The organism is Paenibacillus sp. FSL L8-0340, assembly GCF_038593145.1.
Classification (GTDB): domain Bacteria; phylum Bacillota; class Bacilli; order Paenibacillales; family Paenibacillaceae; genus Paenibacillus_AQ.
On sequence record NZ_CP151967.1, the window covers coordinates 7,083,684 to 7,199,026 of the forward strand.

The 115,343-nt window shown below is 49.9% G+C and carries 105 protein-coding genes and 2 riboswitches (1 of these 107 only partly in view); of the genes, 38 read left to right on the forward strand and 67 right to left on the reverse strand.

Annotated features, from left to right (window positions below):
- The first annotated feature begins 274 nt into the window (after nt 1-274).
- Nucleotides 275-1,378 carry an FUSC family protein gene (locus tag NST07_RS32445; RefSeq protein WP_341097022.1) on the forward strand — a complete coding sequence of 368 codons (1,104 nt, stop codon included), beginning with the start codon at nt 275-277 and terminating at the stop codon, nt 1,376-1,378.
- A gap of 269 nt (nt 1,379-1,647) precedes the next feature.
- Nucleotides 1,648-1,740, forward strand: a riboswitch (cyclic di-GMP riboswitch).
- Nucleotides 1,741-1,845: 105 nt separating this feature from the next.
- Nucleotides 1,846-3,717 (forward strand): FapA family protein, encoded by a 1,872-nt coding sequence (locus NST07_RS32450; RefSeq protein WP_342480776.1) that lies wholly within the window; start codon nt 1,846-1,848, stop codon nt 3,715-3,717.
- A gap of 40 nt (nt 3,718-3,757) precedes the next feature.
- Here the strand turns inward: NST07_RS32450 and NST07_RS32455 are convergent, their stop codons facing one another.
- Together NST07_RS32455 and NST07_RS32460 are read right to left on the reverse strand one after the other, a co-directional pair.
- Entirely contained in the window at nt 3,758-4,390 is a 633-nt protein-coding gene (locus NST07_RS32455; protein WP_341097025.1) for a flavin reductase family protein, read from the reverse strand.
- A gap of 15 nt (nt 4,391-4,405) precedes the next feature.
- Nucleotides 4,406-5,296 (reverse strand): DMT family transporter, encoded by an 891-nt coding sequence (locus NST07_RS32460; RefSeq protein ID WP_341380078.1) that lies wholly within the window; start codon nt 5,294-5,296, stop codon nt 4,406-4,408.
- A gap of 96 nt (nt 5,297-5,392) precedes the next feature.
- On the opposite strand from NST07_RS32460, the gene NST07_RS32465 reads away from it, so the two are divergent.
- Together NST07_RS32465 and NST07_RS32470 are read left to right on the forward strand one after the other, a co-directional pair.
- The gene (locus NST07_RS32465) at nt 5,393-6,280 is read left to right on the forward strand and encodes a LysR family transcriptional regulator (RefSeq protein WP_342480777.1); all 888 of its coding nucleotides are present in this window, start codon (nt 5,393-5,395) and stop codon (nt 6,278-6,280) included.
- A gap of 39 nt (nt 6,281-6,319) precedes the next feature.
- The gene (locus NST07_RS32470) at nt 6,320-7,294 is read left to right on the forward strand and encodes an aldo/keto reductase (RefSeq protein ID WP_341097031.1); all 975 of its coding nucleotides are present in this window, start codon (nt 6,320-6,322) and stop codon (nt 7,292-7,294) included.
- Between the two features lie 86 nt (nt 7,295-7,380).
- On the opposite strand, the gene hcp is transcribed toward NST07_RS32470, so the two are convergent.
- Nucleotides 7,381-9,033: a hydroxylamine reductase gene (gene hcp, locus NST07_RS32475; RefSeq protein ID WP_342480778.1), complete on the reverse strand. Its 1,653-nt coding sequence runs from the start codon at nt 9,031-9,033 to the stop codon at nt 7,381-7,383.
- A 145-nt stretch (nt 9,034-9,178) separates the two neighbouring features.
- Between hcp and NST07_RS32480 the strand changes: the two genes are divergently transcribed.
- Complete coding sequence (locus NST07_RS32480) at nt 9,179-9,886, forward strand: Crp/Fnr family transcriptional regulator (protein WP_342480779.1); 708 nt, start codon at nt 9,179-9,181, stop codon at nt 9,884-9,886.
- 74 nt (nt 9,887-9,960) lie between these two features.
- Nucleotides 9,961-11,352 (forward strand): aldehyde dehydrogenase, encoded by a 1,392-nt coding sequence (locus NST07_RS32485; protein ID WP_342480780.1) that lies wholly within the window; start codon nt 9,961-9,963, stop codon nt 11,350-11,352.
- A 70-nt stretch (nt 11,353-11,422) separates the two neighbouring features.
- Here the strand turns inward: NST07_RS32485 and NST07_RS32490 are convergent, their stop codons facing one another.
- Nucleotides 11,423-14,383 (reverse strand): ABC transporter substrate binding protein, encoded by a 2,961-nt coding sequence (locus NST07_RS32490; protein ID WP_341097040.1) that lies wholly within the window; start codon nt 14,381-14,383, stop codon nt 11,423-11,425.
- Nucleotides 14,384-14,889: 506 nt separating this feature from the next.
- On the opposite strand from NST07_RS32490, the gene NST07_RS32495 reads away from it, so the two are divergent.
- The 8 genes from NST07_RS32495 to NST07_RS32530 all read left to right on the forward strand — a co-directional run bounded on the left by NST07_RS32495 (nt 14,890) and on the right by NST07_RS32530 (nt 23,913).
- On the forward strand, nt 14,890-15,867 hold the full coding sequence (locus NST07_RS32495; protein ID WP_341097042.1) for a LacI family DNA-binding transcriptional regulator: 978 nt from the start codon (nt 14,890-14,892) through the stop codon (nt 15,865-15,867).
- A gap of 249 nt (nt 15,868-16,116) precedes the next feature.
- On the forward strand, nt 16,117-16,524 hold the full coding sequence (locus NST07_RS32500) for a BlaI/MecI/CopY family transcriptional regulator (protein ID WP_341097814.1): 408 nt from the start codon (nt 16,117-16,119) through the stop codon (nt 16,522-16,524).
- Entirely contained in the window at nt 16,521-18,776 is a 2,256-nt protein-coding gene (locus tag NST07_RS32505; protein ID WP_341097045.1) for a M56 family metallopeptidase, read from the forward strand. The genes NST07_RS32500 and NST07_RS32505 overlap by 4 nt, the downstream gene beginning before the upstream one ends.
- A 233-nt stretch (nt 18,777-19,009) precedes the next feature.
- Complete coding sequence (locus tag NST07_RS32510; RefSeq protein ID WP_081966042.1) at nt 19,010-20,023, forward strand: LLM class flavin-dependent oxidoreductase; 1,014 nt, start codon at nt 19,010-19,012, stop codon at nt 20,021-20,023.
- 464 nt (nt 20,024-20,487) lie between these two features.
- Nucleotides 20,488-21,489, forward strand: coding sequence for a hypothetical protein (locus NST07_RS32515; RefSeq protein ID WP_342480781.1), 1,002 nt, complete (start codon nt 20,488-20,490; stop codon nt 21,487-21,489).
- A 31-nt stretch (nt 21,490-21,520) separates the two neighbouring features.
- Complete coding sequence (locus NST07_RS32520; RefSeq protein ID WP_342480782.1) at nt 21,521-22,183, forward strand: class D sortase; 663 nt, start codon at nt 21,521-21,523, stop codon at nt 22,181-22,183.
- A gap of 90 nt (nt 22,184-22,273) precedes the next feature.
- On the forward strand, nt 22,274-23,506 hold the full coding sequence (gene pepT / locus NST07_RS32525) for a peptidase T (protein WP_341380085.1): 1,233 nt from the start codon (nt 22,274-22,276) through the stop codon (nt 23,504-23,506).
- Nucleotides 23,507-23,700: 194 nt separating this feature from the next.
- The gene (locus NST07_RS32530) at nt 23,701-23,913 is read left to right on the forward strand and encodes a hypothetical protein (protein ID WP_341097051.1); all 213 of its coding nucleotides are present in this window, start codon (nt 23,701-23,703) and stop codon (nt 23,911-23,913) included.
- Nucleotides 23,914-24,112: 199 nt separating this feature from the next.
- Here NST07_RS32530 and NST07_RS32535 read toward each other — a convergent pair whose 3' ends face one another.
- The 7 genes from NST07_RS32535 to NST07_RS32565 all read right to left on the reverse strand — a co-directional run bounded on the left by NST07_RS32535 (nt 24,113) and on the right by NST07_RS32565 (nt 32,590).
- Entirely contained in the window at nt 24,113-25,246 is a 1,134-nt protein-coding gene (locus NST07_RS32535; RefSeq protein ID WP_341097053.1) for an NADH-dependent flavin oxidoreductase, read from the reverse strand.
- Nucleotides 25,247-25,333: 87 nt separating this feature from the next.
- The gene (locus tag NST07_RS32540) at nt 25,334-25,708 is read right to left on the reverse strand and encodes a helix-turn-helix domain-containing protein (RefSeq protein ID WP_341097054.1); all 375 of its coding nucleotides are present in this window, start codon (nt 25,706-25,708) and stop codon (nt 25,334-25,336) included.
- Nucleotides 25,709-25,854: 146 nt separating this feature from the next.
- Nucleotides 25,855-27,243 (reverse strand): sugar ABC transporter substrate-binding protein, encoded by a 1,389-nt coding sequence (locus tag NST07_RS32545; RefSeq protein WP_341097055.1) that lies wholly within the window; start codon nt 27,241-27,243, stop codon nt 25,855-25,857.
- A 91-nt stretch (nt 27,244-27,334) separates the two neighbouring features.
- The gene (locus NST07_RS32550; RefSeq protein WP_341097057.1) at nt 27,335-28,996 is read right to left on the reverse strand and encodes a response regulator; all 1,662 of its coding nucleotides are present in this window, start codon (nt 28,994-28,996) and stop codon (nt 27,335-27,337) included.
- A complete protein-coding gene (locus NST07_RS32555; RefSeq protein ID WP_341097059.1) occupies nt 28,971-30,734 on the reverse strand; it encodes a histidine kinase in 1,764 nt (587 codons plus the stop codon). The genes NST07_RS32550 and NST07_RS32555 overlap by 26 nt, the downstream gene beginning before the upstream one ends.
- Nucleotides 30,735-30,784: 50 nt before the next feature.
- Nucleotides 30,785-31,648, reverse strand: a complete 864-nt coding sequence (locus NST07_RS32560; RefSeq protein WP_341097815.1) for a carbohydrate ABC transporter permease — start codon at nt 31,646-31,648, stop codon at nt 30,785-30,787.
- 45 nt (nt 31,649-31,693) lie between these two features.
- A complete protein-coding gene (locus NST07_RS32565) occupies nt 31,694-32,590 on the reverse strand; it encodes a sugar ABC transporter permease (protein ID WP_341097061.1) in 897 nt (298 codons plus the stop codon).
- A 288-nt stretch (nt 32,591-32,878) separates the two neighbouring features.
- Here NST07_RS32565 and NST07_RS32570 point away from each other — a divergent pair, with 288 nt between their 5' ends.
- A complete protein-coding gene (locus tag NST07_RS32570; protein WP_342480783.1) occupies nt 32,879-35,524 on the forward strand; it encodes a heparinase II/III family protein in 2,646 nt (881 codons plus the stop codon).
- An 82-nt stretch (nt 35,525-35,606) separates the two neighbouring features.
- Nucleotides 35,607-35,927, forward strand: a complete 321-nt coding sequence (locus NST07_RS32575) for a cupin domain-containing protein (protein WP_341097064.1) — start codon at nt 35,607-35,609, stop codon at nt 35,925-35,927.
- Nucleotides 35,928-36,005: 78 nt separating this feature from the next.
- Here the strand turns inward: NST07_RS32575 and hxlB are convergent, their stop codons facing one another.
- Together hxlB and hxlA are read right to left on the reverse strand one after the other, a co-directional pair.
- The gene (hxlB, locus tag NST07_RS32580; protein WP_341380089.1) at nt 36,006-36,563 is read right to left on the reverse strand and encodes a 6-phospho-3-hexuloisomerase; all 558 of its coding nucleotides are present in this window, start codon (nt 36,561-36,563) and stop codon (nt 36,006-36,008) included.
- Nucleotides 36,564-36,570: 7 nt separating this feature from the next.
- Entirely contained in the window at nt 36,571-37,203 is a 633-nt protein-coding gene (gene hxlA / locus NST07_RS32585) for a 3-hexulose-6-phosphate synthase (protein WP_341097067.1), read from the reverse strand.
- 280 nt (nt 37,204-37,483) lie between these two features.
- On the opposite strand from hxlA, the gene NST07_RS32590 reads away from it, so the two are divergent.
- Together NST07_RS32590 and NST07_RS32595 are read left to right on the forward strand one after the other, a co-directional pair.
- Nucleotides 37,484-38,869 carry an MATE family efflux transporter gene (locus NST07_RS32590; RefSeq protein ID WP_341097068.1) on the forward strand — a complete coding sequence of 462 codons (1,386 nt, stop codon included), beginning with the start codon at nt 37,484-37,486 and terminating at the stop codon, nt 38,867-38,869.
- 130 nt (nt 38,870-38,999) lie between these two features.
- Nucleotides 39,000-39,605, forward strand: coding sequence for a methyltransferase domain-containing protein (locus NST07_RS32595; RefSeq protein ID WP_342480784.1), 606 nt, complete (start codon nt 39,000-39,002; stop codon nt 39,603-39,605).
- Here the strand turns inward: NST07_RS32595 and NST07_RS32600 are convergent.
- From NST07_RS32600 to NST07_RS32640, 9 genes are all read right to left on the reverse strand, one after another.
- The gene (locus NST07_RS32600) at nt 39,595-40,479 is read right to left on the reverse strand and encodes a carbohydrate ABC transporter permease (RefSeq protein ID WP_341097070.1); all 885 of its coding nucleotides are present in this window, start codon (nt 40,477-40,479) and stop codon (nt 39,595-39,597) included. The genes NST07_RS32595 and NST07_RS32600 overlap by 11 nt on opposite strands.
- Nucleotides 40,480-40,510: 31 nt before the next feature.
- Nucleotides 40,511-41,392 (reverse strand): sugar ABC transporter permease, encoded by an 882-nt coding sequence (locus tag NST07_RS32605; protein ID WP_341097072.1) that lies wholly within the window; start codon nt 41,390-41,392, stop codon nt 40,511-40,513.
- A gap of 92 nt (nt 41,393-41,484) precedes the next feature.
- A complete protein-coding gene (locus NST07_RS32610) occupies nt 41,485-42,840 on the reverse strand; it encodes an extracellular solute-binding protein (RefSeq protein ID WP_341097074.1) in 1,356 nt (451 codons plus the stop codon).
- A 114-nt stretch (nt 42,841-42,954) separates the two neighbouring features.
- The gene (locus NST07_RS32615; protein ID WP_341097076.1) at nt 42,955-43,755 is read right to left on the reverse strand and encodes a response regulator; all 801 of its coding nucleotides are present in this window, start codon (nt 43,753-43,755) and stop codon (nt 42,955-42,957) included.
- A complete protein-coding gene (locus tag NST07_RS32620) occupies nt 43,715-45,511 on the reverse strand; it encodes a sensor histidine kinase (protein WP_341097816.1) in 1,797 nt (598 codons plus the stop codon). Before NST07_RS32620 ends, NST07_RS32615 begins: the two co-directional genes overlap by 41 nt.
- Before the next feature lie 187 nt (nt 45,512-45,698).
- Nucleotides 45,699-45,929, reverse strand: coding sequence for a cold-shock protein (locus NST07_RS32625; protein ID WP_038597805.1), 231 nt, complete (start codon nt 45,927-45,929; stop codon nt 45,699-45,701).
- A 121-nt stretch (nt 45,930-46,050) separates the two neighbouring features.
- Complete coding sequence (locus NST07_RS32630) at nt 46,051-46,251, reverse strand: cold-shock protein (protein WP_036722718.1); 201 nt, start codon at nt 46,249-46,251, stop codon at nt 46,051-46,053.
- Between the two features lie 263 nt (nt 46,252-46,514).
- Nucleotides 46,515-46,793, reverse strand: coding sequence for a hypothetical protein (locus tag NST07_RS32635; protein WP_341097078.1), 279 nt, complete (start codon nt 46,791-46,793; stop codon nt 46,515-46,517).
- Between the two features lie 75 nt (nt 46,794-46,868).
- Complete coding sequence (locus tag NST07_RS32640) at nt 46,869-47,582, reverse strand: HAD family hydrolase (RefSeq protein ID WP_341097080.1); 714 nt, start codon at nt 47,580-47,582, stop codon at nt 46,869-46,871.
- A 249-nt stretch (nt 47,583-47,831) separates the two neighbouring features.
- Here NST07_RS32640 and NST07_RS32645 point away from each other — a divergent pair, with 249 nt between their 5' ends.
- Nucleotides 47,832-48,869, forward strand: coding sequence for a copper amine oxidase N-terminal domain-containing protein (locus NST07_RS32645; protein WP_342480785.1), 1,038 nt, complete (start codon nt 47,832-47,834; stop codon nt 48,867-48,869).
- A 93-nt stretch (nt 48,870-48,962) separates the two neighbouring features.
- Here NST07_RS32645 and NST07_RS32650 read toward each other — a convergent pair whose 3' ends face one another.
- The 16 genes from NST07_RS32650 to NST07_RS32725 form a co-directional block, all read right to left on the reverse strand.
- Nucleotides 48,963-50,537, reverse strand: a complete 1,575-nt coding sequence (locus NST07_RS32650; RefSeq protein ID WP_341380095.1) for a diguanylate cyclase — start codon at nt 50,535-50,537, stop codon at nt 48,963-48,965.
- 490 nt (nt 50,538-51,027) lie between these two features.
- Entirely contained in the window at nt 51,028-51,276 is a 249-nt protein-coding gene (locus NST07_RS32655) for a type B 50S ribosomal protein L31 (RefSeq protein WP_038597814.1), read from the reverse strand.
- Nucleotides 51,277-51,519: 243 nt separating this feature from the next.
- On the reverse strand, nt 51,520-52,374 hold the full coding sequence (locus NST07_RS32660) for a diguanylate cyclase (protein WP_342480786.1): 855 nt from the start codon (nt 52,372-52,374) through the stop codon (nt 51,520-51,522).
- On the reverse strand, nt 52,364-54,460 hold the full coding sequence (locus NST07_RS32665) for a cellulose biosynthesis cyclic di-GMP-binding regulatory protein BcsB (protein WP_341097087.1): 2,097 nt from the start codon (nt 54,458-54,460) through the stop codon (nt 52,364-52,366). Before NST07_RS32665 ends, NST07_RS32660 begins: the two co-directional genes overlap by 11 nt.
- A 44-nt stretch (nt 54,461-54,504) precedes the next feature.
- A complete protein-coding gene (locus tag NST07_RS32670) occupies nt 54,505-55,755 on the reverse strand; it encodes a glycosyltransferase family 2 protein (protein WP_341097089.1) in 1,251 nt (416 codons plus the stop codon).
- Nucleotides 55,756-55,784: 29 nt separating this feature from the next.
- A complete protein-coding gene (locus NST07_RS32675; protein WP_342480787.1) occupies nt 55,785-57,326 on the reverse strand; it encodes a hypothetical protein in 1,542 nt (513 codons plus the stop codon).
- Nucleotides 57,323-58,864, reverse strand: coding sequence for a hypothetical protein (locus NST07_RS32680; protein WP_342480788.1), 1,542 nt, complete (start codon nt 58,862-58,864; stop codon nt 57,323-57,325). Before NST07_RS32680 ends, NST07_RS32675 begins: the two co-directional genes overlap by 4 nt.
- Before the next feature lie 47 nt (nt 58,865-58,911).
- Nucleotides 58,912-60,060 carry a hypothetical protein gene (locus tag NST07_RS32685; RefSeq protein ID WP_341097095.1) on the reverse strand — a complete coding sequence of 383 codons (1,149 nt, stop codon included), beginning with the start codon at nt 60,058-60,060 and terminating at the stop codon, nt 58,912-58,914.
- 207 nt (nt 60,061-60,267) lie between these two features.
- Nucleotides 60,268-61,248: an ion channel gene (locus tag NST07_RS32690; RefSeq protein ID WP_341097097.1), complete on the reverse strand. Its 981-nt coding sequence runs from the start codon at nt 61,246-61,248 to the stop codon at nt 60,268-60,270.
- 128 nt (nt 61,249-61,376) lie between these two features.
- A complete protein-coding gene (locus NST07_RS32695; protein WP_341097099.1) occupies nt 61,377-61,769 on the reverse strand; it encodes a DUF350 domain-containing protein in 393 nt (130 codons plus the stop codon).
- On the reverse strand, nt 61,766-62,428 hold the full coding sequence (locus NST07_RS32700; RefSeq protein ID WP_341097102.1) for a signal peptide protein: 663 nt from the start codon (nt 62,426-62,428) through the stop codon (nt 61,766-61,768). Before NST07_RS32700 ends, NST07_RS32695 begins: the two co-directional genes overlap by 4 nt.
- The gene (locus NST07_RS32705) at nt 62,421-63,638 is read right to left on the reverse strand and encodes a glutathionylspermidine synthase family protein (protein ID WP_341097105.1); all 1,218 of its coding nucleotides are present in this window, start codon (nt 63,636-63,638) and stop codon (nt 62,421-62,423) included. Before NST07_RS32705 ends, NST07_RS32700 begins: the two co-directional genes overlap by 8 nt.
- Complete coding sequence (locus NST07_RS32710) at nt 63,635-64,336, reverse strand: hypothetical protein (RefSeq protein ID WP_342480789.1); 702 nt, start codon at nt 64,334-64,336, stop codon at nt 63,635-63,637. The genes NST07_RS32705 and NST07_RS32710 overlap by 4 nt, the downstream gene beginning before the upstream one ends.
- Nucleotides 64,337-64,358: 22 nt before the next feature.
- Nucleotides 64,359-64,577: a hypothetical protein gene (locus NST07_RS32715; RefSeq protein ID WP_179091750.1), complete on the reverse strand. Its 219-nt coding sequence runs from the start codon at nt 64,575-64,577 to the stop codon at nt 64,359-64,361.
- A 343-nt stretch (nt 64,578-64,920) separates the two neighbouring features.
- A complete protein-coding gene (locus NST07_RS32720; protein WP_341097107.1) occupies nt 64,921-66,216 on the reverse strand; it encodes a nucleobase:cation symporter-2 family protein in 1,296 nt (431 codons plus the stop codon).
- Nucleotides 66,210-66,827 (reverse strand): xanthine phosphoribosyltransferase, encoded by a 618-nt coding sequence (locus NST07_RS32725; RefSeq protein ID WP_341097108.1) that lies wholly within the window; start codon nt 66,825-66,827, stop codon nt 66,210-66,212. Before NST07_RS32725 ends, NST07_RS32720 begins: the two co-directional genes overlap by 7 nt.
- A 195-nt stretch (nt 66,828-67,022) precedes the next feature.
- Nucleotides 67,023-67,126, reverse strand: a riboswitch (purine riboswitch).
- Between the two features lie 219 nt (nt 67,127-67,345).
- On the opposite strand from NST07_RS32725, the gene NST07_RS32730 reads away from it, so the two are divergent.
- From NST07_RS32730 to NST07_RS32740, 3 genes are all read left to right on the forward strand, one after another.
- A complete protein-coding gene (locus tag NST07_RS32730) occupies nt 67,346-67,888 on the forward strand; it encodes a hypothetical protein (protein WP_231578353.1) in 543 nt (180 codons plus the stop codon).
- 164 nt (nt 67,889-68,052) lie between these two features.
- Nucleotides 68,053-71,469 carry a response regulator gene (locus tag NST07_RS32735; protein ID WP_341097110.1) on the forward strand — a complete coding sequence of 1,139 codons (3,417 nt, stop codon included), beginning with the start codon at nt 68,053-68,055 and terminating at the stop codon, nt 71,467-71,469.
- A 52-nt stretch (nt 71,470-71,521) separates the two neighbouring features.
- Nucleotides 71,522-72,697, forward strand: a complete 1,176-nt coding sequence (locus tag NST07_RS32740) for an ATP-binding protein (protein ID WP_341380104.1) — start codon at nt 71,522-71,524, stop codon at nt 72,695-72,697.
- Nucleotides 72,698-72,819: 122 nt separating this feature from the next.
- Here the strand turns inward: NST07_RS32740 and NST07_RS32745 are convergent, their stop codons facing one another.
- Together NST07_RS32745 and NST07_RS32750 are read right to left on the reverse strand one after the other, a co-directional pair.
- A complete protein-coding gene (locus NST07_RS32745; RefSeq protein WP_342480790.1) occupies nt 72,820-73,500 on the reverse strand; it encodes an S-layer homology domain-containing protein in 681 nt (226 codons plus the stop codon).
- 151 nt (nt 73,501-73,651) lie between these two features.
- On the reverse strand, nt 73,652-74,023 hold the full coding sequence (locus NST07_RS32750; protein ID WP_341097114.1) for a winged helix-turn-helix transcriptional regulator: 372 nt from the start codon (nt 74,021-74,023) through the stop codon (nt 73,652-73,654).
- 162 nt (nt 74,024-74,185) lie between these two features.
- Here NST07_RS32750 and NST07_RS32755 point away from each other — a divergent pair, with 162 nt between their 5' ends.
- The 7 genes from NST07_RS32755 (at nt 74,186) to NST07_RS32785 (ending at nt 79,687) form a co-directional block, all read left to right on the forward strand.
- Nucleotides 74,186-75,391: an MFS transporter gene (locus NST07_RS32755; protein ID WP_341097115.1), complete on the forward strand. Its 1,206-nt coding sequence runs from the start codon at nt 74,186-74,188 to the stop codon at nt 75,389-75,391.
- Between the two features lie 90 nt (nt 75,392-75,481).
- Entirely contained in the window at nt 75,482-76,324 is an 843-nt protein-coding gene (locus tag NST07_RS32760; RefSeq protein ID WP_342480791.1) for an aldo/keto reductase, read from the forward strand.
- Between the two features lie 169 nt (nt 76,325-76,493).
- Nucleotides 76,494-76,769 carry a MerR family transcriptional regulator gene (locus tag NST07_RS32765; protein ID WP_342480792.1) on the forward strand — a complete coding sequence of 92 codons (276 nt, stop codon included), beginning with the start codon at nt 76,494-76,496 and terminating at the stop codon, nt 76,767-76,769.
- A 38-nt stretch (nt 76,770-76,807) separates the two neighbouring features.
- Nucleotides 76,808-77,092 (forward strand): hypothetical protein, encoded by a 285-nt coding sequence (locus tag NST07_RS32770; RefSeq protein ID WP_342480793.1) that lies wholly within the window; start codon nt 76,808-76,810, stop codon nt 77,090-77,092.
- A 33-nt stretch (nt 77,093-77,125) separates the two neighbouring features.
- Nucleotides 77,126-77,464 carry a hypothetical protein gene (locus NST07_RS32775; RefSeq protein ID WP_342480794.1) on the forward strand — a complete coding sequence of 113 codons (339 nt, stop codon included), beginning with the start codon at nt 77,126-77,128 and terminating at the stop codon, nt 77,462-77,464.
- Between the two features lie 797 nt (nt 77,465-78,261).
- Entirely contained in the window at nt 78,262-78,735 is a 474-nt protein-coding gene (locus NST07_RS32780) for a hypothetical protein (RefSeq protein WP_342480795.1), read from the forward strand.
- Nucleotides 78,736-78,829: 94 nt separating this feature from the next.
- On the forward strand, nt 78,830-79,687 hold the full coding sequence (locus tag NST07_RS32785) for a hypothetical protein (protein WP_342480796.1): 858 nt from the start codon (nt 78,830-78,832) through the stop codon (nt 79,685-79,687).
- A 309-nt stretch (nt 79,688-79,996) separates the two neighbouring features.
- Here NST07_RS32785 and NST07_RS32790 read toward each other — a convergent pair whose 3' ends face one another.
- From NST07_RS32790 to NST07_RS32805, 4 genes are all read right to left on the reverse strand, one after another.
- Nucleotides 79,997-80,368 carry a hypothetical protein gene (locus tag NST07_RS32790; RefSeq protein ID WP_342480797.1) on the reverse strand — a complete coding sequence of 124 codons (372 nt, stop codon included), beginning with the start codon at nt 80,366-80,368 and terminating at the stop codon, nt 79,997-79,999.
- Between the two features lie 210 nt (nt 80,369-80,578).
- Nucleotides 80,579-80,869 (reverse strand): M23 family metallopeptidase, encoded by a 291-nt coding sequence (locus tag NST07_RS32795; protein ID WP_342481998.1) that lies wholly within the window; start codon nt 80,867-80,869, stop codon nt 80,579-80,581.
- 26 nt (nt 80,870-80,895) lie between these two features.
- Entirely contained in the window at nt 80,896-81,612 is a 717-nt protein-coding gene (locus NST07_RS32800) for a lytic transglycosylase domain-containing protein (protein ID WP_342480798.1), read from the reverse strand.
- Nucleotides 81,613-81,735: 123 nt separating this feature from the next.
- On the reverse strand, nt 81,736-82,026 hold the full coding sequence (locus NST07_RS32805; protein ID WP_342480799.1) for a hypothetical protein: 291 nt from the start codon (nt 82,024-82,026) through the stop codon (nt 81,736-81,738).
- Between the two features lie 265 nt (nt 82,027-82,291).
- Between NST07_RS32805 and NST07_RS32810 the strand changes: the two genes are divergently transcribed.
- Nucleotides 82,292-82,660 carry a DUF1304 domain-containing protein gene (locus NST07_RS32810; RefSeq protein ID WP_341097118.1) on the forward strand — a complete coding sequence of 123 codons (369 nt, stop codon included), beginning with the start codon at nt 82,292-82,294 and terminating at the stop codon, nt 82,658-82,660.
- Nucleotides 82,661-82,724: 64 nt separating this feature from the next.
- Here NST07_RS32810 and NST07_RS32815 read toward each other — a convergent pair whose 3' ends face one another.
- Nucleotides 82,725-83,465, reverse strand: a complete 741-nt coding sequence (locus NST07_RS32815) for a YwqG family protein (RefSeq protein ID WP_341380108.1) — start codon at nt 83,463-83,465, stop codon at nt 82,725-82,727.
- Nucleotides 83,466-83,593: 128 nt separating this feature from the next.
- On the opposite strand from NST07_RS32815, the gene NST07_RS32820 reads away from it, so the two are divergent.
- Nucleotides 83,594-84,475, forward strand: a complete 882-nt coding sequence (locus NST07_RS32820) for a GNAT family N-acetyltransferase (RefSeq protein ID WP_342480800.1) — start codon at nt 83,594-83,596, stop codon at nt 84,473-84,475.
- Between the two features lie 74 nt (nt 84,476-84,549).
- On the opposite strand, the gene NST07_RS32825 is transcribed toward NST07_RS32820, so the two are convergent.
- The 10 genes from NST07_RS32825 to NST07_RS32870 form a co-directional block, all read right to left on the reverse strand.
- Nucleotides 84,550-85,506, reverse strand: coding sequence for a hypothetical protein (locus NST07_RS32825; RefSeq protein WP_342480801.1), 957 nt, complete (start codon nt 85,504-85,506; stop codon nt 84,550-84,552).
- The gene (locus NST07_RS32830; protein ID WP_341097124.1) at nt 85,503-86,060 is read right to left on the reverse strand and encodes a sigma-70 family RNA polymerase sigma factor; all 558 of its coding nucleotides are present in this window, start codon (nt 86,058-86,060) and stop codon (nt 85,503-85,505) included. The genes NST07_RS32825 and NST07_RS32830 overlap by 4 nt, the downstream gene beginning before the upstream one ends.
- Before the next feature lie 556 nt (nt 86,061-86,616).
- Nucleotides 86,617-87,951 (reverse strand): SMI1/KNR4 family protein, encoded by a 1,335-nt coding sequence (locus tag NST07_RS32835; protein WP_341097126.1) that lies wholly within the window; start codon nt 87,949-87,951, stop codon nt 86,617-86,619.
- Between the two features lie 341 nt (nt 87,952-88,292).
- The gene (locus NST07_RS32840; RefSeq protein ID WP_342480802.1) at nt 88,293-88,685 is read right to left on the reverse strand and encodes a hypothetical protein; all 393 of its coding nucleotides are present in this window, start codon (nt 88,683-88,685) and stop codon (nt 88,293-88,295) included.
- A 250-nt stretch (nt 88,686-88,935) separates the two neighbouring features.
- Nucleotides 88,936-90,510 (reverse strand): response regulator, encoded by a 1,575-nt coding sequence (locus NST07_RS32845; RefSeq protein ID WP_342480803.1) that lies wholly within the window; start codon nt 90,508-90,510, stop codon nt 88,936-88,938.
- A gap of 28 nt (nt 90,511-90,538) precedes the next feature.
- Nucleotides 90,539-92,278, reverse strand: a complete 1,740-nt coding sequence (locus NST07_RS32850; RefSeq protein ID WP_341097132.1) for a sensor histidine kinase — start codon at nt 92,276-92,278, stop codon at nt 90,539-90,541.
- 72 nt (nt 92,279-92,350) lie between these two features.
- Nucleotides 92,351-93,187, reverse strand: coding sequence for a carbohydrate ABC transporter permease (locus tag NST07_RS32855; RefSeq protein ID WP_341380111.1), 837 nt, complete (start codon nt 93,185-93,187; stop codon nt 92,351-92,353).
- Entirely contained in the window at nt 93,187-94,080 is an 894-nt protein-coding gene (locus NST07_RS32860) for a sugar ABC transporter permease (RefSeq protein ID WP_341380112.1), read from the reverse strand. Before NST07_RS32860 ends, NST07_RS32855 begins: the two co-directional genes overlap by 1 nt.
- A gap of 70 nt (nt 94,081-94,150) precedes the next feature.
- The gene (locus NST07_RS32865) at nt 94,151-95,500 is read right to left on the reverse strand and encodes an extracellular solute-binding protein (protein WP_342480804.1); all 1,350 of its coding nucleotides are present in this window, start codon (nt 95,498-95,500) and stop codon (nt 94,151-94,153) included.
- Between the two features lie 15 nt (nt 95,501-95,515).
- Nucleotides 95,516-96,976: a glycoside hydrolase family 32 protein gene (locus NST07_RS32870; protein ID WP_341097139.1), complete on the reverse strand. Its 1,461-nt coding sequence runs from the start codon at nt 96,974-96,976 to the stop codon at nt 95,516-95,518.
- A gap of 109 nt (nt 96,977-97,085) precedes the next feature.
- On the opposite strand from NST07_RS32870, the gene NST07_RS32875 reads away from it, so the two are divergent.
- The gene (locus tag NST07_RS32875) at nt 97,086-97,217 is read left to right on the forward strand and encodes a hypothetical protein (protein WP_341097141.1); all 132 of its coding nucleotides are present in this window, start codon (nt 97,086-97,088) and stop codon (nt 97,215-97,217) included.
- A 127-nt stretch (nt 97,218-97,344) separates the two neighbouring features.
- Here NST07_RS32875 and NST07_RS32880 read toward each other — a convergent pair whose 3' ends face one another.
- On the reverse strand, nt 97,345-98,181 hold the full coding sequence (locus NST07_RS32880) for a hypothetical protein (protein WP_341380114.1): 837 nt from the start codon (nt 98,179-98,181) through the stop codon (nt 97,345-97,347).
- A 683-nt stretch (nt 98,182-98,864) separates the two neighbouring features.
- Here NST07_RS32880 and NST07_RS32885 point away from each other — a divergent pair.
- Nucleotides 98,865-99,779 carry a phosphotransferase gene (locus tag NST07_RS32885; RefSeq protein WP_342480805.1) on the forward strand — a complete coding sequence of 305 codons (915 nt, stop codon included), beginning with the start codon at nt 98,865-98,867 and terminating at the stop codon, nt 99,777-99,779.
- 298 nt (nt 99,780-100,077) lie between these two features.
- On the opposite strand, the gene NST07_RS32890 is transcribed toward NST07_RS32885, so the two are convergent.
- Both NST07_RS32890 and NST07_RS32895 read right to left on the reverse strand, forming a co-directional pair.
- Nucleotides 100,078-100,209 carry a hypothetical protein gene (locus NST07_RS32890; protein WP_341380117.1) on the reverse strand — a complete coding sequence of 44 codons (132 nt, stop codon included), beginning with the start codon at nt 100,207-100,209 and terminating at the stop codon, nt 100,078-100,080.
- A 503-nt stretch (nt 100,210-100,712) separates the two neighbouring features.
- Nucleotides 100,713-101,642: an AEC family transporter gene (locus NST07_RS32895; protein WP_342480806.1), complete on the reverse strand. Its 930-nt coding sequence runs from the start codon at nt 101,640-101,642 to the stop codon at nt 100,713-100,715.
- Nucleotides 101,643-101,820: 178 nt separating this feature from the next.
- On the opposite strand from NST07_RS32895, the gene NST07_RS32900 reads away from it, so the two are divergent.
- Both NST07_RS32900 and NST07_RS32905 read left to right on the forward strand, forming a co-directional pair.
- Nucleotides 101,821-102,159 (forward strand): helix-turn-helix domain-containing protein, encoded by a 339-nt coding sequence (locus NST07_RS32900; RefSeq protein WP_342480807.1) that lies wholly within the window; start codon nt 101,821-101,823, stop codon nt 102,157-102,159.
- Between the two features lie 199 nt (nt 102,160-102,358).
- A complete protein-coding gene (locus tag NST07_RS32905) occupies nt 102,359-103,078 on the forward strand; it encodes an SDR family oxidoreductase (protein WP_341380119.1) in 720 nt (239 codons plus the stop codon).
- A gap of 153 nt (nt 103,079-103,231) precedes the next feature.
- On the opposite strand, the gene greA is transcribed toward NST07_RS32905, so the two are convergent.
- Nucleotides 103,232-103,717 (reverse strand): transcription elongation factor GreA, encoded by a 486-nt coding sequence (greA, locus tag NST07_RS32910; RefSeq protein ID WP_038597863.1) that lies wholly within the window; start codon nt 103,715-103,717, stop codon nt 103,232-103,234.
- A 250-nt stretch (nt 103,718-103,967) separates the two neighbouring features.
- Between greA and NST07_RS32915 the strand changes: the two genes are divergently transcribed.
- Both NST07_RS32915 and NST07_RS32920 read left to right on the forward strand, forming a co-directional pair.
- Complete coding sequence (locus NST07_RS32915) at nt 103,968-105,137, forward strand: ATP-grasp domain-containing protein (protein WP_342480808.1); 1,170 nt, start codon at nt 103,968-103,970, stop codon at nt 105,135-105,137.
- 13 nt (nt 105,138-105,150) lie between these two features.
- Nucleotides 105,151-105,900: an alpha/beta hydrolase-fold protein gene (locus tag NST07_RS32920; protein ID WP_341380123.1), complete on the forward strand. Its 750-nt coding sequence runs from the start codon at nt 105,151-105,153 to the stop codon at nt 105,898-105,900.
- Nucleotides 105,901-106,007: 107 nt separating this feature from the next.
- Here NST07_RS32920 and NST07_RS32925 read toward each other — a convergent pair whose 3' ends face one another.
- Both NST07_RS32925 and rlmN read right to left on the reverse strand, forming a co-directional pair.
- Nucleotides 106,008-106,295: a DUF6509 family protein gene (locus NST07_RS32925; protein ID WP_038597869.1), complete on the reverse strand. Its 288-nt coding sequence runs from the start codon at nt 106,293-106,295 to the stop codon at nt 106,008-106,010.
- Nucleotides 106,296-106,419: 124 nt separating this feature from the next.
- A complete protein-coding gene (rlmN, locus tag NST07_RS32930; RefSeq protein ID WP_341097154.1) occupies nt 106,420-107,517 on the reverse strand; it encodes a 23S rRNA (adenine(2503)-C(2))-methyltransferase RlmN in 1,098 nt (365 codons plus the stop codon).
- A 387-nt stretch (nt 107,518-107,904) separates the two neighbouring features.
- On the opposite strand from rlmN, the gene NST07_RS32935 reads away from it, so the two are divergent.
- Nucleotides 107,905-108,447: a GNAT family N-acetyltransferase gene (locus NST07_RS32935; protein WP_341097155.1), complete on the forward strand. Its 543-nt coding sequence runs from the start codon at nt 107,905-107,907 to the stop codon at nt 108,445-108,447.
- Between the two features lie 129 nt (nt 108,448-108,576).
- Here NST07_RS32935 and NST07_RS32940 read toward each other — a convergent pair whose 3' ends face one another.
- The 6 genes from NST07_RS32940 to NST07_RS32965 form a co-directional block, all read right to left on the reverse strand.
- Complete coding sequence (locus tag NST07_RS32940) at nt 108,577-109,839, reverse strand: polysaccharide deacetylase family protein (protein WP_341097156.1); 1,263 nt, start codon at nt 109,837-109,839, stop codon at nt 108,577-108,579.
- A gap of 5 nt (nt 109,840-109,844) precedes the next feature.
- Nucleotides 109,845-110,567: a hypothetical protein gene (locus tag NST07_RS32945; RefSeq protein WP_341380128.1), complete on the reverse strand. Its 723-nt coding sequence runs from the start codon at nt 110,565-110,567 to the stop codon at nt 109,845-109,847.
- Nucleotides 110,568-110,804: 237 nt separating this feature from the next.
- Nucleotides 110,805-111,161 (reverse strand): nucleotide excision repair endonuclease, encoded by a 357-nt coding sequence (locus NST07_RS32950; protein WP_341097160.1) that lies wholly within the window; start codon nt 111,159-111,161, stop codon nt 110,805-110,807.
- A gap of 102 nt (nt 111,162-111,263) precedes the next feature.
- Nucleotides 111,264-112,238, reverse strand: coding sequence for an NAD-dependent epimerase/dehydratase family protein (locus tag NST07_RS32955; protein ID WP_342480809.1), 975 nt, complete (start codon nt 112,236-112,238; stop codon nt 111,264-111,266).
- Nucleotides 112,239-112,999: 761 nt separating this feature from the next.
- Complete coding sequence (locus NST07_RS32960) at nt 113,000-113,548, reverse strand: TetR/AcrR family transcriptional regulator (protein WP_341097166.1); 549 nt, start codon at nt 113,546-113,548, stop codon at nt 113,000-113,002.
- A gap of 575 nt (nt 113,549-114,123) precedes the next feature.
- A protein-coding gene (locus tag NST07_RS32965) for a nitric oxide synthase oxygenase (protein ID WP_342480810.1) crosses the window boundary here: on the reverse strand, nt 114,124-115,343 show its 3' portion. Its footprint extends 346 nt past the window's final position; the window shows 1,220 of its 1,566 coding nt (coding positions 347-1,566); its start codon lies off the right edge, out of view — the gene reads right to left on this strand; it ends in the stop codon at nt 114,124-114,126.

The window sequence follows — 115,343 nt, forward strand, 5'->3', positions numbered from 1 at the left end:
ACAACCTATTTTACCCGCTTCTCGCAGGGAACAATCTAAAGTGGCATGCTCAGCGCTGATAAGCGACAATTCCTCCCTTCCTTCGACACACTTCAATATATATAGCATATAGGATTAATGCAATATATGCGATAGCTTACAATGTTAAATGCATCGCAGAAACTTAACAAGTTCGTAAAAACTATGCCCCGTTATTGTTGTTTTTGAGTGCTATAATGAAAATTGCTGAAAACCTAAAAATGTTCTCTTATTGATGTGAAAGAAGATGACTAACATGAACGAGGGGTTGCAGGACCGCCTTGAAAAATTCGGATTATCTCTATATATGATACGCGTTACGATTGCTGCTTCACTCTCCTGGCTTGCGGTTCACAGCTTGCATGGCGACAGTTATTTATACTTTGCACCGCTTGCCGCAATTCTTATCACCCAAGGAAGCGTCAAGGCTTCACTGGAAAAAGGGATTTACCGTCTGATGGGCGTTGTGCTCGGTGGAATTGTCAGCCTGCTCGTGGGCCATTTCTTCGACGTGGGGGCACTGTCTATTCTGCTGATGCTGCTGATCGGCATCGGTGTGGCCACCGCCTGCCGGATTAACATTCAAGCCGTTTCCCAGGTCGGTGTGACCTCCGTGCTGGCATTGACCTTTTATCAGGACCCTTATATCGTGTGGAGAGTCGCGGAGACCTTAATCGGCGTACTGATTGCCTTAATAATAAATATGATTATCGTCCCCCCCGGGGGGTTCGTCAAGGTTAAACGCCTGGCACTGGAAGGGACCCTGCTGCTGGCCGATGCCTTGACCGGACTCGCCGCAGAGAGCAGCAGTTCTAAGCAGGCTCCGGAGAGGCTGGTGCGTTCCGGACAACTGCTGGCGAAGAGCGACAAGCAGCAGAAAGAGCTGCACTATACGTTATCCCATTATCAATGCCGCAGCGGATTGCGGTCATTGACACAGGCAACCTCGCATCTGCAGAAGGTTCACCGCTACGTCAAGGAGATCGCTGAGGAGATTTCCCTCCTGCCTGCACATTATGCGGCAGCTGACTGGATGACAGAGGTCGTAACGGCAACCGCAGACTGCATCGCCCTGTATGGAACCAAAACTTTATCCGATGCCGAATGCACCCGTTCGCTCCCCGAAGCGCTGCGCCGCGCCCGGGATCTGCAGTTTGCCTGGTTCTCCGAGCTGCAGGGTCAATGCTCGCTGACAGCAGTCCGCGATCTCGGAGCCGTCTTCTCCCATCTGAACCGGGTGCTGGAGGAAATTGAACGGGCCGATTATGCAGCTACAGTTATACCGGCACCAGCCTCCGTCCGGTCCGGAAGCGCGCGCGCCGTACATCTTGTCAAAAGAGGGCTCTCCCACAAGCTATAAGCTTGGGAGCGTCCTTTTTTTGCAGAAACGACCCTGTCCTTTGAGATGAAGGCAGGGTCGTTTTTGCTTGTAATATCGCTTGGACTCAAAGCCGTCCCTTTTAAAGGGATACCAGAGAGATTTATTATTATTAAGTTGAAAAATTAATACTAAAGTACTAGAATTAAGCTTGTTTGTAGAATTATATTGGCAACCAACCCAGTATTGAACATTCCCTGTCGATTTGAGTCGATTAAATGACCTCATGCTGAATGTATATCATTGATCTATTTTTTTAAAGGCAAACTTCCCGAAAGGGCAGGACGCAAAGCGATGGGCCTAAGAATGTGAGACTATCCATTCATGGTCGCCAGGCTGCCAATTGAGATGTGACTTGGGTACCGGTAGGTGAAGACAATCTATCATAGTCCATGATGCTCTTTTCTGTACAGATACCATTGATTATACGAAGAAGCGAGGTTAGAGTAATGCCACAGCATATCATCGAGAAAAAATTCGGGCATGTATTTCATACCACAACGCCAATCGGTAACCCCGATCTTCCGGCTCTGCCCTCAGTGCAGGTTAAGCCGCTCCGTGAGGGAGATGAGGATAAGAACGGACGTATTATCGTACAGAACAACCAAATATTTATTACTCCTCCTCTGCCCGGCGGCAAACCCGCTGTCATTTCCTCCGTTCACCCTGTGGTGTTGAATATTAACCGGAAGACGGTGACAGATCCTACGGAGGTAACCCCCACGGACCGTATCACCTGGGAGATTTGCGAGAAGCCGCAGTATCAGATCACTGTATCCGAAGATAGACTGAAGGCCTACTTCACGCTCTACCGTGCAGAAAAGTACGCCTGGAAGCTCGCCAGCTCCCCGGCTGCAGCAGATGTCACGGTCCGGGCGGAACCAAATTGCGGCCTGCTGCTGTCCACCCTCACGGTGGACCAGATTATCGCCGGCTTCAAGAAAAGCTCCATTATGCGCGAGCTCAATATTCCGGCTCTTTATGCAGAGCTGAACAACCCTACCTATCTCCCGGTCTGCATCGCAGAGGGTAAAGCCCCTATTCCCGGCAAAAATGCCCGGCTGGAGCTGTTATTTGCCGAGGACAGGGAATATGAATTCATTCGGACTGCCGATCCTGCAGATTCCCTGAACCATCCAAGGGTTCCCTTTGTCCAGGAGGGAGAGGTCATTGCCCGTAAGCTGCCTGCAGAAGAGGGAGTGCCCGGCATCGACGTGTATGGCGGAATTATTCCCTCCCCGCCGCCGCAAGATATTCAGCTGGTCACTAAAGAATGTACAACCCTGCTGGCGGACGGCGGGATCGCCTCCCTCCGCCAGGGAAGGCCCCGCTTAACGGGATCTGGTCTGAACCGCAAGGTTTTTGATTTTCCCCAGACATATCTTGTTCCCGGGGACATGGACCCCGAAGCCGCCAAAATGATGTTCCCGGGTGATGTGGTCGCCACCAATGATATCGGAAACCAGACCATCCTTGAGGCTTTGGGAAATGTATACATATACGGCGACGTTACACATGCGACAATCACTGCTACCGGAAGCATTTTTGTCCAGGGCAAGGTTGTCAGCAGCCAATTGTACTCCGGTCATTATGGAGCGAGACATAACCGCCTCTGCATGTACTCCGCTCTCTTGATGGAGGAAATGACCAGTCTGAGAAAAGCGTCGCAGCAGTTGGCGAATACCGTCCAATCACGCCAGCAAACCGTAAAATACGGTCTGGTCGTTATGCTGCTGCTGGAAAGCAAATATGACCATCTCCCCGGCCTGATCAGTGATCTCCAGGAGGTTATTGCCGGGATGAATCCCGATTATCCTATCGACACCAAGCAATTGAGACATATGCTGGAGGTATTCCTGCACCCGGGGCAGTTCACCGATTTTTTCACGGATGCTGTACTAAGCACCTTTCTGAAGCTGTTGAAGGATTTGCATGACGCCATATCCGGGATGCAGGAGGAGAATACACGGATCGACATCGCCTCGTCACAGCATAGCATTATTAAATCCGGCGGAGATCTCCATGTTCATAAGGAGGGTATTCTGCACAGCCAGCTGTTCTCTTCCGGCAATGTCCGTTTCGTAATGAACGAAGCGGAATGCACGGACTCCACAGTCGAGGCGGCAGGCTCCATCAGCGCACAGACTGTAGGGAAGCAGTCCTCCGAGAAATCAGTGCTTACCGCCGGCAAAAATATTACAGTCCGCAAAATCTGCAACAGCGAAGTTACGATTGGAGAATACACCGCCAAGATCAGCGGGACAGATGAAGAACTTGTCTTCACTGCCCAAAGCCTGCGGTTAAGAAATCAGGCGCAGTAGCCTTCCTCTGCCTAAAATATCTGATCTATATAGATTGAACTTATAATTCTTCTATTTTGGGATTGGCCGTGACAGATTCATACTGAGGTCTGTCCAGCTCGAACGTCCGGCCAATTGCTGCATAAGACGCGCCGGCCAGACGGCTGACCGGCTTCAGCTTGCCGACATCAATTCGGCCGTTATGAACCAGCTCATCCTCTACATGAAAGCCTAGCACTTCGCCGATAACCATATCGCAATGTCCGAGCTCCACAAGCTGCACCAGCCGGCATTCCATCGCAATCTTACATTCCTGTACGCGCGGGACCTTGACGGCTTGTCCGGGTACCGCCGTCAGCCCGGCCAGCTCAAGTTCGCTGATTCCGCCGGGTGCATTGATTGAGGTATGGTTGACTGCAGCGATATTATCCTCATCGACGATATGGACCACAAATTCCTTATTCGCCGCTATATTGCGCGGCGTATGCTTCATTTCTCCGCCTGCTTTGCGGACACAGGAGAACATGACCATAGGCGGATCATCATTTACAATATTAAAAAAGCTGAACGGAGCGGCATTCACGATTCCCGCTTCATCCACCGAGGTTACAAAGGCAATCGGCCTGGGCACAATGCTGCCGATCAGCAGCTTATAATTATCATGCGCCGTTTGCCCATCCGTCTGAATATACATGCTTATCCCCCTGTCTTAACATGTCAGCCGCCGTGCGGCCCGGCCTATCTTAACATTCACCAGAATAATGCTGCATACGATCAGCAGCATACCCACTACCAGATTCAGCGTAATCCGCTCATTTAATAATACTACACTTGACCCGATCGAGATCAGCGGAATCAGGAAGGTGAATGAACCGACCTTGCTGGCCTCTCCCTCATTGATCAGCTTGAAATAAACCATCCACCCCAGCGCAATGACGAACACCGCAATGAACAACGTGTTCACGATAAAGGCGCTGTTCCACGTAATATCAGACCAGCTCTCCACAGCCGAACCGGCAGCCAGCAAGATGACGCCCCCGATCATGATCTGCATTGCCGTCATCCACAGCATATCTACCCGCACCGCATTTCGTTTCGTGTACACGGTCGCCAAGGCCCAGCTGAGTGCGCTGGCCAGGGCAAGCCCTACACCCAAGGCGGAGATACTTCCGGTAAATCCGCCAATGCTGAGCGCAGCTACCCCGAGAAAACCAAGCAGCAAGCCGAACATCTTCATTCCGTACATACGCTCTCCCAGCCAGATCCAGGCAAAGATACCGAGCAGCACAGGCTGCAGAAAGACAATGGCCGAGAACAGCCCTGAGGGCATATACTGCAGGCCGATCGTCTGGAACCCGTAATAGAAAACGATGCTGAGAAAGGCCGAGGTCAGATAGACCGGCCATAGCTTGCTGAACTGAAGGGCCTTCCTTTTAGGAAGCGCAGCAACAATGAGGATCACTCCGGCAATAACCGTACGGATTCCGGCAAACAACAAGGGCGGAGCGTAGGCTAGAGCAATCTTGGACAGCGGCCAATTGATCCCCCAGACTATAACCAGAAATATAAGCAAAGCAATGTTTTTCTTCCGCTGCTGCATCTCATCACCCCTTGTTCTATTTTCATTCCAAATGATACAATAAGCACAGTCATAATTGAAATGAATTATAATCATGAGGGGCATACCAGATTCGATATGAACAACAATCAAATTCGTCTATTCGTCAAAATCGCCGAGAGCGGCAGCTTCACCAAAGCCGGGCTGGCACTGAACATGACCCAGCCTGCAGTCAGCCGGGCCATCTCCGCGCTAGAGTCTGAGCTTGCAGTGAAGCTGCTGCTGCGCGACCGGCGCAGCGGGCTGATGCTCACTGATATCGGTAAGCGTGTTCTGATTATTTTTCGGGAAATTCTAAACGGGTTTGACAAGGTTGAGCAGGAAATCTCCGCTGAGAAGGGCCTGGAGAAGGGACTCATCCGCATTGGGGCCTTTCCGGTGGCGTCTGCTTATTTTGTCCCCAAAGTCATCCGTTCCATTACCGAGAAATATCCCGAGATTGAGATTGTTCTCTATGAAGGTTCGGTTGCTGAGGTTAAAGAATGGCTGGAGACCCGGCTTATTGATGTCGGCTTCATTATTCCGCCGCAAGAAGAGTTTGCCACGATTCCGCTCTACCGGGAGAAACTGTACGCAGTGCTTCCTGGCGGCCATCCGCTCCGTGAGAAGCATGTCATCTGTGTCAAGGATCTGGAAGACGAGCCGATGCTGATCTGCCGGGCAGGTTATGAGCCTCCGGTCGTTGATTTGTTCCATCGGGGAGGCAGCAAGCTAAATGTGAAATACGAAGTGAACAGCTACATGACCGCACTCAATATGGTTAAGGAGGGGCTGGCTATTGGTGTCATGTCGCAGCTGTCCCTGCTGTCTCCACCGCCGAATGTGATCATAAAGGAGCTGGCCCCCGATGCTTACCGGGATATCCATCTCGCCGTCCATACACTGGAGGAGACCTCGATTGCCGTCCGCTTATTTATGGACACTGCACTGCAGCTGTTCTCCGGGGCAGATCTGTCTGTGCTTTGACGAAATACACCACTATGCTGAACAAGAGGAGTGAACCACTTGAAATATCACCGTTTGGGTAACAGCGGGCTGCAGGTCTCCGCACTGGGTCTGGGGACTAATTCCTTTGGCAAAAGAGCCGATCAGGAGACCTCCATTGATATCGTCCATGCCGCGCTCGATCAGGGGATTAATTTTATCGATACCGCTAATATTTATGCCGGCACCGAATCGGAGCGGATCATCGGACTGGCGCTGGAGGGCAGACGCCAAAGTGCAGTTCTTGCTACGAAAGCAGGTCTTCCGAGACACGAAGGCCCTAACGGCAGCGGCTCTTCCCGCCATCACCTGATGCTGGAGCTGGAAGGCAGCCTGCGCCGCCTGAAGACCGATTATGTAGACTTATATCAGATCCATACCTTTGATCCCTATACACCGCTGGAGGAGACGCTGCGGACCCTGGATGATATGGTATCGGCGGGTAAAGTCCGCTATATCGGGGCCTCCAATTATGCGGCCTGGGAGTTAATGAAGGCGCTGGGCATAAGCGAGGCGCGGAATCTGGTCAAGTATACCTCGATTCAGTGCAGCTACTCCCTGGCTGACCGGACGCCGGAGGCCGAGCTGGTTCCACTCTGCCTGGATCAAGGGCTCGGGATTATCCCCTACTTCCCGCTTGCCGGAGGTATTCTTACCGGCAAATATGCTGGTGACGGCGCACCGCCGGAAGGCTCCAGAGCCGAAACCGATCCAAACTTCGGCCGCTTCCTTACCCCCGGCCGGATTGAGCTGGGGAACCGGGTCGGGCGGATTGCCGAAGAAACCGGCGCCTCTATGGCTGCGCTGTCCCTGGCCTGGCTGATGAACAAACCGGCTGTATCCACGGTGATTGTCGGAGCCACCCGCGTGGAGCAGGTGCAGCAGAATCTGCAAAGCGTTGCCCTGCAGCCGGATGCTGAGCTCATGGACAAGCTGGATCAGGCCAGCGGCACCTTCCGCAGCGGCGAGCCGTTCGCGGTGTACCGCCTGCCATAGGAGGTATTCGAATAATAAACTGAATAGGGGTACTTCTCATAGCAATGAGAAGTACCCCTATTTTATATGGCACAATGGCCATTCAGTTATACAGCTGCGATAAATTTCTCCATATCCTCTTGTACGGTTGTAATACCGCTGATACCGAAGGTATCGACCAGCACCTTGGCAACATTCGGCGACAGGAAGGCCGGAAGCGTAGGTCCTAGGTGAATATCCTTCACACCCAGATACAGCAGTGCCAAGAGTACAATTACTGCCTTCTGCTCATACCAGGCAATATTGTAGGAGATAGGCAGATCGTTAATATCCTCAAGTCCGAATACTTCCTTGAGCTTCAGGGCAATCACGACAAGCGAATAGGAATCATTGCATTGGCCGGCATCCAGCACACGCGGAATCCCGCCGATGTCGCCAAGCGCAAGCTTATTATATTTGTACTTCGCACAGCCTGCCGTAAGAATCACTGTGTCTCCCGGCAGTTCGGCAGCGAAATCGGTATAATAATTGCGGCTCTTCATCCGGCCGTCACAGCCGGCCATTACGAAGAACTGCTTGATAGCTCCGGTCTGAACGGCCTCAACCACCTGATCGGCTACGTTCATTACGGCCGCGTGGGCAAATCCGCCGACAATCTCGCCGGTTTCGATCTCTTCCGGAACCGCACAGCCTTTGGCCTGTTCAATGATAGCCGTGAAGTCCTTCGCTCCATTGGCATCCGCCGAAATATGCTGCACTCCCGGGAAACCGGTATTGCCCGTAGTATACAAACGGCCGATATAACTCTCCTTCGGCGGCACAATGCAGTTCGTCGTCATGAGAATCGGTCCGTTGAAGCTTTCAAATTCCTCCGCCTGCTTCCACCAGGCATTGCCGTAGTTGCCCACGAAATGGCTGTATTTCTTAAAAGCAGGATAATAATGCGCCGGCAGCATCTCGCTGTGTGTATACACATCCACTCCGGTGCCCTCGGTCTGCTTCAGCAACGCTTCCATATCCTTCAGGTCATGCCCGCTGATCAGAATCCCCGGATTCTGCCCTACACCGATATTCACCTTGGTGATTTCCGGGTTGCCGTAAGTTGTTGTATTGGCCCGGTCGAGCAAAGCCATCACATCTACACCCAGCTTGCCGCATTCCATCACAAGTGCAGTCAGTTCATCCGCCGTGAGTGTATCATCCAGAGTCGCCACCAGACCTTTTTCCATAAAAGCATGTGCGCCTTCTTCGTAATAGCCCAGCACTGCGGCATGCTCCATATACGCCGCCATTCCCTTCAAGCCGTAGGTCAGCAGTTCACGCAGGGAACGGATATCCTCATTCTCCGTGGACAGAACCCCTACCGTCTCCGCCTTCGCCTGCAGTTCCTCATCGGTGTCTGCCGTCCAAAGAGCCGCATCATGCCCGGCATAAGGAACCTCTACTCCGGCTGCCTGCAATTTATTGCTCCACTGGCCGCGAAGGATCAACCCCTCTTTGATTCTGGCAATGAAAGCTTCAGGCATGAAATTAGCATTGGTTATTGTAGCGAACATACTCTCTATAATAAATTTCTCCGTGGTAGAGTCAGTCATTCCAAGCTCCCGGCCCCGGCGTGCAAAGATGGAAATACCCTTCAGTGTGTAGATCAGCAGATCCTGAAGATTTGCCACATCGCTAGTTTTCCCGCAGACTCCCTGAATCGTACAGCCCGATCCTTTAGCCGCTTCCTGACATTGAAAACAAAACATGTTACTCATTGCACTTTCACTCCTTTAATAGGTATAGGCTACCAATACAGGACTCCGTTCGCCCCGCCTTTACAGTTAAGGCTAATTGTAGTAGACTTTCGCCATACAATCGGTAACGGATGTTACCAGATGCTATAAATTTGGAGGAAATGCTATGAAACCAGAGCCCGCCGTACTGCAATCCTGCCTGCTGTTCCGCGGGAAAACCGTGAAGGAGATCGAAGCGGTGCTGCAAAAAATAACATATACCGTAAGCAGCTTTCATAAGAATTCACTGATCTTGGCCGAAGGCGATACTGCGGACAAACTCGGCATTGTGCTGGAAGGACGGATTGAGGTTCAGAAAACCCATCCTACCGGCAGCAGTGTAACCATTGCCCATCTAAATCAGGGACAGACCATTGGCGAAGCGGTGCTGTTCCGCAGAGAAAATATAGTCCCGGCTACTGTTACAGCCACAGGCCCCTGCTCCGTCATGTTTATCGGCAAGCAGGAGCTGCTCCGGTTGTTCACCACAGACACGGACATGCTCACACGTTTCATTGAGAACCTGTCGGAGCGCCTGGTGCTGGTCAACCGGAAGATCGAAATATTATCAGCCGGCCCTCTGCGGCGGCGGGTGATCAGCTTTTTGCTGGAGCAAGCGGCTCAGAAAGGCTCCGAGGTCATCCGGCTGCCCTTCAGCAGAAAAGAATGGGCGGAGCATTTAAATACGGCCCGCCCGTCGCTATCCCGTGAAATGGGCTATCTGCGCGACATCGGCTGGATTCATTTCAAAGGCAGCAGCATTACACTGCTGAATATGATGGCTATGAACGACTACATCCGCACCGTCCCTTCAGCTCCCGGCCAGGATAAGTAATTCCTGCCGGAAGCTGTTCCCGGGGATACACGAACACATCTGTATCTACACATCATGTATTGGAGGGTTCATTTATGTCGGAGTTAACAGCCCAAAGCGTTGAACAGATGCTGGCCGAGCACAGCGGGTGGTTTCACAGCGGGGCTACGAAGGAGCCCGCCTTCCGGCTTCGCCAGCTGCAGAAGCTGAAAGATGCCATCCGCCGCAATGAGGCGAAAATTATCGCGGCCTTGCATCAGGATCTGCGCAAGAGCGAATTTGAAGCCTATGCGACGGAAATCGGCTTCACGCTGGACAGCATTGGATATATGATGAAACATCTGAAGCGTTGGATGAAGCCGGTGAAGGTCAAATCCCCGCTGCATATATTTCCGGCCAAAAGCCGGATCCTCAGCGAGCCATACGGAACCGTGCTCATTATCGGCCCCTTTAATTATCCGTTCCAGCTGCTGATCGAGCCGCTCATCGGGGCAATTGCCGCCGGCAACTGCGCCGTACTGAAGCCCTCGGAGAGTACCCCGGCCATTACCGCCGTGATTGAGGATATGATCAGGGAAACCTTCGAATCGTCCTATATCCGTGTAATTCAGGGTGAGAAAGAAGCCACCAATCTGCTGATTCATGCCAAATTCGATTATATTTTCTTCACCGGAAGTGTCCCTGTCGGCAAAATAGTCATGGAAGCCGCGGCCAAAAATCTGGTGCCGGTAACACTGGAGCTGGGCGGTAAAAGTCCGGTCATTGTCGATAAAAGCGCCAATCTGGAGATAGCAGCGAAACGGATTGTCTGGGGTAAGCTCATCAATGTGGGCCAGACCTGTATTGCCCCGGATTATCTGCTTGTCCACAGCGATGTGGCATCCCAGCTGATCTCCTTAATGAAACGTTATATTCAAGAGTTCTACGGCCAGGATGCGCAGCAGAATCCGGATTACGGGCGGATTGTGAATGAACGCCAGCTGCGCAGAATTGCCGGAATGATTCAGCGGGACCAATCGAAGGTCATTATGGGCGGCACCGTTGTGCCGGAGGATCTATACATAGAACCTACACTGCTCTATCCTGCGGATTGGAAGGATGCGGCCATGGAGGACGAGATTTTTGGGCCTGTACTTCCCATTATGGAATATACCCGGCTGGACGAAGCCATCCGCAGCATCAATGAGCGCCCCAAACCGCTCGCCCTCTATCTGTTCACCGAAGACAAACAGGCGGAACAGGAGGTGCTGGCCAGAGTTTCATTCGGCGGAGGCTGCATCAATGATACGATTACCCATGTAGCCAGCGCACATCTGCCATTTGGAGGAGTGGGAGGCTCCGGCATCGGCGGATATCACGGCAGGCATAGCTTTGATCTCTTTTCCCACAGCAAGAGCATTGTGAAAAGAGGGACCAAGCTTGACCTCGGGGTTGTCTATCCGCCATACGGCAATAAGGTTAAGCTGGCACGGAGATTGCTGAAATAGAGTGCAGCGATTAGCAAAAGACAGCAGAAAAGGATACCGCCCTGTTCGGGGACCGGTATCCTTCGCTCCATTATCCCGCCCTCCTGCCCTCCACCCAACTGGCCACCTCTTTTTCCGGTATGGGTCTGCTGATGAAGTAGCCCTGGATCTTGTCACAGCTTGTACGCTCCAGAAAGGCCAGCTGTTCCCGGGTTTCCACCCCTTCTGCGGTCACCTTCAGCCCCATATCATGACCGATGGTTACGATGGACCGGGCCAGTGACATGTTGTTCGGTGTATCAATGCTGTCAATAAACGACTTATCAATCTTCAGCGTAGTGATCGGCAGCTGCTTCAAATAGCTAAGCGAGGAATATCCTGTTCCGAAGTCATCCAGGGCAATGCCGATTCCCCGTGTTTTCAGCGATTCCAGCTTGGAACTGATCGCTTCGAAGGATTCCATGAAGATCGACTCGGTAATCTCCAGCTCCAAATATTCCGGCGGCAATCCGGTCTCCTTGAGAATGCCCAGCACCATATCGGTGAAATCATCCAGCATCAGCTGGATCACCGAAATATTCACCGAGATATGATAGCCCTCATAACCTTCTGCATGGAGCTCTTTAATGAACCGGCAGGCCGCCCGCAGCACCCATTCACCTATCGGGACAATCAACCGGCAGTCTTCAGCGATTTTGATGAACGAAAGCGGCGATACAAAACCAAGCACCGGACTGTTCCAGCGGATCAGAGCCTCGAAGCCCCAGATTCCGCCTGAGGCGGTGTCCACCAGCGGCTGATAATGAAGCGAAAGCTCATTATTGGAGATAGCATTTCTCAAATGCTTCTCAATGATCATCCGTTCGTCAAAATGCTGCTGCATCGCCTGTCCGTATAATACATACGTTCCTTTGCCGGCTTCCTTCGCTTTATACATGGCAATATCGGCATTTTTCAAAAGCTCTTCAGCATTGATCCCATTCTCCGGATACTGGGCAATACCAATACTAGTTGAGATGTGAACAACGCTGGCATTCAGCTGGAAGGGCTCCTTGAAACCCTGCACAAGCGCTTGTGCATAGGAGATGACCTCATCCGATCCCTCGATATTCTCGAACAGAATCACAAACTCGTCGCCCCCGAAACGGAAATGCTTGCTGCGTCCGTCCGATAAGCCCAGCAGCCGTTCGCCGACCTTGACCAGCAGCTCGTCGCCAAAGGTGTGGCCCATCGTATCATTAATATATTTGAAATTATCAATATCCAGAAAGAACAAGGCTGCGTGCCCTCCAGCGTGTTCTTTGATAAACTTCTGCAGTTCCTCAGAAAGGGACAGCCGGTTCGGCAGACCGCTTAAGACATCGTTATAGGCCAGCAGCCGGTATTTCTCCTCGCTGGTCTGCAGCAGTGCCTGATTCTCGACCAATTTGTTATATTGCTCCAGCAGCTCATCCTGCAGTGCCGTAAGCTCCTCATAGGTCGACTCCAGTTCCTGGTAGCTCATTTGGAGCTTGCTCTCATAGCCTTTGAGGTCCGTAACATCAACCATGGAGCCGGCAAAACGGACAAAACCTCCGTCTGCGTTGCGCAGCATCTTGCCCCGGGCCTGAAACCATTTATATTCGCCTGATTTGCTCCGCATCCGGTATTCGCAGTAATAGTAGGAACTTTTGCCTTGCAGATGCTCAGTGCGCAGGCGGTTCTCATGTTCTGCGTCCTCTGGATGGATAAGAGTTCTCCACCCTCCATGGCTCTCGTCCACTTCTTCCAGTTCATAGCCGAGCAGCTCATACCAGCTGTCCGAGAAGTAGTAGATCATCGTGGTCATGTCCACATCCCAGATTACCGCATCCGAACCATAGGCAGCCAAACTGAAGCGTTCATTGCTTTTTTCCAGGTTGCTTCGGATTCGCTTGACCAATTGCACGTAGAATAGGAGGATAAGAATAAAGGCCAGCAGAACAGCGAATGCCGCGACAATGCTCAGTACAAGCTTTTTATAGGATTGATAGAAGGAAAAGGGCTTGTTGATGACTTCGCTGCCTTCCGGCAGCTGCTTCAGGGAAACGTTGAAACGCTGCAATTCCTTATAGTCAACAACCTTTCGCACGGAGCTGTCCGAGACAATAGGGATCTCTCCCGCATTTTCTCCTTCCAGAATCCGCAGAGCCAGGCTGGCTGCAGTTTGTCCCTGGATTTTGCCGCTAATCAGATTTCCGCCAAAAGCCCCGTGATTCAGGCTAAAATCATAAATATGATATACCGGCACACTGCTGCTCTCGCTAAGCTCGCTTGAGAACCGGTCAAATTCAGTAATTCTTCCCGTTGTATCACTGTAGTATGTAGTCATGAGAACCATGCTGTCTGATGAAAGGGTGGATACTTGATCTATGATTTGTTCATTGGAGAGACTGTTCATCGGGATGATCTGGAGTCCCCGCTCCAGAGACAGAATCTGGTCACTGACCATTTTACCAGTGGAGAGCCCGCTTTCAGAATTGTCGAATACAATGTACACCTTACGGATCGATGGATTGATCTCCAGCGCCATTCGTATCGTTTCTGTAGAATCGATCTCTTCGATGACTCCGGTGATGTTGCGCTTGTCCGCTATACTGTCCATACCTAACTGATTAATGCCGCTGAATATGATGGGTGCATCGCTCAGGATTTCCTTGCGGTACTGAATGGCGAAGTTCAAAGCGGCATCATCCGTAACGATAATCGCATCGATATGAAGAGCTTGGTATTTGAACTTGATCATCTGGTAGAAGTGCTCGAGGTTGTCATTGCTGGGGAATCGTTTCCAGTCCAAATACTCGGTGTAGATAACCGGCGGATCGGCTGCTCCTTTGAGCTGCTCTTCAATGCCTGCACCCTGGTCATCCGTCCAGGCAAAGCCCTTCTGATAGGAATGCAGGACAAGCACATTCTGAGGGCGCCGTTCTTCGCTGCTGGCGGACACCGGCTGATACAGTGCCGTGCTGAGCATCATAAATAAAAGCAAAAACAAGCCATACCGTAACCTGCGCTGAATTTTCCCCTTGCCCATTAGCACACTCCCATTCATCTATCCCAAAGTTCCCAAAATCAGAAACGGGTAAATTCGACAATTTCTATTAAAAGCGTATGGAACCATCATGATTGGGCTTTGCTATTTACTTATAAGCTTAATAGAGTAAATATATAGACTGAACTTATAATTCTTCTATTTTGGGATTGGCCGTGACTACAGAGAATGTTTGGACTTCCGGCCGCTGTTAGGTTTGGATTTCCTGAATTCAACCGCAAACTGCGGTAGAAATCCAAACCTAAAGGCGGACGCTATCGCTCCTCCAGTTCCAAAATTCCCCTCCGCCACTTTTCCCTAAATGTACATTCTCAAGTTCAATCTATATAGTAAATAAAATTAATTACAATTTATGACGTTTTTCTTCTTATTATATGGGGAAAGTCTAATTTTTGAAACATAAATAGAAGGTTCATCCCTTCATGGACAGTCCCTTGCATCCAAGTTAGAATGAGTGTGCAAAGACCCGCCAAGACAGGAGGTTCCACATGCCTACAATTAAAGACGTTGCGCTGAGGGCAGGCGTTTCGGTGACAACCGTCTCCCGGGTGCTGAACAACAGGGGGTACTTAAGCGAGGATCTGAAGAAAAAGGTCTACAGCGCGATGAATGACCTCAATTACCGGCCAAACGAACTCGCCCGCTCGCTCAGCCGCTCCAAATCAAATATTATCGGGCTGATCATCCCTCATGTCTCTCATCCGTTCTTCGGGGAATTGACCAGCCATATCGAGGAGCATGCCTACCGGAACGGCTATAAGCTGCTGCTCTGCAACTCGCAGCAGGACAAACATAAAGAACTCGAATATATTGATATGCTTCGCGCAAGCCGGGTCGACGGCATTATTATGGGCAGCCACACCCTGGAAGTTGAAGCCTACCGGCAAATGAATCTGCCGCTCGTCACCTTTGACCGCAGAATATCGCCGGAAATCCCTTATGTCTGCTCCGATAACTATCGGGGCGGGGTGCTGGCTACTACCTTATTGATTAATAAAGGCTGCCGCAGGCTCGCCCATATCGGTGGGCATCCTGAGCTAAATATCCTGTCTGTGCTAAGATCCGAGGCCTTTGCGGATACCGCCCGGCAGCATAACCTCCCGCACACCTTGCTGCATACGGATAACAACAGCTTTGATGTCGGAGCTTATGAGCGGCTGCTTGTGCAGCTGTTCAACGAACAGCCCGATGTGGACGGCATCTTTGCAGGCAGCGATTTGATTGCAGCTTATGCGCTTAAGGCTTGCCGGGAGCGGGGATTGCGGGTGCCTGAGGATGTGCGGATTGTAGGATATGACGGCATTGCCCTGCGCAGCCTGCTGGCTCTGCCGCTCAGCACCATCCGCCAGCCCATTGAAGATATGGGCAAACTTGCCGTTGATTTGATCATTCAGCAGGTCCACGGCGGTGCCGTCCGCGCAGAATACATATTGCCGGTTGAGCTGGAGGAAGGCGCTACAACTTGAGTATGCGTAAAATCCAAAGCAATGAATTTTTAGTTGTACAAATTGCAACTACCCCGCGGATAATCTTCCGCGATCAGGATGCAATGTAATTTACGGCACCTGCCAAACGCTAACCCCCGCTCTGCTGTAAGCAAGCAGAACGGGGGTTTTCTGCGTTTGACAATTTAGATCTACAAGTGTAATATCAACCAGGAGATTAAAACTACATTTGTAGATTGAATATTCATGAAACTGCGAGGAGTCGATTATATGAAGAGCATCCCCAAAATTTCAGAGGCTGAATGGGAGATCATGAAAGTCATCTGGGGCAACCATCCGGTTACAGCTGAACAAATTGTCCAGCACCTGCCGGGGTCTATTGAATGGAGCGATCAGACGGTACGCACCTTTATCACACGGCTGCTTAAGAAGAAAGCCATTGGCTTCGAGAAATCCGGGCGTAGTTATCTTTATTATCCGCTGCTCTCCGAGCGGGAATGTGTACAAGCAGAAAGCCAGTCTTTTCTGAAGCGGGTCTTCGGGGGAGCCGCCAACCTGATGGTCACCAACTTCTTGGAAGAGGTTACGTTATCCGCCCAGGAAATTGAGCAGTTGGAACGGTTGCTCCAGGAGAAGAAAGCACAAGGAGCACACAAAGATTCAGGTACACAGGAATGAATGTGATCTACAGCCTGTTTGTCGATTTCCTGGATGATACATTAGCCGCGAGCCTGGTGATTCTGGTTGTAATCGCAATTCATGCCATCCTGCAAAAGGTCATCAGCGCCAGGGTCCGTTACCTGCTGTGGCTGCTGGTCATTATCCGAATGCTGCTTCCGGTGATCCCGGACAGTCCGCTCAGCATGTTCCATGTGCTTCAGTATGGAGAAGGAATAAAGAGCGCGCTCACGGGACAGGCCGCTGATCCATTGCCGAATCTGCAAGCTGCTGCTCCAAGCAATCAGGGGCTGGACTCTGATTCTGATCCGCAATCAGGCACTACCGGAACCGGAGACACCATTAATGCAGGACACCTACAACAAGCAGACGGGCAGGCGCCGGGAGTCCGACATTCCAGTGCGGCAGGTATCTACTCTCCCTGGCTGAAGGCCGCTGCAATAATCTGGTTCGGCGGTGCAGTCTTTCTTTTCCTGAACGGACTTGGCATCATGAGCAGACAGCTCCGCGGGCGGAAGCGGCTGAGACGGGTTACTGATCCCCGGCCAATTGCGGTGCTTGAGGACGCTCTGAACCGGTTCAGAGTGAAAAGAAAGATCCCGCTCTACACCGGCTCCTCGGCCAAAAGCCCTTTCCTGAGCGGCGTGTTCCGTCCTTGGATATACGTCCCGGAACTGGCGCTTCAGGAGTTAACGTCACCGCAGCTGCTGCACATTCTGGCCCATGAGCTTGCTCACTATAAACGCCGCGATACCCTGTGGAATCTGCTGGGCAGTGCGGCCGCGGCTATTCATTGGCCCAATCCTTTAGCTTGGCTAGGACTGTACAAAATGAAAACCGACCGGGAGCTGGCCTGTGACGCACACGTATTGGATGTGCTGGGAGAAGAAGAAGCTGCGGCATACGGATTAACGCTCGTTGAATTTCTCAAGCAGTTTTCTAAAGGACGGACCGACCGCGAAGTGCTTTATTTCTTCGGATCGCAGCACCGTCAGCAGATTACAAGGAGGGTTTCTATGATCCGCTCATTTAAAAAAGGCTCGTACCGGATATCAGCGGCAGCCGTGCTGCTCCTGGTTCTGCTGAGCGTGGTGACACTAACGAATGCCTCCAGCGATTCAAAAAATAACGACACAGCCGTTAACGATGATTTAATCAATCTGTACAAGAATAGAAATTATAATCGCTTGGACAGAGCCGTGGAGGAAGCGGGTTTTGCCTTCCAGGCTCCGTCCGTGCTGCCCCCGGATTTCATTCTGGAGAGGGCTTACCTTGCGGTCACTCCGCCTCAAGCTGCTACTGCGAACTCAGAGGATAACGAGATTGAACAAGTTACTCTCACTTATGTACGGTACGACGGGGATACCCACACCGGGCAATTTTCGCTGGAAGCTTACAAGGATAGCAGCGTTGAGCAGATTTATACGGCTGTTGAACTTAGTGAATCCTCGCGCGGCGACGGCGGGACACCTCTTCCGGTTGACCGGAAACCCACTACCATTGGCGGAATAGACACAATCTATGTCAATGTGCATGTCAATCAGCATGTACAGAAATTATTCTATATTTGGGAGCGGGATGGGATTGTTTATAAACTATATATAGGCAGCGGTACCCTATCACAGCAAGAAATCGCATCACTCCTGGCCTCCATCAAATATCCGGATGAACAAATGAAACGCAGCTTCGTGAATAAAAAGTTTTTTAATGTAGATGTCATTGATGTGAAGGATTTACGGATGGCTGCCGATATTATGGGCTTTGTGCCCAAGTTCCCTATGGAAGAGTCCGGCTTTGCCATGCATACGGCCACGCTCACCTCAAGCATTGAATTCAGTTATCCTCTAGACGGACTGGGAATGTCCCGAACAGTGTTTTGGACAGCATACTCCAATCCTGATGTCACCTTTTTGCAAATGCAGAATCAAGGCTTATATGAAACCTTCAAACAGGAAGGACAAGTCTTTTTTTACCGGATTGACGGAGAAAAGTTTGCCGTTCCCCTTACCGCCGCTCATGTAAATGGACAAGAGGTGCTGGTTACGGAACCTTACAAAATCGACGGAGAGCTCAGCAAGCCTACCGAGCCGGATTTCCTCAGTTATTTCTGGCAGGATGAAGGCATAATCTACAAAGTGGGATTCACCGGCGTACCGGCGCTTGAGGATCAGCGGACCATTGTCTCTTCATTCATGGAAGTCCCTGCTGCAGACATTGATAAATTGGCCGCAGCAGCGGCGCAGGCTCATTAAGCTCATCCCCGAATCAGTACAACACTGCAGAAACGGCTGTGCCCATAGGCTACAGCCGTTTTTGCAGTTCCATCAGAGCCCAGACCATCCATTCTCACTTTAGTTTGCTTGCTTCAACGCTTACTTAAAGTGTGTAAATAATATTATTTCATGTTATAATTATCGGGTAGTTCATTTCATAGCTGTAAATACTGCTATAAGATGCTTAAAGCATCATTACTGGAGGGATTAAAGTGAAGCAACTGCGGGACATTCCCATCTCCGTGCTGGATCTCGCTCCGATCAAAGAGGGCAGTACAGCAGCGGATTCATTTCATAACACACTGGATTTGGCCCGTCATGCCGAAGAGTGGGGCTATAAACGCTACTGGCTGGCGGAACATCATAATATGACTGGCATCGCCAGCTCCGCCACTTCGCTTGTTATCAGTCATGTGGCCGCTGGTACACGCAGTATCCGCGTGGGCTCTGGAGGCATCATGCTCTCCAACCATGCGCCGCTCATGATTGCGGAGCAATTCGGCACACTGGAGTCCCTGTATCCTGGGCGCATAGATCTGGGGCTGGGAAGAGCTCCGGGCTCTGACCAGGCAGCCTCCAGAGCGCTGCGGCGCGGCCTGGGCAGCGACGGCAGCGAATTCCCAGAGCAGCTGAGCGAGCTCCGGGCTTACTTTGATCCAAACGGCGCAGGCTCGCGGCCGCTCGGAGTGCGCGCTGTTCCCGGCGAAGGCCTGAACATTCCGATCTGGCTGCTGGGTTCGAGCGGCTTCAGCGCCCAACTGGCGGGGCAGCTAGGCTTGCCCTTCGCTTTTGCCAGCCACTTTGCACCGGATTATCTGCTGCCTGCCCTGCAACTGTACCGCAGCAGCTTCAAGCCATCGGCTGCCCTATCCAAGCCTCATGTTATGGTCGGGCTTGGAGCTACCGCCGCTGACACTCTAGTGGAAGCCCGAAGACTTGCCACCTCTCAGCAGCAGCAATTCCTGAACATCATCCGTGGACGCACCGGCATGCTCCAGCCTCCGGTAGACAGCATGGATGGCCTCTGGTCCATGCAGGAAAAAGCCATTCTGCAGAACAAGCAGAATTACTCTATAGCGGGTGATCCCTCTGCTCTGCAAGAACGGCTTCTGCAGATTGTTGAAGAGACCGATGCCGATGAGTTCATCATCGCATCGCAAATTTTCGACCATTCGGCCCAGTTGCATTCCTATGAGCTAATAGCCCAGCTTTTTAAGGAGAACTAAATCCCGCAATCCGGCACATAACTAAGCAAGGCGATTATTAGGAAGGAAAGCATCGGCTTCCCTTCCTTGTAACCGCCTTGTTTTTTTGTATACTCATCACGAATCGTTCTTTATAAAACGCTATCATTAACAATAATATGGATAAATAATGAGTAAATCGAAGTAATTAAACGATAACCGGTTATTCTATCCTTGAATTGAATGATTTTAGCCAATAAATATGTTTTATTTCGTTTTTCTTTATTTACAATTTTGATTATACTGTAGATATTCGTTATAACGAACATACATATGGCTATAAAACTCTGATCACTGTTTTCAGGACACTGTCGCCTTATTATGTAGTAGTTCTCCATAAAACCACTCTTTATGACAAAAGTTGAAGAAACATCAGGGTTAAAGTAAGGATTTGTCGAGAGTACGCTGAGGGCAGGATTACTTTCCGGTAGAAAGGAGCGTGGAAAGTGAAGAAGAGAGTTCAGGCCGGCTTTATAGGCGCCTACATTCTGATCATTCTGGCAGGTGTCATCTGGCATGCCGGGGGTGTAAGCGCAGAAGAGACGATTAAGCTCCGGGTCAATTCCCATACGACGAGCACCGAGATTATGAGCAATATGCAGCCGGGCGACGCAACGACCTCAGATTATACGGTGATCAATGAGGGTCATGAACGGTTTAATTATTTTGTTGATTTTAAATTCACCTCCGGAGACGAGGAATTGTACAATATACTGCAAATGACCCTGCAAAAAGAGGGAGTAACCCTCTATTCAGGAGTGATGAGCGAGGCAGAAGGCAGGGTAGCCATAGGTACACTTACCGGAGGCTCACAGGAAGTGCTCCAGATGGATGTGTCCTTTCCGCTGGAAGCGGGAAATGAATATCAGGGGAAGACAACAAGCGTCGACTTCATCTTCTCCGCTTCAGCCTCACCGGATCCAACAGCTGAACCTAGCGCAACACCGGCCGCTACCACGACACCAGGTCCAACCAGTGAACCTAGTCCGACAGCAAGTGCTACCGTGACACCGGGTCCAACCACTGATCCTGGCGCGACACCAGCCGCCTCCGCTTCAACGGAGCCGTCGGGTAATCCTACAAGCGCACCTAGCAGCGGGCCGACAACGTCCCCAGGCATTACTGCCACACCGGGAACTTCGTCGGCTCCAACCGGATCACCAGCCGTGACAGCTTCAGCGGGAACCGCTGTAGTGACTGTAACGGATGAACCTGTGCCAATGGGCGGCACCGACAATGGAACACCGCAAGTCTCGGCCACGCCGACACCGTCTCCGGCACCAAGCGACGACGTCATTATAGATGATGATGAGATTCCGCTCTCCGGACCGGGAGAGGGCGACAAATTGCCGGATACAGCAGAACCTTGGTATAACCTGATTCTGATCAGTTTGGCCGTTGCCATACTCAGTATTATCGTACTTCGCAGACTGAATTCGAAAAAATAAGCTGATTAAGCCAAAGGTTGGAGGTGAGAGTATGAAGAAGCGTTCCGGGCTATCCATTGCCGTGAAGCTATTCTTCATACTCTCTTTGTGTGTGCTGATCTATTCCGTAGTGCAGATCTTAAAAGCACCCGCTGAAGCCCGGCATGCCCTAAACGATTGGGACAAAAAGAGGGAGGAAGCCGTCAGTCTCCAGGTGCCGGAAGAAGAAACTCCGCTGCCCGCAGGAATGGTCAACCTCTCTGGAGAGGAAAACATTGCCAGAACCGATTATACCGGGGGCGAGGTTATTGGAGAGATTTATTTTCCGAGGCTCGATAAACGGGTAGCGATTCTGGAAGGAACCGGGCGCCCCCAATTAAAAAAAGGCGCAGGGCATTATGAAGGGAGCGCAGCGATTGGCGCCATCGGCAACAGCGTGCTGGCCGGCCATCGCGATACAGTGTTTCGCGGCCTTGGCAATCTGGAAGTCCATGATCTGATCGAGCTGGAGACCGCCGAAGGAAAATTCATTTATGAAGTTACCGGCAGTCTCATTGTAGACGGCGATGAACGGGGGGCGATTAAGCAGAGTGATACACCGGTGCTCACCTTGATCACCTGCTATCCTTTCTCCTACGTCGGTTCGGCGCCTGAACGTTACCTGCTCTCAGCGTCATTGCTCCGGCAGGAGCCGCTGTCCCATGAAGCGGAATAACATATGCACGCCACCACCAAAGGATGAGACCTTGTATAGAAAGTGATAATATAGACATACGACTGGAAGAAAAAGAGGAGCTGAACCATTTTGAAAGAAGAGCTGATCAAACGTTTTGTGTCTTATGCTGAGATGGATACCCAATCGGATGAAGACAGTGACACCTGTCCTTCCACTCCGGGGCAGATGGTGCTGGCCCGTAAGCTCGTTGATGAGCTTAGCGAACTAGGACTTGCCGAGGTTACAGTGGACGAGCATGGTTATGTCATGGCTACCCTTCCCGCCAACAGCGACAAGGAGGTTCCGACGATCGGCTTCCTGGCGCATTTGGATACCGCGACAGATTTCACCGGCGCCGGTGTGAAACCGCAAATTGTCGAGAATTATGACGGGAACGACATTGTGCTGAACAAGGCGCTGAATGTGGTCCTCTCCGCGGAGAGTTTCCCTGAGCTGCCCGGGTATAAGGGACATACCCTGATTACGACGGATGGGACTACGCTGCTGGGAGCAGACAACAAGGCCGGAATCGCCGAGATTATGACCGCGATGGCGTATCTTCTGGAGCATCCGGAAATTAAGCATGGCAAGATTAGAGTCGCCTTCACCCCCGATGAGGAAATCGGACGCGGGCCGCATAAATTCGATGTCGCCGCCTTCGGCGCTTCCTATGCTTACACCGTTGATGGAGGGCCTCTGGGAGAACTGGAATATGAGAGCTTTAATGCTGCTGCCGCCAAAATCAGCTTCAAAGGCGTCAACGTGCATCCCGGCACTGCAAAAGGCAAAATGATCCATTCGTCCAAAATCGCCATGGCCTTCCACCTCCGGCTGCCATCCGGCGAGGCTCCTGAATTTACGGACGGCTATGAAGGGTTCTACCATTTAATCTCCATGCAGGGATCGGCGGAGCACAGCAAGCTGCATTACATTATCCGCGACTTCGACCGCACCCAGTTCGAGAACCGCAAAGCGAATATTTCTGCGATTGTAGATGAATTCAAATCCACTTATGGCGATGAGAACATTGTGCTGGAATTGAATGACCAATATTATAATATGCGTGAAAAAATCGAGCCGGTCCGCCATATCGTCGATATTGCCCACGAAGCGATGGAGAACCTCGGCATAACACCGGTCATTCGCCCGATCCGCGGCGGGACAGACGGTTCACAGCTCTCCTACATGGGACTCCCGACTCCGAACATTTTTACCGGGGGCGAAAATTTCCACGGCAAATTCGAGTACGCTTCTGTAGATGTTATGCTGAAGTCCGTCCAGGTTATCGTTGAGATTGCCAAGCTGTTTGAGCAAAAGGCATAGCCGAGGGTTTCCCCTTGCGGCTGCACAACCCGCTGCAACAATTCGGCCTGCCCGGTCAAGAGCAATTGCTCTGACCGGGCAGGCCTCTTTGCGCAGGTAGTGAAGCTCCTGCGGCTTGTCCGATTTTATTATCTGCGCAAACTGTGCAGAAATAAAAACCCTCTGACCGCCGCAATACGGGAGTCAGAGGGTTTTTGCTTGGTGAGAGCTTCCGGCGGCAGCCGGACAGCAATCAGTATGGGACGCGGATTTTCTGGAAATCGTTCCCCCGCTGTCAGAAAAGACCCCGGGCACGCAACGGACCCAGCAGCTCTTATTTTCGGCTGGAGCATCATTCCGGCAAGCTATCGGACTCCAATGCACTTATGCACGGGTATTGGCCTGAAATCCGGCTGCCGAAACGGTAATAAGTGCGCTACGGTCCGTTAGTCCCGCAAAATGCACTCTATAGAGAAAATAAGGTCTCCCCGGTCCGCGGCCGTGGCAACACCTCTAACTTAGCTGTAACGGCTCCGTCTGAGACGAACCAAACCAAACGGAGCGGCGGCTGCCCCAATTAATCCGCAGGCGGAAGTTTTACCGCGCCAACGCTCCGCTGGATCGGATTTAGGCTTTGATCGGCATCCAGCCCGGCGTATGGATTAATGCGCCCCATAGCGGGTCCGGTATTACAAGCTCCGCCTGGGCTGAAGGATCAAGCTCCGTCTTAATGCCAGCAGCTCGCCCTTCGGCAACCTTCTGCACCCAGTCCGGATCAATCAGCAGCGGGCGGCCCAGGGCTACCAGGCTGATTCCGGTCTCCAGGCTCTTCAGCGCATCATCGGCCTTATACAGGGAGCCGACACCAATAACCGGAACATCATCTCCTGCACGGTCCACAATCTGCTCAATCCGTGGACGGCTGTCGTCCGTGCCGCGGTGAGGCTTGGACCACAGATCCTGCTGCGAAACATGCAGATAGTCCAGCCCCTCCTCCTTCAGCGCATCAATCAGCGCAAAGGTCTCGGCCATCGTAATTCCCGGTGTTTCCGGCTCCTCGGGTGAGAAGCGGTAGCCGACCAGAAACGGCGACGAAGCATGCTCCTTCACCGCATGTTTGACCTCACGCAGCACGGCGAGCGGGAAAGCCAGCCGGTTCTCCAGGCTGCCGCCCCAGCGGTCTTCGCGTGTGTTGGAATGCGGGGAGAAGAATTGCTGCAATAAATAGCCGTTCGCGCCATGAATCTCCACGCCGTCGAAGCCGGCCTCGATGGCCCGGCGTGTAGCCGCGCCGAAGTCGGCAATAATACCGGTAATTTCTTCTTCGCTCAGCGCACGAGGAACAGGACCATGACCGCCCCGAGGCAGCTCAGCCGGAACATTGCTCGCGCTGACCGCCTGGCCATCCGGAAGCAGCTCAGGAGGACACTGGCGGCCACCGTGGAAGATCTGCAGAACTGCCTTCGCGCCTGCACCCTTGATTGCTTCAGCCAACTCGCGGAGGCTTGGAATCAGTTCATCACGGTCTGCACCGAATTCGCCAGCAAATCCTTTACCGCCCCGCGTCACATATACACAGGCCGTAATCACCAGTCCCGCACCTTTGGAGCGGCGGGCATAATATTGCAATTCCGGTCCGGATACCGTACCGTCCTCATTAGAAGAAAAGTTGGTCATCGGTGCCATAATGACACGATTTTTTAATGAAATCCCATTTTCGAACCGGTAGGATTCCAGCAGTGGACTATAATCTGTAGACATCTTTGATTTCCCTCCGTTATATACTTAGCGCTACTGGCTCCACACTTGCAGCTTGGACCGCAGTCTGCGATCTATTGCTAACGAACGTTATCTATCTTCCTCAGGTATATCCTTCCAGATGACATTATTTCCGTAGTTTTTGCCCCAATCGTACATCATACGCAGTACAGGCAGCAGGCTTTGCCCGTATTCCGTCAAAGAGTATTCTACTCTCGGCGGGACCTCAGCATACACCTTTCTCAGCACAAGCTGGTCTTCCTCCAGCTCACGAAGCTGATTGGTCAGCATTTTTTGCGTAATATGAGGAATAAGCTTCTTCAGCTCACTGAAACGTTTGGTTCCTTCTAGGCCCAAGTGCCATAAGATGATCAGCTTCCATTTACCGCCGATAACGGCAAGCGTAAGCTCCTTCTCGCAGTTGATTTCCTTCAGATTGATACGGTCTTTAATATCCGTCGCCAAGGTATGCGGCCCCCTTTCGTTCTTTAATATCATACTACAAAACACCCGGGGGCCGCACATCACCGGCAGGCGCATCGGGACCATATTCCCTATGTACGCATACAGACCGCAGGCTCGGCCTGCGGTCTGTATGCTGCGTATGCGTTTTATTTGCTGGACAGGCTTCCCTGCAGGCTGGCTGCGCTGAAGTCCGGCTGCGCTTCAATCGTGGTGTCACCCGCTGCTTTGGCTTTTTCCAGTGCTGCATTATAGCGGGTATTCAGATCCTGAAGCTCCTTGTCCAAATCTCCGCCGTCAAAAATATATTTGTTGAAGACATCGACTTTCTTCGTTCCTTCCAGGCGTCCTTCGGTAGTTACCAGCGGAGTTGCCGGATAGATGGCATCAAATTTCGTTGGCAGGAAGTTCTCGATTCCCGGAATATCCGGAGCTTTGGCTGCAGCAGCAACGGAAGGAATAACCGAAACCCCGTATCCGCCTTCCTGATAGGCAATCTGTACCTCATCGCTGTACATCCACTCGATGAATTTCCATGCCGCTTCCTTCTGCTCCGAATCCTTGCTCATCGCCAGGTAGCTGCCGGAGATAACCTGACTGGCACCGTTTTGCTTGCCGTCCACTGTCGGAGGAAGCGCTGCGGCCCAGCGGATATCGGTCGGGAACTGGGTTTTGTAGACGCTAGGTTCGACAGAATGGTTGAAATACATCCCGATTTTACCCTGGGCGAATTGCGCGCGCAGCGGGTCAATATCCAGCGATTCCGAACCCGGCATCATGCTTCCGTCCATCGTGATCTGCCGCAGGGCTTCAAGTGCTTCCTTATACATGCTGAAGTCGAACTGGCCAGTCTGGAAATTGAAGCCCTCTGTACCTGCAGTTTTGCTGAGGGTCGTGATCGGATAAGCGATACGTTCAAAGCCGCTTGCGCTTTTGAAATTTCCGGCGAAGCCATAAGCACCGCTGGCTTTACCCACCTCTGTAATCTTCTTGGCATCCTCCACCATTTCCGCCAGCGTGGTCGGCGGCTCGGTAATGCCGGCCTTCTCGAACAGATCTACGTTATAGATCAGGCGCCAGAACTGGCCGATATTCGGCAGGGTGTAGATTTTGCCGTCCACGGTATTCTTCTCATTAATGAGCACCTTCTCGAACCGGCTTTTCATTTCCGGTGTAATATAACTGTCGAAGGACTCCAGGTAGCCTTTCTTCACCCAGGTTGGCACGTTCCCCGTATCCACACGCAGAATATCCGGTGCTTGTTTACTGGAGAAGGCAATATCCACCGACTGGGCGTAGTTCTCGGCCATCACTTTCATTTCAATATCGACATCGGGATTGAGGCCCTCATACTCACTGATTTTCTGCTCTATAAAGTCAGAATCATGACGGTCGATGGTCCAGTAGACCAGCTTTGTTTTCTCAGCGGCTGTATTGTTGCCCTCCGCCTCCGTATTTGTATTGGACGAGGAGCACGCGGCCAGCGAACCGGCCAGCAGCAGCGAAACTCCAGTCAGCATCCACTTATTTCTTTTCATCTAAATTGCCTCCCTTTTCTTTTTGTAATCGCATTCATTTCATATAAAAATTATAGAATGTCCGCCCGATTCTAAGTGAAGGAGAAAACAACTATTCATGGGAGACGAAATCACTGTTTCCGCGCTGCGTGACCGAAGCGTATTTGGAGCGGAAGTCGGTAGGGGTCATGCCGGTATATTTTTTGAAGAGTTCAGTAAAATAGGGGCGGTCCTCATAGCCCAGCGAGACGGCGATATCCTGAACCTGCATGCCTTCCAGCACCAGTTCCTTGGCCTTTTCCATTCTGCGGCTGATAATGTATTGGGCGAGCGTCATTCCTATCTCCTTTTTGAACAGATTGGAGAAATAACTCGGGCTGAGATGAACCTCTCTGGCACAATCAGCTACGGAAAGGTTGCGGTGCAGATTTCCATTGATATGGGCGATGGCCCGCTCCACCAGTACACGCGCATCGCTGGACTGGCGGATTTGCACGTACGCACAGCCCTGGCGGCAAAATTCCCGGATCTGCCTGCGCAGCTCCTCAAAGGAGGCGGCTCCGTTCATGTCGGCCAGCTTTTTCTCCAGCGTCTTGACCTCCGAGTCCGAAGCCTTGTCGGAAAAGACCCGGTGGATGGAATGGGCCAGTTCAAGACACATCGTCTTGACGATAGCCGGACCGGGCAGGGCGGGAGCGCTCAGCCATTCATTCCAGATGTCGCCTAGCTGCTCCTCCGCTTTGGCCAGATTGGCCGAACGCAGGCAGTAGAGCAGCTCCTTCTCTTTGTCGTAAGAGTACCGGGGCAGGGCGGCATCCCCCTCCAGTGATTCCACATAACGGTATACGCTGTTCCCGCCGGTCAGAAACGTGTTTGCCAGCGCAGACAACGCCTGGGCGTAGGATACGGACAGCTGGCCGGCCTCTTCGACCTCCCCGCCGAGTCCGATCGACACCGTCTGGTATGTATGACGGCATACGTTCTCCCGGCATTTCTCCGCGAGCTGCTCCGCATCCAGCTCCGCCGGGGGATTCATGACGATGACGAATTGATTGACATGTTCGCGGAAGACGAGGCCTTGCGTATAGGCAGCAACCGTCTCTTCCAGAATATTCTGCACCGCAAAACGGATCAGCTCTACTTCAGATACTGGCAGGGCGGCCGTGCGCTCTGCAAAAAAGTCTATTTCCGCCACCAGCACACAAAAGTCGCGGCTGTTCATTGTAATGGCATAGAAATCCCACTGCTGGCTGAGGTGCTGCTGCCTGCTGCCATAGCGGATTAGCAGACGCATGTACTCCTGGCGCAAATAAGGCATGCTCTCCCGCAGCTTCTGCTCCATCCCCCGCATCTGTTCGGCCTGGGAGCGTTCCCGCTCCAGCATCTCTTTGGCCTTCAGAACCGATTCAAGCACCTGAGGCTTGGTAAAAGGCTTGACGATCAGGTCAAAGGCCCCGAGCTTCACCGCTTCCTGGGCATATGTGAAATCGGAGTAGCCCGTCAGGAAGATCAGTTTGATGTCCGGCTGCTCCGCCTGAATAATCCGCATCATCTCCAGTCCATCGGTAAACGGCATGCGGATGTCGGTCAACACAATATCAGGCCGGTGCTTGCGGATCTGCATTAGCCCTTCTTCTCCGTTAGCCGCTGTTGCTGCAACTACAATGCCGTGCTCCTCCCAGGGGATTCGCTGCGACAAGCCCCGGACAACGGCCGGGATATCGTCAACAATACATATTTTAATAGGCTCAGTGTGGTTCAGGATAAACTCCACCTTCCATTGGAAATGAGAGAACCGCTTCGGTTTCGATAAGCGGACGGCTGCAGAAGGTTAATCCGGCCTCCTTGCCGTAATACAGCTGCAACCGGCTGCAAATATTGGACAGGGCGTACCCTCCGCTGCCGACAGGCTCCTTCAGCCGGGCATTCAGCTTCTCCGCATCCATGCCCGCCCCGTTGTCGGTTACCCGGATTACAAGATTGTGCGCCTCCGCTGCCACGGAGATCCGAATCCTCCCCCCGTTCCGCAGCTCCTTCAGCCCATGAAGAATCGAATTCTCCACGAGGGGCTGAATGATAATCTTCAGCACGGGAAGCTCCAGCAGCTCCGGCCCTGCGGTTATCGTATATTCGAACAGTCCCTCGTAGCATTGCTGCTGGAGGTTCAGGTACTGGCGGACATGCTCCAGCTCCCTGCCCAGAGTCGTAATTTCCTGCCCGTTGTTCAGCCCCAGCCGGAACAGGGCGGACAGAGAAATCACCATCTGCTTCACATCCTCATATTCATCCATTTCACATTTCCAGAAGATTGTATTCAGTGTGTTATATAAAAAATGGGGCTCAATCTGCGCCTGCAACGCCTTGATCTCCGCTTTCCGCTTTTCTTTTTCCGTATCCTTGACTTCAAGAATCAGCTCACCGATCCGGTCCAGCATCTGGTTGAATTTGCGGCCTGCTTCCCCGATCTCATCCTGAAACGGACTCTGGAAACGGGCGCCGAGATCCTCCTGCTCCACCCGCGACATCGTCTTCTGCAGCTTCAGCAGCGGCCCAAGCAGCAGTGCCGACAAGTATCTCGCCAGCAGCAGCGCGATCACAATACAGACAGCCATGATCATCAGCACCAGCCACTGGATGCTGCGCACAGGCTGGAGCAGCTCCTTCTTCGACTGGTAGCTGACCAGCAGCCAGTCGTCTGCATACCGTGATTCGGCATAGCTGACCAGCATCGGCCCGCCGCCGGCGGAATACTCGAAATTGCCGCTTTTTGCTTCAAGCAGCTTGTCCATAAATGCCGCCGAGCGTGACCATTCCGGCCGTTCCTTGTCTCCGAAGACACTTGCCCCCGTCTTGTTGATCAGCAGAAACTTTGCGCTGCCGAGGCTCGCGCCCCCGCTGACCGTATCCTCCAGGATGTCCTCCTTTACATTGACGGTCAAAAAGACATCCGGCACATAATTCTCCGTAAGCGGCTGAAGCAGCAGGGAAATGACCTGATGTTTTCCGGCGAACAGCTCGTCCTGATGGCTCTCCACCCAGTTGGATTCCGGATTGTCCTTGATCCGCTTATACAGCAAAGACTCCATAAATGGAGTCGCTGTTCTGCGCAGATTGCCGGCGGAATAGAAATCCCCGTCCGGCGTACTGATCAGTATAGATTCAATGGAGTTCTCCGTTAGCTCCGCCTGTGTAAAGGGGCCTTGCAGCAAGGAGAAATTGGCGAAAAACCGGTCTGTGTTATGCGCTTGTATGTCCCTTATGGTCTGCTTGTACGCTTCACTCAGCATCATGGTGGAGGAAGCCACAATAATCTGCTTCAGCTTCTGGTCCAGCACGTTGACCGACTGGTTCAGCACATTGCGGTTCAGGTCGATGGAGTTGCGCTCCATAGCCCGCGAAGCAATCGAGTAGGCCCACAGGCCGGTAATAGAGATGCAAAAGACCGTCAGTGCGGTAAACGACAGCCATATTCTTTTCTTCAGCGAGGTCCGGTAAAGCCAGGCCTTCAGCATGGTTCCACATCCTTTGTTGACCGGCCGCCCGGAGAATCGCTGCGTTAGCCTCAGCCCTTTACAGAGCCAGCCGTCATCTGCATAAATGATTTGTTGGCAAAAATGTAGACAATAATCATCGGCAGCATGGACAAGCATGCGCCGGCAAGCATTAGCTGGGGCTGCGCCGCATCCCCGATACCGTATTTCAGCCCGGCTAAACCTACGGTCAGCGTCTGCAGGGCAGGCTGCGTCATGGTAAATACCAGCGGCAGAATATATTCATTCCATGCGCCGCGGAAGGTCCAGAGTGCAGTCACCCCCAGTGCGGGCGTCAGGAGCGGCAAGATAACACGAAAGTATACGCTATAAAAGTTGCAGCCGTCAATAAACGCCGCCTCGTCAAGTTCCTTCGGGATCGCCCGCACAAAACCGATCAGCATAAAAAATGCAGTCGCATGGGCACTAATCAGAATGATGATGACGCCCCAGAGCGATTTTTGCAGATGAAGCGATACCATAAGATCAAACTGGGGACGCAGCACGACAGCACCGATGGAGATAAACAGGGTGCAGGACTGAATGATCACATACAGCCGTTTCCCGTAGAAATCAACCCTTGCTACTGCATATGCAGCCATCGTTCCTATCAATAGAGTGCCTATAGTAGTAAATGTGCTGATAAATACGCTGTTCCAGGTGAAGCGTGCGAAATTTGCTGAAGTCCAGGCCTGCGAATAGTTATCGAATTTCCATTCCTTCGGCAGCAGGGTTGTTCCTGTGGTCAGCTCCAGATTGGACTTAAGCGATCCGAAAAAGGCCAGAACAATCGGGAATACCGCAAAAGCCGCCACCAGAAGCAGGAAAATCCACAGCAGTGCCTTGGACAGCAGCGCTTTGGTCTTAACCGAACGCTCAGCTTGTGCCGAAGTCATTTTCGTTTCCGCATGCAATGTGCTCACTGTACATTCTCCTCTCTTTTAATAGATATCATTCAGCTTTTTGGATACATAAAAGTAAACCAGAGTGATCAGACCGACGATAACCGCAGTGGTGAACCCGACCGCGCTCCCGTAACCAAACTGCTGGATGCTCGAGCCTCCGCTCGATACAGGGAAAAACAGTTTATAGAGATACAGATACATGACTTCCGTCTTGCCGTACGGCCCGCCCTCAGTCAGCACCATAATGCTCTCGTAACCTTTCAGAGAGACGGTGATGGCCAGCATGATGATCATTTGCAGCACAGGTCCCAGCATCGGAACGGTAATGCTCCACATCTTCCGCAGCGGCCCCGCGCCGTCCAGGGAAGCGGCTTCATAAAGATCCTCCGGAATATTCTGCAGCCCGGCAATAAAGAGCAGCATATAGTTGCCGACCGCACCCCAGATTGCGATAATAATCGCCGTGATTAAGGCGTGTTTGGCGCCGAGCCAGTCTATGGGAGCGGATACAATTCCGGCACCCATGAGCAGCTGATTCACCATTCCGTTGTAAGAGTTGAAAATAACGTAGAACACAATCGCCATCACCGAAGCACTGATCACGGTAGGCATGAAATAAATCGCCCGCAGCAGCTGGCGCCCCTTCAAGGCGCGGTTGAGAATCACCGCCAGTACAAAAGACAGCGGAATGGTGATCACAAGCTTGCCGCCTGCATAGATGAAGGTATTGACCACGGAATGCCAGAAATCCTTATCGCGGAACAGCCGCTCGAAATTATCCAGGCCGATGAATAGCGGTGTGCCGAAGCCCTGATAATCATAGAACATGTACTTTAAAGCCCAAAAGATAGGGTACACCCCAAAAATCAGCGTCAGAATCAAGCTGGGCGCTACAAAGGTCCAGGCGTTTATTTGACGTTTCGTTTCATTCATTGATTGTTCCTCCTGTCATTGGACTTGCGCTTCTGCCCTAATCATACGTCCCTCCGAGCATATACAGTTAGGGAGAAACCGACTGCGCTAAGGGGGAGAATTTCACTTTTTCATTTAGAATAAGCTCCGAGATCAAGACCTCACTTTGCGGGGCAGTTTTCAGTCGCTTTGTCCCCTCTGCTTCCTGTTTTTATCCATCCCTGATTTCATCCCGGGACAGCTATACTTAAAGAAGAAAGTAAATAACAGAACAGGATTACAACTTCACAGGGAGGTTTGATTCTACCAATGAATTCAGCATATAAAGACGCAGCCGAAGCCCGCCCCTTCGGCTGCTATGACCGGGAACAACTGGGGGAAATCCGCAGCAGAATTGAACAGATCCCCGCAATTGCGCAGGAATACGCAAGACAGCAGCAGCTGTCCGGACAATTTGCCGCCCGCGAGGCAGCCGTTCCGCTTAGCGGCCTCGGTATATTCCGGGTGGAACCCTTCGTCTTCAAAGTTCCCGCCGGGGCCGCCTTCCTGAAGCTGGCTGTACAGGTACGGGGACAGGGCGTTGCCCGTATCTGCGGCGTGCGCCTGACACATTCCCAGCTTGGGCTGCCGGTGGCACTGATAAACGGCAGCTTCGGGGAGGCACTGAACGGCTGGACCCAAATGCCCGGAAGCGGCAGTACCATTGTGCTGGAGCAACTGTCCGGCAGCGGAAGCGGCCTGCAGCCTTCCGGCGTAACTCCGGCTGGCAGTGCGCCGGAGGACCATGTGCGGAGTGTACGAATCAGCAATACAGCGGAGGCAGAGTGGACGGTTCTACGTTATGAGGAGCTCCTGCTTGTATGCGCAGGCGATTATTACGGTATCCAGACAGAGCTCAGCCTAGAAGCCCCTCTTGTGAACGGCGGAATATGCACCGGGGTTACTTTTCTGGATACCGCAGGACAACCTCTTGGACTTGAGCGGCTGTCCCCGCTCTTCAACCGGCCCACGCTGACCAACTGGGCGTATCTGCTGGAGGCTGCCGGTGCGGATGCCAACTTGTATATGGTCTCGGGTGAAGAGCGGTATGCCGGGCTGGCTAAGCGCAAGCTGCAATACATGCTTGCCGATATGCGGCTCGGCATGGATATTTTCCGCCGGGACGGCTGGCATGACGACGACACCTACGGCGCTGTGCATATCGGCCGGGGACTGGCCGCCGCCTCGGTCATCTATGACCAGATTGCAGGCAGCGGAGTACTCGCTGCCGGGGAAACGGCGGCACTGCTCGCCGATTTCCGCTATATCGCGGCTATGATGATGGACACCGCCTACTACCGGTTCGACCTTACGACCTTCCCGGACGAGAAAGGCGGCAAGCGCAGCAACTGGAATGCCGACCGTGCAACCGGGCTCGGGGTCTATGCGCTCCTCTTCCCGCAGGAAGCCGAAAGCGGAGCATACCTGGAGCATGCCCGCTCCGTGATCGACTGGCAGCTCGCGGAAGTGGTTGATGCGGAGGGCGCATGGCCGGAGAATGTGCGCTATCACGGCGCCGTACTGCACCGTTATTTCCTTTTCTTTGCCCTGCTGAAGCGCCTAAAGGGAATTGATTATTTCCGGCATCCCAAGGTAAAGGCGATGTACCGCTTCCTGATAGGCATCGTGACAGCGGAGGACATTATTCAAGACGGCCCTTCCGGTGCGCCCGTTCTGCTTACTCCGGCAGTCGGCGATGCCAATGTGCAGGAACAATGGTTCCGCCTGCTCGGCTACGCGGCCCGATTCTATGCAGAGGAAGATCCGCAGCTGGCAGCGGAAATGGTCTGGACCTGGAAGCACGGCGGCGCGCCTGTCCAGGATACCGGAGCCTTCCCGCTGCCGCTGGCCGCACTGCTGTATCCGCAGCCGGATCTTCCAGAGCAGGCACCTGCTCTCCGCTCCGTACATTATCCAGGCATCGGTTATGTCATCTTCCGCGGCGGAGAGCAGAACCTGCAGCATTACGCCATTTACGAGGCTTCACCGCTGACCTATCACGCCCATCATGATGAAGGCCACTTCTCCATCTGGGCAGACGGGGTTCCCCTGACGCTGGATGCCGGAACCGGCGGCTATTACAACGGGGACCGGCACTGGTATGTGTCGGGAGCCGCGCATAACGTCGTCCAGTTCGCCGGTGAAACGGGAAATCTTCTGGACGGTCCGCTGCAAAGCGTCTGCCGGGAGGTCCGCTTCTCGGAGGAGCTGGATTATGCAAAAAGCCTCATTCCCGATGCGCGGGCCGGAGAACATGAGCGGCATTTCTTGTTCATCAAAGCGGGTTTTGACGCTTATCTGGTCTGGGACCGGATTGAGGGCGGGGCAGACAGTGTCTGGAATCTGCATACGCTGAGTACGGAGGCCGAAGTCACGGAGCAGGCCATTGACGCTGTAGGCTTAGGCGGCATGCGGCTGAGCGCGCATATCGCCGAGCCTGCCCTCCCGGTCATTACGACCGGAGAGGGTGCCGTAGGCGGAGCGTACCCGCTCGCCGCACAGCAGCATTTCCGTGTGCACGGCAACGCTGGTGAGGACTACGTGGTGCTGCTGCATCCCCGGGCAGCAGCGGCTCCCGCACTCCGGCTGGAGCCGTTGGAGTGCGAAGAAGCCGGGGAAGGCGTCCGCTTGTATAAGATCGCCCGCGCAGACGGCGTTTGGTGTGTCGCTGCCATCAACGGCTCCACAATGACCCGCCGCATCCGCGTTCCCGGCGGCGTTCCGCTCAGGCTGCTCGGCCCAGCAGAAACAGCTTTGGCTGGAGGGGCAGAGGCTGAATACACAGCGGCCCAAGCTGCGGAAGCCCGGAATTCGCAGGCTGGGCTGACAGTTCTCGAGGACTCGGAAGCGGACATTCTTAGCCTTGAGCCTGGGACAATTCAGATTGCCGTTCCAAAAGGATTTGAACGAGTCTGACCCCTATCTATTCATCTTCACGTTCAGACTTGTCAGGCGGCAACTGTATTGCAGATTCAACTAACCTAAGGAGGAAATAAACATGAGCAATCTTGGAGTATGGGAACCGGCGGAGCCGGGCGTCAAACGCTGCATCCTGAATGCGGCAGCCAGTCTGATGATGATGGAGGTTCATTTCGAGAAGGGAGCCGAGGGCTATGAGCACAGCCATCCGCATGAGCAGATGAGCTACTGTCTGCGTGGAAGCTTTGTGTTCCGCATTGATGGCAAGGAATATGCTATAGGAGCAGGCCAGAGCATTGCTATTCCTTCCAATGCCAAGCATGGCGTGACTGCACTGGAGGCAGATTCAGCGCTGCTCGATGTCTTCACTCCTATCCGTGAGGATCTGCTTAAGCGCTAGGCTAATCTATAGGATCAGCAGCAAAATACACCTAAACAAACCACGCCTGTCCGGGCAGCCGGACAGGCGTGGTTTGTTTTATTCCAAGTTGGCATGCTTGCCGAACATCTGCGTAGTGGTCTGGCCGGTCTGCTCCATCATCCGCAAAATCACCGCATCATAGAAGACGAGCAAGGTCTGTTCAAACAAGGAGGCCATAGGCTGAATGGTGGCGCGCTCTCCGCCGTTCTGTTCTTTCGGAGAGCCCGGCAGCTTCACTGTATAATCAGCCAATCTGCCGATCGTCGACTCCGGCGCAATGGTCACAGCGGCAACCGCCGCGCCAAGCGCTTTGGCTTTCTCCGCCATCGCGAGCAGACTCTTCGTTTCACCCGATCCAGAACCAAGCACCAGAACATCGCCCGCTTCGATTCCCGGCGTCACAGTCTCGCCGACTACATAGGCCTCTTTGCCGGCATGCATCAGCCGCATAGCAAAGGCCCGGCCCATCAGCCCCGACCGGCCTGCCCCGGCGACGAACACCTTGCCGGAGCGCAGCAGCAGCGCTGCAAATCCCTCAGCTTCTGCTGCATCAAGCTGCGCTGCCGAGCGCTGCAGCTCCTTCACTATTTCCTGTGCGTATCTAACGGTATCCATACGAACCTTAGGCCTGGCTCACAAGGCGTTTCATTTCTGCCGCCGCTGCCTTCGGGTCACTTTCACCGGTGATGCCGCCGCCAACGATGACGAGGTCAGGTCCAGCTGCAATGACTTCCGGCAGTGTGCTCAGCTTAATCCCCCCGGCAATCGCAGTTTTGGCCCGCTTCACTACGCTTTTGATCGCATGGAGATCGGCGAAGGAATTTTTGCCTTCGGCCTGATGATCATAACCGGAGTGTACACACACATAATCCACACCCAGTGCGTCCACTTCAGCAGCTCTTGCCTTAATATCCTTGACGTTGATCAGGTCAACCAGAATCTCTTTATTCGTCTTCTTGGCTTCCTCAACAGCACCTTTAATCGTCGAATCATCGGAAACGCCCAGCACGGTAACGATATCCGCACCCGCCTCCACGGCCTTCATCACTTCATAACCGCCTGCATCCATAATTTTCAGATCAGCCAGTACGGTCAGCGCCGGGAAAGCTTCTTTAATGGCCTTCACCGCGTGCAATCCTTCATTAATAACAATCGGTGTGCCGATTTCCACAACATCAATAAATTCAGCCACCTCCGAGACAATTTCCTTGGCTCCGGCGATATCCACAAGATCTAGTGCTAATTGCAGCTTCATATGATAAATCTCCTCTTTAGTGTATTTTTGTAAGTGTTGCACTAAGTGTAAGTTCATGCAGTCCAAAAGGGAAGTAGGCACTTTATTGTGATGTAGTCACCTGGAGGATACTATTGTGCTGCGCAGAGGCTTAAATGATGCCAATCTTGAAAGAAATCCATCCAATTTTTCATTATTTCCGTAAAAATACTGCATTTTCATAAAAGCTGTGCTAACATACATTTTGTTTGGGACTAAAGCATTTACATTAGTACGGGCAATAATAATAAGAAGGTGTATTATGGAGCAAGTAAAACATCAAGAGTTCAACTTGATTAAGCTAACCTGGCCGATCTTCCTGGAGCTGTTCCTGTTCATGCTTATGGGCAGCGTCGATACGTTTATGATCAGTTCGGTATCGGACGATGCCGTATCGGGTGTGGGTGCAGCGAATCAGATTATAGCTATAGCCATTCTAGTACTCAGTGTAATCGGAAACGGCGCAGCTATCGTCGTCTCCCAATATCTCGGTTCGAAGAAACCGCAGGAAGCGGCTAATGTAACCGGAAATGCCATTACGCTCAACCTGGCCGTAGGCCTCATTCTAAGCGCGGTTCTGCTGCTGTTCGGCGGAAGCCTGCTGGCTGCGCTGAATGTGCAGGGCGATATCCTCGTCTATGCCAGAATGTATATGAACATTGTCGGAGGCGGTATTTTTCTGCAGGCGCTGCTTAACGCCCTGGCGACTACGATCCGCACGCACGGCTTCACGAAGCAGACGATGATGGTCTCCCTGCTCATGAATATCATTCATGTGGCCGGCAACTACATTCTGATCTTCGGGCATTTCGGCTTGCCTGCAATGGGAGTACAGGGTGCGGCCATTTCCACAGTGCTGAGCCGGCTGATCACGCTGGTACTGTTCTTCCTGCTGCTATACCGGATCATGGAGGTAAGGGTCAAATGGACCTACTACATCCACCTCTCCAAAAAATATGTGCTGCAGATTCTCAAAATCGGCATTCCGTCTGCTTTTGAATCCATTACCTATCAATCCTGCCAGCTGGTATTTACGCTGTATATTACGTATTTGGGCGCTGAAGCGATGGCCACGCGCCAATACGCGCTGAATATCTCGAGTTATATTTTCTTGTTCAGCGTCGCAGTATCCATGGGCACCTCGATCATTGTTGGACATTTGGTCGGTGCAAAACGTCCCGAGGAAGCCTATACGCGGGTATTCTCCAGTGTGAAGTGGGCTCTGCTTGTCACTGTAATTATGGATGTCATTGTTATCGCCTTCCGTGTACCGCTGTTCGGACTGTTCACCGACAATGAGAGCATCGTCCGGATGGGCGCCCAGGTCATCCTGCTCAGCTTCTTCCTGGAGACGGGACGCACCTGCAACCTGGTGATCATCAACTCTCTGCGGGCCTCGGGCGATGCCAAGTTCCCTGTTTATATGGGGCTGATCTCCATGGTCTGCATGAGTCTGCCGCTTGGCTATTTTCTGGTGTTCACGCTTGACCTCGGCCTGGCCGGGGTATGGCTGGCCACCGCTTTTGACGAATGGGTAAGAGCAGTGATTATGTATTTCCGCTGGAAGAGCAGAGCCTGGGAGAAACACGGGCTGATCCAGCATGATGCAGAGACACCGGTTAGCCCCTCCCCTGCTGCAGCACATTAAGCATTCCGCAAGATGAAACGGCTTATATTTTAAAGAAGGCGGTTCGCCAAGGTCTTTTCGACCTGACGAGCCGCCTTTTTTCATTTATAATGAACTCCATAAAAATACATAACAGGAGACGAGGCCGCATATGACCACACATTCACCGAAAGAAAGTGAAATTGAACATTTCAATGCCCTGGCCGCCGGATGGAACAACAGCGAGGAAGCCGTTGCACTGGCCCAGAAGGTTCTCCAAGCTCTGGGCATAAAAGCAGGGCAGAGCCTGCTGGACGTAGCTTCCGGCACCGGTGTCATACCCGCTGCGCTGCATAAGCTTGGCATCCGCCCAAGCCGCTATCTGGCCCTCGACATCTCAAGCGCGATGCTCGAAGCGCTGCGGGAAGGCTATCCTGAAGCAGAAACGCAGTGTGTTGACTTCGAAGATCCCTTCACTTGCGAATCCGGCTTTGATTACGTGCTGATCTATAACAGCATTCCCCATTTTGTAAATCTGGAAATGCTGTTCGCCAACGCGGAGCGGAGCCTGAATCCCGGCGGCACATTTATGATTGCCCATTCCAGGACCAGGCAGGGACTTAAAGAGCATCATGCGCGGATTGGCTACAGCAGCATGCGTGAACCGATTCCTCCGGATCAAGAACTGATAGAGCTGGCTGTCCAGCATGGTTTTGACGGGATTACGATTGAGGATGAAGAATTATACTGCTTCTCCTGCTCACGCGTCAGCCTTTAACAGAACCGGCGGCAATGCCCTCGACAATCCGTTCACTCATAATCAGGAACACCAGCAGAATCGGCAGAATGCTGATCATCAGCGTGGCACCGATCGCCCCCCAGTCTGTAGTATACTGGCCGATAAAATTCTGGACCCCGACAGTTAGCGTCTTGTATTTGTCGGAGCTGATGAATGTGTTCACGAAGATAAACTCGTTCCAGTTGTAGATCATATTGATAATGGCTGTTGTCGCCAGCACGGACGAAGTCATCGGCAGCACAATCTTGAAGAACATTCTGTTCACCGAGCAGCCGTCAATAATTGCCGCCTCCTCCACTTCCTTCGGCAGCGCATAGTAGAAGCCAAGCAGAATCATAATCGTTGTGGGCAGGTTGAACGCCACATACGACAGAATGATCGACAGCGGATTATCCGTTAAATGCAGCTTCAGAAACATACTGAACAGCGGAATCAATGTGGAATGGACAGGGATCATCAGCCCGACCATAAACAGGCCCAGCACCAGTGATCTGCCCTTCCAGAGCATGCGGGTCACGGCAAAGGTGACGAAGCTGGCCAGCAGCACCGTAAGCACCAGTGCAACCGCCGTAATCCAGACACTGTTCAGAAAATACTGTCCTATATTTCCGTTGACCCATACATTTTCATAATTGCTCCAGTGCGGATGCGCCGGAATGGCGAATGGAGCCATGTTGAATACTTCCTGATTGTTCTTCAGCGAGAAGATGAGCAGCCAGACTAGCGGCAGCACCTGGATCACAGCAACGGCGATTAGGGCGAGGTACATGACACCATAACCGGTTCTGTGCAAGAGCGGCACCCCGCTGCGCTGCCGAATCGGCGGGTAGCCCGCAGCGGCTTGAGTTCTCATGATAGGCTCCTCCTTTCAAGGCGGGCAATATTTAAGAATACTGGATCGTATCTTTCGAAGCAGTCGCCTTACGGATCAGATAAGTGGCCACCAGACAGATGAGCAGCAGGAAGAACCCGACCGCGCTGCCATATCCGAAGTCAAAGCTGCGGAAGGCCTTGTGATACATATAAGATGCCATAACTTCACTCGCCCCGTTCGGCCCCCCGTCAGTCATGACATAAATGAGATCAAAATATTTCAGCGACCCCACCACCGACAGTACCACCGTCACCTTAATCACCTCACTGATCAGCGGCAGCTTGATCCGGGTAGCGATCTGCCAAGGATTGGCCCCGTCTATCCGCGCGGCTTCCATCAGCGATTCGGGAATGTTCTTTAAGGCAGCATAATAAATCAGAATATAAAAACCGGCATATTGCCAAATAATCGGGATAAACAAAGCAATCAGCACGATGGAGGGCTCAGCCAGCCAGGACGGCGGATTGTCGACCCCGAGAGAAGTCAGCAGGCTGTTCAGCACACCATTGGTGGGGTGATAGATCTTCATCCACAACTGCGCGATGGCTACGGAAGACAGCAGCATGGGGATCAGGTAAATCTTGCGCAGCAGATTTGCGCCCTTGATTTTGCCGGATAAGACCAGTGCAATCCCTAGATAACCGATGAGGCTGATGCCCGAGAACATAGCGAGCAGCAGGGAATGCAGAGCGCTTTGCCAGAAGGCGTTGTCCCGCACCAGCTCCTTATAATTGTCCAGTCCGATGAATACCATCTTGCCGATGCCGTCCCACTGGTTCAGTCCATAATAACCGGTCAGGACAATCGGAATATAAATAATGCCCATGATGAGCAGCAGGGAAGGCAGCACATACAGTGCGATCACCAGCTTGTTGGACATCACTTTCGCCATGGTGCAATCCCTCCTTTCCTTCCTGAAATACTCGTATTAAAGGGGGCGGAAGTCCCCCAGCCAACCTGAGGCTTCCGCTTCACACTCTATTCTTAATTGCCTTTCTCTACAGCTTCTTTATGTTTGGCGGCGAATTGTTCGGGGGTTACCGCCTTGCCGAACAGCGCCTGAATCATATCCAGGTGGACTTGTGCAGCGCCCGGTTTCATTTGCACATCGGCAAACAGCGTGATGCTGCTGGCATTGTTCAGCTCATTCAGCAGGTCTACATACAGCTGAGGCAAATTGCTGTTCGCTGTATCGACCTTGGTAGCCGGGATTACGCCGGCAGTGGTTACGGACTCTTCACCCCACTTGGAGACAAAGTACTCCACAAACGCTTTAGCCTCTTCCTTCACCTTGGAGGACTCGGCTACGAACAGGCCGACACCGGGACCGCCCACCCAGCTGTTGATGTTGCCCTTGCCGCCATCAACGGTCGGGAATTTGAAAAAGCCTACCTTGTCCTTGAATTCCTGCGGAATATCCGGGTTCGTCGTAAAGTTCGGAAGCTCCCAGGTGCCCATCAGGTACATGGCCGCTTTTTCATTCATGAATTCGGACTTGCCTTCATCGTTGGACAAGCCGTTGAAGCCCTTGTTGAAGGCATTCATGTCAACCAGAGTCTGCACTTCGGCCGCCGCCTGAATGAGGCCCGGATCATCGAAGGAGCCTGTACCGTTCGTAGCTTTCTTCAGCGTGTCACTGCCGGCAATCCGGTCGGCCAGATACATATACCACAGCGAGCCGGTCCAGCGGTCTTTGTTGCCGAGGGCAATCGGGGCCACTCCATTATCGGACAGCGTTTTCACAACTTGCTTGAATTCCTCATAGGTAGCCGGTACTTGCAGGTTATGTTTGGCGAAGATGTCTTTGTTGTAGTAAATCGGTGAAATGTTCAGCTCAATCGGCAGCGCGTAGGTTTTACCGTCCACTGCATAAGCTTCCGTAGTCCCTGCGACGAATTTATCCTTCAGCTGTGCCCCGCCCAGGATATCATCCAGCGGAGCGAACAAACCGCCTTTTACATAAGGCTCCATGAAGCCTGCCGCCCATGTAATTCCGACATCGGGAAGCTCATTGGAAGCGGACAGCACCTTGAGCTTATTCTTATACTGCTCGTTCTCCAGCACCTCCTGCTTGATAGTAACGTTCGGATGTTCCTTCTGGTATTCGTCTATAATCTGTCCGACCAGTTTATTCTGCTGGGCTGAGCTGCCTGCTGGCCATAAATGCATCATGTTAATCGTGACTTTCTGCGCAGGAGCATCGGTAGCCGCTTCTGTGTCCCCCGCTCCCGCCTCGCTGCCACCCGCGGCGTTATTATTCTTCGTCCCTCCGCAGCCCGAGAGAATCAGCGCCAGCGTAAAAGTCAAAAGCAGGCCTTTAGTCAACTTGTTCCTTGGCATTGCTATAACCTCCATTTTTTCAGTTGTGTGCGGATTCTGTAACCGCTCTCAGACAAATTTTAACATTGCAACCGGAGGTTTATAAGATCACGCTCATTGGTAAAACTTCCACTTTTATTGGATTTCCGTCTGCTTGTCCCCCATCTGCTGGCGGTAGCGGCTTGGGCTCATCCCTTCAAGTGATTTGAATACCTTGATAAAATATTTGTCCGTGCGGTAGCCTACACGCTCGCCGATCTCGCCGATGGACATTCGCGTCTGCAGCAGCATTTCCTTGGCCCGCTGAACCCTCAGCCGTGACACATATTCGCTGAAGGGAACCCCCGTCTGTTCCTTGAACAGCACACTGAAGTAACTCGCGTTCAGGTGGATCAGCCCGGCCACCTCAGCCATACTCAGCTGCTCTTGCAGATGCTGCTCCACGTACACAAGCGCTTCTTTCACCGGCTCTCCCATGCCGCTACGCTCCGGATCCATCTCCAGCAGCTTGTGGTCAACCAGCTTCTCCAGCTTCTCACGCCGCCGCTCCTCTTCCCCGCGCTTCAGGGCAGCTTCAACCACCTGCAGCAGTTCACCCTTGTCCAGCGGCTTGAGCAGATAATTGACTGCCCCCAGCTGCAGTGCCTGCTGCACATATTCAAATTCAGCATAGCCGGAAATGACGATCACCACCGGCTTACGCGCCTGCCCCTCCAGCGAGCGGATCAGATCCAGCCCGCTGACCTCCGGCATCCGGACATCGGTTATCAGCAGATGGACCCGCTCGCGCAGCAGCCGTTCACGGGCTTCAATCCCATTATCTGCGGTTTCCACGGTATATCTCCCTGCTGCCCATACTTCCAGCGTCTGCTTAATACCCTGCCGGGTCCGCGGCTCATCGTCCACGACCAGAATCATTTTGTTGCCCAGGCTCATAGGTATATCCCCCATTGTTCGGTATTTCAAAGCTAATGGCCGTCCCTTGGGACGGTTTGCTGTCAATCATCATTCCTTGAAGATCCGCATTTTCCCGGCCATAGTAGAGCTTAAGCCGCCGCTGAACATTTACAAGGCCCACACCGTTTCCCTTGGAAGAGATAGAAGGTCCTCCCTCTAGCGAATTGTAGAGCGCCTGCAAAGTGTCTGCATCCATTCCGGGACCATTATCGCTTACGGTTATTGTTGTCCAGCCCTGCCGGAGTGACGGCTGGACAACAACGCTGACCAACCCGCTGCCGACACGGCTCTCGACTCCGTGCAGAATCGCATTTTCTGCAATCGGCTGGATCAGCAGCTTCGGCACCGGAACAGCCGCCGCCTGCGGAGCCAGCTCGACATTCCAGGTCAGACGTTCGCCCATCCGCATCTCCATAATCTGCAAATAACGCCGGACCTGCTCCACCTCTTCTCCAAGTGTTACCCATTCATCCATGTTCGGATTGCCGATGATATAACGGAACAGCCGCGACATCACTACGACCAGTCCGGCCAGCTCCTCTTCCCCTTTCTCCTCCAGCGACCAATTGAACGCCTCCAAGGTGTTGAACAGAAAATGGGGATTGATTTGCGCCTGCAGCGCTTTGAGCTCCGTGCGGCTTTGCAGCACTTCTTTTTCATAAACTACCCGGATTAAGTCGTTCATATTGGTGATCATACCATTGTATGTGTTGTTCAGCTCCCGAAGCTCCATCGTAGATACAGACTGCAAATTGGGGGTCAGCACCCCGAGCCGCGATTTGCGCATCGCCCGGATCAGATGCATGATCGGCCGCGTAATCATGGTAGACAGCACAAACGACATAATCAAAAACAGCACCGTTCCGAGCGCCCCGGAAACCAGCAGCACCGTCCGCAGCACAGAGATCCCCTTCGTCACATAACTGACAGGCGTAAGCACCAGCAGTGTCCAGTTGGTCTTGTCCGAGCGCAGCTTGACCTGCACATATTCTTTGTCCTGGAAGCTGACGGTCTGGTCCTTGCTGTGGAGCAGCGGCAGCAGATTAGCCACCGGTGCTTCGCTGCTGCCAAGCAGCTGGCCGTCATCACTGACAAGCAGTATCGACTCGCCGCTGTCGCTGCCGGAAAGCGGATCATTCAGCTGAAAGTAGCTCCGCTGAATCCGCGCCATGAGATAGCCGCCCCGTGAGAACCAGCGGTCCATCAGGCTGACCTGGCGGATCGCCAGCAGACTCTGGTCATCATTCGGATCGACACCGATCCAGACCAGTCTGCCCTTTTGCACATTGGCTTCGCTAATATAGCTGCCGTTAATCCTTGTGCTCAAGCTGCCGTCTTTAATCGGGAACAACAGCCGGTAATCAGCCGTATACAGCTCAAGGGAGCCTACGCTGGGCATGTAAGCCTGATAGCTGGATACAATCTTCAGCAGAGATTGCCGCTGGTTAAAAGACACTTTCTGCCCGTTCAGCTCTTCCAGCAGCAGCTGCTGGACCGTCGGATGATTGGCCACCTGCTCTGTGAGACTGTCTATCTGGCCGATCAGTGCGTCCAGTCTTCCGTTGGCCTGAACCGCAGTCTGCTGGATATGCCGCTCGGAATTATTTTTCAGCAGCGAAGAGACCCGGTCATACACAAATGCTCCCGAAACAACAATAATGATCAGCATCACAAGCAGAAATCCGATAAAGATTTGATTGCGTAGCGTATTCAGCTCTTTGAATCTTCCGTACACTTCGGCCCCTCCTTCACTGACAGCGCTTCCAGCTCTATTCTCCAGAAGTGCTGCCGCTTGGTCAAGACCTATTATCATTGGGGGCACTCCAGGACAACAAAAAACCCCTAAGCAAGTCCCTGATTCAAGGGAGCTTAAGGGTATCGACGTTAGAAGAAAACCGGTCAAAGCAACCGGGAAGAGAAAACTACGTAATTGTAATTCCCTTCTTTATTTCCTTCATCTCATGATTCGTGTTGACAAGCATAGGCAGGATCTTCATGCTTCGGGTCATTGGTGAATTGCATTGCCAGCAGGTAGGCACATATTGAAAGGCGAAATTATCGCGCATCCAACCGGTGCAGCCTTCTTTGGTGCAGGACCAAATGGCTGTGTCTTCCTGGGGAAGATCCTCCAGCGCTTTTTTACGAAAATACATAAGTACCCCTCCTTAGTTCGTATCCATACGATTCATTACCTTTTCAGGAACGTTAGGACAGGTATGCGTAATAAAAAAGGCTGCCCTCAACTTGTGTTAAGGACAGCCTTGATTTAAGAAATTACAGTTTTACAACGTTTTCGGCTTGTGGTCCACGAGCGCCTTGAGTTACGTTGAACTCTACGCGTTGGCCTTCATCCAAAGATTTGAAACCTTCACCAGTGATTGCGGAGAAGTGTACGAATACGTCGCTTCCACCTTCAACCTCGATAAAACCGAAACCTTTGTCTGCGTTAAACCATTTCACTGTACCTGTTTGCATAATATTACCTCCAATATTTTATTTAACACATGTCCTTTTATTCCTACGTATTGTACGAACAAATAAAAATTCACACATTGGAAAAGGATTCATACGCACAAATGATAACCTTTTACAATATGTGAATTAAGGGTTAAATTTATGATTGACTTCATTGTAGCACATTAATTTACCGAAAGCAAAGAAAACGGCAAACTTTTTTTGGAGCAGCTGCCCATGATTCAACCGGAGTGAACCATGAGCCGCTCCCAGCCGCAAGGTTTCTAATCAATATACCCTGCAAGCCCTTTGTCCATCAGATAGTCCATTTCTGCATCGAGAATATTCTCGACTGTCAGTTCGTCCAGCTTCACATCACGCTGGGCAGTAACATAATCAACCAGATCATCGTTGTCTATATCAACTTCGCCTTTGCTGTTGGCTTTGGCATTGTTGATAAAGTTCTGCTCATGCTGCAGCACCAGCTTGATCAGCTTCGGATCAACCTTCGTCTGGGCGGACAGCACATCCAACAATTCCTGCTCATTTACTTTATCGCTCATAATCGTTAGTCAGCTCCTCAGGCATTTATGCTCCATTATTGTAGCACAAGTCAATCTGCCGGCGCTTCGTTTCGGCTACAGGCTCCAACCGGGGATTTTGCGCAAATCTCCATCCCAGATCTGCACGGTGCTCTTCACCGGAACATCCCGGGGAGACGATGCCGTCTGAATATAACAGGAGTCAATCCCTACTGCTGCAGCCCCGGCGATATCCGTACGCGGATCATTGCCAATCATAATCGCCGAGCTTAAGTCCGCACCATAGGTGTCCGTCAAATAGCGGTAAAACAACGGGTCCGGCTTACTCACCCCCGCCTCCGAGGAGATAGCCACCCCGTCAAACAAATGCAGGATGCCAAGCATAGTCAGTTCAGCCTCGACGAAGGTTTTCTGTCCGTTGGACAGCAGGAACACTTTTTTGCCGCCGGCTCTTAAGCTCTGGAGAATTTCTGCCACTCCGTCGTACAGGGAGATATGGATCATAGATAACGTCCGTACCCACCTTACCGTTTCATGCAGCCAATCCTCGTTCGGACTTCCGCCCAAATCCCGTGCCACCACCCGGAAGACTTCCTCCATAACGAAATCGGGAAACTCACAGCTCTGTGCAGCAGCAGCAAGCTGGATGTCCCGCTCCGCCAGGAACCTATCCTGCAGCTCTGTTCCCGTGATGTTCATACCGTGGTAGCTAAAGTGGAGCGCCAGCCGTTCCCATACCTCGGGACGTTCTTCATCAGTTTCAATATCAATCAGCGTACCGTACAGATCAAAAATATAGGTTTGATACATAAAAATGCCCCCTTTATTTCGTTTGTGTCCGGCTTACCGCAGTTAGAATGCCGGATAGAATTCGTATTTTTAGTTTACTATAACTATATAAATCGAACCTATAATTCTTCTATTCTTCTATTTTGGGATTGGTCGTGGCTACAGCATTCTCAGATTTCAATTCTTAAAAATTGCAACAAAATCAAAATGATCACCGTTAAGAAAATGACGCACACCTGACATACTACTCAACTAAAGGAGACTACACACATGAACAAGTCACTGAAAACAAGCGTTGCCCTTTTAACATTGTCATTGGCCCTTACTGCAGGAGTCGTATCGGCCGGACCAGCCATAACCTCCATCAAAAACAACAAAACGCCACAGGCATCCGCCAGCACGGCGGCTAAGACTTTCACTATTGAAATCAACGGTTCGACCCTTTCTGATACCGGCTTCCAGCCTTCCAGTGCCAAAGAACCCTTGGTTCCCCTGCGCACCGTTGCTGCGGCGCTTGGGTTTACCGTCACATGGAATACAGAGACCAAAGCCGTTGATCTGAATAAAGGCAACATCTTTACAGCCGTGAAGAATGGTGAAGACCGCTATGCCATCAATAAAATGTATACAACACTCGGAACAGCACCGCAGATGAAAGGGAACCAGCTGTATGTTCCAGCTTCCTTTGTAAGGCAGGTATTGCACCAAACCATCTCCGTGGAGGGAAAACAAATCGTGATTACTCCATCCGTAGAACATCAGAATGAGAGTGGCGTCATTACTGCCCTCCGCAATGACGGTAAGTTCCAGTCTGTACAAATCAAAGGTACGGGCACCGCAGGTATTGTGCTGAATGTGGGCAAGGATACCGTTATCCAAATGGCTGACGGCACAAAGCTTGCATTTACCGATCTTCAGCTCGGCATGACCGTGGAAGCAGAGCATGCCATATTCGCCACCATGAGTCTGCCGCCGCAAACCCCTGCTTACAAGATCACTGTACAGGACTCGAAAAAGCAAGGCACTACGCTGGCGACGCAAGGTACTGTGGAAAAAGTAATCAAAGCTGAAGACGGCTCACTCAGCATCCGGATTAAAGGCACTGCCCTTAGCGAGCAATCGCCTAGCGAGGTCGTGCTTCGTCTGGCTGAAGATACCGCGCTTGTTAATGAAAGCGGCGAGGCTATAGAGGCAAGCACACTGGTTCAAGGTGCCAAGGTTATCGGATTCTATAGCCCCTTAATGACCAAAAGCCTGCCGCCGATCGGCACAGCCCTGAAGGTCGTTGTAGAGACAGTCCATGAATAATTGGGCAAAGTGACACAAAGATAATTTATACAGAAGACCACGCTGACTGCCTTTGCAGAAAGCGTGGTCTTTTGAGATATTCCTTAAGAGACCTTATCCCTTAATTGCCTCTCTGATTACAGGCTTGCGGCCCAGCGTCACTCTATTCTTGCCGGCAGCCTTCGATAGATACAACGCCTCGTCAGCCTCACGGTATAAGTCCTCAAAGGCGATATCACTTTGCTCTGTAAACGCAATCCCGATGCTTACGGTGAGCTGGATACTGTGTCCGCCGTCCAGTTGAACAATATGCTCGCTCATTATGGAACGGAAGTTCTCAGCTTCCGCCAGCGCTGCCCTCTCACTGCCGGTAAAAAAGCATACGGCAAACTCCTCACCGCCCACTCTGCCGGCAATGCCGTTATCCTCGTACACCGCAAGTATTTTACCGGAGAGATCGACCAGAGCCTGATCACCCGCTATATGCCCGTATGTATCATTGATTAATTTGAAATCATCTATGTCGAACAGCAGCAGGGCCATCCCTGCCCCCTCACGAATCGTGTACTTCTGCACCAGGCGCATGAAATGCCTGCGGTTGTACAGCCCGGTCAGATCATCAACCGTTGCCTGATAGAGCAGCTCCCGCTCGTACCGTTTCTTCTCACTGAGATCGCTGACCACAATAAGCATGCCGGAAGGCCCCGTCTCTCTGCGCCCTGAAGCAATTAGCGACACCCCGTAACAGACATCCGTGGTGCCGGGGGCCTCGACTTCGAACTGCCCTTCAACCCGTTGTCTGTAGTAACTGGCGATGTCACCATAATGCTCCAGCAAATGATGGATGCTCCGGCCTTCCCAGCTGCTTGTCTGCTCTCCAATCAAAGCCGATAACATGGTCTCTGCGACTTTATTGACGTCGATAATGCTGTCATAACGGTCCGTCAGCACGATGCCGTCCTTCATATTCTCGAAGATCTTGTTCTTGGCCAGCGGATATAGGGAAAGCCGAGGATCGCGGAACAAGGACAGGTACGCCGCCAGAACCGGAGGCAGATATGTAAATGCTGTAAAGCCTGTAACCGAAATTTTGAGGAGCGGGAGGAAGAAAACAGAAATTACCGGAATTATAAGTCCGGCCAGCAAGAGCAGATTTCTTTTAAAAAAATACTTGGGTGCATTCAGCAGAGATAGGGCCAGCAGATAGACGGCATATATACCAAAGAGCTGGTCGTAGGCTATGAGGATCATACTCAGAACCGTCGGTTCAACCATTATTCCGCTTATCCCCGCTACAGTGGTTATGCCAACTTCACTGCGCATCAGATGATGAGCGGAGTCCGTGAAAATCAGCACAACATCCAGCACAACCGGAACGCAAAAGAAGGCAAGCCGCCGGTTTAGCCCTTCCGAAGAACGGGACACATACTCTTTAATCGCCGCGTAAGTAAATATCGTGCTCAAAAATAGCGGAGCCTGCTGAACATTTTTCCAAAACAGCTTGGCCTGAAAGGAAAGGGAGAGGATTTCTCCGGCCGTAGCCGCGAAGATTGCGCTGACAAGCAACATTAAAATCCATAAATAGCGTCTTCCAGGTGTGTTGCGGTGCTTATATGAACTGACGCCCATGTAGAGACTTAGAACACTGCCCATTAGTAAATAATACGGATAACCCTGCATCCATGGCATGTCATATTTCTCCTAATTTTGAGATAGCTTTGCCTTATTATATCCTACTATTTCGCACAAATGAATCACTCCTTGAAAAAATTACTTTCTTTTCGGGATTGTGGAAACTGAATGTCCAATAGGCAAATGTGCCGGTTATGCAGAGGGCAGGCCAATATACAGGAAGACCCTACGGGCAGCCCGTAGAGTCTTCAAAAGGTGAGAAGCGAATTTTTAATTATGCCAGTTTCCAATTGCTAGGGTGCTGTTCCAGAAAACAATCGACGCAATCTCGATTTGGTCTTCCCTTTCAGATAGTACATGGGTTAATCAACTACCTTTCGGAATACACATTCACATGCCGTTCCATCCGTTAATTGATACCTTCCACTTCCCACCTGCTTATTATTACCCGCTCCCAGCGGCGGCCAAACAATAAATGACAAAAAAAAAGAGATCCCGGTCCGCCATCTGCATGACTTCCGTAATCTCCCTGTTTGTCTGAAAAATGTTATTTCTTCTGTGCCAGACGCTGTTTGAACTTGTCCACGCGGCCGCCAGTTTCTGCATCTCTTTGTTTACCTGTATAGAACGGGTGCGATGCGGAACTTGCGTCCACACGAATCACCGGATACGTGTTGCCATCTTCCCATTCCATTGTTTCACCGGATGACTTAGTAGAAGCGCTCAGGAATTTAAAGCCTACGCTGGCATCCAGAAAGATAACCTGGTTGTATTTCGGGTGTATGCCTTCTCTCATTGCAATAACCTCCTTCCCGGGTAAATAATGCTCTATGGTAACATGAAGCCATCTCTAGGTCTATTTAAGCAAAGATACTTAGACGAAGGGAAATGCATAATTTCTACGATCAAATTACGCCACTCCATCATACGCGATCCCAATCCCGGAGTCAACCTTTGTCCCGTTTTTATTCCTATTCTCTTCCGGTAAATGTCTATATAGATAACTTCCTATATTATTAGCTTGTCCTGAATTTTCATATTAAACATCATATTCGAGCTGCTTCTTGGCCTGAACAATGAAATCAAACGGATTCTCGATGGTTTCGGCCTCATATTCCACAGCACCAATCTTCAGTCCCAGATTTACCTTGTATTTGGTAGAGAACTCCGTATCGTTTAATTCCTGAAGCTTAAATTTGATCCGTTCAATGACAATCTTAGCGCCTTCCCGGTCGGTAAACAGCAGCAGCCCCCAGGTAGCATCGTCCTTATCCAGTAAATACAGCGCATCATTGGTACGAATGCTGGACTGGCTGAGCTGGGATACATCATAGATAGCCTCGGACAGTTGGTCATCCGGAATCAGCCGGCGGATCTCACTCCAATATTTCACCTTAATCACAAGCAGCGTAAGCGGGATCTTGTATCGGGTTGCTATGCCTGTAAAGAGGCTGGCATCCTTCTGGAAAGATACGCTGTTCCGCAAATCGGTATTCTCGTCTACCGTGGCCAAATTGGCGCTTTTCTTCATCAGCCGCTCGTTCTCTGCCTGCAGCTCGCGGCTGCTTGTAGTGAAGACCCATAACACTACGGTAAGCAGCGGTGTCATGATCAGCCAGAAATAGGTGTCCAGACCGATCGTTTCCCCCTGTGATACCGTCTGGTAGACGATAAAGAACCCATAGCCGAAGATGAAGGCGAGATTCAGCGTGAGCCCGGCGGTTACCGTGGTGAAATAGGTGACCAGCGCCAGCAGAAACGCAAGATTCAGAATGATGATATTCTGGATATAGTGATCCGGCGAACCGGAGATAAATACAATACATATGAATACCAGCACCAGAAAGGCCAGAAAGCCCAGATCGGATACCAGACCGCTGCGGTTACGTCTCACGCTGATCACCACGTTTCCTGAAATGTTTGCGAAGCAGCAGAAGCAGCGCCACAAGCACCAATGTGACCACAAGTACGACTGCAACCACAAAGCCCAGCACATCGCTGCGGGCTGTAATTTGCTTTAACACCGAATCCTTGGCCGCACCGGTAATCGTCTTGAACCGGTAAGCGCCGACGTTGCCGTCCTTATCAAGGATGACCCCGTCGCCATACACCTTCCACTTATCCTTCTCGGTAGAAATCAGCTTGGAGGCCAAGTAATAATCCTCCGGGTTGACCCCTGTTACTGCCAGCAGCCCGCGTCCATTCTCATACGGGGAATTGACAAGCTGCAAGGTTCCGATTTCCGCACCATACTTCTCTTCAATACTCATCTTCTCATTCGAGAGGAGCGTTGAACCGTCCGTATTGTAGCGGAAATAGAGCTTGTCGTTATTGTCCCGGATTACCTTATTATTCTTGTAGGACCCTATGGCAATGATATTGTTATTCTTCAGATTATCCGCACCTACATCATCCGTATAGTAGTGGATATCTCCTGTATTGCCGCCAGCATACCGCCCAAGCAGATTGAAGACATTGCCCAGACTTTGATAGGAGTAATCATCCATCTCAGCAGGCAGTACAACAGCAACATGGTTATAAATTTCATCGCGCAGGAATGGATACGGATAGTTATTGAACAGCAGTTCCGTGCGGTCTTTTGTATTCAAATGCATCGCTGACTCTTTGCCGATATAGGCCCAAGGCATTTGCTCCGTATTCGGCGTGCAGACGGCACTTGCCATTTCCAGATCAAAAGCGACCGTAACAGAGAAGTTTCCGGAAATATTCAGGCTTTGCGGCACCGATACATTCAGGGTATCGCCGTTAGCCAGCTCCTTCGTCAGCTTCTTGCTGCCAATTGGCGTATTATTAATGCTCACTGTAACCAGGGACCGCTCAAAATCAAGATTCTGGGCATAGCGGAAATCCAGACTGATTTTACCGGAATCGGCAATGGAACGGTTAGAGGGCAAGGAAACAAAATAAGTCCGTTCCTGATGATTGGGTCCGGTCAGCTTGTCGCCCGTCTCGGCAAAGGTTACATTCGAACTGATGGAATAGGCCGGATCGGCAACTTCGGTGGCAGCATCAACTGCCTTCACCTCACTGCTGATCTGGCTGAGCAGCTCCTGGCTTGCGAGCAGCCGTCCGGCTTTGATCAGCAGGCTTTCGTCCTTCGAGGTTACTACCAGCGTTGGCCGGGTATCCGTCTGGACCAGCTGAACCAGGGCATGGGTACTAAGATCCTCAGTGGAGCTTAAGAGCTTCTTCAGTCCGGCGGGAACATGGTCATACATCGCCACCACGACCACGAAGCTCTTGTCCTTGATCGTATCCTCCCGGTAGGGCAGCAGCGGAATCGTCCGGTCTTCCAGCGTGTTCCCCTTTACCAATCCCGACAAAGCATAGGTGGCAGACTCCAGCTCAGAACCGCTGGCATTCTCCGGTATGGCAATAAGACTCTTATTGCTGTTTAACGTATCAATCCCGGAGAACCTTTCCGTGAAGTCACTAATGCCTCCGGTTAGTGCCTTCGGGGTGTACATCACTGCAATGCTGGAGGTGTTGAACAGATGCAGCCAGCTGCCCTGCTTGTTGTCAACATAACATATTTGGTCATCTGCTGTCGTGGTCCGCAGATACCCCTGAATGCTCAGCGTATTGCTACCTTCTCTCAGAAACCCTTTAGGTGCACTAACACTTAAGCTCTGCTCCCCGTTATTCTGCAGTGACGGCCTGAACGAGTAGAATGGACTCCCGTTAAGCGACAGGGTGACACTTGAAATCTGCTCCTCTGTAATTTGCGAAACTTGAAAATGCAGATTGATTTTAAGCTCATCAACATTCCAATAATCCATTATTGTGAAGTTCTGCTGCATGGAGCTTGATCCCGAAAGGGCAGTATCCGTTGCGGTAAAGGATGTCTCATAAGTCAGCCTGCCATCTCCGGGAAGTGCCGGCGCGGCAGAAGCCGCAGGGAGCTGGATCAGGAGCAGGGAGAAGCAGAGCACCCATAACAACATCTGTTTTTTTATCATATTCCGTATCTCCTGTGCATCTTATTTCTCTTGCTCCGGCCGCTTTAATAGCGTTCGGTTTTGTACCATTTGGCTTCCCGTTTGAAAATGACGTCCTTAAGATAGTTGTATAAACCGTAAGCGGCGACAACCATCCAGAGCTGGCAGTATGAAACATACATCAGCAGAATGATCCATAGATTAGACAGGCTCATCTCGCCCTTCTCCGTCGTCAGCGTGACGAAGATTCCGACCACAAACAGGATGATGGCAAGCAGCCACAAGAAGCTGCTGAGTCCGGCAATCGTAGTATGGACATAACCCATCGCATGAAGAATTAACAAGATATCCGAAGTCACAAGCGAGATCAGGAGCAGGAAGTAGATCGACAAGTAATACAGGATATCAAAGCGTATTTTGGCAGCCGACTTATTGAAGAGCAGCGGAATGTTCTTGACGATTACATAGATATTGCCTTTCGCCCAGCGTGTCCGCTGCTTGAACCAGACCTTCACCGTCTGCGGCTCCTGCTCCCAGGTCACCGATTTCGGCTGAAACTTGATCCGGTAGCCCATCATGTAAATCCGGAAGCTGATCTCGGTATCCTCAGCGATTGCTTTGACATCCCAGCCGCCGATGCTCTCCACAATAGACCTGCGCATAATAAAGTTGGTGCCGGGAATGGTGCAAAGCTTGAACAGCTTCCACCGTCCCGCCTGGGCCATCCACTGAAAGGACAACGTCTCAATATTAATAAACCGGGTGAGCAGGCTCGCATCACGGTTGCGGGTTCTGAATTTTCCGATTACCGCGCCAAGTGTGGAGTCGTTAATAATCTCCGCTACCAGATAGCGCAGCGCCGTTCTTTCCGGTGTATTGTCAGCATCATAAATGGCGATCAATTCGCCCTTGCTGCGGGCAAAGCCTATATTTAGCGCATTGGATTTGCCTTTGCCGCCCGTGACCGCATCCGTGTTAATGATCATCAGATTGCGCTGCGGATGTCTTTTCTGAATGCCACCCAGCAGCAATGCACTATTATCCGAGGAGTTATCATTAATGACAATAATCTCATAACGGTCATGCGGGTAATCGAGGGCCAGGAGCGACTCTACGGTCTTACTGATGACCACTCCCTCATTGTGTGCGGGAACCATGATGCTGACAAAGGGATACTCGCCCTTAATCTCGGGGACATCTTCGTTTTCCGTTGTGATGTAATATAAATATCCCGCGATGATTAAAGCCACATTCACAAGCAGCAGCGACCAGATACAGATCACCGCGATCACCATCAGCACATCCGATATCGTCATATTCTTCTCCTACTATTGATAAATTTTCTTTATTTCAAATATTTTCTCCGGTACATCCTGTAACCGATAATCAACAGGCTGCCGAACACTAGCAGAGAGATGATGATGACCACAATAAAAAACTGATTTTGCGCACTGAACAGCCGGGTGAAGCTTTTGACCTGCTCCTTCTGATACTGGTAATCGCTGTCCACCACTTCCGGGGCATACCCGACATTAAGTGCCTTGCCGCCCATTCTGATGACCCCGTCAGCAGAGGCAATAGTGTTCGTATCGGTAACTACCTTATGGGCTCCCTGCTTATAATCGGCAAAAGAGATCCAGCTCTGTTCCACCCAGCGCAGCATGGATTCCAGTCCTTCTTCGTCCTCCGGAAGATCGACAACAACCGCAGTATCCAGCGGTAACTGGGGCATAGCCTTTCCGGTATGCCGCAAACCCTGGAGGAACTCCGGCGTTACACTGTACAGGCTGGAGGCAAAAACCGCCGAAGTGTCGGTCTGCTCCATATACCGGGCTTCTTCATCCGGATACAGCACAGCTGAGTCGAAAAAGCCCATTCCTGCCCCCGCATACTCTTTGTCGTAGATCCAGTATCCTTCCGCTCCAATGCCCAGCGGTGCTATACCGCCCGCCACCAGCACATTGATGAACCCGTTCATCTTGCCCTTTAGCGAGCGGTCACTCAAGCTGATAGGCGGCCTTACCGCAGGGGCGTTCACCACAATGCTCCCGTTGCGGGATTGCACAATTCTCAGCGCCTCCAAATAACGCTTCATCGCCGGGAAGCCGGTGTTGCCGAACACCGGCCGGACACTGGCAATGAACGGAATTCCGTTCTGATAGAGCCGGTCTGCTGTCTTCTCCAGCAGCTCAAAATCCGAGAACGGGTAAATCTCCTTCAGCACCAGATAGGTTTGAGGTGCCGCAGAAGACGGAAGCCAATCCTTCAGTACATAAGCCATTGCGACAGTGCTGAAATTCCCTTTCTCCAAATAGGGTACATAAGTGTATTGTCCCCGGCTCACGGCATACGGCGCCTGCAGACTGCCGCCCTGAAATGAAAAACTTCCGTAGGCGTGCGTTGCCTTGCTCGCCGCAATATAGGGCATGTCTGGCACATTCAGGCTGACTCCGGAGAACTCTCCAATAGAAAGGCTGGCGTATTGTCCGCGAAATACAGCCGTGGATAGCTGCAGCGACTGCTTCATCTTGACTGGGATGTTGTAGCCAACATGCAGAACTTCCCCCCGATAATTATCCGCGTCCTCTAGGTACGCCTTATTCGTAATGGCAAGATCTTCACTGTTTATGACTGTTATCACGCTGGAGTACGATGCCAAGGTGCCTTGCTCGTATTCATCCAGGCTCATTAGTGTAACTTTGGTGCTGTAGGCGGCCAGCAGCCGCTGAAGCTCCGTGATATTGCCTTCCCGGGGCGTTCCTTTCGCCAAGCTGTCGAACAGCAGCAGGGTCTGCTGCTGTGCGGGAGCGGAATGTACGGGAACCGGAGCCGGAAGCAGCAGTGCTAATATAACCAGCAGCAAGCCTATGATTCTCTTGCGGTTCAAGCACTCACGCCCTTTTCGGCTACGGGATATTCGCCTGCAGGGAGGGCAGGGCTCGCGGGAGTCGCGGTTGAGATTTTCCTTTTCAAGAAGAGCCCCCGTCCAATGACACTTGATACGGTAAAGAAGGTCACTAAGTCAAACGACAACGTGAACAGGAATTCATGCTTGGCAATGTCGGCATCGCCCGCTCCGATAATAGATACAAAGATACCGGACAGCCCCACCAGCATCGTCGCTATTATCAGCAGCAATCTCTGCAGGCCTCTGAAATTCCCGGCTTTCGCTGCCGTCACAAAGGACGGCGTAAAAATCCCTATAATAACCGCCATCCATAAGAGGATAAAGGCGAAGGTTCGCGGGGCCAGCTTTTCTTTAAGCATACTGTAAAGAGTGAAGAAATGACTTTGCGCGCGGAATTCCTTACCTGCTGATTTCTCGTAGTTGCCCATCGCCGCAGGCTTGATGGTATAGGCACTTTTCGCGGCAGTATCCAGTATAGAGCCCATCTGGGCAGGATTGGCCAGATAATATTTCAGGACCGAGACAAAGCCGTACTGGCTGTAGAAGTCCTTCTCCAGAATGTCCGATTTCACATCAACTGTGCCGTATTGGTCGTAATACGTATTTTCCCTCAGAATCGCGTATTGCTCGTTGATACCGAAGGATTTCAGCGCCGTTTCCGGATTGTCGGATTGCATCATCACCCCGCGGGTCATCGCATGATATTGGTTAATATTCACGAACTCCTTGGAGATGTTCAAATAGGTTGCCACACCCGTGATCATCATCAGTGCCGCAGCAGCAATAGTAAGCCAGCGGAAGAGACGTTCCCTGCGAATCCAGATAAGCGAAAGCGCGAACAGGGAAATCACCATGCCCACCGGAGCATTCTGCTGCTTGGAGGTCGTCAGGATCAGCGTACTGATCAGAAACACCGCCAGCATGGCATAATCATTGTATCTTCCGCGGTAGAGAAGCAGCCATGAGGCGAACATGAACAGCATAGTAATCATCACAATGCTCTCGCCAAAGAAGGAATTGAAATACGCCGTATAGCCGGTATCTCCGAAGATAACAATCGCAATGACCGCGGTAACCATCCCCCGTCTGCGGGACATGCGGCAAGTAACAGCTTCTATTAACAGATAAACAGCTGCGACATAAAGAACCAGATAAATGGCCGCCTGAAAGCGGATATCAAAGACCTCTTTGCTGAAGAACAGCTTATTGACGCCGATCGCCAGCTTAATAAAGAGGGATTGGGAGGAGACCAGCATAGAGCTGTTCTCATTATAATATTGATAGATTCCGAACTGTTTAACAAAATAGCCAAAATACTGGCTGTCATAATCCGGCAAGTTGAAATAGAGGCCGTTGCTGTAAATGATGCGGAAAAAGTCGCCGTTATCGGCCATCCCCACATAGGGAGCCGTAAACAAGGCGATAACTGTAATGATCAGTACGCCAATGGCCGCTGTCAAAGCAGGGGTTACCGTTAAATCAACAGGGATTAAACCTCTGCGCAAAGGTATTTTCATTGTGTTGTCATCCATGCGGGTTCACCTTCGTTACTATTAGATTAAAATTAGTAGGAATAAGCGAGTAAGGCCATAAGATTGTCAAAAGAATAGGCTTGTCCCGTCTCAGGATTTCCGAACCCGCCGTATAGGACACTCCCTGTATCCGTAACTCTAAATTCGTTCATTCTTTCTATACTTCTGCTATAAAGAGAGTCGTCGCCGATCTCCGCGCCAATTATTGCCGTAAGGGCATAAATTGCCGTGGAGCGGATATCATTGGCCGGCTGGCCGTCCCTGGTGTATTGCCCGTACAGCGTTCCCGCCTCTACCTGCTCCTTGATATAGCGGATACTCTGTGGTTTCTGCCGGTCCACCTCAGCCAAATTCAGAATACTCAGCAGCGATTCCACCGTATTGATTTTTTCCGAGCTATAGTTTCCTGTCTTATAATTAAATCTCGTTTCATAGAACGGGAACTCATCTGACAAATACCCGTCCTCGAGAATTGTGTTCATGTTGTGTAATAAAATTCCGCGAATTTCGTCATCTATCGACAAATTTTGCAAGACATCCAGATTAATATAACATAAAGTAACAAAGTCATTGGTTACCCGGAGATCATTGTCATAGAAATCGTACATATATCCATCTTTTACATTATTCCGGTAAAAAGTCTTAGAATATTCGGCTGCTTCATTCGTGTATTCCTTGTTGTCAAAGGTGTCTCCTGCTGCATATAGCGCACCGATTAAGCGTAAATCATCAACGGCGGCATTAAGGGGGTATTGTTTTTGGAGTTTCGGACTATAGCGATAGCTGAAACCGCCCTCTATACTGAACGTTTGCTTCGCCTTTGCCCATTCTGAGGAGAACAGCTCCTTATTACCGTTCAGTACGGCGATCCTCATCATGAGTGAAGCCGACTCGCTCAGCACTTCGTGGCCAGTGGCAACTTCTGCCGTCTGGCCGGTGTCCTGCAAATTTGTATAGACGCCATAAGGACCCGTAAGCTGTTTAGCAATAAATGTGTACAACTCCTGTTCTTCTTTATCTATATGGACGGCTGGTTGGGTCCTTAACGGAGTAGGGGATGAAGGCAGAGAACCCGTGCTGATCTCCGGGGAAGATATCGGCTGCTCCCCATTGCTTTTGCAGGAGGCCAATACACATAGAGACAGCATAATAGCCGCGGCTTGAACGCTTTTATTTCCCAATCTATCACTTCCTTTAGAGATAGCATTAAGGTTTCGATACTATTATAACGGTAATATAAGTCACTAAATGTAGATTAATGTTGATCATTATGTGTCAAACCAATAAAAAATATCTAAATATTTACATTTTATGCGCCGAATAGACAAAAGCCGCCCTACAGGTCATTTACCGGCCCGGGCAGCTTCATTTTTATGCATATAATGGCTCTATCCTTTAATTCTCCGGTACGTCTCCTCATCCGACACAATATATAATCTGGCATCTTGCGGAATGGGCTGATTAAGCTTGCGGTTGATGCTCAGGTCGCCGTGGTCAGACAGCAGGGTTGCTCCCCGCGAAAGCAGATCCTGAAAGGCATCTCCATAGGTTTGCCAAGCGGCATTCCGCGGAATCTCATAAATGTCGTCGCCATGCTGGCGGCTGAGCAGCTGAGTGATGACTTCCGAATTCCCCTCCTGCAGTGCGGAACGCACAGCCAATCTGGAGATGGCATCATGCGACAGCACGAACTCATTCACCTGAACATGCCGGAAATTCCGAATGTTCTTCTCCTGCATAATCTCTACAGTAGTATGTACCTGCGGGGCGAGCCGCTCAATGCTCGAAGCGATCAGCAGCGACTTGCCGTCAATCAGCGAAGCTTCGTCGATCCGGTTGTCACCGAACACAATAGCTGCCTTGGCTCCATGAATATTGGCCTTCTGCAGAATTTCATCACTGGAGGCATCACCGCTGATAAAATGAACCTGTTCCATATGCTCCAGCGGATGACGCCCTGATTCGTCAATAATGACGATCTTGCATTTCGGTGTGTAGCATAGAATCTCTTCGACGGCTGCCTGCGTTTTGCGGCTCCAATTAATCAATACAATATGATCTGCGGCGTGAAAGCTCAAGGTTCCCGCTCCTCTCCTTCTCTGCACCTCTCCCATGGCCTCAACAATCTTTCCGATGACCAAGCTGAGCAGGCCGATGCCGAACACGTACAAAAATATGGTGAACAGCTTTCCCATTACCGAAGTCGCAAAAAAGTCACCGTATCCAACAGTGGCCATCGTAGTCATGACCCAATAGAAGGCGTTGAACCAGTTATGAAATGTACCCGGCTCCAGAATAAACGCGATGGTTGCGCTCAGAACAATAAAAAAAAGGATTATCAGCCCAATTGACTTCTTCTTTAGACGCATCAGCTTTCCGGATACTCTGAGTAAAAAATGCACCATTCCGCCCCGCTTCCGCTGTTAAATAGGGCTGCCGCACCGTGACCCGGCACGCGCAGCCTTAGTCTGCCGGCTCCTACAGGGAGCCCGCTGAATTAAATAATCAGACTGCTGACGGCAAAGGCAGTTCCGATGAATACCAGGCAGAGCATGGTGCCTACGGCCACATTCCCCTGCTCTAGCTGTTCGGAAATCCTGAAATTGGGAGTAAGCAGTTCAAAGATCCAATAAGCGGCGATCAGGCAGACGTAACCTACCGCAAACCATAACATCATGTGCCAGATAGAAGTATTCGTATATGCCGCTACGCCCAGTACGATCGCTGTGGCCAGAAATTTGCCTCCCAGCGCCAAAGCTACAGCCACATTGCCTTTCTTCAATTCCTCCATATCCTTGAACGGAGTCATCAAGCCGAATACAACCATGCCAAGCACCTGAAGCAGAATAATAGTCAGAACGCTGACTATCAAATTAATAACAATCGTCAATTGGCCCACCCCCGAAATTTCGCATAAGCCGAATCATAGTCGGCAAAATCATGCACTTCCTCCAGTACCACGGAAGCTGTCTTCTCTTTCTCCAGCGCTGTATAACGCTTGTCGTCAATCGGCTGCTTGATCCGGTTGCCGGAAGGCAGCTCAAGCACGGCGAAGTTTCTTGTCTTCTCCTTGAACTTGGTCTTATAGACCCCGACAAGATCCACATCGGTGGTAATAGATACTTTAAGATTCTTCAGATCCTCTGCAGCCGTCTTCTGGTCTCCATACGATTTAAGCGTGGACCAGGCGGACAGGCGGATCTCATTCTTCTGGTCAGCATCTGTAATCAACTCGGCATCCATGAACTGCAGCGTCCAGATCTTGTCTCCAGTGGCATAGTTGCCATCGTTCGGGAGCAGCTCATTATCCGGCAAAACTGTCATGTCGCTGCCGATCAAATCACCCACTGTGCTCTCCACTACCCGGTAATCCCACGGCACACGGGATACACTGTCCGTTGTTTCCGCTGCAGGAGTACCTGTATGAAACACACTGTCCTCATTGCTTGAGCATGCGCTCAGCAGCACCGACAACAGTAGTATTCCAAGGACCGCGCCCAGCCGAATTACCCCGAAGCGCCCGGTCCGCACCTTTCTACTTTTACTCATCTCCAAGTTCCCTCACTCCTAGCGCGATAAAATGACTGGCATTGCCTGTAATCGGTCCGCCTGCCCGCCCGAGCAGGCCACAAGGTTTCCCGTTAATGACGAACATGCCGGTGAGCAGATGAAACTCCCCCTCGGCTGTCTGAATCCGGGCCATTTCGGCTCTTTTTTGATAGACGGTAGGGAATATTGTACTGCTGTCAAAACCTTCCTCGTCCTGCAGCTCAAGTGTGCCGTTGTCATCGAAGAGACGTACAGAACCGCCTTCACGGCCGAATACAGACTTCGAGACAAAACTCCCGGAGAACACCGGCTTATTGTAGGTCGGCAAAATATAGCGGGAAACCGCCTCGCGCTCTTCCTCACTAAACAGCAGCCCCAGCTCATACATCCCCCATGCCGCTGCAATCAATCCCTTGGACTGCAGCAGGATGCTGTGCGGTCCATTGAACAACTCCAGCTGTCCACTCTCCACGGCATAAGCGAGCGCATCGCCGCCTTCGTCTACCGCCATCCATTCCTTGGGATAGAGCGCGAACATCCGCTGAATAACCCTGTCCTCTCCATCCCGTACAGTCCCTTCATCAATCCATAGATCGAGACAATCCACGCACTTGATATCCAGACCGCTGTGCTTCACAAGCGCCTCAATCGTGCCGGAGTCTTCCTGATGGGAACCGTAGGCGACACAAGCCGCCGTGTCCGGCCGTTCTGTGCCCCAAGCTGACGCAAGAAGTCCCTTCATCGCTCCATTGGGGCTGGCGATTCCCGCCTGCTCGCAGATCCAGGGCGTAGCGATGGAGGCCTCCACATAACCGGTAGGCGTATCGGCATTCAACTCCAGCAGCTTAATCGTCCCGTTGTCCGCCACGGCGAAATCGAACCGGGCATAAAGGCTGATGCGGCCCGGCTCCGGCAGCGGGCATTCATCAAGCATCTGCCACAGGACGGGGGGAATGCCGAGCAAATCATATAGGTCATGTCTACGGTGGACATAGCGGACTGTTTTGTCCAGTATAGCCCACAGCTTGACCGAGGCTTCTTCAAGTTCCCGGTAAGTCTCGCCGCGCATCACCGCAACGGCATCAAGCCAGTATTCTTCATCCTCCAGGTCTGCCCAGGTGAAGCCAAGCTCATGCAGCTTCTCCACTCTTGGCGCCCGTTCCAGACCGGATTGATCTACAAATTGAAAGACACTCTCTGCAGAACTCATCCGCCGAAACCGCTCTTGCTGCTGGAGCTTCTGCCGGCGCTTGATTTCGAGGAGCTTGATTTGCTGCTGGAGCTTGAACCGCTGGAACCTAAACCGCTGGATGTGCCCCCAATGCCGCCTTTCTTCGAGGATGTCCCTCTTCTCGTAATGGAGCCGGTGGAGGAAGTAGAGGTTTTCGGTTTTGCCACTGATCCGGCTACCTTCTTGTTCTGGAAGCTGCCGCTGTTGTAGGTTGGCGGCTTGTAGGTAGTCCGGGTACCTCCGTAATAGGTCGGCCGGTCCTTGTACCAGCCTCTGGAGGAGTAGAATGAGCCGCTGTTGAACAGCATGTGATACAGCAGCATATCATCCCAGCCGAAACCCGAGCTGTAACCGCCATAATTGTTAATGACGGTTGTCCCGCCGGAGGTTACCACCCCGCTGCCCTCCTGCACGGTCTCTTCCACATTCCCTTCCGGGTACGGAATATTCCAGTCTACATTTTTATCAAAATAAGCCTTGACCTCTTCGGTGGACCAGGAGACAAGCTTCGGCTCTTCGCCTGAGCTGCCGCTGGCACCCGCCCCGCCCGGTACGAACAGTGCATTGGCCAGCAGCGCAATCCCTAGCGAGGTGGACAATACACGCAGCGGCTTGCCTTCAGCATTGAATAGTTTAGACACGGCGGGTTCTTTAGCATTTTCATCTTTTCCCAACATGGGCCCCTCCTTTCCTGACAATTTATCCTTCAGCACGCATCGGAACCAGCAAAAGCTCCAGCTTTCCCTCGTCCACGTTCAGCCGTCCTTCCACTGCCTCATACTCCCGGCTGCCCACTACAATATAATTGACATGCTCCAGGGCAGTAATCATATTCATGCTCCAGGTACGTTCCTCGATGACACGCAGGTCGCCTTCCGGCATTTTTTCAAACAGGATGACTTTCATTCCATTATCCACTTATTACCCTTCTTTCCTGATAGCTGTTTATGCTTCTGATACGCTGTAAGCACAATTTCGTTTCATGAGCCCGCAGTCCATCCCTATCTATTTTATCTGTTTGGGTCCAAGTAAATTCTAGGGTATTGGAATAATATTGGCAATCGAAAATATGTTAATGGAAGTCTGACCGGTTCCGTATATTTTGAGCAGCCGCGAAAGCAGCGGCAAATAGGGATACCAGCAGCAGACTCCCGGGAATACGCTGCCAACATTTTAGCATACCTCCTCCCCCTCTCTAAAAAAAGCCGATTCCATTTATTTCGGAACCGGCTGTAATTCTTATTAGAGGTGCATATTGGAATTACTGTGCATCCTGCACGGCGGCAGGAGCTGTATTATCCTGTGTTTTGGATAAGAACAGATTCAGAATGATCGCAGTAAGCGACCCGGAAACAATACCATTCTGCAGCAGCATTCTGGCAAACTCCGGCAGTTGGTCGAACATGGAGGGCAATACCGCCGAGCCCAGGCCGACAGCGATGCTGCAGGCGGCAATCAACAGGTTGCCATCCTTGCGCAGATCGACCTCGGAGAGGATCGACATCCCGGAAGCCGCGACCGAACCGAACATTACGATCATTGCCCCGCCGAGTACCGCATTCGGCACGATTGTGGTTAAAGCGGCCAATTTAGGCAGCAACCCCAACACAACCATGATACCGCCGGCGGCAAAAATCACATTCCGCGTCTTGACACGGGTCAATGACAGCAGTCCGACGTTCTGGGAGAATGCAGTATACGGGAAGGCATTAAACAGCCCTCCAAGCATTATCGCGAGACCTTCCGAGCGGAGGCCGTTGACAATCTGCTTCTGCTCAACCTTCTGGTCTGTAGCCTTGCCTACGGCAAAGTATACGCCGGTTGATTCTACCATGGATACGATATTTACGATAATCATCGTGAAAATGGCCGTAACGTTAAACTCGGGCCAGCCAAAGTAGAACGGCTGGGCCACGCTGATCCAAGAGGCAGAACCGACAGTTGAAAAATGTACAATGCCCATAAAATAGCCGATAGCTGTCCCGACAACCAGACCTACCAGTACAGAAACGGAACGCAAGAACCCGGTTGTCAGCCGGTTCACAGCAAGAATCACCAGCAGCGTAATTAAGGCCAGCAGCAAATTACGGGGTTCTCCGAAATCAGGTTGTCCCTGCCCGCCGGCCACATTATTCATAGCAACCGGAATGAGCGACAGCCCGATAATGGTCACTACAGAGCCGGTTACCACGGTCGGAAAGAACTTCAGCAGCTTCCCGTAGATCGGGGCGGCAAACACAACGAATAATCCCGATATAATAATCGCACCATAGGCTGTTGCCAGATTGGAATCCAAGGCGATAGCAATAATGGGGCTAACCGCAGTGAAGGTGCAGCCCAGCACCACCGGCAGGCCGCTGCCGAAATATTTGCTGCCCATGACCTGCAGCAGCGTAGCCAGTCCGCAAGTGAACAAATCCGCAGCGATGAGGTAGGCCATCTGTGTTCCATTCAGGTTCAGCGCCCCTCCGACAACAAGCGGCACAATGACCGCGCCGGCATACATGGCCAGCACATGCTGGAGTCCTAATGCGAAGACTTTTTGTTTGCTTAACATCCTGCACTCTCCTTGATCATTTCTTTAATATCAGCAGTATTGTCTATAAAATGAATTTCTCCCGGCGCCATGGAAGCGATTCGTGCCAAGGCATGCACGGGGATTCCTCTTTTCTCCAGCAAACTGCGTCCTTCCTGAAAGCTCTTCTCGATCACGCAGCCTACGCCAAGCAGCTCTGCACCGGATTCCTCCACGATATCAGCCAGTCCCACCAAAGCAGCGCCCGTAGCCAGGAAATCATCGATGATCAGCACTTTGTCGCCCGGGCCCAGATATTTCTGCGAGATGCTGATCCGGTAGTGCTCTTGACGGGTAAAGGAATGCACCGGGGCCGAATAGACGTCCTCCGACTGTGTGATGGCTTTCTTCTTCTTGGCATAGATGAATGGCACCTTCAAGGCAATGCCTGCCGCCATCGCAAACTGAATTCCGCTGGCCTCAACCGTCAACACCTTCGTAACTGGCAGATGCCCGAAGATCGTCTTGAATTCCTGCCCGATCTGCAGCGCAAGCTCCGTATCCACCTGATGGTTCAGAAACGAGTCCACTTTCAGCACCGTATCCGACAGAATCAAGCCCTCTTCTCTGATGCGTTCCTCTAATATTTTCATTACTGCGGGTGATCGCTCCTTTGATATGATTTGATGAATTCTTTGAATCGTGACATAAAAAAGACAGATCCCCTTGAGTGTTTCTCAAGTGAATCTGTCCCTCTGGGTTTTTGTCCCTAAGTGGTGTAACACATAAGCAGTGTCCGCATCGCTTGGACCAGCCCTTCTTCTGCCGCGGCACAAGAAACGGAACCCTAGACGCGCTATTTCACTCATAGTCGGATAATTACAGTGGTTATCCGGTAGAAACTTATGGGCCATATTCCCAAGATTATATGAGTTGTTTATGAAATGTCATAGTAAATACCTTGTATATCTTACACGCTCTGTCTGAACCTTACAAGTAAAATTTTAAGCATTATTTCATCCATTTATGACATGTTTTCATGAAATACACATGTTTTCAATCGTCCTATTAGGCAAGCGTTTGTTTCCAAGCACACTCCGCCCGTATTGCTCACGATTTCCGCCCCCATGCATTTATGATAAGGAAAACTACTCAGAGAGGAACGATACGGGTGGCCAAACAAAAGGACCGGATTGTCGTTATCATTCAAAAAGGAAAACGGCGGATTGTTACACGGACGCCGCTGGCGGGAGTAGACCGGCTCGTATTTGTCATCAATAATCAGTACACCAACGCAGCCAATACCACCCAAATTGCCAGCGGTGCGGGAAGAAGCAGCGCAGCCGGAAGCAATGCGGCCATTGCTTCCCCTTATACACGCCAGCAGCAGAGCGTCGGCGCTGGGGGAGATGCCGCTAACCTGGGGAGCAAAGGACGAAACGGAGGCAAACATCCTCTCCCTTTGATCTGTCCCCGCGGCAAGGAGATCGTCGTTGTCATCAACAACCAGACGGTCAAGCTCCCTAAAGGCAGCATGAGTTCATCGGCCACACAGGTAGGCAGCGGCGGCGGAACATACAGTACGGGCGGAACCAACTCTGCCATCGACAGCCCCTATACACGCCAGCAGCAGGCGGTCGGCGGGGGCGCTGGAGGCCATGCCCTGAACAGGGGTTCAGCCAAGCACCGCCAGAGAAGAAGACGGTCCCGTTAACTTTTGTCCGCAATTCATAGAGAAATCTGAGAATAACGCCAGTAAATCCTGTTCTTTTTGCGGATTAGCCGGCGTTTTCTCTCGCCTTCCCCTATCGCCTCCTCTCTATTAAAAGTATAATTAAAGGTGATTCGTGATACTAACTAGACAAAGGACGGGCGAGCATGACAATAAAACAACGGGTTTGGTTAGCATCATCTGCCTTTATCCTTTTTCTCAGCAGCATGATTGCTGTATCTATAATTTATCTTGAAGGGGTTCCTCTACTCCTGTCTTTAGCATTTGGTGCAGCCGGCATTATTCTTGGAAGTGGACTCATGATGAGTATCCAGCGGAACATCCGCCGGGGTCTGGATAGGATTATGAAGATATCCGTAGATATTGCGCAAGGCACCCTCGATTCCTCCGCAATCAGTCCCGAAACTGGAGATGATTTCGGGGAGTTAGCGCATTCCTTTCACGCTTTAGCCGTTAATCTGGAGCACAAGACCACAGAAGAACGCAGCCTGCGCCTTCAAGCCGAAGAACAGGCCTGGATCAATACCCAAGTTACAGAAATGGCCCTGATGCTTCAGGGATCGGTACATTTAGAGACCGCAGCCCGGGTTTTTATCGGCAAGCTGAGTGCCGCTGTCAGCGGAGCCTACGGAGCGGTCTATTTGAAGCAAGGGGACAAGCTGCACTTCACCGCCGGTTATGCCTTCGATGAAGCCGCCAGCCGCCGCGAACCCTTTGCGCTTGGCAGCGGACTGGTTGGACAATGCGCACTGGATCAGAAGATGGTCGTGCTGCATGATCTGCCGGAGCATTACATCCGCGTGCATTCCGGACTGGGTGAAGCTGCCCCGACTACGCTGATCCTGGTTCCTGTTATTTATGAGCAGGATGTTGTCGCCGTGGTCGAGCTGGCTACCCTGAACACATTGGCTGACAAAGACTACGAATTGATTAAACGGACCGGCCGGAACATGGGCGTGCTGATCAATACTTTGGCAGACGTGGCCAGAATCGAGGAGCTGCTGGGTGAAACCCAGCTGCAGAAGGAAGAGCTGGAGGCCCAGACGGAGGAACTGCAGGCCCAGACGCAGGAGCTCGAAGCGCAAACCGAAGAGCTGCTGGCACAGACCGGTGAGCTGCATTCACAGACCGAGCAATTGCAGGCGCAGGGAGAAGAACTGCAGATGCAGGCAGACAGCCTGCTGACCTCGAATGAGCAGCTGCAGCGGCAGATGGAATTGACGGAAGAGCAAAAAGCCGAAATTGAGGCCCAGGCCGATGAATTAAAGCTGCAGACGGAAGAACTTTTTGCCTCCAACCAGGATTTGCATAAGCAGATGGAGATTTCCGAACGGCAAAAGGAAGAAATACAGGCACAAGCCGACGAGCTGCTGGCGCAAACCGAAGAACTTCAAGCGCAGACTGAAGAGATCTCGGCAGCAAATATTCACCTGCAGCAGCAAATCGAACTTACCGAGCAGCAAAAAGAAGAGATCAAAACCCAGGCGGAAGAAATCTTCATGGCCGCCCAGTACAAATCAGAATTTCTAGCCAATGTATCGCATGAGCTGCGCACTCCGCTGAACAGCCTGCTGATTCTGTCGCAGATTCTTGCCGAGAACAAAGAAGGCAATCTTGGCCCTAAGCAGCTTGAATATGTGCATACCATTTTCTCCGCAGGCAAAGATCTGCTGCAGCTGATCGACGAGATTCTCGATTTGGCCAAGCTTGAGGTAGGTAAGATGACCGCTGTCCTTGAACCGGTCTCCTTGCATGATCTAAGCAACCACCTGTTCCGCCACTTTGAGCAGCAGGCCAAGAAAAAGAATATCCGCTTTGATGTCCATTGTGACAGCAGGCTGCCTGACCATCTTATGACCGACGGCCACAGGCTGCAGCAAATCATCAACAATCTGTTATCGAATGCTGTTAAATTCACTCCGGAGCAGGGCTCCGTCTCTCTATCTATCCGCATGAGCGGAAATGAGGCGGTCTTCTCCGTCAGCGATACCGGTATCGGGATTCCCGAATCCAAGCTGGAGAGCATCTTTGAGGCCTTCCAGCAGGCGGACGGCACAACCAGCCGCAAATATGGGGGAACCGGTCTTGGCCTGACCATCTGCCGCGAGCTTTCCACCATGCTAGGTGGAAGAATTGAAGTTGAATCCACAGAAGGCAAAGGCAGCACCTTCTCCCTGGCTATTCCCGCTGTTGAGCCGGAGGGTAACGCTCTTGCCCAGGCAGCTGCGACGTTCGCAGCTGCCGCCAGCAGTGAGCTTCTCAATCCGGACACCAGCAGCCGGGAGAATACCGCCTTCCGGGAATCCTTCGTGCCCGATATCTCCATATCCAATCCGAAGCTGCTGCAATTCGCAGAAATGGAGGATGACCGGGGAAATCTGCTCAGCGATGACACGCTCCTCCTGATCATTGAAGAAGATGCCGAGTTCGCGGCCATTCTGCTGCAGCTGGCCCGCAGCAGAGGCTTTAAAGCGATCGTCGCCTTTCAGGGCGATCAGGGCCTCGCTCTGGCACATGCCTACAAGCCGGATGCCATCCTGCTCGACCTGCATCTTCCCGTCCTTGACGGCTGGTCAATCATCAGCCGCCTGAAGAGCCGGCCGGAGCTGCGTCATATTCCGGTGCATGTGATCTCAACCGCAGAAGAGAATCAGCAGAGCCTGGCCATGGGCGCACTCTCCTTCTGGAAGAAACCCAGCGATCAGGCCGAGCTGGAAGCTGCCTTCCTGCAGATTGAAACCTATATCAGAAGGCCGGTTAAAAGCCTGCTAATTGTTGAGGATAACAAGGATCTGCGCAGCAGCCTTGTAGAGTTCATCGGGCATCCCGATGTACGCATTGTCGCAGTGGGGACAGGACGGGAAGCATTGGAGCAGCTGGTAAGCCATCATTTTGACTGCATGGTCCTTGATCTGGGCCTGTCGGATATCAGCGGCTTCGATTTGCTGGAGCAGGTCAAAACCAACCGCAAACTGCAAACCCTGCCGGTCATCATCTATACGGGCAAGGACCTCAGCAAGGGCGATGAACAACGTCTGAAGCATTATGCCGAGAGCATTGTCATCAAGAACGTGCGCTCCATGGAGCGGCTGTACGATGAAACCGCGCTGTACCTGCACCGCAAGCATGCTGATCTGCCGCCGGACAAGCAGCGCCTGATCGAGAAGCTGCATAATCCGGAGGCGGCTTTTGCCGGGAAGAGCATCCTGCTCGTGGATGATGATATGCGCAATATCTTTGCGTTATCAAGTGTCCTGGAAGGTTATAATATGGATATCAGTTTTGCCCAGAACGGCAAAGAGGCGTTACGGCATCTGGAGCAGCATCCCGAGACCCAGCTTGTATTTATGGATATTATGATGCCGGAGATGGACGGGTACGAGACGATGAAGCATATCCGTGCCATGCCGGAGTATGACCAGCTTGTGATTATTGCCCTGACCGCCCGGGCTCTGGAAGAAGACAGGGTTAAATGTCTGCAGGCCGGCGCTTCCGATTATATCTCCAAACCGATTAATACCACCCAGCTGGTTACTGTACTGAAGGTGTGGTTAATTCAATAATTACCAGACAAACTTCACATTTTAGAAATTTTAGCTGGCTGTGGGAGGAAATATGGATTATCCTGTGAATATTTTACTTGTTGATGACCGTCCGGATGAATTTCTGTCCGTTCAGGCGCTGCTTGCAGACACTCCTTATCGTCTAGTTGGTGCCAGCTCCGGTATGGATGCCTTGAAATGCCTGCTGGAGCAGGAATTCGCCCTGATTATTATGGATGTGCTGATGCCGGACATGGATGGCTTCGAAACGGCCAAGCGGATTAAAATGCGCCAGAAATCGCGGGATATCCCCATTATATTTCTAACCGCACTAACCTCCGAACTGGAGAATTATATGATGGCGTACACGGCGGGAGCGATTGATTTTCTGACCAAGCCCTTCCATCCCATTGTCCTGAAAAGCAAAATAGACGGCTTTGTCCGCCTATATAAGACCCATAAGGAACTGCAGATCAAATCACAGGAGCTGGAAGCGGCAAATGTCGTCCTTACAGAATTGAAGGAGACTGCTGAGGTTGCCCTAAGGATCAAGAGCGGGTTTCTGGCCATGATGAGCCATGAAATCCGCACCCCCTTGAATGGAATTATTGCAATGTCGGATGTGCTCAGAACATCAGAGCTGGAGACAGACGATCTGGAAATGGCAGAAATTATTCATACCAGCGGTCACGCACTTCTATCCGTAATTAATCACATTCTCGACTTCACAAAGATTGAATCTGGCAAAATGGAGCTGGACTACGAGCTGTTCAACCTGCATGCCTGCCTGAAAGAAACGATGGATCTGTTCAGGGCACTCGCCAAAGAACGCAACTTAAGTATGGAAATGGATATCGACCCGGCGATTCCCGCACTGCTGGTTGGCGATCCGAACCGTCTTAGACAGGTCCTGAACAATCTGATTGGCAATGCCATCAAGTTCACGGCAAGCGGCGGTGTAAAGGTACATACCCGTCTCAGACAATCGCTGGATGGGGTCCTGCAGCTGGAGTTTGTGGTTGAAGATACGGGCATCGGCATTCCGGCGGATAAAATGGGTTATTTATTTCAGCCCTTCACACAGATCGGCGCGACCATCAACCGCAAGTTCGGCGGAACCGGCCTTGGGTTGTCCATCTGCAAAATGCTGGTTGAACTCATGGGCGGCACCATCTATGCCAAACAAGGCATCGAACAGGGCGCCGTATTCATTTTCACCATTCAGGTTACCGAAGGCCAGCCGGATTAGTCCGCTTATGGGAACACAGAAAAACCGCAATCACTCCATTCCTTGGAGGCTTGCGGTTTTTTGTCAGTCTGGCAGGCTCTATAATTGTAAAAGAGAGTGCGATCCCGTTATCCGGCGCTTACTTATTCAGCGTATCCACCGGCAGGAGCCGGATGGGCAGCGATATATTCCAGGGCATTGTAGATCTGTTCCGCTGCTTCTGCGCGGGTAATCTCCTTGGCCGGATGGAATTTGCCTGCGGTGTCCAGACTGGCGATTCCAAGGGCAAGTGCCCGCTGAAGGGAGCCGTCGTAGCCGCCCGTGAAATCAGCTTCGTCGGCAATATCCACCGGCATGAGCTTGATCATCGGAAGGTTGCTGTGCTTCTCAATCGCCAGCATCAGCTGATAGGTGAACTCTTCCCGCGTCCAGTTCTCCGCAGGGTCCAAATCTGCCGGCAGGCCAATATTGTTATTGGCAGCGATAATCAGCGCATCCGCATACCAGGCCGTATTGCTGGCATTCGGGAAATAGTCCGTCGCCTGCGGGGCTTTGATGAAGCGAACCATGTCGATATTAAGATCCAGGGCATTGACGAATAGTTGAATGCCTTGGGCAGTGGTAACCGGAGCATTCGGCAGGAATTTACTATCAGTGACCCCGTGAATAATCCCCTTTTGCTGCAGCTCTTCAATTTTTGCTTTAGCCGGGATACCGGCCAGATCCTGAAAAGAAGCAGCGGCGGCAAAGCTCTGCCCGGCAAAAGTCAATGTCAGTACTGCCGCTGCGGACAGCACAAGCTGTTTGAATGTATGATTATTCATGTCTACTCACCTCACGGTAGGTTTACTTGCTTAATTGTGCCTTCTTTCTACCAGACGGAGCCGATTATCAAAAGTTGCAGTTCATCTGCTGCTATTGGAACGTAGGACAGCCCCGGCTCAATGCGTCATTTCCGCACAGAGCCGGGGCTGTTCAGTCTGCCTTTTTGTGGTTCAGCACATTGTCCTCCAGAACGGCAAATTTATCGCCATATTCCCTGATGATATGCTGTTCCCCCCAAGCGCAGAGGGAATCCAGAATCGACCGCAGCGATAAGCCGTATTCGCTGAGCTCATATTCCACTTTTGGCGGCACCTGGTTGTAGCTGATCCGGTTGACGATGCCGTCCTGCTCCAGCTCCCGGAGCTGCTGGGTAAGCATTTTCTGTGTAATATTCGGCATATGGCGCTTCAAATCACTTGTCCGCATCTTGCCGTGGGTCAGGTGGCAAAGAATAACGCATTTCCACTTGCCGCCGATCACCTCCAGCGTTGCTTCCACGGAAATATTATATTTTTTAGCCATGAGGATTCCTCCTGAAAAGTTTGGTGAGCTTTGTCTTCAAATACACCTGCGGGTACTTTTTAGTACCTATAGCACTAAAAAGTACGTACTATCCTTTAACGTCCTGGTAATCCATAATAGCACTTACCGGCCGGTGATTACCATACTGTAGGAGTGGAAAACATGTCCTTAGATAAAAGAAGAAGCACCCTGGCGCTGCTGGCTTTGGCAATCAGCGCCTTTGCGATAGGAACAACCGAGTTTGTCAGTGTCGGCCTGCTGCCGCTCATTGCTGATGACCTGCATATATCCGTAACTACAGCGGGATTGACCGTCACTCTATATGCGCTGGGCGTTACCTTCGGCGCACCCGTGTTAACGTCACTGACCACGGCGGTCTCACGCAAAACCCTGCTGCTGGCGCTGATGCTTCTGTTCATTGCCGGCAACAGTCTGGCCGCTGCCGCTGACGGAATTGCCGTGCTGCTAACCGCACGGGTCATTTCGGCCCTCTCACATGGCCTGTTTATGTCCATTGCCTCAACCATTGCTGCCGATCTCGTGCCCGAGGACCGCAGGGCCAGCGCCATTTCGGTGATGTTCACCGGACTTACGGTTGCTACCGTAACCGGAGTGCCGCTGGGTACATTCCTCGGGCAGCAGCTTGGCTGGCGGGCTGCCTTTATCGCCATAGTCATTACCGGTATCGCCGCACTGATCGGGAACCTGGTTCTCGTTCCCTCCGGTCTGCGCAAAGGCACGAAGACGCCTTTGCGCGACCAGGTCAAGCTGGTGACGAATGGCCGCTTGCTGCTCGCTTTTGCAATTACAGCTTTGGGATACGGCGGCACCTTTGTCGTCTTCACCTATTTATCGCCTCTGTTACATGATATCAGCGGCTTCAAGGAAAAGACGGTTGCCGTCATTCTGCTGGTATACGGCATCGCCATTGCCATCGGCAATGTGATCGGCGGCAAGGCGGCGAACCGCAAGCCGATGAACGCCTTGTTCTATATGTTCGCCCTGCAGGCTGTCGTTCTGCTGGTCTTGGCCTTCACGGCACCCTTTAAGGCCGCAGCACTGATCACCATCTTCTTCATGGGGCTGCTCGCATTCATGAACGTACCGGGCCTGCAGGTTTTTGTTGTAATGCTCGCCGACCGGTATGCGCCAAGCGCCAGAGATATCGCCTCTGCTGTCAATATTGCCGCCTTTAACGCCGGCATTGCCATCGGAGCATACCTTGGAGGGCTTGTCACCGATCATATGGGCCTGATTCATACCACATGGGTAGGATCAATCATGGTATTCGGCGCTGTAATCCTTACCGCCTGGAGCCGTGCGCTGGAACGAAAAGATGAGCTTACACTTCAGACTGAAGCCGCCTGATCACCTGCCGCTCCATTCAATCATGTTTCAAATACACAAAGTACAAACTGCAAATCACTAATCACATTACATTCTGGAGGTTATTATATGATGGCACAGCATTTACAGGATACAACTACACTGCAGAACGGCGTGAAGATGCCCTGGCTAGGATTGGGAGTCTTCAAGGTCGCCGACGGGGAGGAACTGGTACTGTCAGTGAAACAGGCCATTGCCCACGGCTACCGCAGCATTGATACCGCTGCTGCTTATCAGAACGAACGGGGCGTTGGCCAGGCGATAGCCGAGGCTATGAACGATAACGGACTGAAGCGTGAAGATCTGTTCATCACCTCCAAGGTCTGGAACGCTGATCTCGGCTACGATGCAACACTTGCCGCCTATGAGGCCAGTCTGGAGAAGCTGGGCCTGGAATATCTGGATTTGTATCTCATCCATTGGCCGGTAGAGGGCAAATACAAAGAGTCGTGGCGGGCGCTGGAAACGCTGTACACAGCGGGCCGGGTCAAAGCGATCGGCGTCAGCAACTTCCAGATTCATCATCTGGAGGATGTCATGCAGGATGCCGGAATCAAACCGATGGTCAATCAGGTGGAACTGCATCCGTACTTGTCCCAGCAGCCCCTGAGAACCTTCAGCAAGGAGCAGGGCATCCAGATCGAAGCCTGGTCGCCACTCATGCAGGGACAGCTGCTGGAGCAGCCTGTACTGCAGGAAATCGCCGCCGCATACGGCAAATCCGTAGCACAGGTTATCCTGCGCTGGGACTTGCAGCATGGCATTATCACGATTCCGAAGTCAACGAAGGAACAGCGGATTATCGAGAATGCTGCTTTGTTCGACTTCCAGCTCAGCGATGAAGACATGAGCCGGATTGACGGGCTGAACCGCGATGAGCGGGTCGGTCCGGATCCCGATAACTTTGATTTCTAAGCAGACACCGAGCTAGAATCGCTATAATAAAAGAAACGACGGCAGCCATGGACAAGGATAAAGTCCTAGACTGCCGTCGTTTTATATTTCTCCTTCAGATACCGGAAATAATCCGCCAAATAATGCCTAACGAATGGGGCATGTATAATAACATATGAGGTGAATTGCAATGACCCCTACCGAGCATCAACCTACCTACACCATCGGGCAGGCTGCTTCCATGGTTAACACTACTGTTAAAACCCTTCATTTATATGATGAAATTGGCCTGCTGCGGCCTTCAAAACGCACTGAAGGAGGGCATCGGCTATACTCTGCTGCAGATTTATGGACATTGGAGCTTATTGGAACCTTGCGCTATGTTAATTTCAGCCTTGAAGATATACGAAAAATGATTTCAGGAGAACTCAGCATGACAGAGGCTCTAAACCTGCAAATGCATTAGAGGTAGAGTTTGGTGCGATCTCCTCGATGCTCGCTATTTTGAAACAAGCGAGACAACGCACCACTCATAATAGCTCAGAGGATTCCATGCATTATATTGCCGAGCTGGTTGCTTCACGCTCTGCCCATTCTGTAAAACGCCAACAATTTATCAATAATAAAATAGAAGAGACAAAGCTGTTAGAGGATCTGCCGGAAGATTGGCAAGCATCATTTATGCATTTCTTCAACAAGTACATTATGAAGGAGTCCAAGCTAACCGCCCGCCAGACACAAGCATGGATAGAGCTGCAGAAATTGATGAACGATTCAACTTATATGTAGGAGCTAGCCAATTGTGAGCTTCCATTCTTCCGTATGGCGCTTCATCCCCAGCATCAAGCCCACGATTGGATTGGGCAAATGGAGCAAATCCGCCTTCGCACCCTAGAAGCTATCCAACGCCAATGGCCGCCAAGCAGCCCTGCAGTCCAGACCCTTACACATAACTTTCTTTTACTATATGCAAATGTGGAGGAGCTTGGTCAGCCTGACGAGTTCATCCCAAGACAAGCCCGGCATCTGCTGGACTCCGTAACGGAGCGAACTTTGCGATTTAATAAGCTCTGTACCCTTGTAAACCCGGAGTGGCAAGATATTACGGGTGGAATGGAACTGTTGATGCAGGGCATGCAAGCATTATTGGCCAAGAAATAACCATAACCGGCACACACAAAGGAATGTCCGAACATTCCAAGACGCTCCAGATCGAGGTGTCCCGTAAAGCGATCATGCGAATCGTTTCCATTAAGGGCTTCCAGCTCATCCAGTACAAATTTAACATCCCTCACCCATGTTTGATTGAGCTTGTCCATAAAATCAAATTGCAGCTCTTCAAACCCCTTCCTCCCTTGGAGTCAAACAAAGCAACCCTGCCATCAGGAAAAACTGAAGCCAGACTGCTGTAGGTATGATTAATGCCAACCACGATGTAGCCCTGGCCACGAGCTGCTCTACCTGAAACGTAAACAGTAAATGAAAAAAAGCGTCCCCGACAATCCAGGAGCGCTTATCTTACCCTCAGTTATATATGATTTGAGCTGTCTTCCATGATGGTCCGCCATATGCGTGTTTCTTCGCATCCCATTGCATCGTTTTGACTCTCATATCCATGCAGCCCATGGGAGAAAATAAGCACGGGATAAGAAGCTTCCTCTTCTGATAATGCTGCTTGCTCTACTGCATGTGTACGAACATATTCTAAGCTGGTGAAAAGCGGCTGGGGAAGACCTGAGTAAGAAGCTTGAAGGAACAATTAACTATAGTATTACAAAATGAGTAAAAATTGGTATAATAGTGAGGTGAGGTCACTTAGAATGACCTTCTAAATCCAAGAAAATTAGGAGGGATAGAATTAAACAAGATTCGTCGTTCATCCATGTTGTTAGTCACGTTATATTTACTAGATCTAAAGAAAATTCTGGAAGTATAACCTTGAAAAGGAGCTTTTATTCATGAAGGGAAAAAAAGTAGTATCACTTTTACTAGCTGGAGTTGTTGCTGGTTCAATTTTAGTGGCATCCACTACAACGGAAGAAAAGGGCGTTGCCCAAACTCCAATGGATGCAGCAACTAGCTACTTTGATGCTTACATCGCTAGGGATGCAGAGGGAATGATGTTTTATTCAAAAGATACAAACTATCTGGATGAGAAAAGTCGTGAAGAAGGATATGTAAAGGATTTCAAAACCAATCCTACTACTGGATATGAAATTGTGAAAAGCAAGCAGATCAGCAGTAGTGAAGTTCAACTTTATGTAGTTCAAAAGTATGCAGGACAAAGCTATGAACAGTCACCACCACTCCCATTTAAAGTTTTTAAAAGCGAAAATGGATGGAAGGTTTTAGTAGAGCCATTAGAAATCAACACAGCGACAGGTGAAGTCACTAAAGGTACACCGATTCACGCTATACAATTTATGGATTAATAATTAACAAATGGATTAAATTTCCTTTTAAAAAATAAAGTCACCGTTTATACTATACTTTGTAATGAAAAATTATAGTAATTGAGGGATTTTTTTGAAAGTATTGAAAAAAGTAAAAATTTTAACAATGTCTTTGCTTTTAATGGTTACAGTCGTTCCCGCCGCTAGTGCCTCTCCTTCCCAGTCATCTTCCCAGGTATTAGAAGAAGCAACACAGGTAGCTACAGACTACTTTAAATCCTATATCTCTAAAGATATTGAAGGACGGATTCAAAAATCTGTTGAACCTAGTTATGCAAATGATACAGAACGTAGGTCTGCTTATATACTACAAGCAGAAACCGATACTCCAGTTGTTGATTTTGAAATAGTTAACTCAACAGAAGTTAGTAATTCTGAAGTTGATTTGTCTGTTCAGTTCACGACAGTAGATACAGTTCTTCCGCCGTTACCTTACGAAGTGAAAAAAATCGACAATGAGTGGAAAGTAGTCTTGATTCCTCATGAGGTTAATGCTGATCAGGGTTCACCTGACTACGGAAAAGTTAAACCTCTTGATGAAAACACACAGTATATAGATAACTCTGGATTGATAACTGCACGTGCCACAATGTTAGATTACTACAGCTTCTATAACTGGGCCGGAAACGATCTTATCGGGTCTGATACGTTCAACACGTCCAATGATTGGGTTTCTATTATGGGATATCAAGAAGTTAGTAATTGGGTTGGTTCAACAGATAGTTGGTACGTCAAATATGAAATCATAACTCAGATTGGCGGTTCTGTTCAATGGTATGGTCAAAAAACAATATATGGTCAACACTATACGAGTAATCCACAATACTATGGAATCATAAATCTAAGCACTAATAGAATTTCTAACGCCAAAATTAGAATTAGTTCTAATGGCGGTCTAGGCACTGGATCTGGTAATATTTACGAAAGCTAATACAGTGTAAAAAAGCAGCGGCTCATTATGAGCTGCTGCTTTGTTTATATATGCTTGGACTAAAATGCGTTAAATCCAATCTAGGCCCAGATGTAAGGCGAGTACATAAACGAAATACCAGCATGAGCAGTATCAAGCTGGTACCGGCGATAAAATATTCCTGCAAATAGAACGTTAGAAATCCGACTTGCAGCAAAGACTTCACACATGCCAAAAACAATTGGCCCTTGCAGTGGTGCGTATCGGTTCTTGGGCGGCGGCGTGTGCCGCCTTAGAACTGGTAGCATCCCCCATGCAGGCGCTCACGCTTTAATCTTCACCTTCTATGCTTTCATACAACTCCGTTAAATAGCGCTGTGCAGCAAGAACAGTAAAGTCTATATTTGATTCGATAGGGAACCCCGAGCGCTCCAAAGCCTGTTTAAAAGCGTCTGAGTTGAAACATACCGGCTCATCGATGTACTTTTGTTTGACCTCCAGCAAAGCCCATTTTTTCGGAAAGGTAATAATTCCGTTGAACGCTTGAACAGCAATATAATTGTCATAATCGGCAGTAATGCGAACTTCCGGATATTGCTCTTTATGAGCTTGGACGTATTGGTATACGTCCTCGGCTGTCTCTACCAAATCAGGTGGAAAATACTTTCCCCCACGCTCTATAAATCTATATGCCTTGAACATGTATTCTCCCCCTCATAAGCACCCATGCCAGGAAATTGAATCGTCTGTGTTTAAATATATAGAGTCTGTTTCTATGGAACTGCGTCCGGCCCTAACCTCAAACATCTTACTGATGCCCTTGATCATCTCATAAACCTGACCTACAGTCTTGCCCTCGTATCCAGGTACGGATCCCTTACCCGTACAATGATCTTTTCATTTAGCACATTCCTATCCCCCAACAAACGGCAACGGATTTACCTTTCTACCGTTGATAATGATCTCGAAATGTAGATGGTTTCCGGTGCTAGTGCCTGTTGATCCACATCCTCCAATCACAGTTCCCGCAGATACTTGATCCCCTACCTGGGCATTGATCGAAGACAAATGGGCATAGGTGGTCACATACCCGCCCCCATGATCCACACGCACATACTGGCCGTAACCTTTACTTGGATTACTTGGATTACTTGCATCTTGCCAGCCGGCCATAATAACCTTACCAGCTTTAGATGATGGAATCGGCTGTCCAAGGGAACAGGCAAAGTCTACGCCTTCATGGGGTTTTTACCTACTTCGCCTGTTACCGGATGGGTACGCGGACCAAATCCGGACGTAACCTGACCGCTGACCGGACGACTGAACCCTGCTTTACCCGGTTGCGGTATTGTAATCGCATCGTACCCTTCCGTTACGTAAAGCATAGCGTATTTCATGACTTCGGAAATGTATTCCTGGCTGTGGTTGTATTGGTACAACGCAGCTTCAACGTTCCCTGATGCTGCGCCGTTCTTCCCCAGGTAATTTGCTGCGGAAAAGACTGCATCCTCTAAATCCCACATATCCGCTTTACCATCACCATTAGCATCTACGCCATAGCCGCCATATTGGGAGATTACGGCCAAACTGATCTTTTCCTCAGCGCTGAAATCTCCCTTTCCTGCACCACTACAGGAGCTATGCCCCCATCCGATAAAAGTACAAGGCATGAACTGCATATGACCTTCTGCTCCAACGGATGAAATCATAGGATCTAACGTAGAGAACCGGATTTCAATGCGGTGGACCGCAGCTAACAGATTCCAAGGGACTCCATATTTCTGTGCGGCAGCTTGGTAGATTGGAATATACTCCCCTGGAATCTCAGATTCCCCGAGCTGAGAAATAGTCCCGCTCCCCCATCCACCGCCCCCGTAGTTCCCCTCTGAATCCGAGCTGCTGCTGAACATCATGACCATAATCATAAGTACAAACAGCGCACCCACAAAAAGAATCGGAATCAGTTCCTATACCGTAGGATCCCTCTGGCTTATCAAAAGTGAAGATAGGAAATAATAGCAGCATGGCCACGCTAATTCTTCCATAGCACACCACACCCAGCCAAACCACTACCCGAAAAAGCAAGCGGGGTTTGGTTGCTTCACTGCTCCTTGAAAGCCTCCGGCTTTCCTTGCACCTGTAATCCGTCTCCATAGCAAGACAATTAACGGTGAAACAATCAATACATACGCTGGGATTAGCGGCCATCGCAAGCCTTTAAGCAGCCAATGAATTACAAACAAAGCACCCGATACAGTAACAGCTGCCCATAGCATAGGCCGTGACTTTTTGGTGCCAAGCAGCAACCCTATAAGCAGCATTACATTAAATACGATAAATATTGCCTCAAATAATCTCATCTCCTGAACCCCCCCCTAAATATTTCTGTGGCTTGAATCTGCCGTAGACAAACAATAAAACCTCCTGTAACAGGAGGTTCAAGAGTTAATATGAAAAAAGACAATTTCCTGAGGGGCTTTGTACCAGGAAGAGGCAATTAGGAACTTCAATTTTATAAACAATTGACAAAAATTCGGAAATTAGATATATTTAGTTTTGTAATATTATATTTTGCAAAATATAATTTAGATAACTACTAATTAGGATGGAATGGAGGAGATTGTAATGATGATTTTGAGTACGATACTCGTAGCACTGGTTGCGCTTGAGCATGTATATATTTTGGTTTTGGAAATGTTTATGTGGACTACTCCAAGAGCGCAGAAGGCGTTTGGAATCAGCAGGCAGTTTGCGCAGGAAACAAAGTCACTAGCCGCTAACCAAGGACTGTATAATGGCTTTCTGGCCGCTGGTTTATTATGGGGATTGTTCCATCCGAATGAAACGACGGGGTTTCAGCTTCAGCTATTTTTTCTGATCTGTGTCGGTGTGGCAGCGATTTATGGCAGCGTCACTGCCAAGAAGTCGATTTTATGGGTTCAGGGCCTCCCGGCCTTTGTGGCTATTCTGGCTGTTCTTGTGGCGAATCTGTAGGTCAATTCCCCATAGTGAGCCATCCTTTGTGGATGGCTCTTTTTGTGCCCTCTTCTCCAGAACATTAACCGGCATCAGACTTAAGCGCACTAAAGTCCAAATTCTTAAGCCGTTCTGTTTCAATAAATATCATCAAATTGTCGCCATCATGCCAACACCATTCAAGATCATCATCGGAGGCAATAGTTAACAGAGAGATCCACCCCGCTCCAGGCGATGGATCATATGCAAGTGTACAATGAGAAGGATAACCTAGAAGGTAGTCTGAGCTTTTATGCAAAGAATCTCGTATTTCAGTGTATATGTCGTTCTCTTCTTCCCCGAAAGGCCAGTCCTTCACCTGGTATTCGTCATAAGGAATATCCATCGCCGGGATAAATTCAATCACAGTGGTCTTGCCATTATCGGAATTGGGCGGCGGCGATATCTCCTCCAGATCTATGGATTCAGGAATATATATAGCATGAACATATCCGTCCTCAAAAGCCTCCAGGCAACCCTCACCCTCGGGGTCATCCGCTACAAAAAGACTTAGGAGTCCTGTAGATGGCAAGTCTGCTCCAGTTAATGAGATTTCCGCAAAATTGATTTGGCCCAGGAATCGATATGGATTGCCCGCATATGTAGGCCATTCGCTACCGGCTGGTAAATCAGGCGCTCCTCCAAAACGGCTACAGCCCAATCGTGGTTCAACATCGTTATTCTTAACTATATCAATTGCTGGTCTCACAACTTGGCGTAGATACTCTTTATGGCGTGCTATCCCTGACTGTTCTATCTTCTCTAAAAAGTCGTTGTTATTCATTTGTATCTCCTTCTCCTTGAAAAACTTTACGATTTCAAGCGGCAAGTTTTGTTTAATATGTTCTCTGCATAGATTATAAAAAAATCTCATGATACCTTATTTCATATAACGACGGAGGAGGTCATAACATGAAGATTACGTTAAGAAGGTATAGATTACTTTCCGATTTCGAAAGAGTCTCTCAGTTCATGAGATTAAACTTCAAGAAGTATCAGTTGGGTGGTAATGTCCCGCAGCCTTTTTGGGAGTATGCGCATACACACCCTTATTTTAATCATTCTCTAACACATCGATTCGGTATTTGGGAGGAGAACGAAGAAGTTGTAGGTGTAGCTTGCTATGAAATGGACGTTGGCGAATGCTACTTTTCAACCAAAGAAGGATATGATTTTTTAAAACATGAAATGGTTGAATATGCAGAGACAGAGCTGTCTAAGAGATCCGCTGACCAATACAGCCTCGATATTAGGGTATACGATTATGAAGAACATCTTATAAAATCGCTTGTCCAAAAAGGATATCACAAGGTATACAGTGAGCCAATCCGAGTTTACAATTACGTTTCGGGTTTTTCCACGCGCACATTACCCGAGGGATTCACTTTCATAACTTTAGAAAATGAAAATGACCTGCGTAAAATTAACGATGTATTGTGGCGGGGATTCAACCATGGAGACGAGCCTGACGATGACCTTGATTCCAGATTGCTCATGCAGAGTGGTCCACATTTCAGAAAGGACCTTACCGCAATAATAAAAGCCCCCAATGGAGAGTACGCCTGTTTTGCCGGAATGTGGGTTGATGGTGTGAACGATTTTGCATATCTTGAACCCCTTGCTACAGATCCGCGATATCGCAGTTTAGGGCTGGCAACTGTAGCCGTAACCGAGCTAATGAAGCGCACTGAACCATTAGGAGCTACTTATTGTTTCGGAGGCGCTCCCGATTTTTATCCCAAAATTGGTTTTGAAACCGCCTGCCACCGGGAAATGTGGTCAAAAGCATGGTAACCAAACGGCAGACAGAAGCGGATATTATCCGACCCTATTCCCGCTTCTGTTTGCCGGAATTAACCGTTAACTTCTCATCTAGACTCACTAAGTCCTTTCACTTCTATTACCTTTTTACTAAACTGATACGTTACAGTAACATTTTCTATAACCGCAGTATCCTGATAGGCAAGAGAACCCTCAAACTCTAAAGTATCATTGTCTTTCCACACTATTTTATCTGCATAGCTATAATTCTCATAATCTGTGCGAATCCATGTATCTAATTCTTTTTGTGCACCATATTTGACTCTTGCAGATTCTACTAACTCTGGACTTGTCATTCCCTCTTCAATATTAATAATTTGAACGAATTCACTTTTATTAGAGCATGTCACTATCGCAACTAACTTCTTATTGGGTGAAGGAATAATATCTGTAATATACATAGATGGTGGAGAAAAACTTGAATATTCTTTAAGCACATTGTCTTTTATCCTCCAGAGGACATTTTGACTCCCATAATCCGAATAATTATTAAATAACGCAAACAATATACTTCCGTCTGCCAACTTAAAAACATAAGGGCTCCGGTAACTTTTTGACAGAATATCTATAGCGAAAGCAGCCGAATCGGCGATTTTTTGATTATCATTTTCTAAAAATGGCTGGAGTTCTTTTAACGCTTTTTCTCTCAGCTTTTGATCATTAAAGCATTCTACTAGCCTATTAATAGCAATATATACATATTCTTCATTATCACTTTTTAAAGCGTGCAGAAATTTATCCGCATCATATTGAGTAACAGGCGCTAGCTCCATGTCTTCAGCTCTTAAATAACGTATATAAGGCTCTGCATTTTGATTATTTTTATAATATTCTGTTGCTAATAAAGCTGAAGCGGTTGAACTATAAAGGATAAGGCAGGCAACCAAAACAACCCACTTTTTAGAAATACTTTTTTTCCTTTTCCCGATTCCACTGTGCTCTGCCGCTTCAATTAAGTTCTCATCAATGAATCCGATCTCTCTATATAACTCTTCTTTTTTCATAGGTTAACCCCCTCTTTCTCCAGATGAACTTTAAGTTTATTTCTTAATCTAAATAATATGGACTTCACTTTACTGCTACTCATATTAAAACTCTTAGAAAGATCCTTTATTGAATAGGAGTACCAGTACCTCCCAATAAATAAATTTCTTGCTTGCTCATCTAAGGCATATAAAAATTGATTGATTAAATTGGCTATCTCACCTGCTTCATACTCTGTTTCTACAGTCTCAGGGGAAGCTAAACATTCTTCTAATTCAGTTAAAATAACTTCAAACTCACGATTACGCTTTTTCGCTGAATTATAACCATGTTTATCAAGCGCAATATTACGTGTGATCCTCCCTAGAAATACAGGGAACTTCCTAGGCATATTAGGGGGTATTGCATTCCATGCTCCTAAGTATGTATCGTTCTCACACTCTTCAATATCCGAATAACTGGAAAGTGTGTTTCTTGCAATCACTCTGCAGTATGCCCCATATTTATTCTTAGTCTCTATAATGGCTTGCTGTGAACGCTGTAAGTACAGGCGAACTATTCCCTGATCTTCCATCCGGTATTCTCCTTTACAAATCTTATCCCTCTTATCTATATAGTAGAAAGTTCGTAGGATTGGTTGCACTTTTCTCGACTCTTTCCTATTAATTAGAGCGTGTCCTCAAACTGGAAGAGCTCTGGGGAAGCAGGGTTTAGTATTGAATGAAGATAGGGTCCCTAAAAGCACACAGCGGATTCGTTCACTCGGACTCAGGAGACGCTATCGAGAGTAAAACCCCTGTTTATTCTCTTTTGCGGACCCAGATGCACTTATCTGCTCTGGATTCTATCTAAAAACGGTCTTCAGGGAGAAATAACTGCGCTGGAGTCCGTTTCCTTACTGTAACAGGCTAAAAGCCCCAAATAGGTGCAACTCGGTCCGTTTGTGCTCAGAGCCAGGAATACACTTTCCGGACGCACACGCCCTTGTTCAAAAATGTTTTTTTATTATTCCTTATTCTCATCCAAACAGCAAGAAAGGCCCCTCCCTTTCAGGACGACCTTTTCCTTGAGAGATTGAACCAATGTTCTCTTCGCGCCAAGCCTCTCTATTTCGATATGGATTACTATACTCACGATTCATCTTTGTCAAAATAGTCATCGGTCAAATGCAGTTCCCGCAAACAACCGATAAATTTCTCTCTGAAATTCGGATTGCCTTTATACTCCGGCCATACCGCCTTATAGTAAGGCAGCAACTTCTCATGTGGAATAAGGCCCCAGTATAAAATCGAGTTATTCAGAACCTGCGGGCCGCCCCCCATCAACATCTGTTCAATGATCTCCCAGCTTCCCTGCTTGTTCTCACAACTGCGCGCGGCATAGATGGCAGTAGTTTGCATCTTCGGGTCGGCGTGGCACAAGAAAGGTGCAAAGTTCTGGAGAGTAATCGCACCGTAATCCTCCAGGATATACGCTGCATAACGCAACGTTTCCGGGTCGTGAATCCTGTCAAGCCTTTGCAAGATCACTGGAATGAACTCCGTTAAATTCACAGTTTTACTGGAAGCCTGCAGAATCTCTAAAGCTTGCAGAAAACCCTCATGCCCATCCGATTGCAACAGCTCCAGAAGATATTTTCTACCCGCATCAAAAGAAGTTTTGCAGATTAGCCAAATTGCTGTCGTCCGATTTTTTGGGCTTTGCTTCGCTATATTTTTCAAAAAACCAAGGGTTGGCTGAGAGATTTTCTTAAACTTGAACATTCCATCTAGCGCTTTTGCCTGGATTTCTTCGTTTGGAGCGCTCTGATAAATCTGGATCAGCGCATTCTCATCACCCGGCATTCGACTGCCAAACCACCCGTTATCATAATCCAGAATAATTTCATCCAGCCAGCGCTCATACCAGTCCAGAAAGTTGTCTTCATAGACAAAGAAAAAGGGATGATCGGGATGAAAATCGGAGGTGTACACAATTCTCCCCCTGTGTTTCCCTTCAAGCACAAGATACATATCGTATTCGCAGCCTTGGGTGCCTATGCACAACATGCCGCCCAGCACCTTATTACGGGCGTCGTCGTATTCCTCATCGGGGATGTCCTCGTCGTTGGTCAAGGGCTCCGTCAGATGGTTCCATTCCTCTTTGGTCATCCCGGGATGCAGAACAGCTTCTGCAAGGAGTGCCTGGCGCTCGGTATAGGAAGCTGCCTTTTCGATCGAATAAATTCCATAATAGGGTCCGGCGCCTCCGTTGCCGACTTTCGTTAAAAACTGCGCGAAAGGCTCAGGAAGTGTGACCTGATTGTGGGCTTGCCAGTCCGCCAGCTCTTTTGCTGCAAGCTTCCCATTAACCCTGTATTGATGTGAGGATGATCCAAACTCCGAGAAAGCCGTGTCTTTACACATGGCTAGATTCAATTTGTTTTTTATTCGATCCAGTTGCGTTTCTTTCTTCCCAAACCACATATTTGAACCCTCCTGTTGACGATAGCCAGGTTTTCTTTGTTTGCCACAACGATAGTATGTATATAATTTATATCCGTAAGGTACAACAGTTCCTGTATGCAAGGCAGTTTTAAAAAGGGCCACCCTTCACAGGATGACCCTTTCTTTTGTAGATCAAGCTTCCGCCTGACGGGTGCTCATTTAATCACTCATAATTATACGTTTATACGATAAGGGCAACAATCTTTCACTTCAACTTTTACACCGGATAATACCGCTCCTCTCCCAAAATGGTCCCGATCGCATTCTGCCGCCCGCTGCCATGATGGTTACAGTGCCTCCTGCTGTTATGTTTGATGCATTCAGCGTAAGCGTGTTATTGTCGCACTGGCTGCAGGTGCCAGACTTACAGTAATGTCCACAGTCCGGGTATCCGTTATGGCGGTATCGGTCCAGGACGTTCCGTCCCATACCTGCTTCTGATGGGTCGCTAATAGAAGTCTCATTACTTTTCTCGTAAGCATAAATACCTCCTCAAGATCAATATTCTGCTCCTTAAGCATGGGAAAACCGATAGGATATGCCGATGACACGAAAAAAACGGTTTGATGGCTGGCCGTAAACGCCGTGGAGTGGTAGCCCAGGTAACCCGGTTTATTCAAACCTATACCGGCCATCGATGAAAAGCAGCGCAGCTCCGTTTGCCGAACCTGTATACTTGCTTGTTCTGTGTAAACGCTAATAATATATAACAAGTCCCATTTTTACGGCTGATCAACCCCCTCCCTTTTCCTCTTTTTGGTGATAAACCTTATCGAGAATAGTAATCGCTTTCATTTCCCGTCACACGGAGTTATTCATTTACTATAATCCTTCTCCAAAAAAAAGGAGCGGGGTAAGCCCACTCTCCAGGGATAAAATTGTACTGTTCTAACAGATACCAGCCATCACTCTGTAGCACAAGCATCATTCGGACCACGAGCGCATCAATCAAAATGCCGAACGCTAGTGATGATCTCCTTCGCTTTTTATCATATGCTCTTCTCTATACTGGCCGGGACTAACGCCTACATGCTTCTTGAACACTTGACAGAAATACCGCTGGTTATCATATCCGACATTAGTGGATATTTTAGAGATTTTGAAGCTGCTTTCCCTCAGCATCTTTTTTGCTTGCCGGATGCGCAGCAAAGTGACATATTCCAGAATCGTTTGCCCGGTTGATTTAGAATATAAGTTGCTTACATAGGAAGCGTTGAGATCAAACCGCTCTGCCAATTGATCGAGCTGGATATTCTCATGATAATGGGATTCAAGATAAGCTTTGATTTCATGAGCCACCTTTTCCTTCAGGGTAGTCTTCGTTACGTTCAAATAAAATTGCACACTCTGCGCCAAATCCATACATATTTTCTTCAAAGATGCCCAATCCGGCGCTTCATGTATCTCTTCAATCAGCCGCGTGCGGTCTCCGGTCACTCTCTCGATCTTGATTCCATAGTCCTGCCCGATCAGATCGTGCAACCGGTTAGCCCACTGGGCGCCTGTCTTCTTCAGGGTATCGGGAGCGATTAATTGCTTTGTCCCCCATTCTGTCCAACGTTCTAGCATCGCTTCGAACTCTTTTTGTTCGTAACGGATAAAGGATTGTATTTGATTAGACCAATCGGAGACCACTCTTTCTGAAACACGGGAAATCTCCGTCCAGCTGCTCACGTCCATTACCGGAGCGCCGAAGAACAAACCCATTTGACATGCCTTGCAGGCTGCCAAATACGAGACATGCATATGCATTATTTCGGTTACAACCGGACCGATTCCAAACGACAATAAAGTATCGTCCCATGAGCCGTCATTTGAAAATGTTGCGGCTGCAGCCATCAGAATTTCCGTTAATGACGCGTCTTTCTCCAGACTCGCCATGCATAATAAGATGACTTTTTGCTGCTCATAGAGCAGATCCACGACGATTCCGCGGTTCGTCAAAAAGCTCAGGAGAGCATCGGTAATGCCCTTATCCTTCATTCGTTCGAGCAAAAGCGTCGCCGGGCTTCCAATCAGGATCACTGCAAACTGGTCATATTGTCCGTATGGCGTTTGATCGAATGATGGACGTTTTCCATTGACGATTAGATCCGTAAATATCGCCCGGTCTAATGCTTTTGCAATTCGATGCTCAGGGTTATTCCCCGTTTGATCCGCTTTGCGCCCCAGACGTTGAATTGCCCTTGAGACGGTCCTTGCCACTTCATCTAGCTCTGCAGGCTTGATCAGATAATCCACCGCCTCCAGTTCAATGGCCTCTTTGGCGTATTCAAACTCGGAATAGCCGCTCACGATGATGCATTCCGCTTTGCAGCCATTCTCCTTCAGGGTACGGATCAGCTCAAGTCCGTTCAAGCCAGGCATCCTAATATCTGTCAGAACAATGTCCGGGTCCGACTGAAGAATCCGTTCCAAGGCTTGTTTGCCATTATTTGCAGTGCCCACAATCCGTATCCCAGATGCATTCCAATCGATCATGGCCGACAATGTCTCCACCACAAGCTGTTCGTCATCCGCTATAAAAAGTTTATACATGATGTTATCCCACCTTCGCAGCCCGGCCTCAATCCATTATTCCGATCTCTAGGGTTACTTTGGTTCCGGCGCCTGGAACACTGTCTATGCGGATCCCGCGGTCTTGGCCGTAATGCAGTTGAATCCGTTCCTGTATGTTCCTCAGGGCATATCCCCTTGGCCTCATGGCATCAGAATCAAAACCTACTCCGTCATCTTCGACTTCGAATATAAGCGTTTCTCCTTCTATACGTCCCCGGATGGCAATGTTCCCTTTGTCCTCCTTCAACTCGATTCCATGAAAGATCGCATTTTCCACCAACGGCTGAATAAGTAGCTTCAGCATGCGAATGTGCTCGATTCCAGGTTCGAGGTCGATTATCACCTCAAACTTCCCCTTATAGCGGATGTTCTGAATCTCTAAATAATTTTTCACTTGTTCGATTTCATTCCCGACAGTTGTAATATAGTCCCCGTTGTTCAAGCTTAATTTAAAAATATTCGAAAGGGACATGACCATTTTGGAAATGTTTTTGGCACTGATTCGTTCCGCCATTAGATATATGGAATTTAACGTATTGTATAGGAAATGAGGGTTGATTTGACTCTGCAGCGCATGAAGCTCAGCTTCCTTCTCCTTAAGCTTGGCTTCGATCAATTTGTCCGACAATTCCGTGTTGGTGCGGAAGATTCGCAGGAATTGATTTCCGATTTTACCGATTTCATCTTCTTCTATAAAAAGGATTCCTTCGATTTTATCGCGTTTTGCCGCTTTTCTTGCTACAGAAGTGAGCAAAGTCAACTGTTTGGTGATCCGCTTCGAGATGAGATAAGCGCCGTAGGCGGCAAGCAGGAAAGCTACCAGCGTCAATGAGAGCGTAACATTACGAATCAGGATGATTTCCGAGTTAATGCTTGAATAAGGGATCATGCTGACCACTTTCCACTGGGTTACCGGATTCGTTTCGAAGGTGATGACATACCGTTCTCCATCCATCGTTTCGATGCGGTTCCCTCGCTCAGGCAAATCATAGATCTGATCCAAATCCTTTTGAGGAATTTTTTTTAAATCATTGTTATGGGAATTAGAATAGATGATTTTGTTTTGCTCCAGGATCATCAAATCCCCTTTTTCCGCATTGGAAATGTTCTTGAACATTTCATCGAAGACCCGTCTATCGATGGAAATAATCAACATGCCGATCGGCTCGAGCGTTTCAAGATTGTTTAACCGTTTGCCGTACAGCAGCAGGTTCGGGCTGTCCTTGAGAAGCCGGACTTCATCGCTGTTCAGCCACAAGCCCCGGCCGCCCATCCCCCCCACCTGTTGATACCATGTTGTCCGTGAGACCGCCTGATAGATATTGTCATAAGTCAATCTGTCCCATTGGTTTGTGGTAATCAGTTCCCTTTGCCCGCTGCCAACGTAAACGTAACGAATATAGGATTTGTTGTTGGTAATATTGACGATCAGACTGCGGGTCGCATTTTGAAGGTCATAGATCTCCTTGAAATCATTCTTAGTATAGGAAAGGAAGTTCTGAACATCTCGGGAAGACAACATCAGCTTCGAAATCGATTCAACATCATTCACGAAAGTCTGGATATTCCAATTGATGGAGCCTAGCAAATTCGAGGTGGTGTCGGACATCTTGTTCTCGATCACTTTGCTTAAATAGACAAAGGTTAAGGAAGCAATCAGGACCAGCGGAAGCAAGGAACAGGCTATGGACAAAATAATAATCTTGCTTCGGATACTTATCGACAGGAACAGCCGTTTTATGCTCATGAAATCCCCCTGACCAAGAAGAGTGGCAACCTGATACTATCAGTATACCTTCAGTCATATGCATATGGGAGATTAACCTTTAGTCGCACCTGCGGTCATACCGGAAATAACGCTCTTGTTGAAAATGAAGTAAACCACCATAGTCGGGATGGTCGTAATGCTAATTGCAGCAAAGGTGGCTCCCCAATCCGTCAAACCGTACTGCCCGATATAATCCATCAAGCCAACTGGAATGGTCCGTGATTTAAGGTCATGAATAAACGTATTCGCGAAAATAAACTCATTCCAGACAAATATCAGATTCATAACGACAACCGTGACTATCGTATTCCGGGATAGAGGGAAAATCATCCGCCAGAAAACCTGATACACACCGCAGCCATCCATGACAGCAGCCTCCATGATCTCATTCGAAATGTATTTATAGAAGCTCACGAAAAGATAGATCGAGATCGGCAGTGCAAAACCTACTTGGGGCAAAATGAGAGAAGTGAGCGTATTGATAATTCCTATTTTGTTATAAAGAATGAACAGCGGTATGAGCACGACCTGGATCGGAATCATAATGCCGCACAGAAATAGAAACAACACGCTTTGACTCCATTTAAAAGACATCTTCTCAATAACGAAAGCAGCCATCGCGCTGAATAGGATCACAAGCACGATGGTCGTCACGGCGACGATGAGACTATTGGAAAAATAAGTCCCCAAATTCCCTTTGTTCCACACATTGAAATAATTATCGAAAGTGAATTGGCTTGGCAGGCTGAGCGGGTTATCACCGGAAAAATCGGTAGGCGCCTTAAAACTGGAGATGAACACCCAGACAAGCGGATACACTTGAATGACAAGCAGAGCAAAGGAAACTACCACAAGAACCGCTTTAGTATAGCCAGAAAATTTCATCATCAGGTCTCCTTACTGTCCATCATCCGTCTGATAAAGGCGACTGCAATGAGGCTTTCAACGACGATAAATACGGCCATCGCGCTGCCATAACCAAAGTCCAGACTGGAGAATGCAGTTTTGTACATATAAGTCGGCAACAATTCCGTTACGCGGCCCGGTCCCCCGTTCGTCATGAGATACGGGATGTCGAACCCTTTTAGCGCTCCCGTAGTAGCCATAATGATAGAAACCATCAGAACTGGCTTAATCAGCGGCATTTTAATCGAACGAAACAGGTTCCAGGAAGAAGCTCCGTCAATTCTGGCAGCTTCCTCGATATCGGAAGGAATGGAAATTAACGCACTATACAAGATAATCATATAAAGACCGATATAACGCCAACCTTCGGGTACCGATACGGCACTCAGAGCCCACTTCAAGTCGGAAAGCCAAGGCCTGCTCCAGTCTCCAAGACCAATCTGCTGCAGACAAAAGTTCAGGATTCCGACAGGTTCAAACGAGTACACATTTTGGAACAACTGTGCTATGGCTACTGACGTGATGATAGCAGGGGCAAAATATAATGTTTTGAACAATTCTCTCCCCTTGGTGATGCTGGTCAGCAAGATAGCAACCAACAAACCAAGAAATACCTGCATGGCTACAATAATGAAAACATAGATCAGATTGTTGCTGAATGCCTTCCAGAATGTCTTGTCGCCGCCGAACATCTTGGCGTAATTGTCAAAGCCGATATAGAGCATATCTGAAACTCCGTCCCAGGAGAAGAAACTGAAATACATCGACCAAAGGATGGGAGCCAGGACGGTAAGCAAATACACTAATAATGCAGGCAACAGGAAGACAAGAGCGGCTTTGCGATTGCGTAGGACTTTATCCATATGCTTGCTCATTCCCTAATTTTAGTTTTATTGTACTTACAGCAGCCAACCGGCTTGCGGTTGGCCGCCATGTTTAGTATCGCTATTTGAAGTATTTCGGCGCGTTTTCTTTAATTGCCTGATCCATTAGTTCGGCAAATTCTTCCGGAGTATGGGCTCCCAGAGCCAAGGCATTTAATTCGTTGCCGAGCAGCTCATTCGTGGCCGGATCAAGGCGCGTATCCCACGGGACCGCAAAGACGTTGCCGGATTTCGCGATTTCGTCTTGAATTTTATAGAAGAGCTCCGGCATCCCCTGTTCTTGATCAAGTGAATAATTGAAAGGCGAGAATTGGCCTTTTTCCGTATAGGCCTTCGGATATTGTTCCAGAAGGAATTTGACGAATTCCTTCATCGTATCATCGAAGGTCTCCTGGTTGAAGGCAACGCCGATGCCCGAGTTGATGAAATAATCATTTTCAGCCGTTTTGGCACCTTCCATCATGGGAAGCCGGAAAAACCCGATATTGTCCTTCATTTCTGTGCTTACTTTATCATTTACGAAGTTCATAGTTTCCCATGAACCCATGTAATACATGCCGGCTTTGCCGCCCAGGAACAAGTCACGCGCTGCGGTGTAATCCGTTGCAGTGAATCCTTCCTGAAAGTACCCTTTGGTGCCCAGATCGTGCACGAACTTAATACCTTCCATGCCGGCAGGGTCCTTGAAAGATTCCTTCCCTTGCTTTATATTTTCAATAAAATCATTGCCTGTCATGCGGAACGGTTTGTACGCCAGGTACCGGAGAACCGGCCATTTATCCTTGCCGTCGACGGCAATCGCCGTAACCCCGCTTTGCTTCAGCGTCTCGGCAACCTCCATGAACTCATCGAACGTCTTCGGCGGCTCCAGGCCAAGATCCTTGAACATCTTGATGTTGTACCAGAATACCTCGATTCCATATTCTAACGGGAAAGTATACATGCTGCCGTCTGCGAACTGCTGATATTGCAAGGCCACCGGACGGAAATCTTCATATTTCCCCAGCTCCTCCAGCAGTTTTTTCATATCGACCAGTTTGCCTTGCTCCACCAGCTTGGAAGCATAGGCATCCGGATCTGTATCAAACATGGCGGGCATCTCATTGCTTGCAATCAATGTGCGCAGCTTCTGCAGATAGGACGGGCGATCACCCGTACCTTCCAGAACCAGCTCGAATTCCGGATGTGTTCGGGAAAACTCGTCCGCAATTTCCTTTACGGTAACGGCTGGAGGGCTGTCTACACCGCGGGCCACGAACCACTTGTATGTTTTCTTGTCCACCTTCGGCGGATTTGCCGATCCGGTTTCTGAAGCGCCGTTATTAGTATTTTTGCCTCCGCATGCGCTCACCATCGCCACCAGGACAACCAGTGATAACGAGAGAGTCAGCCATTTGACATAACGTTTCATTTATAAGACCTCCTGTTAGTTGGGAACCGAAATGGATGCCTGTTCGAAATTCGCCCGGCCTTCCTGAACAAAGCAGCCCCAGTTGCCGGTTTTTAAATTATACAAACGTGTAGTCATGGCGACCTGGTCGGCCAAGTATACGACGCAAACAGAATTCTCCATAACGATCTCGATATTATAATTCGTATCGGCATGCAATTCTATTGGTACTTCCAGCTCTACCGCATGCGGGTGGTCTCCTTTGATATGCCACTGCATCTCACCCTCTATCCGGCGGGGCCACATGTCGAACACCAGGCGGTTATGAATAGGTTCAAGGCGAATATAATAGGCATCATTGTTGTCCTCGCTAACACGAAGCATAATACCGCAGCTTCTGGTTCCTTCGGAGAAGGACAACCGGGCCGAAATTTTGCAAGTTTCCGGCATGGAACCCGCAGATATGCAAGAGAAGGTCTCGTCTGCCACCGCCGCTATGCCTCCCTCTGACTCCTTCCAATCCCCAAGCCGGGAACCCCACACGGCAGCCTGTTCATTTGAAAAATGATGTGAGACTGTCTCCGGGATACGAACCGTTAATGTTCCATCCTGTTCCTGAACGAGTTCGTGCACGACCAAATTCCCGGCCCATTGCCAATCACCGTAATCATCCTCGTTTTCCTTGCTAGGGTCCCAGCCAAAAGCATATCGCTTGTTTCCGTCACTCCATGTTTTGGCGGCATAGAACGCCCTAGCGTCAAACGCATCGTTTCTCGGCGCCGTCCAAGGTCCGCTTAAAGATTTACTCATACGATAATGGGTGACAAATCGCTCCGAGAACGTGGAGTAAACCAGATACCACCATTCCCCGATTTGAAATAAGTCCGGGCATTCGTGCGTCACGTACATTTTCGGATTCCAGAACGGTTCGCGGATTTCCCATTGCTTGAGATCCTTCGAAGCACAGAGCCCGATGCTTCCCCGGCGCCGGGAAGGGCCCTCTTTGTTCCTTGCGGCGAGAAGCATCCAGTATTCCCCCGCCTCTTCGTTCCAGAATACAAAGGGATCGCGCCAGTCATGCCTTTCATATTGAATTCCGTCGGAATAGAAGGTATCCTCGGGAATTTTCCGCCACTGCTCCATATCCGTGCTCACGGCGTGCATGACGCATTGGAGTGGCACTCCGTTCTCTATGAATTCCGGATTCGGATTGAGGCCAGTGTAGAACAGATGATATTCTCCATGGGCTTCGATGATCGAGCCGGTATAACAGTTAAGATCCTGCTCGCTCACACTTCCATGCTTCAGCATTTCGCCCATTTCTTCGTAGTGCACGAAATCGCTTGTGCGGAGCTCGAACCAGGAAGTTCCCTCCCCATGAATACTCTTGTTCTCCCTCCAATCATGAAGATAGAACAAACGGAAGCTGCCGTCTTTGTAAAAGGGGATCAGGTCCCCCACCCAAGCCCCGTTCGGCTTGTAAAATAAGTTAGTCAATTTTTGTAACCCCTTTCTTTTATCATAACTTGATTATAAAAGGGATTGAAAACGCTTTAAATTCTAACTTCTTTGTCATATGTTCAATATTTTTGGTTTTCCTAATTTAATGAAAAGACTGTGGATCAGTATGTACGAGAAGGATTTCGATATGGCGACCTCTTCAGGCGGGATGATGATGCAGATGATGGGGCTGAGTACCAATGGAACATTATCGTGGAGAAAATCAAGATGGGGATGAAACAACGCGTAAGGGACGGAAGGTGGAACGGTGGGCCGGGGGCTGAGAAGAATCACCAACCAAGTGAACCGCGAGGGCTACAAGACTTGGCCTGGTAGTTGAGGTTCACCGCGATTGTGAAGCATCCTTATCTTTTTTGCAAAAAGATCCACCATTGCCGGTCAAAACCGGGAATAAAAATCTCTTCGCACCCCTCAATCCCGTTCAGCCAGCGTCTGGTCAGGGGGATGATATTCTCAAACAAATCTACCGGGTAGCCCCAGTCAAGGTCCAATTGGAACATATAATGATTCATAGCGATAATGCCATCTGTTCGCAAAAATATCAATAAAGTGTGGATCAAGGTGATAAAAGGCTGCATGGCATGAACTTCGAGTGTACCCGAGGCAACCTCCTGCTGAAGAAGTTTGATCATGGCCGGCAAAGTTTCCATCCAATCTGTATGGATGGTGTCGATTCCAGCCTGTCCGCACAAAATCGCCTGGATGATATCATTGACCGCATGCTGAAAAACGATAAGATCCACTGACCCGGAAGGCAGATGTTTTTCGAGATAAGCTGCATCGTCCTCTATGACTTTCATATGCAGGGGAAGGCCCCGCGTTTTCTGCAGCAAACTGGTGGTGAGGCTTTTATTCATATTCGCCGTTATGTATGTACTGTTCGGATGGGTTCGTGCCATGACCTGGGGAACCATATCTGCATCGCCGGAAGCCACCTCCAATAATGTCAGTTCATCTCCCAACTGCAGTGCTTCAAAAACCTCCGCCCAACGCGCTCTGAAGTAGACTTCATTTACAATGGTAAATTGGGCAATCGGACTTTCCAGCAACAGTTTAAGCTGGTGTTCAACCTCGTTTTGCGGGAGGGAGAGATATTGCTTCAGTTCTTGCTCACTCAAAAAACGTTGTGCCCGCTCATTTATTAATGGGTAGCATTTGTCTACGTCATCTAATGGAATCATTTAAGCTTCCCCTTCCTGGCTAACCTATATTTGCTACTATTATATTTATTAATGGATTTTCCATCAATCAGAATTATTAAAGATATATAGGTTAAACTAAAGGTTTTTGGGGACCCCTATCTACTCCATTCCTGGCTCTGGGCATAGACGGACCTAGCTGCTCTTATTCGGGGCTTTTTGCCTGTTACAGTAAGGAAACGGACTCCAGCGCAGTTATTTCTCCCTGCTGGCCGTTTTTAGATAGAATGCAGAGCAGATAAGGTCCGCTGGGTCCGCAAAAGAGAATAAACAGGGGTTTTACCCTCCTTAGCGTCTCCTGAGTCCGGTACGAGTAAATCAACCCGCTGCGGGCTTTTAGGAACCCCACTTTCAATACTAAATTCCTGCTTCCCCGGAGTTCTTCTGTTTGTAGACACGCCCTAGCAAAATTGATTATTCTGCTCTCCAAACACATCGCAGGCATGTTTAAAAAGGCCATCCTTTGCGGGATGGCCTACATTTTATAAGATATTTTCACCTTGAACAGATCAAACTTATAAACACCAATTCTTGCAAAAAAGAGTCCCGAAATTTTCCAAGACCTTATCCAACATCATATCAAACGGTGAATTATAAGTCTATACTTTTTTGATCATATATGTAAAAATATGTTCGTTAACAAATGTATGGGAGGGAATGAAAATATGATTCCAACATGCTTTTCAGCTTATTACACATTGATCCCCTTATTAAATGAAATTTCTGAATGGTCTCTTTTAAGGAAATGGTCTCTTTCAGAAGTTTACAGAGCAACATTGAGAACAGGTGAATCACGTATTATTAAATGGGGAGGAAGTGAGATGGCAGGGGAAGCTGAAATTTACCAGGAGTTAGTTCATCCACTGCAAATCAAAGCTCCGCAGATCTTTGAATTTACTCAACTGAAGGGCAGTGGAGTATTCATCATGGAAGATGCCGGAAAAAGAAATTTGGAACAGCAACCAGAACCTGAGTATTTTCTTGAGGCTTCGAGGGAATTAGCAAGGCTTAGAGTGAGAGCAACAGCCAACTTAAGGATGCTACCAAGAAAGACCATTGAAGCATATTCAGTTTCAATGAGCGGATTTCTTCAACTGTTGGATGATTTATTGAAATCGAATACGTTAGAAGAAAACAGAGTGTTACTAAAAGTCGAAAAAGTGTTACCTCTTCATTTAGAAAAACTATATCAGATGGTCCCCACTTCTCTAGTTCATCATGATTATCATGCAAAAAACCTTTTGATTCAAGAAGATGGCATTATGCCGATTGATTGGTCCAGTGCTTATTTAAGTCCTCATCTTGGTGACTTGTATTGCTTAATTACGGAAGCACACACCTTCTGCAATCTCTCAAAAGAAGATATGATTTCAGCTTACTTAGAGGGAACTAATTTACATATTAATCATTTGAACTGGCAAGTGCGAATTGGCGGTTTATGTTGGCTGATTAAAACATTACGTTGGCTTGTATACGGTGGCATAGAGATAATCCCAGGATCAGAAGCTTGGATACCTGATCTGCTGAATAATGTAGAAAATCTATGTGAGGAATTGATATATGATAGCCAGAGCTATTGAGCGCAAGTCCATGCCGCAAAACATCAGATTAATAGTGGACTTAAACGGGGTGAGTTTCCTTAAGCGATTCGTCCAAAATCATAAAGCAAATTATCGGTAAAACCGTGGCAGAAACGAACCTTCCGTCACAAAAATTTTCGACCTCTGCAAAGGGCTAAAGATCAGACCGTCCGACTTTTTCAAGCTGGTTGAGGTTGAATATGAGAGCACAGGAGAATGAGTAAATGTGAATAAGAGCGGGACATAAGGCTGGTGGCCCCTGTTCCGCACGGACGACTTTGCCTATCCATATTTATTATTAGGCTTTGAAGCAAGATAACTCTGCATGATGCTTCTTAGCAATTTGCGCACATAATGCAAGTCCCAATCCATTTCCCCCTTCTTTTCTACTCCTTGCCTTATCTACTCTATAAAATGCTTGCAAGTGCAATTTGTGCGCGAAATTCCCCGGTTAATTTTCCATGGAAATCAACCGTGTCCAAAGCTTTGCCAACAGGAGTTAGCTGACCCAATGGACTGGGATAAGAGTCGGCTATCCTGTCATCTGACGCGGATGGAAAAACGCGGTCTTGTTCTGAGAAAACCACTATATAGATTGAACTTGAGAATTATATTTAGGGAAAAGTGGCGGAGGGGAATTTTGGAATTGGAGGAGCGATAGCGTCCGCCTTTAGGTTTGGATTTCTACCGCGATTCGCGGTTAAATTCAGGAAATCCAAACCTAACAGCGGCCGGAAGTCCAAATATTCTCTGTAGTCACGGCCAGCCCCAAAATAGAAGAATTATAAGTTCAATTTATATAGATACAGATCGCGGTGTGCAAATTATCATTACTTCTGCCGGTAAGTCAATCTTGGATGAAGACCTTCCCTTATTTATGGGCGCAGGTTCTGTGAAGGAACGGCATAAACCCAAGGTCCGCTGCAAAGCTCGTTACACGCTGCCAACCACCACAATGAGCACCGGCAGTACCAGGAAAGAAGCCAGCGTTGTCCATACAATGCAGCGGGATACCAGGGAGGGAGAACTGCTGAACCGTTCGGCCAGTACGACAGAATTGACGGCGACAGGCATGGACGCCAGAATGAGCAGCACCGAAAATAAGGTTCCGGTAATATTCAGCAGGAGCAAAACGAGTGCGGCAAGCAGCGGAGCCAGCAGAAGGCGGACCGTGATCCCGGTCCAGAAGGCAAGCTGCACATTGCGCTCTGTCTGGGCCGCTTTAACCTTGACCATCTGCGCGCCCAGAATCGCGAGCACCACGGGCGAATACGCCCCAGCCGCCATCGAGACCCCAGATGCCAGTTCATCCGGCATATGCAGGCCGAGCGCCCGCAGCATCAAAGCCAGAATCGCCGCATAGATGGCCGGCAGCGAAAACACGGATTTAACGGCGCTGCGCACCGAGAACTGTGATCTCGCAGCGAAATAAACGCCGATAGTATTGACGATTACCATCTGGCCAATGACATAGACCGATGCTTTATCGAGGCCAAGCTGGCCGAAGGCCAGCAGCACCAGCGGAAGCCCGTAATTGACGCTGTTCGTAAACGTGGAGACCAGTGTCAGTCCGGCGGCTTCCGCCGGAGCCAGCTTCAGAATTCGCCCGAGCACATTGGCCAGGCCCCATAAGAGAAACAGATTCAGCAAGGAGAACGACAGTGTCTTATAGACGTCGTCGAAGGAAATTTCTGCTGTAGCCAGCGTATCGAGAATGATCGCCGGACTCAAAAAGTACAAATAGAGCGTTAACAGCGGTTTCGTATCGAGGTTCTTAAACCGGCCCAGCAGCGCTCCGGCGATGACCGGAATGGACAGCGGCAATATGACCTTAAATAACGTCGACAACACAGTCTCAATCACGGGCCAGGACTCCTCTGTTCTATAGTTACTCCCTACTATACCTGCTGAAGTAAGGCCCGTCTAAGATATGGAAACAATATGCTTAATAGAAACTGCCTATGGCTGCACATAACTTCCCAAAGGATAGTATTGTGATATGATTAAGAAAAATCGCTATTCCTCAGGAGGCTAGTTGAATATGAACCATTCAGAGCCTGTTATTATAACCAAGGGCACTCCCGGCGAACCCTGTCCCATTGCCAAAACACTCGATATTATTGGAACCAAATGGACCTTTCTCATTATCCGCGATCTGCTGATCGAAGGCACGATGCGCTTCAGCGATCTGCTGAAATCCCTGGAGGGAATCAGCCCGAAGACGCTCTCGCTGCGGCTCCGTGAGCTGGAGAACAATGGCATTCTGGAGCGTACAGTATATCCGGAGGTACCGCCGCGTGTAGAATATACCCTGACCGCGAAGGGGGAACAGCTGGAAGGAATTTTTATCGAGCTAAAACGATACGGACTCACGCTCTAAAAAACTTTAATCCGGCAACCCTTCCACTGCACAAAACTATACTTTTGGAAACTGTATAACAATTAGGTAACTACTTCCCAAAAGGAAGTTATAGACATATACTTTCCTCACAAAGCACAACATGCTTAGCGATGCTTCCGAAGCAATTGCGGCGGATGTCTGAAAGTAATGCTCCATAAACCTTTGAGGAGGAAATGAGATGTTAACAGGACAAAAAGTAGTTATTGTCGGCGGAAGCTCGGGAATCGGTTTGGAAACGGCCAGACGGGCCGCCGCAGAAGGTGCGGAGATTGTAATTGCCAGCCGTTCCCGGCATAAGCTGGAACAGGCCAAGGCTGCCATCGGTAAAGGGGTGAAAGTAACTTCGCACATACTGGATGTAACAGATGAGGAGCAGGTGCGGCTGTTCTTCGAGCAGACCGGGACTTTTGATCATCTGGTTGTCAGTGCGGCCGAAACAAGCGGCGGGCCTTTCCTGGCAACGCCGACAAGCACTGCCCGCTCGCTGTTCGAGAACAAATTCTGGGGCCAATATTATGCCGCCAAATATGCGGCTCCGATGCTGAACCCCAATGGGTCCATTACCCTCTTCTCAGGGGTTGTAGCGTTCAAATCCATGATCGGCTCCTCCATGCTGGGCGCAGTGAATGCTGCTGTCGCAAATCTTGGCCGGACCTTGGCCCTGGAGCTGGCCCCGCTGCGGGTGAACGTCGTCTCTCCGGGCATTATTGACACGCCTTCCCGGGCAGGGATGGCGGAGGAATCCCGGAATGCCTTTTACAGCAGCACAGCTGCCAAGCTGCCGGCCCAGCGTGTAGGCACCGCGGCGGACGTGGCTAAGGGCGTTCTCTATCTGATCCATAACGGATTCACCACAGGCACGGTACTTCATATCGACGGCGGCCATAGCCTGATCTGAAAGCGGCAGAGCCGCAGGCCTGGAAGCTGCGTTCCGTCATTCCCCCGGGCCGCCGTTACGCCGTAATGCCGTTATTCCGGAGATGCGCTCACCTGTCTACAACAAAAATCCTCATCCCCAGAGAAATGACAAGGGGATGAGGATTTCCGTTTGTTACAGCATTTTGATTTCAAGCAGTTCATATTTTATGATGCCCATCGGGGCATTGACGCTGATGATGTCGCCCACTTTTTTGCCGATCAGCTCTTTGCCCAGCGGACTTTCATAAGAAATCTTGTTGTCCAGCACATCAGCCTCAGCCGGGCCCACCACTCTATATTCGATTTTTTCGGAGTATTCCACATCATTCAGGATGACGATGCAACCTACACTGACTGCACTCAAATCCATCTTGCTCGAATCAACGATCTGGGCTTTCGTCAGCATTTTCTCCAGGATCATAATCCGGGTTTCCATGAACGATTGATCTTCCTTGGCCGAGTGGTACTCACTGTTCTCCTTCAAGTCTCCGTAGCTGATTGCCAGCTTAAGGCGGGCTGCCAGTTCCTTGCGTTTCACCGTCTTCAGATCCCTAAGCTCTTCCTCTAACTTAGCCAATCCTTCTTTAGTTAAGAATACTTCTTCATTGGACTTAGACATGTTCTACAACTCCTATTTTTGCCTGCTTTATTGTATTTTACCCCATATTGCGCAAACATGCGAAGAAGAAAAGAAAATTACCTCCTCCTCCTTTACCCGGCACAAATGCGAAGATGCCAAGGCCGAAGAAGTGTGAATCCCTCTTAACTCTCCAAAAACATTGACGGATAGGGATGGACCTGATAAATTAAATTAAATTAATCATACAATTTAACTCGGAATTATATTCCAGCCAAAGGGGTTGATCGCCGTGAACTTTATTTTCTTTTCCCCTCATTTCCCGAGGAACAGCGCCGATTTCTGTACTCAGCTGCAGCGTCAGGGTGTGCTGGTGCTGGGGATTGGTGATGCCGAATATGTACACTTGGAGGACAAGCTGCAGCTCGCGCTGACGGAGTATTACAAAGTGAATGATCTGGAAAATTACGAGGAGATCTTGCGGGCGGTAGGTTATTTCACACATAAATACGGCAAGATTGACCGGTTCGAGTCGCTGAACGAATATTGGCTGGAGCAGGATGCCGCCATCCGCAGTGACTTCAACATTTACGGCACCAAGACCGATTTCGTCTACAATCTGAAGCAGAAGTCCAAGATGAAGGAATTTTTCCGCAAAAGCGGCGTCAACACCGTGCAGTTCTCCACCGGAACCACCCGGGAGAGCGTCGATGCGTTCATCCGTGAAGCCGGCTTTCCGCTTGTTGTAAAGCCCGATCTCGGCTCCGGGGCCAGCATGACTTACAAGATCAATAATGAGGATGAGCTGAAGCAATTTTTTGACACCAAACCCGCTGAGGTCCCCTTTATTATCGAAGAGTTCATTGACGGGGTCATTCTGACCTATGACGGACTGGTCGATATCCATGGTGAAGTGCGCTTTGCCGTAAGCCATCTGTTCGAGAACAGCGTGATGGAGGTCGTCAACACCGATAACCATCTGTATTATTTCTGTCTGCGGGAGATTAGTCCGGAGGTTGAGGCGGCGGGCAGAAGCATTCTGAAGGCTTTTGACATCAAAGAGCGTTTCTTCCACATCGAGCTGTTCAAGTCGAATAAAGATGGCCGGATTATCGCTCTAGAAGTAAATATGCGTCCGCCCGGCGCCTGGATGACCGATGCCATAAACTTCTCGTACGACGTGGACATCTATAAGGAATGGGCCAGCATGATCGCACATAACGAGGTTGACGGACCCTATGAAGGCAAATATTATACCGGCTACGCCAGCCGCAAGAAACATAAGCATTACACCCACAGCCATGAAGACATCTACCTCACCTATGGCGATAAGATCGTGAATTATGCCGAGATCGAAGAGGTATTCAGCAGAGCTATGGGGAACAGCGCCTATCAATTCCGTTCCGCCGCATTAGAGGATGTCAGAGACATCGTGAACTATATTCAACAAGAAGAGGGATAGGATGTGTTAACGGATGAGGACAAGCTACCATAAGGAGTACAGCCATAACTTGCACAGGGAAATGGAGTATAAAATATACGGCCACGCCGGCAAACCGATGCTGGTCTTCCCTACGTCACTCGGCAGATTCTATCAATACGAGGATTCGGGCATGATCCAGACGCTCTCGGAATTCATTGAGGCCGGCAAGCTACAGATTTGGGCCTGCGACAGCATTGATGAGGAGACCTTCTTCTCTGCCCACTGGAATCACGAGGACAAAGTGCAACGGCATGAGCAGTATGACAAATACATCACGCAGGAGCTGATCCCCGGCATTCTCGACCAGAGCAAATGGAACAATGGCGGCAGTGACCAGCGCATTCTCATCTCCGGCTGCTCCATGGGCGCATACTACAGTGCCAGCTTCTTTTTCCGTTATCCGCAATATTTCGATACCTTGATCGCCCTAAGCGGCGTCTATTCCACCTATTATTTCTTTGGCGACTATATGAGCGACAACGTCTACCTCAACTCTCCGCTCCACTATTTGCCGGGACTTCAGGATGATTATTATCTGCAGCAATACCGTGACAGCAACATCATCATTTGCGTCGGCCAGGGCGATTATGAGGACGAAATGCTTCATGAAACCCGCCTGTTGCAGGAACTGCTGCAGCGCAAGGAGATCCCTGCCCGGTTTGACTATTGGGGCCACGATGTGAACCATGACTGGCCTTGGTGGAATAAACAGATTCATTATTATGTCGGCAGCTGCCTATAGTCGTTATATGTTGCAAAAAGGGAGCTGCCATAGTGGCAGCCCCCCTTTCCTATGCAGAACCCGTCTTACTGCCTCAGATAGCCACAGGGGTTCCCTTGCATACTTCCTTACTCCGGCAGATGTTCTGTACAGAACAAGGCCAGTGCTGCTTCCTCGTCCTCTTCCATATCGAAATCCAAAACGCGGCCTGTCGTCGTTTCCAGCAGATCGTAACTGACGATGGCGCTCTTCTCTTCCTCAACTTTGAAAATCACGCGGGCCGATACCCCGTTCTCTTCGTACAGTTCATCTTCTTCCGGCACATCCAGGTTAATCATGAACTCATATCGCTTGCCGCTTAAAATACCGAATGGGTCTCTTAAATTTTCCACGGTGTAGCTTGTAAATGTCAGCACAACGCATACCTTCTTTCCTAATCACTGCCAAGCTATTGTATCACAAAAATCCTTAGCAGGTGATGGAAGGGATTATGTCCTGCTAACCAGACCGTCCGCAACCTGCTGAAAATGGTCTCCAGTCTTACCCGGCTACTACTCCGTTCTTATCCGCGCTGCTGTCCTTGGTCTTCTTAATCTGCTTGCTGCGCAGCTGGCCGCAGGCGGCATCAATATCCGTGCCATGCTCCAGCCGGGTGCTGACGCTGACTCCCTGCTTCTTCAGCGTGTCAAAAAAGGCCCGTACCGACTCCCGCTCGCTCCGCTGGTACTGACTGTGTTCATCCACAGGGTTGTATGGGATCAGGTTGACATTGGCCAGCTGACGCCGGTCGCCGATCAGTTCTGCCAGCTCCAGCGCATGCTCCTCGCGGTCATTGATGTCCTTCAGCAGAATGTACTCCAGTGTAATTCTCCGGTTCGTCTTCTCCAGATAATAATCAATCGCCGGCATTAATTTCTCTATAGGAATCGCACGGTTGATCTTCATAATCCGTGTCCGCAGCTCGTTATTTGGCGCATGTAAAGAAATCGCCAGGTTGACCTGCATATTGGCATCGGCAAATTCTCTGATCTTGTCGGCCAGACCGCTTGTCGAGACGGTAATGCCCTTGCCGGCAATCGCCAGCCCTTTGTGGTCCTTGATGATTGTCAGGAAATTCAGCAAATGTTCGAAGTTATCGAACGGCTCGCCGATCCCCATCACTACTACATGGCTAACCCTCTGCCCCAGTCCGGCCTGATCGAGATGCTGCTGCACCTTCATAATCTGCTCCACAATCTCGCCGCTGGACAGATCACGGCTCTTCGCCAGCAGTCCGCTCGCACAGAAGCTGCAGCCGATATTGCAGCCGACCTGAGTGGTGACGCAGACGGACAAGCCGTATTTCTGCCGCATCAGTACCGTTTCAATCAGATTGCCGTCCTTTAGACGGAACAGGAACTTGATCGTACCGTCAGCCGATTCCTGCTTCACATGCTCATCCATCGTTTGAAATACATAATGCTCGGACAGCAGCTGCACACAATCCTTATTCAGATCGGACATCTCCGTGAAATCCGTAATCCGCTTGCGGTAAATCCAGTCCCAGACCCGGGCTGCACGGGACTTTTTGTGGCCGCGCTCCGATAGCCATGACGCCAGTTGATCCAATGTTAATCCATAAATGGATTCTTTATTCATTTCATATCCTCTTTTCAAAACTTTAAGTTCAATCTATTCTACCTTGACAGGACTTTTCCAACAACATCTACTTATTGTCTCAAATTTCGTTTATTAAAACAAGGGGAATCCCTGCCTGTGGCCCAGTTAAATTAACAAAATCAGGCCGCCGGCCCATCCACATAAAGCTGCCGCAGCCCTTGCAAAATTACTTCCAGCAAAAAGCCTTGTCCAGTGTATGGCAGGGCCTGCCGGAAGATCAGGGAGGGCATGACGGCATCATGTCTGCTGCACTCCCATCAAGCAAACTGTCTACAGTTAGGTGCCGGGCAAACAGAGGATAATTTCACCTAATCTCGAATATATGAATTACTGTTATAAACTTAACATTTCAAAAGGAGACTTAATATGTCACAGGCATCAACTTCGCACTCTAGATTTAAGGCTGTATTAAAAGGATTGACCCAAGAAAAGGCTATTGAAGTTACAAATGCAATGATGACTGAATTTAAAAAAGCAATTAGTACAAAAAAAACACCAGTTCTCGAAACTAACTTTATTAAAGAAATCATGAAACAAGGTGAACAAGATTTCTTCATCGTTCCTACCTTTAATCCAAATGAGCCTTCAGTTGGATTAATGTCCAAGAACCTGAACGCTGTTATGCACGTTGCTCTGAATCGAACGGATAAAAAGTTTCTAAAGCACTATAACTCTCCACAAATCGTAGATTTACTTCATCTCCATTCATACCGTAAAGGAGAAGGGAAAAAGTTAATGGAGGCATTTCTGCAAATTCAAGGTAACCTAAATATTCCGGGTTCATTATGGACGGAAACGACTGAAACTATGAAGTATTTTGAGAAATACGGTTTTGAAAATTTGGGGAAGTTAGGGGACAGCTCTGAATTTCTTATGAAATTACCTTGTGGAACTTGTTATAGTCGTTGAAATGGTCTTTTTCTTTGGGGCTTAACGTCAAATTGCGGTAATGGGGGAAGTCCCCACCGATGATTATAAGCCGGAGAAGGATTGTATAAAGCGCACCCATTTACAATGGACACGCTCTAAGCCTGCGGATTATTTAAAGATAGCGAATTTCAAGCCCTTGCTCTTAAGATATTGGATGATTTCAGGGAGGATCTTTACGGTTATGCTTTTTTCATGCAAAAGATAGATGCCGCCCGACGGATCGGTTGCGCGGAAATAATGAAGAATCTCCTCCGGGCTGTCCGCCTTCCAATCCTCAGGGTCACGGTTCCAGAGCAGCACCTTCATATGCTGTCTGCCGACTTCAGCCGCCAGCTCTTCATTCACCGCTCCATACGGAGGACGGAAGACCGTTACCGGAGACTGGATGAGCTGTGCCAGCGCGTGGTTAACTTGACTTAGATTGTTCCGGTTCTCTTCACCGCTGTTCCTGGTCATGACGCTGTGATCCCACGAATGATTGCCGACCGCCATGCCCTGCGTATCCGCATAGATTACTTCCTCAGGGTAGTGGAGCACATTCTGTCCAATAAATAAAAAATTGGCCGCAATGCCTTCCGCCTGCAGAATATCCACGATCTCCTTGGTATACTTCGAAGGGCCATCATCGAAGGAGAGCGCCACATATCCCTTGGGCAAGGCGTATTCATAGCTGTCTCCGCCAAGCTCAATCTCCTCGTACAGCAGCTTGTGCACTTCTTTCTCATCCACTACTGGTACCGTGGCTTCTTCCGCTATACTGCTCTCAAGTGAAGTCAGCCGCACCACAGGGGCATAAGGAGCAGACAAGTTGTCATCCTGCCCGGAACTATGAGCACCAGCCTCAGACTGGGTGACTTCCACCTTCGCTTCGGCACTGTCCGAGAACAGTCCATCGTCCATACGCAGCAAGAATACGATCAGCAGAAGGCTCAACACAAGTCCTCTCAGGGCAATTGACCGGGCTCCAGCCCTGGAACTGCTGCGCTTAACCGGTTTCGGTACTGCCGCTACCGCCGGGGAAGGAATCACTGCTGCCTCTTCCGGCTGCTTCAAGCGATGAAGTAAGGAGATATATTCCTCGGAGCAGGCGAAATACAGCGTTTCGCTGAAAGTCCGGTTCATTTTGATAAGCGAGCTGAAATGTGTCTGGCGGAAGGGATCCCACTTCGCATACAGTGACAGCCGAATCCGCTGTCCTTCAAAAGGGGGGAGTGCGTTCATTTGCAGATATGTAAGTTCATCTATGTGGACCATTTGTCTGGTAAAGGCACCGCTGCGGGTTAGACCTACCTCCATCCGATAACCGTCCTGCCCGTGCTCAAGCGACAGCAACTCTATCATCAGAGCGGCGCTTTTTTCCTCAACTGGCATAAATATTATGTATCCCCATTCTCATCACTGCGCTCTGCAGGCAGGCTGCTGCCGCCAAAAGGTGCTGTCATCCGGTTGGTGAAATCGCTGATCATGCTGGAGAGGTAGGCTTTCTCCTGCCGGACCATTTCGTATTTCTGTCGAAGATGGCCATTTTCAGTCTCCAGACGTCCGATCTTCTCTTCCAGCTCATTCATTTTCTTGAGCTTCTCCGCATGGACCTCATTGTGCTTCTGCACAAGGTTAACGTATTTCTGCTGCTCCAGATCAATGGTGCTCTTGAGTTCATCCATTTCTGCAGAAAAGGTGATATGAAGCTCGCGGTAATCCTCCAGCACCTGATCCACCTTCAGATTACGCTCTACCAGCTTCTGCTCCAGCTCCATAATGTTCTTCTCCCGGTCTTCAATCACCTTGTTGAGGTTCTTGAGATCCTTGTTCAACCGCTCCACATGTCCGCTGGAATGCGCAAGCCGGTCCTGAAGCTCACGGTTATTCGTCTCGGCATGTGTCCGGTCCTGAATCATCTGTTCAACCGCAAAAATCAAATCCAGTGATTTCTTGTCCAGCTGTGCTTTGCCCGTCGAAATCAGGCTGTTCTGGCTGTCACTCTTTTCATAGCTTTCCGAATCTTCAGGAGGACTTTCTGCCAATTGTACCTTTTGAACCATGCCCGGCTTCGGCGTTTTGTCCACCGCGTCTCTTTTCTTAAAAAAAGGAGCAGCCATCTATAAATCACCTCATTATAAATGTCAAAAAATGTCGAGCATATACGAGTTTATTATAGATGATTTGTCCTGGATGTAAGTGAGCCTTAATATCTAACTTTCCTAAATACATCTAAAGACCCAATTTGTTGCCACAGAAGGGATTAACCACGCCAGCAGGCCGGATTTCCGCGGTTGCCGGATTTTTCGCACAAAAAAACGCAGCCCTATTGGACCACGCCTTTTGCCCTAAATTCATTATTTATACAGGACTTTCTCCACATTGTACTTGGCTTTCAGCTTGTTCACAATGTAGGTTTCGTAAATCTCTCTGTCGACCGGATCCTCAACGAGGCATACCTCAATCTTGGTGACTTCGTCGCGATGGGGCTTCATTACGGATACGTTATCTTCAAAATGCTTTTTGATTCTGGGTCTCAGCTTTCTGGCCTTGCCTACAAACAACAGCTCGTCGTTGTCGTTATAGAACATAAAGATACCGCCGGCTTCACGCGTAATCAGGTGGAAATCCGTAAATCCGTAAACATGGCTCAGCACAGGATTCTCCTGCTTGGTAATCGTAACATCCGGTGCCGGGATGGTAATGCTGATCATTCGTGCTCACTTCCCTCTTGTATATAGAAATAAATAGTATCACAGATCAAGTGGCCTGACTATTTCTATCTTCTGCGGCTTTGATGTATTTTATAAGCGTGTTCACAAAGATTTATTCTGCCGGGCCTTAAGCACGCGGATCGTTTCCGTAATTCCCTGTTCAAACGGTGTGGCCGGAATCGGCCCGACGGTACGTTCATATTTGCTGCCGCTTAAAATAAGGGGCTCCTTCGTTAGATAGAGCATCTCGACAATCTCCTTCATGACCGGGATGAACAGTCCCAGCAGCGACAAGCCGGCGGCACCGACGGGTATAACCGGTTTTGATGATCCGCTAGCCGTCCGGGCTATCCGGACAATCTCTTTACCCGAGATGATGCCCGCACCTGGAATGTTCCAATTCTGCCCGTACGCTTCCTCCCTGCCCGCCAGCTCCACCATCATCACTGCGGCATCCGGGAGGTAGACGTATTCACGCGGAACGCTCACATTTCCGATGAACATCGCTGGTTTCCCGGCGGCAATCGCCTCCAGTGTCGAACCCAGATACGATGCCTCGTTGGCGGTCGGCCCGTAATAATCGGGCAAGCGGACGATCATTCTTTTGGCCCGATTCCAGCACGGGCTGAAGAACATCCGCTCAAACTCAAGCTTGACTTTCCCCTTTTGGGTATGCGGATTCTTCGGATAATCCTCATTGATCGGCTGCTCATTCCGTCTTTTACCGTACGGATAAATGCCGTCTACCGCAACAATCCGTGTCCCTAGCTTGCTTGCCGCCTCCAAGACCGCTTCCCCCATCGGCAGCAGCTTGGTGCTCATCTCGTGATAAGGCACCGAAGCACAGTGGAAAATAACATCAGCCCCCTGCGCGGCCTCCTGTACATCGCCCGCCTTAAATACGTTGCCGGTCTTCAAGCGGAGTCCTGTTGGATTCCCCAGCTTCGCTGCAAGCTGCTCCAGCTTTGGAAACGATCGCCCAAAGGCGACCGTTTCCACCCCTCTTTTCAGCAGCTCGGCAATAATGACCATTCCTGTTCCTCCGGTTGCACCTAACACGACAGCTTTGTTTAACATTTTAATTACCTCCTGATTAGTGGGTTTGGGTTTGGGTTTGGGTTTGGGTTTGGGTTTGGGTTTGGGTTTGGGTTTGGGTTTGGGTTTTTGGCTCTTGGCTCTTGCTCTTGGCTCTTGGCTCTTGGCTCTTGGCTCTTGCTCTTGGCTTCAACGGATTGGGTAGTGATTAATCAATAATTAAACACTTTCGTGGTTTCTGACTGTCACGGACTGGAGAGACGTTATCTTGCTGATCGAAGTCTATTTGACTTCCATTCGGACTCAGGTGCACTTATTGAGTGTGAAAATCAACAAATTGAGTGTTATTGTGAACAATAGCTGCACTGAGGTCCGATCACTGCTGCAAACAGGAATTTCTCCGAAATAAGAGCTCTGGTGTCCGGAACACCATGCTGACGAACCATCAGGAGGATTGGCTTTAGGGTGATACGGCGAGATAGCGAATCGGCTTTAGCAATAGGCTATGAGATCGGCGTTACGGCCACTCGGATTAGCACTAGGCTATGAGATCGGCGTTACGGCGATTCGGGTACTTAACTTAACCATATTGCCATACGGCATACCGATGGAGACTAATGCTTGGCGATTGACTATTTAACCAGTTGATGAGCGGCTCAAGATACCGTTGCTCCTTAGTACTTTAGTTTCTAACAGGGCACTTTTGTTATTGGCTAATCACTAACTAAAATTCATTAATATCTAAGGGACTCCGCCCTTAGATCCTGGTCACTAACCAAACTCACCCTAGTACTCGCTGGTGCTTACAGATGCTTTGGCTTTAGTTCCGGCATTCCCAGCGCCATTGCGATATTGCACAGCATGCCGTTAGCCATAAAAGTGCTGACCTCAACCTCGGGATGCTCCATTCCGGCAGCCACAAATTTCCCCTTAACCAGACTGGTGACCTCAAGCATTCCCTTCTGCATCGCACGGAGGATCATTTCATCACGGATGCCCAATGCCTGCACTTGCAGAAGAATCTCATTAGGATGGGTCTCCATCAATTGCTCATATACCCGGATTGTTTCCGCAAGCAGCTGATCTGCAGGAGCCTCAACACTCTTAAAGGTACGGATAATCCGCTCAAAGGCACGGTCCAGTGCGGCTACAAACAGTTCCTCCTTGTTCTTGAACAGCTTGAAAATATACGGCTGGGAGATGCCCACTCTCTCCGCCACCTGTGCAGTGGTCGCCCGGTAATAACCAAGTTCGGCAAAAACCACAACCGCCGCCTCCAAAATCTGCTCCCGCCGGTTAACGGAGGTCGCTTCAGCTGCCTTAGACCGGACCGTACTGGATTGTTTGTTCATGATGGCCTTATGCCTCCTTTTCTGATGAATAGTGAAGTGATTCTCGCCTCAATCGGTGGTTATTGATCAATCACTTTATTGGTTAGAAGTATATACTCCAATTCTTAAATAATCAAGCCCGTATTTTAAAAGTCTAGCCGGCTGTTCCACCTTTACAATTCGTGTGGCTGTCGTCATTAGCAAGGGTGGAGGACTGGATGGAAATGTCCGTATCACTTGCAGCCAGAGTGCCGTTTAGGAAATAGTCCGCAAGTCTTCTTCGAATTATAGTTACGCTTGGGATATCCCCTGCTGAGCATTCTGTCCGACACCACACTTGCAGATGAACGCTGAATCAACTTATGGTGCCCCCTTCAAAATAAATGTATTTACTGCAACTATTCAGGGGTACAATAGAGCTTTTTTAGAGATAGATGTATTTCGTACAACTAGAATTGGCGAAGAGCAACGTTTTGCCCAAATCACCCCTAAATAATTGTACAGAATACAGCTATCTCCCATACTGCTCCAAAATGCTGGTTTTTAGATGTATGAGATGCAGTTAAAGAAAACGAGAAGCTGATAGCCCGGAGGAACTATTGCTGGTGGTGAAAAGGGCAAGCCATCTCCGCCGCTGCATGTCCAGGTCCAGCAGGAGTTTCTTCGCTCCGATGCTCCATGATGTCCAGGCCCGCCGCAGTGGTAGAACTGGTATGCCCCGTGCTATCTCGCCTACCTTCCTGCTCAGCTTCTTGCATACCCTCCTGAGCACATTCTCGCGCACTTTCTCGCGCACCTTCCAGTGCCCCCACATACGTACCTCCTCGGGTACCTTCTTGCGTACCCTCCTGCATACCTTCTCGCGCACCCTCTTGCGTACCCTCTAGTGCCCCCTCCCGCATACCTTCTCGCGTACCCTCCAGCGCCCCTTCCTGCGCTCCCTCTTGCGTACCCTCCAGCGCCACTCCCTGCGCACCCTCTCGCGTACCCTCCAGCGCGCCCTCCTGCACACCTTTCAGCATACCATCCGCCTCCTTCAGCCACCCTGCATAAGCAGAACTTTGGTAGACCAGGCGCGGGCTGAGGTTAAGCTCTTTCAGCTTGTTGTCATTCCAGATTGGCGTAGCCGAGGGTGACATTGGCGGGATCAGCCAATGCCATTTCCCCGATACTTCCCGCCCCCGCTGCTTCTCCTGCTCCTGAAAGCGGACGAACTGATCAGCAGCGGTATGATGATCCACTATGCTTACTCCGGCCAGCTTGTAGGAATGCAATACGGCACAGTTAAGCTCCAGCAGAGCCCTATCCTTCCAAAGCGAAGTATTGGTCGAACGGTCCAGTCCAAGCAGATCCGCTACAGCCGGCAGCCGGTTATAGCGACTGGTATCACCAAGATTGCGGGAACCGATCTCCGTTTCCATATACCAGCCGTTAAAAGGAGCAGCTGTATACCGGATCCCGCCAATTTCCAGCTGCATGTCCGAAACGATCGGCACCGAATACCAGCGCAGCCCAAGCTCCGGGAAACGTTCGATTTCCGGATGGGTTAGCGGAACCTCCTGCACGATTCCCTCAGGAATGGGGAACAGACGCGGCTGTTCACAGCCGATACTGATTACGAGCGGCAGCACATCGAAGTCGCCGCCGGTCCCTTGCCAGCCAAGCTTCCGGCAGAGCGAAGTAAAAGCATCGGACGCTGGGTCGCCAGCGCGCGGATCCTCTCCATTCCCGGGATACCCGGCATAACGGATCAGTTGATGATTCCAGATGCGGACCACTTTCGCAGGATCTTCACCGCTGCGGAACACGGTCATCA

Coding starts and splice junctions, on each gene's coding strand:
- NST07_RS32545 (WP_341097055.1), bottom strand. CDS start 27,243: ATGAAAAGAAATAAGTGGATGCTGACTGGAGTTTCGCTGCTGCTGGCC.
- NST07_RS32705 (WP_341097105.1), bottom strand. CDS start 63,638: ATGAGTTCTGCAGAGAGTGTCTTTCAATTTGTAGATCAATCCGGTCTG.
- NST07_RS32560 (WP_341097815.1), bottom strand. CDS start 31,648: ATGACTTCGGCACAAGCTGAGCGTTCGGTTAAGACCAAAGCGCTGCTG.
- NST07_RS32845 (WP_342480803.1), bottom strand. CDS start 90,510: ATGTATAAACTTTTTATAGCGGATGACGAACAGCTTGTGGTGGAGACA.
- NST07_RS32790 (WP_342480797.1), bottom strand. CDS start 80,368: ATGTTCAAGGCATATAGATTTATAGAGCGTGGGGGAAAGTATTTTCCA.
- NST07_RS32700 (WP_341097102.1), bottom strand. CDS start 62,428: ATGAGTAAAAGTAGAAAGGTGCGGACCGGGCGCTTCGGGGTAATTCGG.
- hxlB (WP_341380089.1), bottom strand. CDS start 36,563: ATGGATACCGTTAGATACGCACAGGAAATAGTGAAGGAGCTGCAGCGC.
- NST07_RS32940 (WP_341097156.1), bottom strand. CDS start 109,839: ATGCCAGTTGAGGAAAAAAGCGCCGCTCTGATGATAGAGTTGCTGTCG.
- NST07_RS32605 (WP_341097072.1), bottom strand. CDS start 41,392: ATGGCGAAAGTGATGTCCAACAAGCTGGTGATCGCACTGTATGTGCTG.
- NST07_RS32590 (WP_341097068.1), top strand. CDS start 37,484: ATGGAGCAAGTAAAACATCAAGAGTTCAACTTGATTAAGCTAACCTGG.
- NST07_RS32900 (WP_342480807.1), top strand. CDS start 101,821: ATGAACCATTCAGAGCCTGTTATTATAACCAAGGGCACTCCCGGCGAA.
- NST07_RS32935 (WP_341097155.1), top strand. CDS start 107,905: ATGTCACAGGCATCAACTTCGCACTCTAGATTTAAGGCTGTATTAAAA.
- NST07_RS32765 (WP_342480792.1), top strand. CDS start 76,494: ATGACCCCTACCGAGCATCAACCTACCTACACCATCGGGCAGGCTGCT.
- NST07_RS32485 (WP_342480780.1), top strand. CDS start 9,961: ATGTCGGAGTTAACAGCCCAAAGCGTTGAACAGATGCTGGCCGAGCAC.
- hxlA (WP_341097067.1), bottom strand. CDS start 37,203: ATGAAGCTGCAATTAGCACTAGATCTTGTGGATATCGCCGGAGCCAAG.
- NST07_RS32825 (WP_342480801.1), bottom strand. CDS start 85,506: ATGAAAAAAGAAGAGTTATATAGAGAGATCGGATTCATTGATGAGAAC.
- NST07_RS32950 (WP_341097160.1), bottom strand. CDS start 111,161: ATGATCAGCATTACCATCCCGGCACCGGATGTTACGATTACCAAGCAG.
- NST07_RS32775 (WP_342480794.1), top strand. CDS start 77,126: ATGGCGCTTCATCCCCAGCATCAAGCCCACGATTGGATTGGGCAAATG.
- NST07_RS32875 (WP_341097141.1), top strand. CDS start 97,086: ATGAAAAGACTGTGGATCAGTATGTACGAGAAGGATTTCGATATGGCG.
- NST07_RS32855 (WP_341380111.1), bottom strand. CDS start 93,187: ATGATGAAATTTTCTGGCTATACTAAAGCGGTTCTTGTGGTAGTTTCC.
- NST07_RS32810 (WP_341097118.1), top strand. CDS start 82,292: ATGATGATTTTGAGTACGATACTCGTAGCACTGGTTGCGCTTGAGCAT.
- NST07_RS32565 (WP_341097061.1), bottom strand. CDS start 32,590: ATGAATGAAACGAAACGTCAAATAAACGCCTGGACCTTTGTAGCGCCC.
- NST07_RS32750 (WP_341097114.1), bottom strand. CDS start 74,023: ATGGCTAAAAAATATAATATTTCCGTGGAAGCAACGCTGGAGGTGATC.
- NST07_RS32655 (WP_038597814.1), bottom strand. CDS start 51,276: ATGAGAGAAGGCATACACCCGAAATACAACCAGGTTATCTTTCTGGAT.
- NST07_RS32500 (WP_341097814.1), top strand. CDS start 16,117: ATGAAGAGCATCCCCAAAATTTCAGAGGCTGAATGGGAGATCATGAAA.
- NST07_RS32535 (WP_341097053.1), bottom strand. CDS start 25,246: ATGTCTACAGATTATAGTCCACTGCTGGAATCCTACCGGTTCGAAAAT.
- NST07_RS32635 (WP_341097078.1), bottom strand. CDS start 46,793: ATGAGCGATAAAGTAAATGAGCAGGAATTGTTGGATGTGCTGTCCGCC.
- NST07_RS32555 (WP_341097059.1), bottom strand. CDS start 30,734: ATGCTGAAGGCCTGGCTTTACCGGACCTCGCTGAAGAAAAGAATATGG.
- NST07_RS32865 (WP_342480804.1), bottom strand. CDS start 95,500: ATGAAACGTTATGTCAAATGGCTGACTCTCTCGTTATCACTGGTTGTC.
- NST07_RS32665 (WP_341097087.1), bottom strand. CDS start 54,460: ATGATAAAAAAACAGATGTTGTTATGGGTGCTCTGCTTCTCCCTGCTC.
- greA (WP_038597863.1), bottom strand. CDS start 103,717: ATGTCTAAGTCCAATGAAGAAGTATTCTTAACTAAAGAAGGATTGGCT.
- NST07_RS32445 (WP_341097022.1), top strand. CDS start 275: ATGAACGAGGGGTTGCAGGACCGCCTTGAAAAATTCGGATTATCTCTA.
- NST07_RS32885 (WP_342480805.1), top strand. CDS start 98,865: ATGATTCCAACATGCTTTTCAGCTTATTACACATTGATCCCCTTATTA.
- NST07_RS32745 (WP_342480790.1), bottom strand. CDS start 73,500: ATGAATAATCATACATTCAAACAGCTTGTGCTGTCCGCAGCGGCAGTA.
- NST07_RS32805 (WP_342480799.1), bottom strand. CDS start 82,026: ATGAGATTATTTGAGGCAATATTTATCGTATTTAATGTAATGCTGCTT.
- NST07_RS32905 (WP_341380119.1), top strand. CDS start 102,359: ATGTTAACAGGACAAAAAGTAGTTATTGTCGGCGGAAGCTCGGGAATC.
- NST07_RS32835 (WP_341097126.1), bottom strand. CDS start 87,951: ATGTGGTTTGGGAAGAAAGAAACGCAACTGGATCGAATAAAAAACAAA.
- NST07_RS32630 (WP_036722718.1), bottom strand. CDS start 46,251: ATGCAAACAGGTACAGTGAAATGGTTTAACGCAGACAAAGGTTTCGGT.
- hcp (WP_342480778.1), bottom strand. CDS start 9,033: ATGAGTAACATGTTTTGTTTTCAATGTCAGGAAGCGGCTAAAGGATCG.
- NST07_RS32725 (WP_341097108.1), bottom strand. CDS start 66,827: ATGAAAATATTAGAGGAACGCATCAGAGAAGAGGGCTTGATTCTGTCG.
- NST07_RS32710 (WP_342480789.1), bottom strand. CDS start 64,336: ATGTTGGGAAAAGATGAAAATGCTAAAGAACCCGCCGTGTCTAAACTA.
- NST07_RS32680 (WP_342480788.1), bottom strand. CDS start 58,864: ATGAAAATACCTTTGCGCAGAGGTTTAATCCCTGTTGATTTAACGGTA.
- NST07_RS32860 (WP_341380112.1), bottom strand. CDS start 94,080: ATGAGCAAGCATATGGATAAAGTCCTACGCAATCGCAAAGCCGCTCTT.
- NST07_RS32460 (WP_341380078.1), bottom strand. CDS start 5,296: ATGCAGCAGCGGAAGAAAAACATTGCTTTGCTTATATTTCTGGTTATA.
- NST07_RS32760 (WP_342480791.1), top strand. CDS start 75,482: ATGGCACAGCATTTACAGGATACAACTACACTGCAGAACGGCGTGAAG.
- NST07_RS32670 (WP_341097089.1), bottom strand. CDS start 55,755: ATGACGATATCGGATGTGCTGATGGTGATCGCGGTGATCTGTATCTGG.
- NST07_RS32600 (WP_341097070.1), bottom strand. CDS start 40,479: ATGAGAACTCAAGCCGCTGCGGGCTACCCGCCGATTCGGCAGCGCAGC.
- NST07_RS32755 (WP_341097115.1), top strand. CDS start 74,186: ATGTCCTTAGATAAAAGAAGAAGCACCCTGGCGCTGCTGGCTTTGGCA.
- NST07_RS32780 (WP_342480795.1), top strand. CDS start 78,262: ATGAAGGGAAAAAAAGTAGTATCACTTTTACTAGCTGGAGTTGTTGCT.
- NST07_RS32830 (WP_341097124.1), bottom strand. CDS start 86,060: ATGGAAGATCAGGGAATAGTTCGCCTGTACTTACAGCGTTCACAGCAA.
- NST07_RS32455 (WP_341097025.1), bottom strand. CDS start 4,390: ATGTATATTCAGACGGATGGGCAAACGGCGCATGATAATTATAAGCTG.
- NST07_RS32945 (WP_341380128.1), bottom strand. CDS start 110,567: ATGGCTGCTCCTTTTTTTAAGAAAAGAGACGCGGTGGACAAAACGCCG.
- NST07_RS32465 (WP_342480777.1), top strand. CDS start 5,393: ATGAACAACAATCAAATTCGTCTATTCGTCAAAATCGCCGAGAGCGGC.
- NST07_RS32880 (WP_341380114.1), bottom strand. CDS start 98,181: ATGATTCCATTAGATGACGTAGACAAATGCTACCCATTAATAAATGAG.
- NST07_RS32955 (WP_342480809.1), bottom strand. CDS start 112,238: ATGTTAAACAAAGCTGTCGTGTTAGGTGCAACCGGAGGAACAGGAATG.
- NST07_RS32450 (WP_342480776.1), top strand. CDS start 1,846: ATGCCACAGCATATCATCGAGAAAAAATTCGGGCATGTATTTCATACC.
- NST07_RS32735 (WP_341097110.1), top strand. CDS start 68,053: ATGACAATAAAACAACGGGTTTGGTTAGCATCATCTGCCTTTATCCTT.
- NST07_RS32615 (WP_341097076.1), bottom strand. CDS start 43,755: ATGAGCCTGGGCAACAAAATGATTCTGGTCGTGGACGATGAGCCGCGG.
- NST07_RS32480 (WP_342480779.1), top strand. CDS start 9,179: ATGAAACCAGAGCCCGCCGTACTGCAATCCTGCCTGCTGTTCCGCGGG.
- NST07_RS32610 (WP_341097074.1), bottom strand. CDS start 42,840: ATGCCAAGGAACAAGTTGACTAAAGGCCTGCTTTTGACTTTTACGCTG.
- rlmN (WP_341097154.1), bottom strand. CDS start 107,517: ATGAATAAAGAATCCATTTATGGATTAACATTGGATCAACTGGCGTCA.
- NST07_RS32920 (WP_341380123.1), top strand. CDS start 105,151: ATGAGGACAAGCTACCATAAGGAGTACAGCCATAACTTGCACAGGGAA.
- NST07_RS32690 (WP_341097097.1), bottom strand. CDS start 61,248: ATGCGTCTAAAGAAGAAGTCAATTGGGCTGATAATCCTTTTTTTTATT.
- NST07_RS32645 (WP_342480785.1), top strand. CDS start 47,832: ATGAACAAGTCACTGAAAACAAGCGTTGCCCTTTTAACATTGTCATTG.
- NST07_RS32495 (WP_341097042.1), top strand. CDS start 14,890: ATGCCTACAATTAAAGACGTTGCGCTGAGGGCAGGCGTTTCGGTGACA.
- NST07_RS32850 (WP_341097132.1), bottom strand. CDS start 92,278: ATGAGCATAAAACGGCTGTTCCTGTCGATAAGTATCCGAAGCAAGATT.
- NST07_RS32960 (WP_341097166.1), bottom strand. CDS start 113,548: ATGAACAAACAATCCAGTACGGTCCGGTCTAAGGCAGCTGAAGCGACC.
- NST07_RS32820 (WP_342480800.1), top strand. CDS start 83,594: ATGAAGATTACGTTAAGAAGGTATAGATTACTTTCCGATTTCGAAAGA.
- NST07_RS32570 (WP_342480783.1), top strand. CDS start 32,879: ATGAATTCAGCATATAAAGACGCAGCCGAAGCCCGCCCCTTCGGCTGC.
- NST07_RS32815 (WP_341380108.1), bottom strand. CDS start 83,465: ATGAATAACAACGACTTTTTAGAGAAGATAGAACAGTCAGGGATAGCA.
- NST07_RS32490 (WP_341097040.1), bottom strand. CDS start 14,383: ATGGGCAAGGGGAAAATTCAGCGCAGGTTACGGTATGGCTTGTTTTTG.
- NST07_RS32575 (WP_341097064.1), top strand. CDS start 35,607: ATGAGCAATCTTGGAGTATGGGAACCGGCGGAGCCGGGCGTCAAACGC.
- NST07_RS32625 (WP_038597805.1), bottom strand. CDS start 45,929: ATGTATTTTCGTAAAAAAGCGCTGGAGGATCTTCCCCAGGAAGACACA.
- NST07_RS32640 (WP_341097080.1), bottom strand. CDS start 47,582: ATGTATCAAACCTATATTTTTGATCTGTACGGTACGCTGATTGATATT.
- NST07_RS32740 (WP_341380104.1), top strand. CDS start 71,522: ATGGATTATCCTGTGAATATTTTACTTGTTGATGACCGTCCGGATGAA.
- NST07_RS32520 (WP_342480782.1), top strand. CDS start 21,521: ATGAAGAAGCGTTCCGGGCTATCCATTGCCGTGAAGCTATTCTTCATA.
- NST07_RS32650 (WP_341380095.1), bottom strand. CDS start 50,537: ATGCCATGGATGCAGGGTTATCCGTATTATTTACTAATGGGCAGTGTT.
- NST07_RS32595 (WP_342480784.1), top strand. CDS start 39,000: ATGACCACACATTCACCGAAAGAAAGTGAAATTGAACATTTCAATGCC.
- NST07_RS32720 (WP_341097107.1), bottom strand. CDS start 66,216: ATGTTAAGCAAACAAAAAGTCTTCGCATTAGGACTCCAGCATGTGCTG.
- NST07_RS32505 (WP_341097045.1), top strand. CDS start 16,521: ATGAATGTGATCTACAGCCTGTTTGTCGATTTCCTGGATGATACATTA.